This window comes from Acinetobacter sp. LT1, assembly GCF_059800965.1.
The window spans coordinates 57,672-152,720 of the sequence record NZ_JBBAXE010000010.1 but is presented as its reverse complement, the minus strand read 5'-3'; the positions used below and the strand labels follow the sequence as shown (position 1 = coordinate 152,720).

The following is a 95,049-nucleotide window of genomic DNA, read 5'->3' as shown; positions in this document are numbered from 1 at the left end:
TCTTCTTGGTCTACGTGCCATAAAATACTCCATATATTGATGTTTATAACATCATTTGGGGAGCAAAATATCACTTATAAGTGTTGTTCAAATTTCCTGATCCACCTCTGTTATATCGAAATACGTTTATATATAAATTAAATTACAAATAAATATTATATTTATTACCAAAATAAAATATCTATTTTAAATTCTTTTTTTAATAAAAGTGCTACAAATAATAGAGCCAATCCGATTGTAATTAAAAAAACACTTAAACTGATTAATCCATAAACAATTGTTATACCGCCTAATATAGCTAAAATATAAAAAATAATTACACTGATTGTTGGCATTTCAATTTATTCCACTACTTAAAATAAAAGCAATTTATTCTATCGAGTTTATAAACGATTGCTGTTTTCAAATGTTGATTACACTATTAATTTGTATCATCATACATTAATAATGTTATTAAACTTATTTAGTGTTAATTTAGTTTAATAGACAGTGATGAAGTTCACATAAGTTTTATCTAATTTCAAAATAATGTTTTTCAGTCACAAGTTTAATTTTTAAGTTTTTATATAAGCGTTCTTTTGAGTCTTCTAGTGAAGGAACAACTTTTTCTGCAAATTTATCTTCAGTCATCAGTCTTGCATAAGTTTTGTAGCCAATGATTAACTTTTGAGGTTCTTTACCTGTTTGACTAAACTCTTCAATGAGTTTATTGACTTTCTTTGCTGTTAAATCTGCCATCTTTCTTAGCCCCCCTTTAATTTACTATTTTGTTATACGGCTTCTTTGTGACAGAAATATGAACCGTAATTTTTTGTAATTTTCATGTAAATATTAACAATTATTGGTCTACAGCATACTTATCAGTTCAAAACCAGCAAAGCAATCAATTCAACTATTTGATTTATATTTATTTTATTTAATTTCAATTACTTTTAATTGAATAGATGTCTCCATAGAATGAAATATGTTAATCTAATAAAAGCTTCATACATATAACAACTGTAAATAAGAGGAATAACATCATGAATTACCAACATATTATTGTACCAGTAGATGGTTCTGAGATTTCTTTAGCAGCAGCTCGACAAGCAGCTCACATTGCAAAAGCATTTGGTAGTAAATTGACCGCCATTAGTTTGGTTGCGGTAGATCCTTTTAGTGGCGTAGATTTTTATTACATCTCACCTGTTGTAAAAGATTATTTTGTTGAAGCACGTGCCAACGCAGAAAAAACTCTCGCAAAAGTTAAAGCTTTATGTGCTGAAGAAGGTATTGATGCAGAGACTCAAATCATCCAAGGTGAAATTTCTTCAGATGGTATTTTGAAAGCCGTAGAAGACTTAGGTTCTGATTTGATTGTGATTGGTTCGCATGGCCGTAAAGGTTTCCAAAAACTAATTTTGGGAAGTTTTGCTCAAGATGTTTTAAATAGCACCAAGATTCAAGTTTTAGTCGTAAAAGAGTAAAATTCTTGAAAGATAAAAACCCAATCCTATGATTGGGTTTTTTAATAAAATAACTTATAGAAATTTTACACCCACTAAAAAACCCTATAGAATAGTTCACTATTCCATCAATTTCGTGAGTCACGCCAATGAAGTAAGTCTTTTTTCTCATCAATTTTTTCTTTTTTTGATGTGCAAAATAGACTATTTTTGTGATTTACCGTCTCTATTAAAAATTATCATTCTCCTATTTTGTACATCCTGTATTTATGAGGTTTTTTTATGACTCAGCAGGCATGTGTAATATCGCAACTTACCTTAGAGTTCCCTTCAAAGGTAATGTTTAAGCATCTAAATTTTAGTCTTGAATCGAATCAGGTATCTGCCCTAATTGGTCGTAATGGCCAAGGCAAATCTTTGCTTATGCAATTTTTAAATGAGACGCTTGCATTAGATTCAGTTGTTACATCAGGGCAAATATCCTGGCATGTAAAACATGCGTATTTACCTCAATTGCATCGTTTGACAGCACTGACGATTGCTGAAGCCTTAGATATTTTAGATATTTACGATGCTTTTAAAAGAGTTGAACAAGGTAATGCCGACTTCGATGATTATGATTTATTGGAAGGTAAATGGGACCTGCCCACTTTATGGAACAACCTCTTAGAATCTGCTGGTCTACCAACAGATTTAGATTTCCCAGTTAAAAATTTAAGTGAAGGTCAAAAAACCAAATTGGCTCTAAGCTGTTTATTTTTAAAATCAGATCACTATCTATTACTTGATGAGCCTAGTAATCATCTAGATCAGGAATCTAGACAATGGTTAATCGATCATTTAAAAAAACACCCGGCAGGTAGTCTTATCATTAGCCATGATCGGACTTTATTAAATGAAGTCGATCATATTTATCATTTAAATGAACATGGTCTACATCACACCACCGGAAATTATGAAAAATTTTATGGGCAGTATCAAACCAATATTGCAGCTCTAGAGCAATCTATTCAACAGAGCCAACGTGAAGTTAAGCACATGAAGCAAAAGCAACATGATGTATTAATGAAAGCTCAAAAACGAGAGCGTGCTGGCAATAAATTAAGAGAATCAAATTCTCAAGCCAAGATTTTGCTCGACTTTAAAAAGGAACAAGCAGGCCAAAGCATTGCTGTTATACAGTCTCAACACCAACGTCAGATTTCGAACAGTCAAAATGATTTAAAAGATAAGAAATTGTTTCTCGAAACGGTTAAACCTCAACAGTTTTTCTTCCCGTCTTTTCATAAGAAATCTGGTGAAATTCTGCGGATTAAAAAATTGAAACTGAAACATGGTACTCAAAAACCCATCGATCTAGCTGTACAAGCAGCTCAAAAAATTCACATAGCAGGAGAAAATGGTATTGGAAAATCAACTTTACTTAAGGCAATTCATGCAGAGAACAATCAACCCTGTGACAGCATTCACTTATCTGTAGAGTGTTTCTATCTCGACCAGAACTTTAGCTTTTTGTGTGATGAAATGACTGTTATTGAAAATTTATCTCACATGAATAATGAACTTTCAGAACTCGAATGGAGAAATTTGCTAGGTCAACTTCGAATTCGTGGGGATAAAGGTACCCAACTATTGTCTCAGTTAAGTGGTGGTGAAAAATTAAAAGTAGCTTTATTGGCTCTTAGCCAGTTAAATCCTGCACCTGAACTTCTGTTATTAGATGAACCAGAAAATCATTTGGATATTGAATCTAGAGAGCTACTTGCTAATGCTATTCAGAGTTATGAAGGTGCGGTATTGCTCGTTTCACACGATCAACTGTTTGTTGAAAGCTCGGGCATTCATGAGTCATTTTCCTTAACGTAATAGTTAGTAATATACCAATTTTCAAATTTACTAGTTCTCATTTGAGAGCTAGTAAATTTCATCAGTTATTATTTTTTCACTTTATTTAATAACTCGAGGTCTAAAGTATATTTGACAGTTTTATTTTTACGAGCACTATTACGCATTTGATAAACTTGAATAATATAATCACCGTCAACTGGTAAAGTAAACTCTCCTTTAAAACCTATAGTTGAGCCAATCAATAATGCGTTATCTTTACCTGGCTTCTTACCAGGTGCAAAAATATTTATGTAGGCTAAATTCCCCAGACTATTGATATCAAATTTTAATATTTGGCCTTTTTTTGCATAAATTCTATACCTTACATCATCGTAGCCCTGAAATTTTCCAGTTAAAGTGGTATGTGGTGAACTTTGTAAAAAATTAACTTTTTGCTCATTATTTTTGGCATAGATAGTGAACGAAGTAGCTGAAATAAGCGTAGATAGTAATAATGTTTTAATGATTTTCCTCAATTTATTGACCCTCGAAATTATTTTTACAATGATTATATTAAAAATAATTTTTATAAAATTTTACTTTATGTATGAGTTTGATGAGTAGTAGTTGCTTTTTATAACCAGTAACAAATAAAGTATCTTAGAAATCTAAATTATCTTTCTTTTCAATAATTATTTAAAAGTTAAAGTATATGAATAATCTATAAGTCTGGAAGAATTTTTAATGAATATTATTATTCGTGATGAGCAAGCCGAAGATATTGAAGCCATTGAAGAATTGACAAAAGCAGCTTTTCAAAATGCTGAGCACACAAGTCATACCGAGCATTTTATTGTTAATAGTCTAAGAGATCACGGACAACTTACTATTTCTCTAGTTGCAATTGAAGATGAGTCTATTATTGGACATATTGCTATTTCTCCGGTTGAGATTAGCTCAGGCGAAATAGGTTGGTATGGTTTAGGTCCTATCTCAGTTCATCCAAATAAACAAGGATGCGGTGTTGGCTCTCTTCTCATCAATAAATCACTAGAAAAATTAAAACAACTTGCCGCTCAAGGATGTGTTTTATTAGGTGATCCAAATTATTACAGCCGATTTGGTTTTAAAAATTATCCTGAGCTAATTTTTCCTGATGTACCGAGTGAATATTTTCAGGCTCTAACTTTCTCGGGCAATATTCCAAAAGCTAATGTCAAATACCATGAGGCTTTTAATGCAACGCAATAATAAAAAATTACTATCTTCAAAAGAAAACTCCTAAAAATAGGAGTTTTCTTTTTCATTGGTTTTGAACAATATTTACTTAAAACATTAGCTTTTATTTAACACGCTCAATTTGGAAAACTTCAATATCGGTAGGCTTAACTCTATGCTTATCTACCTCACCAACGACACGTACTTTATCCCCTGCTTTTAGTTCAAGAGGTTTCCATAAGTCATCATCGATATCAATTATGATTGAACCCGTAGCATCTTTTAACTCAAAATGATCCCCAGCAATATGCTTTACGATCGTACCAGTTAAAGTTACTCCAGATTCATCAGCCAAAGTTTTTACTTTAGCCACCGTGACTACATTTTTTGTTGCTTCTTTTAATAAAGCAGCATCTGGTTTAGCCATCACAGCACTACTTCCTAATAAAGCAAATCCAGCCAACGCTGTTAAAAGTATTTTTTTCATGACGATTACCTACTTTTTAATATTCTTAGTTATATAAACAAATTCTTTTAAAGTTATAGATTTAGCTTTTGTGGCTTTTTGTATCTTATTAGGATCTTTTTTTAATGAGAATAAATAGTAATATTAAAAAATTTCTTTAAGTTCTCTTTTCCAACAACTATTTTATGGTCTTTATTTTTTCGTGAATTTACTTAAGAAAGCTTTTTCTTAAGTAAATTAAACTCAGCATTTAAATATCACTTCATTGTTAGGCAACAAGTTGTCCTAAACTCAATAAAATATTTATGGCTTCTGTCTCGTCCTCAGTTTGCATAACAATCATTCTGTCATAAGAAATTCCACCAACCTCAATATAAATTTTTGGATGTGGAAGCTGAGGGATATAGACTTTTAGTGGTTGATAAAGAGCAAGAAGATAACCAAATGAATCATAAGGATAATGATCATCTTTTAATGTCTTCTTTATAACAACATAGTTGTTCAATATATTTAAGATAAAACCGTATTCATTTTCAGAATGAAATTTAGCGTCCATACCTACCTCCTTGATTAGTTAATATTTTTATAATCAAATTTAAAGGTTAAATTTCTGATCTGAGGATATTTGAACTAATTTACTTTAAATATAGAGTTCTATTTAAAATAATTAGTGTCGAATTTAAATATATTTAAAACCGAGTGTATTAGTCAACATATTTTGAACAGTGCCATTAAAAATAAATCTTTTGAGTTACAAATCACACTTTAAGACAAAAATAAAAAGATATAAAAAAGCCCATCTTACGATGGGCTTTGGGCATTCAACTAGATTATGAATCTTTATCCATTGAATGAGGAGTTGTGGTTTTATCTTGCTGTTTTGTGTCGTTTTCACCTTGGCAAGCACTCACACTCAAAGAAATAAAGGCGGCTAAACCCAAGGTCGCTATAATTTTTGTCATGTTTCACCTCATGAGTTATTCAGATTGATGAGTTAATAAATACTTTTTATTAGTTTTACGATCAGCATAGGTTTCTAGGCTTTTTTGTAGATTTAGCGCAAAAATGTAAAGCTATTTAGTTTTGACTTTAAGTGCTCATTTAAATTTAACTCAACAATTTCAAAGCCCAGTACCTAAAATAAACTTAAATTAAATATTAACTGAATGCCTGAGCGTTTTGAGGAGTAAGTCATATAAGTGATCCACAGCTTTAGACTCCAAAGATGCCCGACTCCGATAAACAGCGACCTCCATAGGTTCTAAAGGTCCTAAGCCATGATCAGCACTTAAAATAGTTAAATGCTCAGGCGCACTACACTGTGTGAACACAGCAATTGCTAAACCACTTTCCACTGCTGCAATTTGACCAGCTAAACTTGAACTGTTGTATACTACCCGATAACGGCGTCCCTGTAAGGCCAAAGAATTAATAGCACTCTTTTTGGCTTGACTAGTACTTTCATAAACTGCAATTGGGAGTGGATCTTCTCGCCAGAGTTCAAACTGTGGAGAGCCTACCCACACCATTGGTTCATGAAATAGAAGTGTTCCTTGACGAGCGTTATCTCTCGAAATTAATGCTAAATCTATATCCCCAGTTTCTACCCGTGGTATTAACGAAGTAGACTGCTCACAAATTAATTCAATTTCAACACCTCCATAACGTGGAGCAAAACGCTTCAGTACGGGCGTTAAATATTTTGCAGCATAATCATCGGGCACCCCAAGGCGTATACGCCCCTTCAGCTCATCTCCGTGAAATGCCATTTGGGCTTCTGCATGTAAGTCGAGAATACGGCGCGCATAACCTAAAAGCAGCTGTCCTTGAGACGTTAATTCAATTTGTCGGTGCGTTCGTATTAAAAGTTGGCAATGTAGAGCTTCTTCAAGTTTTTTTAGTTGCATGCTAACAGCTGACTGTGACCGATATAACTCAGGTGCTGCGTTTGATAAAGAGCCTGTATCTACTACGGTGACAAAACACTTTAGCCAATCAATCTGTAAATTTTTTAAAGTCATTAGAATTTATCTATTCGATTTTCAAATAGTATATAAAAGAATTATGCGCTTTTCTTTATTTATTGTCTCTTTCATACTGAGCTTATAAGAAGTTAAAACAATTCATTTTTTAACGTCGCTAACAGTAAATTGATTAACAACTGAATAACTCGTTAATCACTGTCCTTACTAACAATTTTATCACTTCGTATTTCTTAGGTATTACGCACTAGGAGGAGGTTTATGCGCCTAAATAAACAGATGCTTGCGTCACAAAGTGCGACATCCACTTTCGTTTTACTTTGGGGAAGCGCTGCGATTTTTACTCGATGGGGACTCGACAGTGCCTCACCTATAGCATTATTAATTCTGCGTTTTGCCACAGCTTTGTTTGTTCTATTGTTAATTGCTATTTTTAGAAAAAGGCTTTTACCTAAGCATGGAACTCGAAAGCAAGTTTTATTAACTGGACTCCTTATTATTGCAGGTTATTCAATTTGTTATTTTAAAGCCATGGCTCACGGAGTCACCCCTGGTTTAATGGCCACAATCATGGGAATACAGCCAATCTTGACGCTTTGTCTTTTAGAAAAGAATTTACAAAAAGAGAGATTATTAGGTCTATTGATTGCTTTAGCCGGACTCATCCTTTTAGTGTGGAAAAGCTTAACTATGTCTTTTATCGCTCCAATCGGAATATTCTTTGCTTTAGCAGCACTGATCTGTATAACTTTTGGGGCCATCATGCAAAAAAATATTCAACAAGCCCCAACAGATGTCTTACCGCTCCAATATGTAGTTAGCCTTGTAGTTTGTTTATTTATAGTTCCATTTGAACATTTTGAAATAACGTGGAATTCACAACTCATTATTTCGGTATTATTTCTTGGAATTTTAATTTCTGTAGTTGCTCAACTTTTACTTTACCGTCTTCTAAATCAGGGCAATCTTGTAAATGTGACAAGCCTATTCTATTTAGTCCCTGTTGTTACTGCACTTTTAGATTTTTTAATTTTAAAAAATAAGTTGCCGCTTGCAGGCTTAATAGGAATGATTGCAATTTTAATAGGCTTAATGCTTGTATTTAAAAAGAAATAACTCATTTAAGGTAAATTATAAAACCCTCGACTGAGGGCTTTATGCTGAGTTAAAGACTACTCTAAATTTTTCCAATCTTTACCAATTTGAGCTAATGCTGGCAGTTCATCGCTATTAAAAACATTAGAATTACGATCAATAGCAAATCGATAGATGGGCACAGAATCAGCTTGAGTTTTTTTATAGAAGCTGAAATTTTCAGTAATGTGGTAATTGCCAGCTTCTGTAGATTTTATAGCTGCACCTGATGGAATATGGATATAACTTTCACATTCCACTTCAACATTATTTCCAGCAAGATCTTGGTAGGAAAATTTCATGTTTTGATCCTTTCTAAATTTTTATGATTGAGAAAAACTTAACATGCTATCTGGCCAGATTATTGAAACTTTTTTCAACTAATTGTTTAAGTGTGTGTATTTAGTTAAAACTAAAAATATTATTCAAGATAAAAATCTTATCTCTAATATTTCTACTCTATCTCACAATCCCAATGCTTTAAAAGCTCGTTCATCAAGTTCTTTAAGCTCCTCAAGTGTATACAACCGTCCTTCTGGATCAAAAAACTTCTCAAAGTCGAATTGTCCTTCTTTATATAGTTGATATCTTTTAGGCCCTAACCACTCTTTTTGAAAGAAATCATCTGTTAGTTTAAAAAACTCTTTAAATGACATATTTGCATCTAATTGGCCAATTAACTGTTCACGTTCATTTTTAGGAATATCCCTAAATTTTCTTTCATCCATAATAAAGGCTCGGCTACCAACTAGCTGACCATCTTCATGAGTTGGAACTAGAATACTGCGGCAATGAGGATGCAAAGGCGGAACTTTTTTTGTAGGATCATTGATATTCCACACACTACTATCGAGGGCTGCACATACTTTTGAGGTTCTACCATCAAGCACACTTACAAATCTGACATATTCAAACTTTAACTGTTTATAGCTGTGTAAATAGGCCTGATTGGATATATGGCTTCGAATCGTACGCACAGTTCGTTCAATATCAATCTTAGAGCTATTTAGTAGTCCATCTTCATATTTAAGGCGTTTAGTCCCTCGAATCCTTTGAATAATTTGTTGATTCGTTGCTCCAGTATTGAGGCCATCCCGAATTGCATACTCCACTCTTTGACGGGCCACCTCTGCAATTGTAGAAAATAACTCATCTGCCAATGCTCCACCTGCTAAAGGAACACGTTTAGCAGCTTTATAGAGCTGTTCACCTTTTAATTCTTTATGTTTGCCACCAAAAATTTTTGACATATATCTGACTTCATAGACAGCCAATGCCACAGCAGAGACAGTAAACGTATCAATGAGTGCATCATTCGTTACATTAAACCATTGAGAAATTAGTGCACGTATCTCTTTTAATGGAGCTGTTGAGTAAAGTCCGCCTGCTAGCGCTGTTTTTTCCTTTTCATTTAGTCCATCTAACAAATTACTTAACTTGGTAAGCATGTTAACTGTTTCGGAATTAAATAAATTAAGAAGTTCATTGACCGATCTTGAAGATGCTCGATATAGATAAGCTTGATGTTGAGTCAGAACATCAAAAAGTGATTTCTGATGAAGATTAACCATAAAAATTACCTCTACAGAATTGCCCTTTTTGTTATTTTCTATTTGTTTGTCTTACCTTATATAATTTGCTTATTATTAATATCTCTAGAATAAGTTATGACTAACAAGTGTACCTACGTAAAGTTATTTAGCTAACAGCTTATCCTTGTAATTTATATCTTTATAAACTTGTCTCGTGTCTAACTACACAATCTCTTTAATGCTGAGTAAAACAGCATTACTCGGAATATTTTTAAGTATTTTCTTTTGTTGTTTTCGCCATTCTTTATGAAATTTTTTAACAGATTGTTCGGAAAAACTATCTCTATGCTTCTGACAATCAGTATCTTCTAAATTTGGTGATTGTATACATGGCCACTTGTTTAATTGAGGTGTTAAAACCGCATTACTCATCAATGATAATTCTTCTAATCTAATTAAATTCATATTTACTTCCTTGCTTATATCTGGCTCCTGATGTCTTCGTTCAAAACTTTATTGAACCTTTAAAAGATAGCTATTGTTTTATTTCCCAAGCCAATCAGAGCCTACACAAATACCACATCCATAAAAATGCAAAGTGCAATTTTTGTGTATTGATTTACCAATGATGTAACTTGCTATATGCCCAAATAAATTAATTTTAAATAGAATGAAAAGCTATTTATAAGGTTTTCTTCTCAGTTGCTCCAATTTCAGATATACTGACCTTAGTATGAGATGAGCCTTATATAGTTCATTGGTAGATCAATGAATGACTAAGCCCTTCGCTTTCGAGCAAGGGCTTTTTTAATGTGTGTAATTTGGAAAAATTACTTTTATCTGACTCAGCAATTCAAGCCTTGGTTTGCCTTTACTGAACAGGTCTGTTAGATTGGTCTTGTTCATCAACTCCTATTGTCGATGAATACTGAAGCCTGATTCGTAGCATCAGGCTTTTTTCATGCTTAAATTTTATAAAGATCGGAATAGCTTTTCTGATAAAACCCTATAAAAATTAAAAAGACTATGATCCTAAAAACAATTTCTTTTCAATAGCGCGGCGTCTAACCAATCCAGCCAAACGCTTACCACCTGCGTTTACCCATACATCAAATTGGTTTGCGGCCCCTTTGTAATCTCCTGAATTTAATTTTTTTAATAAGGTCGATTTTTTAAAGGCTCCTACGCCGATGTTATAACTCAGAGAGACTAATGCGTCGAATTGATTTTGCGTTAAAGGAACTTTTACAGCGCCATTGACTGCACGCTCAAATATTTTCAAATCATGCTGCATATATACTTTGGCCTGCTCAAGAGTACATGTGTCACCTTTTTGAACGCTCAAACCATTTGGGTATCTGGTTGTGCCATAACCAATGCTCCAGACACCTATGCCATCATCATAAGCACTGAGTCTTAATCCTTCAAAATTACAAATATGGTTTACCCCTACCTGACTCAGAGACATCTCATCTACCGCAAAACCCATTTCCTGATCGCCATTGTCTGTTGCTGTAGCAATCGAGCTATTTGTAGCGGCACGTGACCGAGACTGAGTAGTAAAAAGCTTGCAAAGATAATCCAATATTTTTTGCATCTAATCCTCTGTCATCTTACTTTTTCTCTGTAACCCAAAGTGTAATATACCCTTGAACTACAGGCTGTCCATCTGCTCTATAGGCATTTACTTTTATTTGCATATCGCCAACTTTCCATTCTTCATCAATTGTTGCGACGACTTTAATATCAGAATCGGCTTTGGCGACATAATTTACATTCATGCCTTTAGGTAACCATCTTAAATGTTGAGGAATAGATGCTTCGGTTAGTACACCCATAACAAATTCTAATCCATTACATATGGCAATAACGTGAACTGTTCCTATGTGATTTTCGACTGATTTATTCTTTTTGATGAAAGCTTCACACACGTCAGCATCTAGTTTTTGAATAATTGGATTTACTGTTTGAAAATATGGAGCAACACGGCTAACAACTTTTGACAACAACGTTAATCCACCTGGTATTGCTTTCAATGTTCTAAAAGCGAGTAAAACGTCATTAATTGGTGGTACAGCGTTATGTTTGATTTGGTTGGCAAATTTATAAATATAATTACTCATAGTTTTACTTCTGGCTGAAAATAAGAATTTAATAAATATATAGCCTCATATCTCTAGACTCATTGCTTAACTTTCATGTTTTTTAAGTCATTAATGATAATTTTTGAATAACATTTTGGGTTTGTTTTTGTTCAACCACATACGCTAGAAATTAAAATGCCCAATATAAAATTGGGCTATAGATTATTCTTCGACTTCTATAGGATCGCCATCTTCAGGTCGAATATGTCGTTCACCATCATCTGCTGGATCGACACTAGAGCCATCTTTGGTAATGCTGTTATACAACTCATCCTCTTTTTTATCATCGATGAATTCTTCATCTGCAAAATCAAGAGGCTCTTCATCATCGTCAAAATTTAAGGGTTTTTCTTCATCTATCATGAGATTTATCCTTTACTTCACTTGTGTCATTCCATGCTTAAATAATTAACGGCTACATTCAACATGAAACAATCATCATTTATGTAACAGACACTTTAAGATACATATAACAAAGAAAACCGCCCTCAAAGGCGGCTCTTAAGCTCTAAATTGTTAAAGATAGTTGGCGTATTACTTTTATATATTTTAAGAAGGTAGTTTGTTATTTTTAATATAATCATCTGATTTAAAATAATTAACAATCATTTCTGCATTTTCTTCTTTTACAGGTAAAGTAGTTACTGGAATATTTTCATTTACCATACTAAAGCCTTGAGGGACCAACTGAGAAATAGGAGGAAATTTAGCTTTACCTCCATCAGTGATTCTTTCAATAAAACCTGCAAGCCATAAAATAAACTCACCTTCATTATCAAACTTAGGCATAAGACTAAAATCAATTTTTACCGAGCATTGCTCGATGGGTTTGGTTAAGCAGTCTTCAAAATTAATAAAATTATACTTTAACTTGAATTCAGTACCTTTTATCGCATTACGAATAAGCCCAACCAAACAATTTAAATTTTCTATTACATCATCAGAAAACAAGTTGTCATTTTTAATTTTTTTATAAACCTTATCTGCTATAGCTAGATATTTTGGCATCGTAACCTCCTATCTTCTCATGCGTATATTTATATACTTCTTTAAAGTATTATTTTTTTATGTAAGATAGGGTAAAACTCATAAACTAAATGTAAGAAATACAAGGTTTTCGAAATCCAATCATTAACCAAACATCAAAAATATTTAAAAATGTGAAACATGCAACACAAAATACCAAAATAAAAGAAGATTTTGAAAAATTTTCTTTCAATTTATTTTTATAGATGAGCAATGCTTCCAATACTAACTTACCATCCATTTAAGATGAAATATACTTATACAAGATATTAATTTACTAAGATATTTTTTAATTTTTATTGTTTTCAAGGTGATTCAAAATACTACTAATTTTTAAAAACAAATAACCGAAAAGTAGTCCATTAAATATAATAAAAAGACCTACAGTGACCATTTCTTTAGACCACACTTGGATAATGTCTAAATTATCATTTCGAGTTTCAACTTGCCCGTATGACAAAATAAAAGCCAAGCCTAAGACAATTCCAAACAAAATCACAACCCATGCTACAACTGATGTAGTCTTACTTTCTTTAAAAGATTTCTTCACTTCATGCATAATTTTTCTTGATAAACTTCTAGATTTACATATTCTTTTATATTAATTGGCTATGTAATTAAAGTTTTATTTCTTTAACTTTTTGATAAAAATGTTATTAATTTTTATATTTTGTTTATCAAAAAATATTAATTAGTATATTTAATATTTCTGTAACCTCAAAATTTTAAAGTAAATAGTATTAAAGATATTTACAACAAAGGGGCGAATTTAATATAAATAAATGAAAATCCTTTAAATCCGCTCCTCATGTTTAGTATCTTCTTTTATTTTACATGAAATTTAATATTGAATTTTCTTGCTTGTTTTCTTACTTCCGGATTAGATGGTAAAACAAATGGACTTGAACGCCAGATAGCTTTTTCAATACTTGTTTTAAATTTTTGCTCTTCTTTATCTAAAAAGATAATTTGCTCAATTTCGCCAGTATCCGTTAAAAAGACTTTAACACTTGCACTCATACCTGTAGAAGACTTGGGAATATTCCATGTTTTATAAATTTTCTTTTGATATTGTTTTTTATATTTTTCAGCTTCTGAAATAATTTTATTATCAGCCACTGGCACAGGAGTGACTTGTTTGTGACCTGTGGCACACCCAACTAACAAAAATAAAGAAGCAACAATAGTGAAGTTTTTCATTTAAAATAACTTATTTTCAATAATTAAAATTTAACAGTTTAGAGTTTAAAAAACCACCCAAAAGGTTGTATTAATCATTAATTATTATGAGTTAACAAAGGTGTGAAGCCACCTTTGCTCTTCCCTTTTTTATTTAATATTTTATTTTCATTAAAAAGGAACTTCATAACGAAAATTTAGATTTGAATTTTCTGATATATTTATATTATAGACATCTCGATCAGTAAAAATCCCGTGTTCAGGTGTTTTAAAACTATTAAAAGCTTTATTCTCTGGAACTATTGGAGGTTTATTTAAATAATTTTCTTGAGAATTATATGGAGATGAAGCACAACCAATCAGCCCAAAACCCAATAAAGATATAACTAAAAATGTCTTCATAAATTTTGTCCACTTTGATAAAAGCTACACAATTTAACAAATTGAAATGCTATTGTCACACCAGAATAATTTAGTTTAACTTAACAATAAATATATCGCATATATTTTAAAAACAAATAATTTCAACTTCGATAAAAACAAATAAAGCTGGCCCATATAAGTTTTCAAAACTGGATGTATTAAAGGCCCTATTCTAATTTTAATATTTCCTTGATTTTTAACCAATGATCTACCTATTAATGTTTAGATTTTAAGGATTGTTATGCGGTTACATTTTATTGTTCATGAAGATTTTGAAGCGCCTGGCGCATATGAAATTTGGGGCAAAATGAATAACTTCAAAATTACCTATTCAAGAGTGTATTTAAATGAAGTTTTGCCAACTTCTGTTGAAGATATTGACTTTCTTATTGTAATGGGTGGCCCACAAAGTCCCGATACTACATTAGATATGTGCCCTCACTTTAATTCATTAGCAGAACAAGCAATCATTAAAAAAGCGATTGAAGCAAATAAAGTGGTTATTGGGGTATGCCTAGGATCTCAATTGATCGGTGAAGCTTTAGGTGCCAAGTTTGAACACAGCCCTGAGCGAGAAATTGGTAAGTTTCCAATTATGCTTACAGAGTATGGAATAACGCATTCTAAGTTTTCTCACTTAGGAAAAATGACCGAAGTTGGCCATTGGCATAACGACATGCCAGGCTTAACTCCCAACGCAAAAATTATTGCTTTTAGCGCAGGGTGCCCAAGACAGATTATTGAATATTCCAAATTAGTTTATGGCCTACAATGTCATATGGAATTAACTTCAGAAGTAGTTGAATTGCTGATTCAACATTCAGAAATCGAGTTAAATGATGCTCATAATTATAAATTTGTGAATACTCGTGAAGAATTATGGAAGCATGACTATCAAAAAATGAATCAAAACCTCTTTATTTTTCTGGATAAATTGAAAGAAGAATATTCAAAACGATCTTAAAAAAATGAGTGTAAAGAGCCTTTTTAAATTGGCTTTTACGCTCCGCTACAGATCTTATTATTTACCAGTTGATCAAGCATACTTGAAGTCAAACCTTCAAAAATCAAATTTTAATGTTACAATACAGTGATTTACTCAATTTCAATTGGACTCCCAAAGAAATGAATAGATTTTTATTAACTTTTTTATCTTTAAATATTGGGCTTTTTTCTTCTTCCACTTTTGCTGAAACAAACACATTTCAAACCAAACAAGAATATAACCGCCCTAGATTTAATCAGCATAAAAGTATGCTTGAAGTAAATTCTAACACTCAGAACTATCAGCTGACTGAACAACAAAATTCATTTAATTCTCCTCATTCTCAAAACGTAGATTTTTTTGAAATTGCAAAACAATATCAAGAAAATGAAGCAAAGCCTTCTTCGTTTACTGATGAAACAGTGAATATGAGCGATCATGAGCGTAGTCTTTACTACATTAGACATCATGATAATGTGGGTATTCAAAGAGAAATTCGTGGCCAACAGTTTAAATCGCTAAAACAACAGCGAGATAAAGGTGTTATTTCTAATCATGTATATAAAGAAAAGGTCTACAAAATCTTAAAACAACCTAACTTTAAATAAATTTGAAGCCCTCTTCGGAGGGCTTTTTAAATGTTACTTTTAGGAATGCCACTTCCTTCATCTTTACAACTCTCAATTCATAGGTATTGCAGCCTCACCTATAACAAAAGTAAATCAATCATGTGAAAAGCTAACAGAGATCATTGAGCAAAATAGAACTCAGGTCATGAGAGTCTAAAAATTTAATGGTATGGTAAATATGAGCTTCTAAAAAAGAATCGACTGCTAACTTTTGTTATTTCTATTAGTATTTTTACTTTTTATCATAATACTTTTTATACCAAATGGTTTACAATTAAGACTAATATCATTCGTTTTCAAATAGATTTTTTTACCTGCTACTAAAAAGCCTTAGTAATCAATTTAAATGTAAAGAAGCCATTAGCAGAGGAACTAAATGGATTATCATCAAGCGTTAATGGAAATGGGTTTATCAGCTACACCTTCGCGAGTTGCTATTTTTCGTTTTCTACATGAGAACGATAAGGGAATAACTGCAGAAGAAATATATCTACTATCTCAAAAGAAAAATTTAAAAATTAGTCTAGCCACGACATATCGTACTTTAGCGGAACTCGAACATAGAAAATTAATTAAAAGAGTTGTTTTAGGTAAAAGTAATAGAGGGATTTATAGACCAGCCTCTAATAAAATTAGTTTAAATCTTATTAATACCAAAACTGGAAAATCTCATCCTTTTGAATATGATGAAAAAGTAGAAGAACTACTAGAATGCTTGTTGAAAAAAATTGATGAAAAAGCGTTAAATATTGAAGTAAATATTTATAAGTAGTCTATAAATAATCTACGCTACTTAATTACTCGCCTTGTTATTTAAACCTCAGCCCACTTACGAATTAAGTTGTGATAAGTATTGGTTAAGTTCAAAACTTCTTTATGATCATCACCTAGTTGCATACGTAAATTTTGAATAGTTTGGTCTAGATTAAATAACATATGTCGCTCTGCATCATCACGAATCATGCTCTGAACCCAGAAAAAAGACGCTATACGACAGCCTGAAGTAATAGCGGTGACTTCGTGTAGACTGGTAGATGGATACAAAATCATATCACCAGCAGGTAATTTAATCTCATGATATCCATACGTATCTTCAATTACGAGTTCCCCACCTTCATACTCTTCTGGCTCACTTAAAAAAACCGTACACGATAAATCTGTTCTTAAACGCTGATTACTACCACGTATGAGCCGTATTGAATTATCTACATGAAAACCAAAAGACTCATGATTTTCATAGCGATTAAATAATGGTGGGATTATATCTAGGGGAATTGCGGCAGATAGAAATAATGGATGTTTTCCTAAAGCATCAAGAATGATATTGCTCAGTTGATGAGTTAGAGGATCTTCTTCAGGCAATTGCTGATTATGTTTTACTGTAGCTGAAAGTGTACCAGCAGTGACTTTTCCATTAACCCATTCTGCTTTGTCCATTTCTTGACGGAAAAACTGGACTTGGTCTTTATTAAGTACATTTGGAATATGGTGAATCACGGCGATACCTTTAAAAATAGCTTTAATTAATAAAATAGCCTCATATTGAGGCTATTTTAGATTACTTATTCAAACTAATAAATTTTTAAACTTATTAGTATTTAAAGTTAACTGATAATACTGCGCTACGGCCTTCTGCTTCAGTTGCATAGTGTGAAGCATATGCTTTAGTAAAGTAACGCTTATCAGAAAGATTATTTAAGTTAAGTTGCAAGTTAACATTCTTGTTAACGTTATAACGAGCCATTGCATCATATCGAACATATGAAGGAACCCATTTTGTATTAGCTGCATCACCATATACTTTGTCAGCATAGAAAGCGCCAGCACCCACAGTAACTTGAGGCAATACTTTATATGTAGTCCATAAAGTTGCAGAGTTTTTAGGTACGTTTGGAAGTTGCTTACCCTTAGCTGCATTTTCTGGATTACATACACCAGCACGACTACAACTTGGCCCTGGATCAGTATTTTCACTATCTAAGTAGGTGTAACCTGCACTCACAGCCCATTTATCAGTGATATTTCCGTTTGCTGAAAGTTCAATACCGTCAACTTTACTATCGCCGCCATTCGTATAAGTGCTTGAGTCAACTTGAATACGTGTATTTTGTTTCTCTGTACGGAAAATGGCAGCAGTTAAATTAAGTTTTTCGTTTAGAACGTTCCACTTTGTACCCAATTCAATGGTTTGGCTTTCTTCTGGTTTAAGGTCCATATAAGCTTGACCGATTGACTCAGAACCATCACCGCCATCAACACCTACAGGGTTAGCAGAAGTTGCATAACTTGCATAAATACTACCATTTTCAGTAGGTTTGAAAGTTACGCCTGCATTGTAAGTAACAAAATCTTTATTACTCTCGATTTTAGCGCCAGTGGCATTTGTCACCTGTTCGGTATCAAACTTATCCCAACGAACACCTAAATCAAGTAACCATTGAGGATTAAACTCAATATTATCTAATAAATAGACAGAAGTATTTTTTGTAGTCGTTGTCGTAGTTGCTTTATTGGCGATACGACCACCTAACCACGCATCTTTAGAATTAGGATTAGTTAATGAAGTACACCATGCATCATTAATAGCACAATCACTATTAAAACCGCCCGTTGTAGAACCTGCATACCCCGGATATGTTGTCGTGTAGCTACCTTTATCTGACTCTTGATCACTGTATTCTGCACCGACATTAAAGCTATGCTTGATAGCTCCAGTATTAAACTTACCTCTTAAAGATAATTGATCGGTGAAAATATCAGTGTCAGTAATTCGAGAATTAATACGACGCCAAACTTTACCGTTTGCTACATTACCTTTTGAATCATCTGGCTGAGTCCAAAGGTAATCATTTTTTGATTTGCTGTAGAGTACGGTGTTAGCAAGAGTAAGATTTTCATTTAAATCATGCTCTACTTTAAAAGTACCAATATGATTTTCTTGTTTTTGGAAATCACGACCTTTTAAACCATAGTAAATACCTTGTTTAACATCAACAGGCTTACCAACAGTTGCCTTTTTAGCCGTATCGTAATTATATGGAACACCTGAATCTGGAGTGTCATCAGATCTTAAGTAGTAATAACTTAAAGTTGCACGTGTTGGTGTATCCAATCCAAATGTAATACTAGGTGCGATACCTACACGCTTGTATTCAGCGCCATCGCTTTGACCCGCTTTTTCATTTTTATGCCCCATAAGAACAACGCGACCAGCAGTACCATTACCGAAGTCTTTATTACCATCTAATGTGATACGTTGATAATTATCGGTACCTGCTTGTACAGAGCCTTCTAAAAAGTCACCTTTTTTAGCAACTTTAGAAATCATATTGATGCTACCGCCAACAGAACCTGCACCACCCATAGAAGAAGCAGACCCCTTAGTCACTTCAACTTGCTCGATAGCAAACATTTCACGGTTTTGTGATGATGAGTTACGAATACCATCAACGTACATCGAACTTTCTGAATTGTAACCACGAATAAATGGTCGATCCCCATTCGGGTTACCGCCTTCTCCAGCACCTAAGGTAATGCCTGGTACAGTACGAAGTGCGTCACTTAATGTATTTACTTTGATATCTTCAATAAGTTGTTTTGAAATTACTGAAACTGATTTTGGTGTATTTAATAGAGGTGCGACAAATTTAGAGTTAGCCGATTTATCAACTTTAAGGCTCTGTGCAACCTCTGCATCTGCTTGAACATGAATTAATGGAAGCGCTACAGAATTTTCCTGAGCAGCCATTGCAGTTGTAGCTACAATTGATAATGAAGAAGCTATTGCTGATTTAGCAATCTTCTTGCGAGACTTAATAAATTCCATATATATTTTGTGTGTTCATGTAAATATTAGCGCAAATAATAATGATTATTGATTATTAAAACAATAATTTAATATAAAAATCCTATAACAAATGTTCAATAAAAATTAATAATTATTTGATTTTAATTAAAAATATTTATGAAATTATTTTCAATTTCACACAAATAGCCTTTAAAGTCAACTTATTACCTGATTATCTACACTAAGTTTGTAATAGTGTACTTTTGATCTCACCACTACTTTTATACTTACTGTGTCTTTAAATAGAAATTATATGTGGCTGTACATAAGAGGGCTTCGATCTTTTAACAGCCAATGTCTAGCTAGAATCTTATTATCTATATCTAAATCATAGTCAGCTCTTTGAAATTATTATCAAAAGTAACCTTTTAGAAAAAGTTTAAAATTCTTAGAAAAAAACTAAACCGTTTTATAAAATTTTGTTACTTTTTCGCTATAATGATTATAATTATCGTTTAGGATTTCGATACATCAACATGGACCGCTCAACCCCTCTTTCACTACCAAATTTTAGGTTCAAAGTTTCTACACTTAGCTATGCAATCGGAATTGCTTGTACTTATCTCGCACTTCCTGTACATGCTGAAGATACAACTGCTAGTGCTTTACCGACTATTACCATTAAGGCACAAGGTAACTGGTTAGAAGAAGCAAATGCAGAAACTGTTCACAAGCATGCTGGCGCTCGAACTATTATTGACCGTAAGCGTTTAGATGAAACAGCTGCAACTTCAATCCGAGAAGCATTAAAACAAATTCCCGGGGTTCAAGCTCAAGATAGCAGCGGAACAGGTGGTAGTGATGTTTCACTCAATATTGGGGTTCGTGGTCTAGCATCTCGCCTATCACCTCGCTCAACAGTTCTAGTAGACGGCGTTCCACTTTCATTTGCACCTTATGGTCAGCCACAGTTATCTTTAGCTCCTGTTTCAATTGGTAATATTGAGTCAGTTGACGTTGTGCGCGGTGCAGGTTCGGTACGTTTTGGGCCTCAAAACGTAGGCGGAATTATTAACTTTGCGACTCGCTCAATTCCTCAAGATTTTAGCGGAACTGTTAGCCTGACTTCAGAATATGCTTCTGGTACTGACCACGTAAAACTGAGCCCTAATCTATTTGTGGGAGGAACTTTAGATAATGGTTTAGGCCTTGCCCTTCTATATTCAGGGACTAAAGGAAATGGTTATCGAGAAGCTAACAATAAGATTGATATCGATGATGTAATGCTAAAGTCTGCGTATCAATTTAATGATAAAGACTCGGTTGCTTTAAATCTGCATCATTATGAAGGTCGTGGTGAAATGCCAGAGGGTTTAACTCAGGCGCAATATGCTGAAAACCCTTATCAATCTTCTGGTGAAAAGAACTATTTTGCAGGTCGACGTACAGATGTCTCTTTACGTTATAACCATAAAGATGAAAAAAATAACTTCGAGGTTTTGAGTTACTACATCGACTCTTTCCGTACTAGTAATCTTGAGACTACACTAGCGAATGGGCAAAAACGCCTCGATTCTGCTCCACGCGATTATAAAGTCTATGCAATTGAACCGCGTTACTCTCGCATTTATGAACTTGGTAATACTCAAAATGAAGTAACGGTTGGCTATCGCTATTTAAAAGAAGAAAGTTCTGAATTTGCAGGACGTACTGCATCTTATGCAGCAGGTTCATCAGTGCCAGATTTTGCTCCGCGTAGTAGTAGTGAAGGCGGTACTAAAGCACATGCTGTATATATCGACAACCGTATGGAACTCGGCCGTTGGACGATTACACCGGGTGTTCGTTTCGAATCAATTGAAACCCATAATAACTTCACAGGTTATAACAAAGGACAACCTAATACTGTTTATCCAAAAATTGATTCAGACGAATTTTTACCAAGTTTATCCGTGATGTACTCAGCAAATGAAAACTGGAATATATTTGCAAACGCAGGCGTATCGTTCGGTCCACAGCAATACAGTCAATTAGCTCGTCTTGAAGGAACAACCGCAACGGCTACAACCGAAGGCTTACATCCTGAAAAGTCGAACAACTATGAAATTGGCACCAAATATTTGGGCAATGGTTTAAATGCCGAATTTACCGTGTTCTATTTAGACTTTGATAAAGAGCTTTCATTGGTTCGTGATGCTGCTAATAACGGAATCTGGACAGATTTAGGGGCAACCAGCCATAAAGGTGTCGAAACAGGTATTAGCTATGATTTCGGACAATTGTCTGATGCACTGGAAGGCTTAAAAGTATATGGAAACTATACTTTTACCAAAGCAGTGGCTGAAGCTGGTCAATTTAAAGATAAAGACCTACCGTTTTACTCGCGGCATGTCGGTAATGTTGGGTTAGGTTACACAGTAGATAAATGGTCTTTAAATGCCGATATGTTTGCTCAATCTAAGCAGCATTCACCAGATCTTCCAGATAGTAATGTCTATCAAACAGAAGAAACTGCTGATGGTAAATATGGAGATATTCCGGGTTACACCACTTTTGCGCTACGTACCTCTTATGACTTAAGTTCACAAGTTAAAGGTTTAAAAATCGCTGGTGGAATCAAAAACGTCTTTGATAAGCAATATTTTACTCGCTCAACAGACTCTACTGGCGGTAAGTATGTAGGACTGCCACGTACGTTCTATCTACAAACATCTTTTGATTTTTAAAGCTAAACCAAATTGAATAAAAAGCCCTCTTCGGAGGGCTTTTCTTTAAGTATTAAAGTCTTCGCCAATTTAAGTAAGTATCGACATAAAATATTCTAATAACTTATCTCTTTCATCGATCTTATTTGCATTTAAAAGCTGGACCATTGCCCCATCAATCACAAACAAAAACATGTAGGCATCTTCAACTGTAGCGGTAACTTTTACGGTTAAAAGCAACTTATAAATTTCATTTATGAACCATTTTCGATAGTCGCTGACGACCGTATAAGCTGCTGGATAAAGCTTTTCAATTTCAAAAATGGCTTTAAATGGCAAACGATAAAAACCTTCTAAGTTTGCATGTAAAAAGTAAATTTTCTTGAGCTTATCAAACATCATAAGTTCACGGTACGAATAAATAATTGAAAACACCTCATGTTTTAATACATCTATTTGAAAAGTTAAGCTCATCTGAATGAGCCTTTCTTTGGAGTGAAAGTAGTTATAAAAAGTGGCTTTGGGAATTTTGGCTTCCTCAATAATTCGGTCAATCCCAATGTAAAACCCATATTGATTAAACAAATCTCTTGCCGCATGTAGCACGCAAAGTGCTCTAAATGATGCTTCTAAATTTGGCATTTTTATACCGTTTAAAATAATTTTTTGTTGTAAGTAAATGAGATAGAAATGCTGTCACTCTTAAATTGAGCGCTAAAAACAGGCATACAAAAGCGGCACAAAAAGGTGTGCTCGCCTATCTCAGGTTTATTGTTGCTATGATTTTTTAGTCGTAACGATTCTTAAGGTGCAAAAAACCTAGAGCCGATTAAACCGTTTGAAAGACTTTTTAAATGGAATGTATAAAGAGATTTTGGCAGAGATCAATAAAGAAGAAATAGTACGCATAACGGCGGACTCCTTTTGATTTAGAAGAGTCTTACCAATTACTGTCAAATAATGGTGGCAAGACTAGAAGGGTTGACAGACTGGTACAAAAGGAAACCAGCGCACGCAAGCGTGCCCCTCCTAGCCTCACCATAAAGGCGTGACTTAGGAGAACGCACAAAACGAAATAATACGTTGTTGTGCGCCTTTTGTACCAGCTCTGTCAAAAGCTGACTGGCAATGTGGCCAGCAGGCAAAGGATAATCGGAGAGATTTTGGGTGTCAATGTTCTAAACTGAAGAAGTAAGAGTATTGAATATAAAAAAAGCTCTTTAAATAACAAGAGCTTTAAATATTGAAACTTACTTAGTCTCTTTTACATGAAATGACTGTATAAGCCGAGTTAAATTATTTTCTATATTCTGCCAATCAGCTAAATGTATATCACTGTAATGTGCGGTAATACTCATCGGCAGTCCCTTCACATTAAAAGTATGTCTACAATAGTATTGCTGATTTGGTCTAGCATAGTCTTCTAGAATAGCCTGTTCAGGATCTGGTTTACTTAATAAATAAGTACGAGCAAAAGTACTACAACTAATATAAGAAACTATATTTCCACCAGCGTCTTTTTTAAAATAAATCTTATAATGATTATAATCCTCTGTTACATCCTCAGGATATTTCTTTTGCCAATCCTTATAAACAAGAACTTTATAGAACCCGCCTGGTAAATTAGGATCTAGTGATACCACTTCTGTTAAGCCTAATTCTGGAGCTGGTTTAGTTTGTATATATTTAATTAATTTTGGCGTTTCAAAATACTCTTTCGGATGAAACACTGAACTTAAATTTATACCCATCGTAATTTCTGCATCACTGGCATTCACTTTATGATTCTTAGGTATCCAGCTATTTAAGGAAAACCAAATTACATACTTATGAAACTCTTGCCAGTCTTTAGGTATTTCATAATCAGCTCTTACTGATTCAGGATTAAAAATATGTAAATTTTCTAATGTTTTTCCTTTGTACTCAGGTAAAAGAACTTGAAAAAGTTCAGTACATTGAAATCTATCACATAAGGCTTTGCCGCTCTCATACCTTTGCTTTTCTCTGAATTCTAGATCTTTCTTTCGTGAAGATTCAGAAATAGCAGTTGCATCCATAAGATAATTTGCTGGAATATCTAATGTGACTCCATTAGGGTCAAATTCAGATGGCCAAATCTCTCTATACAATGGTGGATGTAAATAATATTCTCTAAATAAAATCTTTTCTTTGTAATTGTGGTATTTGCCATAACCAAAGACTGCAACTAACAAAAGTATCAGTAAATATCTCTTCTTAAGAAGAAAAGATATTGAGGAAGCTTTTTTCATAAAACCTCTCCTGATAACAAATTTAGTGCTTTAATTATCTTAAATAGATTCAGTCTTTTAACTTAATTTTATTTAATGTCATACATAAAGCTTTTTTGTCGGCTTCTTTAAGTTGTGGATGCTGAACAGGCCACATATAACTACAGCCATGAGGCGCTTTGTTATGATTTCTCTTAAGTTCATCGGCGATATTTTTTAAAAGTTCAGTGTTTAAAGAACTAATTTTTAAACGTACTTCTGCTAAATCTTGAGGTTTCCAATTGCTTTCTGGAATCGACAACCAATCAGCCCGATAACGGTATTGAATGGCCTTGGCAACATTCATTTGCGTCACAATAAATGGCTTTACCGTTTCGCTATTTAAGCCAAAAGATTCGGCTTCAGAAAGTGATTGATCCAGAACTTTCTTTTCTTGAGTTAAATCTTCAATAGGTAAATGCTGCTCTGCTTTATAACCTGCGACATCCTTCATATAAGATAAGCGTTCGTTAACTAAACGAGCAGTTTGAGTGTATTGTGAAGCTTGCGCGAGTGGAGGAAAACACATAAAAGCTGCCAAGGTCGACACTACTTGAACCGTTCGCTGAAAACTCTTTATATTCACCATTTAAAACCTACCGAAGTTATTGTTCTGTCGTCATTTCAGATCAGTAATGTATTTTAACAACATGTAAAAGTAAAATTTTAAGATAGGCTGAGTTCTTGGCTCCATGCCGAATCAGGTTGCTGATAGATGTGTTGGCATACTTGTTTGAGAGATGAGGTAAAGTGCTGATTTTGCCCCTCCCATTTTTCAATCATGCAATAACTAACATGAATACCTTTAGGCTGAAACTCTCTGGCTAATGACTGCGATAAAGCTCGAATGCTAGCAAACATGCTTTGGCTTAACACATCGTAATGGGTCGAGTGATTAGAGGGTGCGCCAAGAAAAATAAGGGTGCCCCGCTGTTGTTTAAGCATAGGCTTAATGACAGCTTGAGCGATACTTACTGCACTTAAACCTGCGGTCTGCCAACTGTGTTCAATCTCTTCTAAAGACAAAGCTTCGATATTGGGCGAAGATGAAAAACTCGGCTGAAATACACAGAGTTCAATGGTATGCCCGTGTTTTGAAATATAACGCAATAAGCATTTTAAGTGATCTGCATTCACTAAATTTAAATGTACTGCTGTCACGCCATCATTTATAGAATGAATTTTCATCTTTTGCGTAGTTGAATCATGTATAACCTGATAAAGATGTAATGGAAAATGTGCATTTTTATCTAGAATTACAAAATCACGCTCAATCAGTTGTAGGTCATGACCAGCCACTACAACACAGCCCTGCTTTTTTTGAAATTTTTGGAATATTTTTTTTAGCATTTTAATCTCTCAAAATTTTTCTTGATAAGGGCGTAAATCCAACTCATGTGTCCAGAGCTTCGGTGTTTGTTGGTAAAGCATCCAATAATTTTCTGCAATTGCATCAATATTAAGTCCGCCAGTGCCACGCGTAAGACGAGCTAACCGCCCCAGACCAAATAATGCTTTATTCACTCTATCGCCATCGACCATGCCATCAATAATCACATGAGCAATATGGATGCCTTGTGATTTATAGATTTGGGCTAGATTTAAGGCATAAGCTCTTAAGGCAGATTTTCCCATCGTAAAAGCTGCGAAAAAAGGTTTGCCGCGTAGAGATGCACTCGCTCCAGTAAAAATAAGCGTACCGTGATTTTGATCTTTAAAAATTTTTAGACAGCTTTGAGAAACTAAATAAGCCGATAAAAAAGTGGATTGCCACATTTGAGTAAAAAACGACAATGGACTGCGTAAAAAGATGGAAGGAATATTCCCCCCCACATTATGAATGACAGCAGTAATACGCTCATTTTGACTTGTAATGGTGTCAAACAGGGCTTGTACTTGGTGTATATCTTCTGCATCTAAACGAAACGCTACAGCTTCCCCTGCATTTGCATGGATTTGGGCAGCCACTGCTTCAATTTTCTGGAAAGTACGTCCAGCAACATAGACTTTTAAGCCTTCTTTGGCGAAAAGACGACACACCGCTGCACCAATACCTTGTGATGCCCCGACGCCAATAACAACCGCACAATCTTGTTTTTTATCTAATGTTGCTGATGTCATAGACATTTCACCCTGTTTGTTTTTTATACCATAATGCAATAAACGGACGATTCAAAATTTCTTTACTAAATTTTTTACTGGTGCGGATCACTTCACCGAGTTGAGCAACTACCGCAATGTCTGCAATGGTTTGGCTGTTTCCAACTAACCATTCACTTTGTGACAAAACCTGCTCAATACGGTCGAGATGTCGTATAAATTCTTCTTCAACATTTTCAGCTTTCATACGTCCTAAGCCTTGAAAGAATAGCTGCGTTTTCAACTCGGCTAAAATAAAACCTTTTACCATGGGCTTTTCATAGGCCGGACGACCAATGCTACTAATGCGAATCGCTTCTTCTAAAGCTTCTGAGTCATTTACGCGTAAATAGACTTCATAAAAATAAAGAGATTCATCTGCCCAATCTTCCCAAAGTTCAGCAAGCGCTTTTTGATTTGGATCTTCAGGGTAAAGCCGAGGTGTGTCTGGAAAGGCTTCATCTAGATAGCGCGCGATTCGAGTGCTGTCTTGAATCCTCTGACCGTTATGGTCAATGACAGGTACTTTGCCCACCTTACTTAGTAGAGGAACTTTCGCTCCAAGAATGCCGTTATAGTTAACTGTGTCAAATGGAATTCCTTTAAATTTCAAAACTCTTGAAATTTTTTGACAGAATGGGGAAATTTCCCATTGATGCAAAATAATATTCGACATTTATTCACCTTTATTTTTAATTGCCTTTTATCTAGTTCTTTTTTAGAACTAATCAATAAATATACAGAATGCTTTTTTAAGTCAAACTGTTTTTGATGACGAACAAGTTCCGAAAGCTAAGAATTATTTGATTTTTACTACTTATTTCAGAACCTTTTTCAAGCGATATAATTTGAATTATAGGAAGCTCTGCCTTAAAAAGAACTTCCTATATAATAGATGAGAAAATTAATAAGTCACCGTAACGACAACACTATCAGAATAGACACCAGGTCTACTTGCGATGGCAGCGCCTTGCGGAATCTTTCCATACACAGTAGTCGTTTGAGCACTTCCTGTACCTGTTTTTGAGACTCCCCCTGTTCCCCCAACATTGGTTACGCCTCCCGTGGCATCCCATACCGTACTATAGTTAGAATCTTTATATAGCTGATAGGGAATAAATTCATTATTACTATTGATCATACGCCTAAAGCCTCCAGCAATACGGTTGTTTCCATCCCCTAAATAAATACTATATGGCGTTCCAAAATTACAGGTTGTATTCACTGCCCCTTGCGCTGTGTAATCACGCTTAGTCGTGCCAATATCATTAATATTGCCGAAATCTACAGTTGAGGTTGAGTTTAATTGGCACAGGCTTGGGACCACAAAGTTTGCTGTTAGCAATGTATCGCCTGAATCCCAGCCACCAAGTAAATCACCACATGACAAACCCAAAAGATCCATATCCCAATACAACCGAACCGAAGCCGTATATGTTCCTTGAGGGTATGCAATGAGAGACCCTGTTCGAGCTGGTACTTTTATATTTACCGAGTAGCTCACAATATTATTTGATGCGACTGTTGGTACTGGGCCATACCACACATTGGAGGTTTGGTTGGTGGTAGAGGAACCTGCCCCGCCTACAGTTGCAGTAACCGTATACGGTAATGAAACACTGTTAATTGCATTTGTTGTTCCCGTAAATACGGTTTTCATACACATGAAATTAGAAATCTGGGGAAGTCCTAAATTCGTACAAGTAATTGTTCCTGAAAGATTTACGGTTGCATCACTATTAATATTTGCTGCTGTGTAGGTAAACGTATTATTCGTGGTCCCACTTACCGTACAAGCCGCATGTGCAGGACTAAAAAATGCATAAACGAGATAAAATAAGCAAATGCCTACAAAATATTTTAAAGACAATGGAAAAAACTTATAGCTCTCTATTTGAGCCTTATTCATAATATTTAATGACATATATAAGGTCCCAATTTTTTAGTTGAGTACTGATTACTGTTATAAGTGAAGCCAACTTGGCATGAACCATGATCTAGAAGATCGACTTCAAGTTTGTTTTGCTTCAATAGGTTTGGAATAAATACTTCACCGTCATACCCAACCATCCCATTTTGCTGACCATTAATTCGAACGGTATAACCCGGCTTTAACGGTGAATTTTTTTGATCAACAAGTTTCACTAATCCTGAAATAACCTGATGAGCACCAAAGTCAACCAAAGTTCCTTGACGATAACCCACGACTGTTTTTTGATCTGTAGATTTAACATTCCAATTCAGAGGAAGATACGATGGATCTAAATAAATATGGTTCACTTGATATGGCATGAGACTAGGAATCAGAAATCTTCCAGACTTGTCAGTTTCTCCCAAATTGACCCCACCATTTATAATTTGACTTTGTGGTCCGGCATTCGTGACAACCGCATAGCCGTCTCCAATTTCATTAGCCGCAAAGATACGTCCCGCCGCAGCAACCAATGAACCTGTTGCTGAAAGTGCAACCTGATCGTTGTCGCCAAATCGGTTATAACGTCCCGTCAGGTAAGCTGCTCGTGCTCGGTAAGATGCATAGACCGATGCATTGTTTTCTTTTGCATCCTGATCTCGCTCAACATAGCCACCCCAGCCAAATGAACCAATTTGGGGTTCTGACAAACCGAATATTTCTTGGCGATACCGTAGGCTACCGCTGTCACTAGATACACTCGTGATCGCATTCACTTTACTGGACGGTGTATATCGCAGCGCAAAGTAAATACCATAGTCCTTGTGGTTTTCATAATCTTTATACGCTGATGCATAAAAACCCCAGTTCTTGTCCAGACTTCCACTTAAATTGGTAGACAGTAACTTGTAAGAGTTGTCGCTATATTTGATCTGGTTATAGCCCAGATAAACCCCATAGCCTGCATAAAAGTTATAGTTAATCCCTGCCCTAAAAATCTCATCTGCCAGTGCGCTGTAGTTCAGGTAGTTCTGTGACTCAGGATTAATTTGATTCTCTTTTAAATATCTCACTTGAGACACACGAGCTAGGTCAAAGTAGTTATCAAATACTTTGCGGTAACTGGTGTTAAATGAAATGTTCTTACTGATGCGGCCTTCTAAACCCAGCAAGGCAGAATAACCGTTTTCATCTTTATACTGGCTTGCTGCAATGTCGGCATTGATCACGCCAATACCCAAAACATTCTTGGCAAATCCTGTGCCTAGGTTCGATAACCCATCTGTTGAAGCTTCTGCTCCACCGCTTAAGGTCAGTGAGTTACTGTAGCCGTATCGAATCGCACCTGAGGCAAAGGTGACATCATCATAATCGTTTGAATAGAGTCCATAGTTGTAGCGTGGAACCCCCACATCTACTGAAAACTCATTAATACCTTTTGCCAGAATCTTGGATGAAAAATAGTACGGCTTTTTGGTAATGCTCTGCTGACCCGTTGCATCTGTGGTCACCAGTGTGACTTCATTTCCTGAAATAAACGGAAGCTGTTTAATATCAAAGGGACCTGATGGCACTAGACCTGAATAAATCTTTTGCTGGTTGACGTATAAATCTAGGGTTGAAGGCAATGCTGCCGAGCCAGAGAATTGAGGGAGTGCCGAAGTGACAATATCCCCGCGTTGGCTATAAGCACTCGACCACTGAAAACCGGCCAGACGGACACTGCTTCCCCAATCCGGGCTATTAGAAATAAAGTCCCCTAGGGTATATATCCTGATCTTTTCAGGGTCAACATATTGCCACTTACTTTCTAGGCGCACCCACTTTTCATGGCTATAACTATTTTCATTACTACCGTTATATAAAACGCCTGAAGAAAAGTTACCGATTGCGCTATTAAAGATCCCTTCTGCCGTACCTGAGAAAACATTCTCATCATTGGTTATGGTGTTATACAGACTGTAGTTCAAAATAGCCGCGTTTAAGGGCTTCATCTTTAGCAAATGCGGGCTAGTGACCTGCTGACTACTTAAGTCAACTGAATAACCCGTTAACATGTTCGACGGAACTTTTAAGTTTAAAGACTGCTCATTCTCTAGATATTTAAACTGGATTCCATTTAAATCATTAATACATACCCACTGATTATCTGGGATATGTTCATCCATTTTTAGTCTTAAAGTTTTTAAAGTGCTAGATCGAATATATAGTTTTCCATCCTTAGATTGCTTTACTGCAACCAAATCTTCATTAGCATTTGAGTTAATCGAAACATTTAAAAATAGATGAATGAAATTAAGATCTTGCTCCTGCTCATTCGCTCCTATTTGTGTATATTCACCATTGCTACCTACAGATTTAGGAACACTGGGAACTGCAGTATTCGTATGATCTAGTAACTGTTCGGCAAAAGAATATGCAGGAAAATACGCAACACATAAGACACCTATAATGTATTTCATATAAGCCTCTTAAAGTGTGGTTTTCTTACCATTAACTGTTAGAGATACGCTGTATTTATGATTTGGTTGGTAGGTAAAGTTACTAATCGAGTAACTTTTCGACTTCTCCGCAAGAATATAACCATTCACAGTATTTACTTTAATGGGATAACTTTTATTTGCTGTTGTATCAATAAGCATTAGACTATTTAACAGCGCATGTCGGTTACCTATATTGCTAATATTTAAAGAAGGTGTGTTCTGGTTAACATCAATTTTCCAACTCAGTTTGGTAATCGCATCTTTATTTACTACAAATACAGGTAATGATGAGCGAAGTAATACATTTACTCCCTGAGCTGCTTTACGGCTATCAATTGGTTTGGGTAACTCATCAATAATAATACGATAGGTTTTTTCACCAGAAATAGGTTCTGGGTTAATTCTAACTACACGTAAGTTATAAGAGTCACTAGGTTGTAGTTTTAAAAATGGTGGACTAACTACAATATCATCCGTAGGGATTAGTTGATCTTGCCCAGCATTTTGTCTCCACTCAAATACACGCACCTGCAAATCAGCACTTTCATTTGACTGGTTATATAAACTAATTGAAGCAGCATTTTGATTACTTAATATTTCTACATTTACAGGTGAAAGACGGATTGTTGCGGCGTTAATAGAGCTAGATAAAGATAAGAATAATCCCATAATAATAAAAATATTTTTTTTCATGATTTGCTCAAATATAACTTTTTAATGTATTAGCCCTTTCAAAAGGGCTAACGTAATTCTAATTTATGCAAATTAATAAGTTACCGTGACAGTCACACTGTCAACATAGTTACCTGCACTTGGTAAAGTTGTTCCTGCAGGAATACGACCATATACATTTATAGTTTGAACATTACCCGTTCCGGTTCCACTGTAGGCAGTCGTTGCAATACCAATTGCTGTGGCACGTCCTGTGTCAGAGAAAAGGTTGTAAGGAATATATTCATTGCTAGTCGCCCCACCGATCATGCGACGTTGTGTTGATAAAACATTCTGACCACCATCAAATGACAAAGTCCATGGCACAGTATTATTACAAAGGACTTTAATTGAGGTACCACCAGTCGTTGTGGTATCTGCATCAACATTGCCAGCAAGTGAACTTAAAGTACCAAAGTCTAAAACGGCATTTGTTGTCGTGCCAGTTGCAGAGGTATTCAATACACAACTATTCGTTACTGTTGCTCTAACAGTTAATGTACCTGTTGCTGTAGCTGCATTTGCCGCATTGAGAGAAAATACTCCTGCAACAACTGCTGATAAATAAATAAAAGTCTTTTTCATGGCCAAAACCTTTTAAACTAAATTGTCGAATTAATAGATATAAAAAATTTAACCCTTATTCTTACAATCATTTTTATTTGACTGCTCTTTTAAAGCTTATTTTTTTATCCTACTTTCCAACATAATACATAAAAATAAATAAAATGCATGTTCACGTTATTATTTTAATTTCTAATCAATAAAACAAATTTACCTAAACCTATCTTACGGATACAAAAAAACAATATTTACAAAATATAAATATTTGATTTAAATAATTTTAATAAAAACACTAGAAAAAATATTAAGATAAATTTAAATAAATATTTCAAAATTTAGCTAACTTTAAAAAATTAAATAATTTTTACGAGCCAATTTATTTTTTATATTATTTATCTCTTTAATTTTCATTTTATATTATTTCTTAAAAGTGCACCTTCAGAAAACTATTAAAGATTATAATTTATATAAAAATAAAATGATAAAAAATGATCTACAGATGAACTATAACAAGGATAGTTTTATTTATTTTAAATATTGAAGAGCTATGAGATATAAAAAAATAAAGGCCTCTTTAGAGACCTTTATTTAGTAAATTTAAATAATTAAACGCTCAGCATGCTATTTAAAGTTTCAGAAACATTTTTCGATTTCACTTTAGGCTGCAATGCTTGTAAAGCTTGTTGTACTTGAGAGCGCTGAGGCTCTGCAAGCGTATACCAACGAGATAACACCTGTAACAGACGTGAACCTAAAATCGGGTTTTTCTCGTCAAGATATTCTGCAAGGTTAATAAAGTGAGCGACACCAAAGCCCCAAGTATTTTCTGGATTATTTGACAAGCCACCACTTACCGCACGAATACGGTTTGGAGTTGTTAAATCATAGTCTGGATGTTGAGTAAGGTACTCAATTGTTTCTGTTGTCGCATTTGGGTTTGCAGCTTGAATCATAAACCACTGATCTAAAGACAAGGCTTCATCTTTAAAGCGATCATAGAAATCAGCAAGTGCCTCTTGAGCTTGAGGTGCATTTTGCCAAACCAATACACGTAAGGCACCTAAACGTTCAGACATATTGCCTGTGTTTTGGTATTGAACATGTGCTAATTCAAATGCAGTTTGGTCGCCCTGACGAGCCATCATCATCAACATGATATTTTTTAATGCACGAACACCCATGGCTAACGAGAATTCTTTTTGCAAGTCTGGGTCAAGGGTAAGATAAGTATCTTTCCAGAATGAACCCAACTCTTGTGCTAAACGATTAAGCAAGGCTTCACGCTTTACATGAATATCGGCTGGTGCATAGTTCTGATCAATACGACTACCCAAATAACCTTCACTTGGTACATCAAACAAACGTGATGCTAAAAGCGGGTCACGACCAACCAACTCCGGCAAAGTGCTCTGAATAGCTTGAATGTATGCATCTGCAGAATGGTCTTCTAGCAAAATACGCTCAAGCAAGGTTTGCGTTGCTTGCCATTGGTTAAAGCCGTTTGTTTCATGTTGAATTAAGAATGCTAATTCTTCATCACTATAATCAAATACCAGATTTACCGGAGCTGAGAAATTACGCAGCAATGACACAACTGGTTGCTCAGTCACACCTGTGAATTCAATTGTTGCTTCGTCTTGATCAAACAAGTACACACCATCTTTAACATCATTTACGAATAAGCTGTCACTGTGTAATGTATATTGCTCGCCTGTTTTAGCATTAAATAGCGCTAAAGCCACAGGAATTGGAACAGCTTTTAAGTTTGGATATTTAGGATGTGCTTTTAGGCTTTGTTTAAAACTTAAACGGTATGTTTGTGCCGCTGCATCATATTCACCTTTTGCTTCAAGCTTTGGTGTACCTGGTTGGTTATACCAAGTTAAGAATGCAGACAAATCGACACCTGAACCTGCAGATAATGCAGCAACCCAGTCTTCTACAGTTACGGCTTGTCCATCATGACGGCGGAAGTATTCGTCTGTTCCCTTACGGTATTTTTCTTTGCCTAACAAAGTAGACATCATGCGGTTAATTTCCGCACCTTTTTCATAAACAGTCGCTGTATAGAAGTTATTAATTTCTACAAAGTGATCTGGACGTGGTGGATGCGACAATGGTCCAGCATCTTCAGGGAATTGATGCGATTTAAGTACTGCGACATCGTCAATACGTTGAACCGCAGCAGATTGTAAATCTTCAGAGAAAGATTGGTCACGGAAAACCGTTAAGCCTTCTTTTAAGCATAGCTGGAACCAGTCACGGCAAGTAATACGGTTCCCTGTCCAGTTATGGAAATATTCATGGGCAATCACAGACTGCACACGCATAATTGCTGCGTCAGTTGTGTATTCTTCATCGGCAAGTACGCATGAAGTATTAAAGATGTTTAAACCTTTATTTTCCATTGCACCCATGTTGAACTGACTCACCGCAACAATCATATAGTTGTCGAGGTCATAAGCACGACCGTAGTGTTCTTCATCCCAACGCATTGAATGCTTTAAGGCTTCCATCGCGATATGGCATTTTGGAATGTCTTTCTCGATTGCATAGATTTCTAGAGCAACATCACGCCCTTCCGAAGTCGTATAGTGATCTTTAAGAACAGCTAAATCACCAATGACACAAGCAAACAAATAGCTTGGTTTTTTAGTCGGGTCTTGCCAGATCGCAAAGTGGCGGTTTTCACCTACCTCACCTGTTTCAAGCAAATTACCATTGGCAAGTAACACTGGATATTTTTTGTCTGCTTCTACACGTGTCGTAAAGACTGAAAGTACATCTGGACGGTCTGGATAGAACGTGATTTTACGGAAGCCTTCAGGCTCATTCTGGGTTACAAACAACTCATCTGCTTTATATAAACCTTCAAGCTGAGTGTTGGTTTCAGGATGAATAATCACTTGAGTCTGTAAAATGACTTCATCTGGTGCATCAGTGATCACCAGTTGTTCACTATCGAGTGAATATTGTGCAGGAGTAAGATCTTGACCATTGAGCTGAATAGATTGCAACTCAAGATCACGGCCCAATAACACCAAATCTCCAGCAGTTTGACGCTTCATGACTAATGTTGAATCAACAATTGTTTTGTCATCATATACTTGAATATCAAGATTAATGGATTCAACCAAGAACGAAGGTTTTTGATAATCTTTTAAATAAACTGTTTGATCTGCCTGAACTGGAGGCTGCGCCGCAATATTCATCTTTATTCCTTATATACTTTTCGGAAACCGTTGTACGAATTTTATGAACTTGATCATACACATTCATACATACCGTGTTTGTTTACCTTTATAAAATTAATGGGACTTCATTTATACATTTCAAATTAGAATCGTCTTTTATTAGCACAGATTAGACCAAATTTACGATAATCGTTGCTTATATAATCAATCTATACAATAAAAATAAAACAACTTCAGCTTTTAACATTTTTTAGAGTCAGCTTACATTTTGGGCATGGTTCTTGCCTTCACTAATACACCAATATAATTATTTCAATCAGAACAAGAGGTGTCAGTATGGAATTAAAAGCACATTTTCATCGTTTAGAAAATATTAAAGCGATTCATGATCTAAACGCAGCAGGTCTCGATCACCATGTGATTGCGGTGTTTTTATCTGCAGAAGGTATTTCAATGACTGCTCAGGAGGTAACTTCTATCGTCAATACTTACGACGCTTTAGGTAAAGTAAAATTACCAAGTAAAAAAGTGCAGGCCCTTATTAATGCCAAAAAGCTTGGACAGAATGATGAGAGCTTGCCGTGCCCTGTTTAATTTTAAATTTTAATCCCTTATGAAAACCTAAAATCATAATAAAGATTTTAGGTTTTCTATTTTTGCATCAAACAAAAAGACAATCTCAGCTATCGGCAATGCGGCTGTGTATAATAAGTCAATCATGATAGTTTTAAACGTTCGGAGCAAAATGGTCTTACAAATTCTACAGAAACAGCTAGATGAAAGTAGCCATTGTCCTCTCTGCCAAGCTTCAATGTACTGGGTAGATGCCGAGCAATTTGAACAAGACATTCAGTTTCATGAATGCAGTCATTGTCAGCACCGTGTATTTAAAGATACGAAAATGACTTGTCATTGTGAAACATGCACAAAACAACGAAAAAAGCTTTTACAGCAAACACGCCTACAAGAACAACGCCAGTTTAAGTCAAAAGAGCAACCTCAACGTAGTCTGGAACAGCTCAGTTTTTTACATAAACTTTTTTTACTTAGCCTGCTCGACGACTATGCACGAGACGATGTTGCTCATGACGAATATATTCACTGGGACAAAATTAAATATCAGTCCATTACACCAAATTGGATTTTTCAAAACTATCTGATTAAACAACTCCATAAAGATGGAATTTTAAACGCCCAAGATCAAGCGGATGAACCTCAGTGCTTTTATTTAAACATTCGCTTAGATGGTTATAGTGACCCAAGTTTATTTAGTGTAGCCCAGCAATTACGCTACTGGTTTTATGAAAATTTAAGTCTTGGTATTCCGTTTCGTAGTGCTGATGAAGTAAAAGACGTACTTTTTCAGGTGCTCTATCAAGAGATTATTCAGTTTATGCAGTTCTATTGCCGAACTTGGGGCATTCAAATTGCAGGAAGCTCAAATTTCCAAACTTTTTGCTATCGTTTAATGGATTCATTGGCAATTGGTCAGATTTATTATTTAATTCAAACCGCACTTGAGTATCTTTATAAACAGAAAGCCCTACAGCCGCGTAATGAAAAATTTATTAATACCAATTTGTTAAAGAAAACCTTAGAGCAATATCGCGAGAGAGCCTTAGCTGAAAAGTGGGAAACCTCAATGTTGCCTCGCCCTCACAATATTCCCTACAGTAAAATGAGTTATATTTTACTTAACCGCTTCTTAGGCTACGACGAACAAATCTTTGTCCAACCTGTCTGGAAAGCATGGCGAAAAATTGAACCTCGATTAAACTTTTATTCAGTTAAACGCTGTATGCATTGTGGTTCAAATGATTTAAGTGTTGATTATGATGCGGCAGATTATGTTTCTTTAATTTGCCAAAGATGTAAGCATCAAGATCATTATTTTACTCACTAAATCTACAATCACTTTGGCTTAATAAGGATAATAACATGACATCAGCATCGACTTTGATTGAGCAGGTAATTGACGCTTGGCAAAACATGCAGGCAAAGACGCCTCTTGTGCAATGCATTACCAATAGCGTTGCAGCCAACTATACAGCCAATGTCTTACTTGCTTCTGGTGCTTCACCTGCCATGATTGATAATCCTTATGAAGGGGAAAGTTTTACCAAAATTTCATCGGCTTTGACTATTAATCTGGGTACGCCAACCTCAGAGCAAATGCAAGCTATGCAAATCTCTGCCAAGACTGCACAGCTCAATGGCATTCCATGGGTGCTTGATCCAGTCGGCTATGGACCAATTTTAGCTTGGCGTAGTCAAATGACAGACGAGCTTTTACAGTTCAAGCCAAGCGTTATTCGTGGTAATGCCTCAGAAATTAGTACGCTTGCTGGCAACCAAGTTCAATCTAAAGGTGTCGATAGTACTTTAAGCAGTGATCAAGCCTATCAACAGGCTTATGCACTATTAGCACATACGGACTGTATCGCTATTTCAGGTGAGTCAGATTATATTTTATCTAAAGAATTAGACATCGTTATTCAAGTAAACGGTGGAAGTCCATTACAGCCCAAAATTACAGCAACGGGCTGCGCTTTAGGTGCCTTAATCGCAGCATATAGCGCTGTGACGACGCCAACAATTGCTGCTCTTTCAGCTCATGTTCATTTTGCGATTGCGGGTAAACTTGCTGCAAATCAAGCGCAAACTATGGGAAGTTTTAGCACCATCTTCATGGATTACATCCACATGCTAGATGACAACTTGATTGAGCAATATGCAGATATTAAGCTTTTAGAGATACAGGCATAATCTAGGTTATACCTGTATCATACTAGACTCACTTTAAAGTAAGTAGATGTCTGTTCATTCGAAAGCACTACTTTTACATAGTGCTGATCGCTATTCTTGATCGAAATTACGCTTTTTAGTGTTATACAACTTGCTTGAAATAATCTTCTCTTGGCATATCGACAAGCTCAACGCACAATTGAATTTCTTTATGAAACTCTGGTTGTAGATATTTTTTATTACTAAGCGCCGCTAATAACTGCTCACCCAGAAGCTGTTTTTGTTCAGCCGTTCTTCCCGACAAAATATAGACCTTTGCATGAATATAAGCCTGTTCCGCTCCCAAACCTATGAGGAAAACATCATCTTTACGCGCACGGCTTTTAATGTCTTCTGGACTAAATAGCTCTGTATCAATCAATGTGGTATTAATTTCTTCAAGTAATTGTTTTGCGTTTAATCCAGTTAAATTTTCTGAATAATCAACTATAACGTGCGGCATAGCCACCTCAATTTATATAACAAGTCATTAAGCTAATTAAACTTTACTCAATAAATAATAAAGCTAATCTGACCTGATCATATCCCATTCGAGGGCTGGTTGCTTCAACAATTGGTCTTAGTTTGATCGAACCATCATCAGAAAAATGATCTGGATTTTGGCGCTTTTTCAGCTTCTTATAAATTTTACGAATTTCTTCGACCACCTCTTCACCCGGATGGGCAACCGAAATATCTAACTTTTGCTCTTTATGCAGTCGAGCCAAGTGATTAATAATTGTCGCTGGGGTTAAACCACGTTCATGCGCGATGTCTTCAATCTCATAGCCTTCTTCAAACAAAACACGTGTCTCATCTAAAGTTGCCGTAGCATAATTTTGCTTGCCACCTTTTGCGAGTTTCTTCTCATTACGAGAGATCTCGGTTTCATTCAAGGTACCGCCACAATGACGAATAAATGCTTTATGCTGAGCCGTTAAATCTACATCTGCAAAGTTGTCTTCGGCTTCTTTTGAAAGCTCTTGGAAACGGCGATCGGCTTTGACAGCTAAACTGTCTAACTCTAAAGCTTGCTCGTTAATACCTAATAATTTTAGACCAGTTAAAGATTTTAAGCGCGACAATGCAACATAACCCTGACCTTTCTCGAAGGTATTCATCAGGTTAATTTCAGCCGCTTCTAAAGTCATACCTTGGCTTTTATGAATAGTAATCGCCCACGCTAAACGAAGTGGGATTTGCTGAAAACTTGCAATCACTTTGCCTGCTTCATTTTCAACGGACCACGTTTCAGGAGCAACCAGCAAAGTCGTGCCATCAGTCAGTTTTACTTTCGGCAGTAAGCCATTTTCATCATCTTCTTCAAAGCCGATGACTTCACCCAAGCTTCCATTGATATAACCCATATCAAAGTTATTTTTTACAAACATGACTTTTGCATGCTTTTTAAGGGTGAGTTCTTCTGGCGCACGAACTGAAGATTTTAAAGTTTCTAATAACTTTTCATTACCATCTAAAACAGCATTGAATTGATGCCCTTCATTATCAATTTCATTTAAGTGCTGATAGTTGATGTTATCGACATCCATATTGTGTGTATAAAGACGAGTAAAGGTCTCACCAATATCATGTGCTCGTGATTGACGCAGTGCTTGCAAATGATCGGGTTGAATATTTTGCGCGCGAATAGCGTTTAAAATCTGGTTCAGAATTTCATCATCTTGGCGGTGTTGTTCCGTTAAATAACATACACGGAATTTGGCTTCGACCCATGCATCTGACATAAAGCAGAACTTGTCACGATTGGCTTCACCATTACGTCCTACAGGCGGCAACTGGAAGAAATCTCCAGCCACAATGACTTGAATACCACCGAATGCTTCGTCGCTTTCTTTAAAATATTTTAGGACTTGATTGACCAGATTGAGCTGCTTCGCATGTAGCATTGAGATTTCATCAATCACAAGAACTTGCGCATTTTCAAGGTGTTCCTTGAGATATTTACGCTCTTTCATGCGTTTTAGATCGTCGTCAGTTAACAGATCTTTAATGCCAATGCCAGCCCATGTATGAATGGTCATACCGTTCATATGTGTTGCTGCAATACCTGTAGACGCCGTAATTGCCACAGGCACTTTACGTGCTTTTAAGTATTGGATGTACTGATTAAGTGTATAGGTTTTCCCTGCACCAGCCGAACCGGTTAAAAAGACATTTTCACCTGCTTTAAGCAGTTTAAGCGCAGTTTCCTGTTTCATAATCTCATATGTACATCTTCAACAGCCCATAGCTTAACGATTTTCCCGAAAAAATTAAATGAATGTGCCAAACTTTCTAAAAAGCAAATATAAATCAATAATTAAAAACAAAATAATATTTGGTAGGTTTTTGGTAGGTAGGAAAATAAACTTCACATCACAATACTAAGCCCATGGTGAGGCTCACCTGTAATAACAAACAATGGATTTATGGAAGAAGGAATCACTCCATGGCTTTTAAAAATATTGCAGATCAAACAAACGGTTTTTACATTCCTTGCGTATCACTCTTTGGACCAGGATGTGCCAAAGAAATTGGTACGAAGGCGCAAAACCTCGGTGCAAAAAAAGCATTAATTGTGACCGATGAAGGCTTATTTAAATTTGGCGTTGCAGACCTTATCGCAAACTATTTAACTGAAGCAGGTGTTGCGAGCCATATTTTCCCGGGTGCAGAACCGAACCCGACCGATATTAATGTTCATAATGGCGTAAATGCCTATAAAGATAATGGCTGTGACTTTATTGTCTCTCTAGGTGGTGGATCATCTCACGACTGTGCAAAAGGGATTGGCTTAGTCACTGCTGGCGGTGGTCATATTCGTGACTATGAAGGTATTGATAAAAGCAAAGTACCTATGACGCCGTTGATTGCAGTAAATACAACGGCTGGTACGGCCTCTGAAATGACTCGTTTCTGTATTATTACTAATACAGACACTCACGTAAAAATGGCAATTGTCGACTGGCGTTGTACCCCACTCATTGCCATTGATGACCCTAAACTCATGATCGCAAAACCGGCTGGTTTAACAGCGGCAACAGGTATGGACGCGTTAACTCATGCAGTTGAAGCATATGTTTCTACGGCGGCAAACCCGATTACTGATGCGTGTGCAGAAAAAGCGATTACGATGATTAGCCAGTGGCTCCAACCTGCTGTCGCAAATGGTGAAAACATCGAAGCGCGTGATGCAATGAGCTACGCACAATACTTGGCTGGTATGGCATTTAACAACGCGTCATTAGGCTATGTTCATGCAATGGCGCACCAGTTAGGCGGTTTCTACAACCTACCTCACGGCGTATGTAATGCCATCTTGTTACCACACGTTTGTGAATTTAACTTAATTGCTTGCCCAGATCGTTACGCAAAAATCGCAGAGTTAATGGGTGTAAGAACTCATGGATTAACAGTGATGGAAGCTGCGTATGCTGCTATTGATGCCATTCGTAAACTGTCTTCATCAATTGGTATTCCATCTGGTTTAACCGAGCTTGGTGTAAAAACTGAAGACCTTGCGGTGATGGCAGATAATGCTCAAAAAGATGCATGTATGCTCACCAACCCTCGTAAAGCAAATCATGCACAAGTTGTGGAGATTTTCAAAGCAGCACTTTAATACTGATGTAATGGCATATCCCTCTAGTAAGTCAAATCCCTCCGACCGTTGACTTACTTTTTTCGGGAATACTTAGCTCCAGCGGTATTCCCTTTTTTTAGAACCTATACTCCAACCTTTTCCAAACCTGATTGACAATTCACCCATTTCATTGAAGGATACTCTGCATGTCTTAATTACAATAGCTCGATAAAAATGAATACATCTTTAGCTAATCAAACTTATGTTCCAGATATTTTAGGCACAGGTTACGAACAGCTCACACTTAGTTTTCCTGATGATTATGAAGGGAAAGTTGTAGCTACCTTAGTACGTAAAAAGGCCGCTCAATCGACTCAAAAAGCCGTGCTGTATATTCATGGTTTTTTAGATTATTTCTTTCAAACCGAAATGGCTGAGCAATTCAATGCTCATGGTTATGACTTCTATGCACTTGATTTAAGAAAATATGGCCGCTCAAAGCTACCTCATCAAATTTTCTATAATGTGCTTGATTTAAAAGAATATGATGCCGAAATTACTCAAGCATTAGAGATTATTGGCGAAGAGCAACACACTCAGGTTTTACTCGCAGGGCATTCAACTGGTGGTTTGACAGCAACACTTTATGCTGCCCATCATCCAGATCATCCTCTTATTAAAGCGCTATGGGCAAATAGTCCATTTTACGATTTTAATTTAAGCTTAGTCGAAAAGAAGTTTGGTATTCCAATGCTCAGTCGAGTAGGAAAATATCTACCAAAAGTTAAATTTCCAAGCCAATTAAACAAATGGTACACCACTAGCCTTCATAAGCAGCTGAAAGGTGAATGGGAGTTCAATCTTGACTGGAAACCGACCTCTGCCCCTACAGTTCAACTCAGCTTTGTACATGCAATTCATACAGCACAAAAAGAGATTCACCGTGGGGTTAAACTGAACGTTCCCGCCCTGATTATGCATTCGCACCAAACTAAAAATCCAAAAAAATGGGGAATAGATGCGACTCAAAGTGACGTAATTTTAGATGTTAAAGATATTGAGAAACATGGTAAAAAAATTAAAGGCGATGTCTCGGTTGTCTCTATTCACAATGGATTGCATGACTTAGTCCTTTCGGCCCAGCCAGTACGAGAACAAGTCTATCAACAATTGTTCCAGTGGCTGGATCAAAAAATTACTTAACTAAGCTTAGGTGAGTCAAGGTATTTCACCAGCAGTTGATGCGCAGGATGTTCACTTGGTAAGAGCTCCATAAGGCGTTCTACCGCGTCAATTGCTTCAGGGAAATGAGCTAGATGCTTTAACAGTAAATCTGTTTCTTGGGTTTTAAAAATTGCATCGCTCAAGCGTGACTCAAGGCAATCGCGCCATGCGCATAAAAATGGACTTTCAGTTTTTGCCAGAAATACACCTGTGTAAAGCTGCAAAGCCGAGGCTGCATATCCCGCATCGAGCGCTTGTTCAGCTTGTAAAAAATCGGCTTCAACATGCACCAGCAAACGATATGGACGTGAACCAAGTAAACCACCCAAAATATCTCGTAGTTGAGACATTTCAGCTTTAAGCGTACCCATACTGACTTTACGTTCGCCATAGAGCGCCTGATAAAGATGCTCTAAAGTTAAACCATGCGGACATAGTGCCAATATGGTTAAAATTTCAATTTGACGCGGCGTTAATAATAAACTTTTGCCGTTAAATTTAACTTGCGGCGTCGAAAATGCACGGATATGTAATTGCTGGCGCTGCTGCTCTAGCAAAGCAGATTGAATAATGGATGCACAACGTTCAGCAGCCAGAATTCCTAAACTATTATGGTTCTTCCATGTGGTTGATAAATCAACAACACCAAGGGTTTGTTTTGAATATGGATCGATAATCGGCGCGGCATAACACACCCAATCATGAATCGACTCCATGTAATGTTCGTTTGAAAAAACACAGCTTGATTGTTGAGTTTTTAAAGATAAAGCCAAGGCATTGGTGCCCACAAATTCTTCACGCCACTGACCACCTTGTACGAAATGTACACGCTCAGCAGCACTTTGCATTTGAGCACTTGGTGCCGTCCAGATAATCGTACTGCCAATATCACCGACAGCAATTACCATTGAAGATTGCTCTGCAATATGACGTAAGTCATCGGCACATTGGCTTAAAGCCATATCTAAAGCATTTTGTGAAGCAGTTTTTTTCTCGACTAATGGAGCAGCAAAACGCTCTTTAGGAATCGCGGCAGAAGCCGATCGTTCCCACGAGCTTGCAATACTTTGGCCGAGTTTGGCAGCGTTCTGAGGAGAGAGACTATTTTGCGTGCGCAGTTGATCAATCAACGTCCGTTGCTGCAATAAATCCTTTTTTGTGAACATTTGTAAATTCCTTATATATCCACATTTCTATTCCAACCTTTCTCCAACCTTCTTCTTTATATCCTAATTATACAAAGTACGAAAGTACCTACTGACAGGGTTCTTGTTAGTCTTTAGTCCTAAAAAGCAAAGGAATATTTATATGCGCTATATCGATCCAAATCAACCAGGCTCAAAAGTTCAATTTAAATCACAATACGAAAATTTTATTGGCGGTGAATGGGTGGCACCTTTAAAGGGTGCATATTTTGACAATGTATCTCCTGTTGATGGAAAAGCTTTCACACGTATTCCACGCTCTAGTGCCGAAGATATTGAACTCGCTCTAGATGCAGCACATAAAGCGAAAGCAACATGGAATAAAGCATCACCGACGGTACGCTCAAATATACTTTTAAAAATTGCTGATCGTTTAGAAGCAAATCTTGAAATGCTTGCTGTTGCTGAAACTTGGGATAATGGTAAAGCAGTACGTGAAACTTTAGCAGCTGATCTTCCGCTCGCGATCGACCATTTCCGTTATTTCGCTGGATGTATACGTGCTCAAGAAGGCGGAATCTCTGAAATTGACGAAGATACCATTGCTTATCATTTCCATGAACCACTCGGTGTAGTTGGTCAAATTATTCCATGGAACTTCCCAATTTTGATGGCAGCATGGAAACTTGCACCTGCTTTAGCAGCAGGTAACTGTGTTGTGATTAAGCCAGCTGAACAAACTCCAGTGGGTATTTTGTTGGTGGCTGAACTCATCCAAGATATTTTACCGCCGGGTGTACTTAATATTGTCAATGGTTTCGGTTCAGAAGTCGGCCGCCCGTTAGCTACCAACCCACGTATTGCAAAAATCGCATTCACAGGTTCAACTCAAACTGGACAAATGGTGATGCAATATGCGACCGAAAATATTATTCCAGTGACATTAGAACTTGGCGGTAAGTCACCAAACCTTTTCTTTGAAGATATCATGGATAAAGAAGATGACTTCTTAGAAAAAACGCTTGAAGGTTTTGCTATGTTTGCCTTAAACCAAGGTGAAGTATGTACTTGCCCTTCTCGTGCTTTAGTACAAGAAAGCATTGCTGATCAGTTCTTAGAGATGGCTGTCGAACGTGTAAAACGTATTAAAACTGGTCATCCACTTGATACTGAAACGATGATTGGTGCTCAAGCATCTCTACAACAGCAAGAGAAAATCTTACGTTGTATTAACACTGGTCGTGAAGAAGGTGCAGAACTCTTACTTGGCGGTAGCGGCCGTAAAGAAGTAGGCGATGGTTACTATGTCGATCCGACTATTTTTAAAGGTCACAATGGCATGCAAGTTTTCCAAGAGGAAATTTTTGGACCTGTACTTGCTGTGACAACATTCAAAGACTTTGACGATGCAATTAAAATTGCCAATGACACCATGTATGGTTTAGGTGCAGGTGTATGGTCACGTTCAGCTCACATTTCTTATCGTGCGGGTCGTGCTATTGAAGCTGGCCGTGTCTGGACAAACTGCTATAACATCTACCCTGCACATGCTGCATTTGGTGGCTACAAGAAGTCTGGTATTGGCCGTGAAAACCATAAGATGATGCTAGATCACTATCAACAAACTAAAAACTTGTTGGTAAGTTACTCAACTAAACCAATGGGCTTCTTCTAAGTTTCGCACCAAGTTGATACCAAACTATCAACACTAGAAAGAAGTAAGATGACTAATTATATAAGAAGCCAGTAATTTAGATTGCTGGCTTCTTTATTCCCGATTGTTAAGATTGAATTTTTATCATTTAGAATAAAAAAGCTCCATCTACTCTCTAAAGTGCTTCATTTAGGCATTGCTTTTGCATTGATTCATACAAACTAACTCGCAGGAGTATTGTATGAATCAACCAGAAACAGCTTCCGTTATTTCCTCAAAGACAGAAGTCTCGTCAGCAGAATATTTTGCTCAGCGTCAACTTAAACAAGGTACCGTTGGTTGGTTACTCCTGATTGGTTTAGGCGTAGCGTATGTGATATCAGGTGATTTTGCCGGTTGGAACTTCGGCATAGCCCAAGGTGGCTGGGGCGGGATGTTTATTGCCACTGCCCTTGCTGCAATCATGTATCTGTGCCTGTGTCTTTCTATGTCAGAAATGTCCACCATGATGCCGACAGCAGGTGGCGGTTATAGTTTTGCACGTGCTGCTTTTGGTCCTTTTGGCGGCTATTTAACAGGAACAGCTATTTTAATTGAATACGCAATTGCTCCTGCGGCTATTGCCGTATTTATTGGTGGTTATTGCGAATCTCTATTTGGTATTAATGGCTGGATGATTTACCTCGCTTGTTACGCCATTTTTATGGGTATACACCTCAAAGGTGCTGGCGAAGCCTTAAAAATCATGTTCGCAATTACGCTTGTCGCTGCTGTTGCCCTTGTCGTGTTTATTGGGGCAATGATTCCACACTTTAAAGCGCAAAATTTATTTGATATTCCAGTTGGTACAGGTGTTGGTGCAAGTCTTTTTTTACCTCATGGCTATTTGGGCATCTGGGCTGCAGTTCCTTTTGCTATCTGGTTTTTTCTTGCAGTTGAAGGTGTACCATTAGCAGCCGAAGAAGCGAAAGATCCAGCCAAATCTCTTCCACGCGGTTTAATCGGAGCAATGCTCATCTTAACAGCCTTTGCCATACTCATTTTATTCTTAGGTGCAGGTGCAGCGGGTGCAAGTACTTTACAAAACTCTGGCGCTCCCCTCGTCGATGCTCTGGTTAAAGTGTATGGCACCAATACTTGGCTTGCGACTTTTGTTAACTTTGTTGGTTTAGCAGGTTTAATCGCGAGTTTCTTTTCAATTATCTATGCCTATTCGCGTCAAACTTTTGCACTCTCTCGTGCTGGTTACTTACCTACTTCACTCTCTTTAACCAATAAAAATAAAGCCCCTTATCTCGCAATTATTATTCCGGGCATTATTGGGTTCTTGCTTTCACTCACCAAAGAAGGTGATTCACTCATTTTAATCGCTGTTTTTGGTGCCACCATTTCTTATGTGTTGATTCTTTTATCCCACATCAAACTACGCCTATCTAAACCCGACATGCCTCGTCCTTATAAAACTCCTGGAGGAATCGTTACTTCAAGTATTGCCTTAGTTCTAGCAGTCGCTGCTGTAGTTGCGGGCTTTGTTGTTAACCCAAAAGTTTGGTTTATTGCTGCCGCTATTTATGTCGTATTTATTGCTTACTTTTTATTCTATAGCCGTTATCATTTAGTGAAAGGCACACCAGAAGAAGAGTTTGCAAATATTAAAGCCGCAGAACAAGAACTATAAAAAAGGATTCAACTATGAGTTATCGCAATATTGTCGCCAATCAACAGTATCACTTTGCTGACTTGAAGACCTTGATGGCAAAAGCAACGCCGTTACGTTCAGGTGATGAATTAGCAGGTGTAGCGGCCAGAGATGCAACCGAACATGTTGCGGCACAAATGACTTTAGCCGATGTACCACTTAAAACTTTTTTGAATGAGGTTGTGGTCGATTACGAAACTGATGAAATTACACGACTAATTATTGATGAACATGATCTAGCAGCCTTTGCCCCTATTTCACACTTTACAGTAGGCGATTTTCGAAATTGGTTACTTGGTGAAGAAGCGACTGCACAAAGCTTAAAAGCTTTAGCATCAGGTTTAACTCCAGAAATGGTGGCTGCAGTCAGCAAAATTATGCACAATCAAGATTTGATTTATGTCGCCAGCAAATGCGAAGTGGTCACCCAATTTCGCAACACAATCGGTTTAAAAGGTCATCTTTCTACCCGTTTACAACCGAACCACCCTACCGATGATGTGCTTGGTATTTCTGCCAGTATTTTAGATGGTTTGATGTATGGCAATGGTGATGCCGTAATTGGGATTAATCCAGCGACAGATAACTTACATAATTTATCAGAGCTACTGAAGTTACTTGATCATGTCATTCAGGAATATCAAATTCCGACGCAATCTTGTGTACTTACCCATATCAGCTCAGGTATTCAACTGGCTGAAAAAAATGTGCCAATTGATTTAATGTTCCAATCAATTGCCGGCACCCAACTAGCTAATGAAGGTTTTGGAATTTCACTCGATTTACTACAAGAAGGATATGAAGCCACACTTGCACTCAAGCGCGGAACGATTGGACAAAACGTCATGTACTTTGAAACGGGCCAAGGCAGTGCGTTATCCAGCAATGCACATCACGGCGTTGATCAGCAAACATTAGAAACGCGTGCTTATGCAGTCGCCCGTAAATACAATCCGCTTTTAGTAAATACAGTCGTCGGCTTTATTGGCCCCGAGTACCTATTTAACGGTAAACAAATTATACGTGCGGGACTAGAAGATCACTTCTGCGGTAAGTTACTTGGAGTACCGATGGGCTGCGACATTTGTTATACCAACCATGCCGATGCCGACCAAAATGATATGGATGTTCTCCTTACTCTGTTTGGTGCTGCGGGCATTAACTTTATTATGGGAATTCCGGGTTCAGACGATGTCATGCTCAACTATCAAACGACCTCATTCCATGATGCTCTCTATTTAAGACAACTCCTAGGTTTAAAACCTGCTCCTGAGTTTTCAGCTTGGCTTGAACAGCAAGGTATTTTTAAACAACAAAACTCTCAAATCTGTTGGGCAGACCACATGCCTGACCAATTCTCTCGTCTGCTCATGAACTAGGGAGAACCCCATGAAACTGAACCGTGATATTCAATATCCATCTTCTACCCATCAAGATCAGTGGGAAAAACTTAAACAGTTTACTGATGCCCGTATTGCTCTGGGCCGTGCGGGTTGTAGCATTCCAACACGTGCCTTACTTGAGTTCCAGTTGTCGCATGCGCAAGCAAAAGATGCGGTTTATCAAGAGATGGATGTTTCCTACCTCTCGGAGCAATTAACACAACGGCAGCTGCAAAGTCTTCATGTACAAAGTAATGCACCTAATAAAGAAATTTATCTTAAACGTCCTGATTTAGGACGTCAGCTTTCAAACCCCTCAAAAGAAGCCTTAATTAAGAAGTATGCAGAAAACACGCAACAATACGATGTTTGTATTGTGGTCGGTGATGGTCTCTCCGCAAGAGCGATTGAAGCGAATGCTATCTCATTCATTACAATGCTGAATGAACAAATTCAGCAAGAAAACTGGAGCCTTGCACCCATTGCACTGGCAACAGGCAGTCGGGTTGCATTAGGTGATGAGGTTGCTGAAATCTTTAAGGCACCGATGCTTGTGATGCTGATCGGTGAGCGTCCTGGTTTAAGCTCTCCTGATAGTATGGGAATTTACTATACATGGAATGCATATTCAGGCTGCCTCGATGCCAAACGTAATTGTGTTTCTAATATTCGCTCAGCAGGTTTAAGTATTCCAGTTGCAGTACAACGTTTAATCGCTTTAATAAAAAAATCCAAACAACTTGGTTTCTCAGGAGTTAATCTAAAAGATGAGCATCAACTTTCAAATATAGATTTTGAAGAAACTCAAAAGCTATTATTTTAAGCAATGGAATATGCAAAGAGATTTATTGGAAAATAGATAATCCTTTGCATAACAATATTATCTTAACGAAAAATATCAATTTTCAGGTATTGACGATTTATACAGATATTTTCTTCTTTATATTTATCGCTATACTCCACCTATTGATCTTCTATGAATCATTTGTATGAACACAACAAACGCCTTCCCTAAAACTATTTATGCCATTCAGCATCTTGCTTTCGAAGACTTAGGTTCATTAGAAGATGTCTTTTATCAACTCGGATTTCGCGTCCGTTATTTTGAAGCAGGTGTAGATGATCTAACTGCTGCTTTTGCACACGATGGATTAACTATTATTTTAGGTGGCCCAATCGGGGTTTATGAAACTGAAGATTATCCGTTTTTAAAAGATGAAATCGCTTTACTTAAACAACGTTTAGCAGCAGATAAACCTACACTAGGTATTTGTTTGGGGGCACAGCTTATTGCTCATGCACTTGGTGCAAAAGTATATGCAGGACATCAAAAAGAAATTGGCTGGGGTCCACTGAGCTTAAGTTTACGTCCTAATCAGGTATTATCTGCTTTGCTTAATAATATCCATGTTCTACATTGGCATGGTGACACTTTCGATCTCCCTGAAAACGCGGTGTTATTAGCTAGTTCAGAGATTTATACCAATCAGGCATTTGAAATTGGAAATAATATTCTCGCGTTGCAGTTTCATATTGAAACAACAGAAGAAAATTTTGAGAAATGGTTAATTGGCCACACATGTGAACTTCGTAATGCCAAGATTTCGATTCAGAAACTTCGCGAAGAAAACTTACAATATGCTCAAGCACTTGAACATGCTGCATTTGAGGTTATTCAAAAATTCTTAAAAAGAATTGGTTATAGTGGATAAACTATAAAGACTCGAATGTGCGCGAATATTAAATTTTACCATTTGGTATTATTGTTTGCTTATTTTTCAAACAAAGAGAGTGCTATATTCGCCTTTAACAAACATTTAATAAAATTTTCAGTGTATTATTAATTTGTAACACAAAATATACGTTGATTTACTATGGATATCTGGAAATTTCTTAAAAGCTTTAATACGGTCAATACTTATTTATTGCTTTCATGTATTCTCCTTATAATCTTGGTTCTTTATTTTTATGTGATTAATCCAACCTAAGCTAATTTGCCAAGGATATTAATCATAAAGAAAAAGAAAAAGAAAAAGAAAATATGAGAAGACATCTAAATAAAAAGCCCAACTGAGTTGGGCTTTTTTATATTTGTTGTTTACTCACAACATGTTGTTCGTCTTGCGAAAAAGTAAGAGATAATCGATCTCTACTATCTACTCACAACATATTGTTCATCTTGCGAAAAAGTAAGAGATAATCAATCTCTTACTTTTTCTCAGGCTTGAAGCTATCTTTCAAATCAAGAATACGGTTGAAAACCGGTTTCTCTGGTGAATGATCATATTGATCAGCAACGAAATAGCCTTCACGCTCAAATTGGAAACGATCTTCAGGATTCGCTTGTGCCAAAGCTGGTTCAATGACAGCTTGTACCACTTTTAATGATTCAGGATTAAGATTTGCCAAGAAGTCATCATCTGCATCAGGTGCGGCTTCAGTAAACAAACGATCGTAAATACGCACTTCAGCAGGAATCCCTTTAGTTGCAGATACCCAGTGAATCACGCCTTTAACTTTACGGCCTTCCGGATTCTTTCCTAGAGTTTCAGGGTCAATTGAACATTTCAGTTCAATCACTTCACCATTTGCATCTTTAATGACTTCATCACATTTAATCACGTAAGCATGGCGTAAACGCACTTCACCGTCAGGAATTAAACGTTTAAAGCCTTTTGGCGGTACTTCTTCAAAATCTTTACGATCAATATAGATTTCCTTAGTTAAAGGAATCACACGATCACCCATATCAACATTAGGATGGCGAGCATGCGTAAGATCCATATCTTCAGGTAAATTAGTTAAAGTCACTTTAAGTGGACTTAAAACAGCCATACCACGCGCAGCAGTATTTTCTAAAGATTGACGAATACAGAACTCAAGCATTGCAACATCAACAATACCGTCAGTTTTTGACACGCCTACACGCTTACAAAAATCACGTAAACCTTCAGGAGTAAAACCACGACGGCGCATACCGACTACGGTTGGCATACGTGGATCATCCCAACCATTTACATACGCACCTTCCACCAATTTACGTAATTTACGTTTTGACGTGATGGTGTAATCCACGTTTAAACGTGAAGATTCATACTGATGCGGAACAGCTTTAGATTTTACTTTTTCAACAATCCAGTCATAAAACGGACGGTGATCTTGGAATTCTAATGTACAAAGCGAATGGGTAATTCCTTCAATGGCATCAGACAATGGATGAGCATAGTCATACATTGGGTAGATTTTCCATTTATCGCCAGTTTGGTGATGCTCTGAATGTAATACGCGATATAAAATCGGATCACGCATATGTACATTTGTACTTGCCATATCAATCTTGGCACGTAAAACCGCTTCACCCTCTTTAAACTCACCGCTACGCATTTTTTCAAAGCGAGCAAGATTCTCTTCAATAGAAGCATCACGGTATGGAGAGTTTTTACCTGGCTCAACAAAGCTACCACGGTTTAACTTAATTTCTTCTGGAGATTGTAAATCTACATATGCATCGCCTTGTTCAATAAGTTGAACTGCCCATGCATATAATTGATCAAAATAACCTGATGCATAGCGTGGTTCACCATTCCAGTTAAAACCAAGCCATTTCACATCGTTAGCAATACCGTCAACATACTCTTGTTCTTCAGCATCAGGGTTTGTATCGTCAAAACGCAAATTACATAAACCATCAAACTCTTCAGCCACACCAAAGTTCAAGCAAATCGCTTTTACATGGCCAATATGTAAATAACCATTTGGTTCTGGTGGAAAACGCGTTACGATCTGCTTTGCACGTCCCGTAGCCAAATCATCAGTAATGACTTGGCGAACAAAATCTAAGCCAGCCTGTTGTTCTTGCTGCGCAGAATCGACAGAGGCATGAGTATTCGGTGTCGGGTTATTAGGCAGGCTCGAGACAACATCATTAGGCTTCATAGTGTATCAATCACTTCTTTGTAGATAAATTTCGAAAAATTTAAACGCTATCTTCATTTTTCACAAAGATTTTAACGTTTTTTACTTGCCTTGTAGTTTACAGTTTGCTTATGCTTCTCTCAACCAAAAACCCATGGTCATAAGCCCATGTTTAGGAGATTAATGTAATGAGTTTTCCTCAAGTCGAATTAAACACCAATAAAGGTCGTATTGTTCTTGAACTAAATACTGAAAAAGCACCAAAAACAGTAGCAAACTTTTTAGAATATGTACGTGACGGTTTTTATGACGGCGTTATTTTCCACCGTGTCATTGATGGTTTCATGATCCAAGGTGGCGGGATGGATGAAAACTTCAAAGAAAAAGCAACTCGTGATTCTATCGAAAACGAAGCTGACAATGGTTTAAGCAATGATGTTGGTACGATTGCTATGGCACGTACTCAAGCACCTCACTCTGCTTCTGCACAGTTCTTCATTAACGTAAAAAACAACTCTTTCTTAAACCATACCTCTAAAACTGCTCAAGGTTGGGGTTATGCTGTATTTGGTAAAGTTGTTGAAGGTATGGATGTTGTTGAAGCGATCAAAGGCGTTCGCACTGGCAACCGTGGTTACCACGCTGACGTTCCTTTAGAAAACGTTGTAATCGAATCTGCTAAAATTATTTCTGAATAATTTTAGGAATAAGCTGTGACTTATCTGTTTATCTCTGATTTACACTTGTCACCTGAACACCCTCGACTTGTTCGAGGGTTTTTAGATTTATTGGTGCATTATCAAAATAAACAAACACAGCTTTATATTTTAGGTGACTGGTTTAACGCTTGGATTGGCGATGATTACTCAGCACCATGGCTCGATGAAATTGTTGAGGCATTAAAAGACTTTAACAAAAAAGGAAATCGGATTTACTTCCAAGTAGGCAACCGTGATTTTGCTTTAAATCAGATTTTCCTCAATAAATTTAACGGTGTATTACTACCTGACATTTATTATCTTAATATTGCTGGACATCAGTACCGCTTAGAACACGGTGATGCACTATGTACAGATGACGTTTCCTACCAGAGATTTAGAAAAATTATTCGAAATCCACTTTTAGTGGCTTTTTTACGTCGTACACCCCTGAGTTTTCGCACCAAACTGGTTAATGGCTTTCGAAAAAGAAGCTCCGCAGATAAACAGCAAAAAAGCTATGAAATTATGGATGTGAATGAACAAGCTGTTATTTCTGCTTTAGAAGATGCAGATATACTGATTCATGGGCATACCCATCGCCCTGCAATTCACCAAGTACAAGCTAAACAACGAATTGTTCTTGGCGATTGGCGTGAAGATCAAGCTTATATTTTAGAAATTGATCCCTCTTCAAATATGCAACAGCTTGAATTGGTTACCTGGAATTATTAACTAAAAATTAGTTACTTTTTATTTCAACTTTCAAGTCTTTAATTTTGTTATTTAAATCAAAATCGTAAATCGCACATAGACTGGCAATAAATACAAATTTCCAGCTTATATGTGCATGATTGTGATACTCAATGTATAAAATCAAAAGACTCAAAACAAATGCAAAAATGATAAAAGCTTTCACAATTCTAATTTCCCGCAACTTCCTCTTCGCATCTGTTGGCATTAAATCAATCATTTTCAATAGATTACTAAAACTTTATATAAACATTATATTTCTTTATCAAACTACATACGAAATGTTTTTGAATAAAATAGCGTATGATGGCAAAGATTAAATTCTCTTAATTGCTATAAAACTGATATGGAGTAAAGTATGGATTTATTAAATACGGTTAAAAGTCGCTATACAACAAAAGCGTATGATTCTGAAAAATAAAATCCCTCAAGAAAAAATTAAGAAATTATTAGAAATTTTACGTTTTACCCCATCTTCAGTAAATATTCAGCCTTGGCATTTTGTAGTTGCAGATAATCTTGCAGCGAAAGAACGAATCGCAAAAGCATTAACAGGAAAGTATGCTTACAATGCTCCTAAAGTGCTTGAGTCATCGCATACACTTGTATTCTGTACAAAAACGGATATTACATCTGAGTACTTAAATCAACTACTTGAGCAAGATGATTTAAATGGCCGTTTTAAAGATGAAAAAGCAAAATTAGGTCAAAAAGATACTCGCCATGGCTACGTCGAGTTCTACCGAAATGAACAGAAAAATTTATTTGGGTGGATGGAAAATCAAACATTCATTGCTTTAGGACAGCTACTCTTTGCTGCTGGCTTAGAAGGCATTGATGCAACTCCAATGGGTGGCTTTGATGAAGAAATTTTAAATACTGAGCTAGGTTTAACTGAAAAAGGCTTACGAAGCTCTGTGATTGTTTCTCTAGGCTACCGCAGTGAAAATGACTTTAATGCTAAGCTTCCTAAATCACGTCTGCCAGATGAAGTGATTTTCACATATTTATAAAAATCTCTATAGTTCAAGAGATTCTATTCTCTTGAACTATCAAGCCATTGCGCTAGCTAAACAAACTACCCCACTTATTCCTAAAAGGATCCCCAAAATAGTAGGCCATTTTAATTTTTCTTTATATAAAATCACTCCGCTTAAAATTCCAAATAACACAACAAGAATATTCATGCTCGCAAAAACAATAGCAGGAGAATCTTTTAAAAGAATATGAGCTTTTACATATAAAGCAATATTTGAAAAATTAAGTATTCCTAATATTAACCCAGCTATCGTACTTTTAAACTGCCACTTTTGAGTCTTCTGTAGCAATAAATATGAAATCGACAATATAAAAGCAGTAATAAAAATAAGATTTAAAGTGAGTGTAAACTGCAGACCTAAACTACTTGTATATTTCAAGAGAATATCTACTGCTGCATAACCACACCATACACTTAAAAGAGCAAAGATCGCTTTTCGAGATTGGTGATTTGCTGAAGAACTTATTTGCCCAAATAATACGAGTAAGACCGCACAAATCCCTAGGCCTACACCCCACAGTTTTAAGGTATTAAATTGTTCATGAAAAAAGAAATATGCCGCAAGTAAGGAAAGAACAACTGAAAGACGCTGTGCAAGTTCGCTTCTCACAATTCCTGCATACTCTAATGATTTAGCAAGACATAAAAAAATACTAGGTAAAATTATTCCTAAAGCAAAGATTAACCACCAAGGAGTATGTTGTATTGAAACATGTTGAATATCAGGCTGAAACCACCAAAAACAAAGAAGACTTGCGCTTGCATAGTTCCATGCAATCATTTGTAGTGGTTGATAACCTTTTCTCTTTAAATTTTTTAATAGGATAGATACCAAGACGCTGCTAAAAGCAGCAGCTAATATTAATAGCATTCATTAAAGCCCTATTTATTTAAATAAAATTAGTCATCATAGCAAATCATTCTCCATGACCAGTTAAATATTCTGAATCAACTTTTAAATACACATAAAAAAACCAGTCATTGTCTGACTGGTTTCTTTTAAGATTTCAATTAACGATTATTTTCGTCATCTTGACCATCTTCAAATTTAGAATCGTTGTCAAAACCACCTTGATGACCACCGAAACCACCTTGACCACCGAAGCCGCCTTGACCACCAAAGCCACCTTGACCACCGAAGCCACCTTGACCACCGAAGCCGCCTTGACCACCGAAGCCACCTTGAGCGCCACCGAAGCCACCGCCTTGACCGCCGCCGAAGCCACCGCCTTGACCGCCGCCAAAGCCGCTACCTTGACCACCAAAACCGCCTTGAGTGCCGCCTTGTGCTGGGAAGCCTGTACCTTGTGCGCCTGCTGGACGAGGGTTACGTGCTGGAACAACAGTTGAAATCGCGTGTTTGTAAACCATTTGACTTACAGTATTTTTTAATAAAACAACATATTGGTCAAAAGATTCAATATGACCCTGTAATTTAATACCGTTCACAAGGAAAATAGAAACAGGGATACGTTCTTTACGGAGAGAATTTAAGAACGGATCTTGTAAAGTTTGACCTTTAGACATTTTTAACTCCAAAAAAAATTTTTAAATCAGCGCAAAAAAACTATCTTTATTTTTCAACTAAAAATTATAAAAAGACAGTGTGCAAATTTTGCTTTATCCATAAGAGTTTCGCAAGTCTTCTTTCGCCTGCTTTATCGTCAAGTAAGTTTTAAAATCGTGTATTTCTTGCAAAGAACGTAACCACGTATATTGACGTTTGGCAAGTTGTCGTGTTGCAAATAAAGCTTTATCCTCCATTTCACGTTTACTTTTGAGACTTAGATCACTTTTTAATAGAAATTCTAGTGCTTGTCGATAGCCCACCGAACGCATTGAGGGTAAATTTTCATCTAAATCGTATTTTTCAATTAGAGCTTCAACTTCACTCAAAAAACCGATATCCCACATTTTGCTCAATCTTTGCTCAATGCGTTGATGTAATTCTACCCGATCCGGAAGTAAAGCGTAGTTATGAAATATGTATCGATATGGTACGTTTTTTGGTTGTTCTGCCTGCAATTTAGTAATTGGTTCACCGGTAATTTTATAAACTTCAAGAGCCCGAATAATTCTTTGCTTATCAGTTACATTAAACTTTATAGCAGCAGCAGGATCTACAGAAACCAGCTCATCATAAACTGCCTGCCATCCTTCGTTTAGAGCTTTTTCTTCAATTGCTGCCCGAACTTGAGCATCAGCACTTGGTAAATTACCAGATAATCCTTCTAACAATGCCTTGAAATATAACATTGTCCCTCCTACTAAAATAGGAGTTTTGCCACGTGAATGCATTTCATCAATCAATTTACATGCATCTTCAACAAACTGAGCAGCTGAATAGACTTCCAGAGGAGTAATAATATCAATAAGATGATGAGGATAGAGTTCTTGCTCTTCACGAGTTGGTTTAGCCGTGCCAATATCCATATCTTTATAGACAAGAGCGGAATCAACAGAAATTAGCTCAAAATTTCCACGCTCGTATAATTCACATGCCAAAGCGGTTTTTCCGCTCGCAGTTGGTCCCATTAAATTGATGACGGGCAATTGATTTGACATGTAAAACTACTCTCCTCGAGCAAATAATTTATCTAATTGAGATAATGGGAATGCACGCCAAGTTGGCCGCCCATGGTTACATTGGCTCGCAAATTCGGTTTGTTCCATTTGACGAAGTAAAGCATTCATTTCTGAAAGACTGAGTTGTCGATGCGCACGTACGGCTCCATGACATGCCATTCCAGCTAACAACTCATCTCTTTTTTGAAGTAATCCTTGTGCTTCATCATTTGGATCTAAATCATTTAAAAGCTCTGGAATAAGATTTTCAAAATCAGCTTTTTGTAATATGGCAGGCACACCGCGAACAATAATTTGCTCATCACCATATAAATCAATTTCCAGACCTAAGCGCTCAAGCTGAGGTTTTAACTCTTCAACTCTAACGGCTTGCATACGGCTAATGGAAATCACCTTAGGTATAAGCAATTGCTGAGATGTCCAAAATTCAGGTTTATCCCAAGCATTTTTCATTTGCTGTAATAAAATACGTTCATGTGCCGCATGCATATCAACAATAATAAGCCCTTCGGTATTCTGCGCTAAAATATAAATTCCATGCAGTTGAGCAATTGCGATACCTAATGGAAATTCATCTACTTTAGCAACTGGCTCAACATCCTCATTTACCGAAAAACTAGTAGGTTGGTCGCGAAGTGGGGCTAAATAAGTTTTTAAAGCATTATTTAGTAGAGCAGAACCATTATATTTTGGTGTTTGATCTGCATAGTGAACAGCTTGCGGACGACTAGCGTTAAAATCAGTTAATAATTCTGTCGGTGCAGGCTGAGTTCGTGCTTCACTGTCTGAATTTAAAGTTTCATTTGCACGGTGCAATGAAAATTGTTCTTGATATTTGGGCTGAGGTTGTACTGAATAATCTGAGCTTTCATCCGCTTTCATCGCTTGAGCTAGATCAGCACTCGCTGTCTGAAATTGTGCGAGAGTTTCTTTTGCATAATGTCTTACAAACTCATGCACTTCTCTTTGATTTAAAAATCGAATCTCATGTTTAGTAGGATGGACATTGACATCAATATTTTCAGGGTCAACTTCTAAAAAAAGTAAATAAGATGAATGTTGATGACCATGTAAAATACCGTCATAGGCCATGCGTAGCGCATGCGAAATCGTTTTATCCTTGACAATACGACCATTTACATAGACATATTGCATATCAGCCTGTGCACGTGCATCTGAAGGATGACCAAGCCAACCTGATAAACGCATACTAATACTTTCAGCATCCATCCAATATGCATTTTGAACAAATTGTGAGCCTAATAATTGCTGAACTCGCTGAAAACGTAGCTCTCCACTATCCGCTATAGGTAAATTAATTCTTATATTATCATTATGCTCAAGCACAAAACGTATATCGAAATGCGTTAGAGCCAGACGGCGAACAATCTCTTCGATATGCCCAAATTCAGTGGTTGGTTTTTTTAAGAATTTACGGCGTGCAGGAACATTAAAAAATAAGTCCTGAACACGTATATGGGTTCCCTTTTGAGCAGCAACTGCTTGTACTTCTTGATGATCAAATGCTGTACCGTTTACTTCAACTTGATGACCAATACCACTTTCATCTTGGCTACTGGTCAAAGTCAATCTTGAAACCGCAGCAATCGAAGCTAAGGCTTCCCCACGGAACCCCAAACTCACAATCGCATGTAAATCTTCAGCGGTTTTAATCTTACTTGTGGCATGACGCATGACAGCAAGTGCTAAATCATCTGGATGAATACCATGCCCATTATCAATGATTTCGATTAAAGTCGAACCACCTTGAGCAATCCGTACAATCAGCTCAGTTGCACCTGCATCAATTGAGTTTTCTAATAATTCTTTGACCACAGAAGAAGGACGCTCAATCACCTCACCTGCTGCAATCTGGTTCGCTAACGCTGCGTCTAATGTATGAATACGACGTTGTGTTAGCTTTTCATCAGTCATGAAGCTGTTCCTGCAAAGTATGGTACAAATTTTCTGTTGGTAAAGTTAACGTTACTAAACGAGTCAACTCATCATCTGACTTTTGAATGTCAATGATGATATCCGCTTGTGGAATTTCATCTCCACCTTTAGAAGGCCATTCAAATAGAAATAACGCATCTGTGATATCTAAATAATCACGGATTCCCATTAATTCAAGTTCGTAGGGGTCATTCAAGCGATATAAGTCAAAATGAAAAATTTCTTTGTCATTAATTTTATATGGTTCAACGAGGGTATAAGTTGGGCTTTTAACAGAACCTTTATGACCCAAAGCTTGCAAAAAATAACGAGTAAGTGTGGTTTTACCCGCACCTAGGTCCCCAATTAAATAAATTACACCCGACTGAACATGCTGCGCCAAAGCTCGAGCTAGACGCTCAGTATCTTCTTCATGATTTAAGAGCAATTTCAATGAATACGACATAGCACACATAACATGATTCAAAATAATCGATATGATAACATTGCCCTGCCTTAAAAGCCTACTTAAGCCCTAGAAGTTGGCTTTTTTATATCAATTTTCTTACATATTTACACTTTTTTATGTCTAGTCCGAACGATTTTTTGCCACCTATGATTGATGGTGTAAGCGCAAGCCAAGTTTATCTTCCTCAACAAAAAGACACTCAAACAATTTATGAGTATCTCTGTGGTCACTTTGCACATATTAGAACAGATGAGTGGAAACAAAGATTTCAAGACGGGCTTATTTATGGGGCAAATGGACAAAAACTAACATTAGATAGTCCATACCAAAGTAATAGTCATATTTTTTATTATCGATTTCTTGCTTATGAAGTCCACGTTCCATTTGAACATCGGATTTTATTTGAGAATGATGATTTATTAGTGGTCGATAAACCACATTTTTTAACAATTAGCCCGACAGGACAATATGTTCAAGAAACGCTTTTAGTACGGCTAAAAAAACAAACAGGCAATGAATTTTTAACCCCTATTCATCGCTTAGACCGCGAAACCGCGGGTGTTGTTCTATTTTGCAAACGTGTTGAATCGCGTGGTATTTATCACCAATTATTTGCAGAGCGCCGAGTCAATAAAATTTATCACGCTATTGCACCTTATAAAAAAGATTTAAATTTTCCTCAAACATTATATTTGCATTTAGATAAAGGCCATCCTTTTTATACGATGCAGGTTATAGAAAATGTGAAAGCCAATACCCAGACTGATATTGAGCTTATCGAGCACAACGAGATTTGGGCAAAATATCGCTTAACTCCTACAACGGGCAAACAGCATCAACTTCGAGTGCATCTTAATTACTTAGAAATTCCTATTAAAAATGATCCATTTTATCCAGTAGTTCAGCACAAAGCTGAGGATGACTTCTCGGAACCATTACAGCTTCTGGCTAAGCATATTTCATTTACAGACCCCCTCACAAAAGAGGGAATGTCTTTTAATTCCAAGTTTGAATTGACATTGTAATGTAACCGTAATGACAAAAAGATTATTTTTTATGCCAAAAAGCATTGAAATTACATTGCGATGGTTTAAAATAAATTCCTAAAAATTAAAATCATTTGGTTTTGTTATTCATGCGAAAAACAGAAGTTTATCAGGTTCGACTTGACTCCCAAGAAAAAAAGCAGGCTTTTGCTGTTTTTAAACAACTGGGAATTACCCCTGCCCAAGCAGTACGACTTTTTTTTAAACAGGTCGTATTAACTAAATCTATTCCTTTTGCAATCGAAAATCAGAATATTAATATGGAACAATTATTAAAACTGAGAAAAGCAAAAGCATCTTCATTAAACCAAAACTCATCAACTATAGCTGAAGATGATGACCATGAAGATTTATTTGAAGAGTTGAATGCACTTCTTGGTGAAAGCGACAAAACTTAACACTGTTGCATTTATAAACAAGTTTTAACGTCAAAAAGCTCTTTTTTTCGTTATGCTCTCTTTGTAAAAACATAATGATAAGTTACAAGGAGTGCCAAATGATCGTTAGACGAGCGACTTTTGAAGATTTAGAGCAACTCGCCGTTTTATTTGATGAATATCGCCAATTTTATGGGGCCTCTTCTAATTTTAATGAATCACTTCACTTCCTAAAACAACGTTTTGAGAATAGAGAAAGTGTGTTCTTCATTCATATTAAAGACGATAAAATTACGGGTTTTATTTTACTCTATTTAGGTTTTTCTTCAGTTGCTTGTTCAACTTACTATATTTTAGATGATGTATATGTTACGCCTGTTTTCCGACGTCAAGGTTCTGCTAAACAGCTAATCGATACAGCAATCTTATTTGCAAAGCAAGAGAATGCTTTGCGGATTAGTTTGGAAACTCAAAGCAACAATCATGAATCTCATCGTTTATATGAACAAATGGGATTTATTCGAGATAGTGAGTTCCAAACCTTCCATTGTTTTCTCAAATGATATTTTGAGCGAGCTGTTTTTGTTGTTCAGATAAATAAACCCATTCTCCATCTTCAAGTTCAGGTAAAACCAATTGCCCGACTTGATGGCGATGTAATGCTTCTACCTTATTTCCCACAGCTGCAATCATTCTTTTTACTTGATGATAAACACCTTGATGAATCGTCATGGTTAATTGATGCGTTTCTAATATCGCTATATCCGTTGCAGCGAAAACACCTTTTTCCTGATGTAGGCTTACACCTTGGCTCAGCATTTCAATTTGCTCTGGTGTAACCGGATCTATAGTCGTAACATGATAAACCTTTGGAACATGCTTACGGGGATGAGTTAAAGCTTGAAGATATTTACCGTCATCAGTAAGTAAAAGTAAGCCTGTTGTATCTTGATCTAGACGGCCAATGGCTTGCACACCACGTTGAATCATAATTTCGGGTAAAAGGCTAAATACGCTTTGATGATGGTGAGGTTGGTGTGAACATTCAAAACCTTTCGGTTTCTTTAACGCAAGGTAAACTTTTTCTCGATATTGATAAGTTTCCCCAAAAAGAGAAAATTCTAAATTTTCTGGAGAGAATTGCTTTTTAAGGTCACTTACAACCTCTCCATCAATACTTACAGATCCGTTTTTTATTAACTGCTGACAATATTTACGAGAACCAAACCCTTGTGATTGTAAAATTTTTTCCAGCAGCATGAAGTTTTCTCATTAGAACTAAGCTGTTATTTTAACGTAGTTTCCATTTTTTACTAAATACTACTCGCTACTGTTTTCATCTACTTAAACTAGTTCGCACCCTTACTCTTCAACGACTCGATAAATATTTTCATTCTGTTCGCTTTCAAATAATAATTCTGTAGTAGGCAAAATAATTTCATTATCAACAATAATATGCTCAATACGTTGGCTTAGTTTTAAAGATTCATTTTCATGTTCCACTAAATTTTTCTTTAGTTGTGCTTTTGCATCATGAATCTTATCAAACTGATCTTTGATCTTGATATCTATAATGTCCATAAAAATATCCCGTACTCATGAGTAATGACTATTTTTATATCATAATTTTTAAACGCTATAATTTTTAACTTGTTAATTTATATAACATTGTTTCCAAGCGTAACCAAAAATTAAAACTCCTTATCATTGAGAGATATACACTCAATTTTTAATTAAGAAGAGCTGAAATCAGCTGTATCTTTTAAAGCTTTCACATTCCAAGTCTTAAATATTATACAATTCCATTTATTTATAATGCCCTCCGCTCGCCATGCTTGCCCAATTTGATGTTAATTTAGTTGTTCTACTCGTTCTGCTTGTCTGCGGCTTATTAAGTCAAAATGCAGCTGTAACTATTGCAGCAGGTGTGTTGATTGTCGTTAAAATCACACCATTAAATGAGTTTTTCCCTTATATTCAAGCTCATGGTCTTAATTTAGGAATTCTTATTTTAACCATTGGCGTACTCACTCCAATTGCCAGTGGGAAACTCAGTGGAGAGAGTATTTTAAAATCCTTTATTAGTGTTAAGTCTATTATGGCTATCGCAATTGGCCTGTTAGTCGCCTGGCTAGGTGGTCGCGGAGTAAAACTAATGTCGAGCCAACCTGACGTAGTTGCAGGTTTACTCATTGGTACAGTTGCTGGTGTCGCTTTACTCCGTGGTGTACCAGTCGGTCCTCTAATTGCGGCAGGCCTACTCTCTTTATTCATTGGCAAATAAGAAATTGACATAAAAAAGGTGCAATAAAGCACCTTTTTAACACTTAGGCTAAATTATTTTTTAGCCAGAATAATAAGCGTTTCGCTTTAGAGAGAACTTTTCTAACTGCTTTAAAAAGCCTTCAAAATAACTTTTCTCTTTTTCTTCAGTTCGGTAGCCCGCATATAAAGTTCGTCTTAAACCTGTAGGAGAAACACAATCTAAACGACGACTAGTAACCCATCCCTTTTGTTCATACTCATTCACCACCCAATCAGGTAAAGCAGCAATACCTCGTCCACTTGCAACAAGTTGAATAAGCATTTGAGTTAAATCTGTTGTCCGTATTTGTTTAGGCTGAATATTCGCGGGGATGAAAAGTTTAGACATAATATCTAAACGGTGCTTATCTACTGGATAAGTAATTAAAACTTCTTCGGCCAACTCTTGAACTGTAATATTTTCAGCCCGCACCAAAGGGTGAGTATTTGATAAGACTAACCGTGACTCATATTCAAAAATCGGAAAATACTCAATTCCTTTTAACGCGATTGGGTCAGCTGTAATCAATAAATCAAATTCTGCATTTTGTAAGAGTTCATGTGGATTAGCTTCAAACCCCGAAGCAAAGTCTAAATCGACGTCAGGATATTGCTGGCGATACTGATTTAATAAAGGCATTAACCAGTCAAAACAACTATGGCATTCCGATGAAAAAATAATTCTACCTGTCTGTCCATGCACAATACGTGTGATATCACTATGTGTAATCTGGATTTGTGGTAAAACATCATCTGCTAACTTTAATAAGCGCTGTCCAACATTAGAAAAACTAACAGGTCTACTTCGACGATTAACTACTTCTACTCCATACCAATGGTCTAATTCTTTTAATTGATGGGAAATAGCAGATGGCGTCAAACAAAGGTCATTTGCTGCCGAAACTAATGAACCATGCTCACGTAAAGCAACTAAAGTTTTAAGGTGGCGTATTTCTAACATGGGCCCAAGCCTAAAAAACAGATTTATCTATAAATGGATAAAGCTCATCTTTGCTTTTCCATAAAACTTTCGACAAATCTTTATTGATGAATTTTATTCACTTTAACATAAAATTAGTTAGTTTGTCTCAACATGAATTTTATTTCACTATTTTTACATGGTATGAATTTAGGTATCATTCAAAAATGAAGGAAAATTAAAACGATTTTATAAAAATTTTTTAAAGTAGTTAAAAACTATAAGACAAAAATAGGCCTAATAAAGGCCTATTTTTTTAAAACACTAAAAACTATTGTGCTAAAACATTTAAGCTAATAATCGTATAGCTCTGATCTTTAGGTTTTAATTTCAAATTTAGAGGAGCTGTTACTTCTACTAAATACTCTCCAGCTTTTGGAAACGTAAGCTCAACTTGACCGTTGCTTCCTGCCTTAAACTGCTGCGCTTGCTTCTCAGTTGCACCCTTTTCTCTTAAATTCACTTCAGCATAAGCTAAAGGTTGCCCTTTTTCAGTTATGGTTAATTTAACAGGTTGAACAGCTTTAATCTGGTTAGGATGTACAGAGAAACTAACTTTAATCGGTGTATTCGGAAGTTGAATATCTGAAACTTTTCCTTTAGAAAGATAACTCTGCAATATCCACTCACGTGTTACTTGTTCTGTTTTAATTGTTTTTGTTTTAAGGTCAGTCGGAATCAAATATTCACGCTCTGCTTTCGGTGGAGCTTTATCAGCTGGCATATCAAAAAATAAATGCCATGCTTTTTGGTCGTATACATATTTCAAAGGATAATTTGCCTGAGTTTGAACAATGTATGTGCCTTCTTCAGGTAGATCTACATCAAAAACAGTAGCAGACTTATTCAGGGCTTCTGAATTGACGGTTTTAAGCTCATTTTTAGGTGTAATTACAGTAAGCTTAGCATCCTTTAAAGCATATTCACTATTTAATGCTTCTTCCGCATAACCAGCAATTACGGGTACTTGAGTTTGTTCAGTTTTATAAGCTACAGGAGCTACATAAGGTTCATGAGCAAAGCCTGTTGTAGATATCAATGCAAGTGACATCATTAGAAATCTATTCATTATTACAAAATCCTGTTATACGCAAAGTTAAAATTTCAGACAAAATATAAGCGGATACAGTATACACAAATAAAAATAATTCTTATTATCATTAATAAATTTAATTTTACTAAAAAAGAAATACGCAAACTTTCCCCTCAATATTTTAGTTTTTTATTATTCTGTTCTCTTTTCCCTTATACTTCTCTTTTTGAGTCTTGCTTCAACTTATTATGGCGTCCCCGCAATCTCCTCTTTCCACACCTCAACATTACTCTCTCTTTTTAGCAATTTTCTCACTCGCTGTAGGTGGTTTTTGTATTGGAACCACTGAATTCGTCGCAATGGGACTGATTCAGGAAATTGCAAATAATTTAAATATTACAGTACCTGAAGCTGGTCACTTTATTAGTGCCTATGCATTGGGTGTAGTTATTGGTGCTCCTATCATCGCAATTCTTGGAGCTAAAGTACCTAGGAAAACTTTATTGCTCGGCTTAATGCTTTTTTATGGTGTTGCGAATGCCTTTACTGCTTTAGCTCATACACCTGAAACTGTTTTAATCTCACGTTTCATTGCAGGTTTACCACACGGAGCATATTTTGGAGTCGGTGCATTAGTTGCAGCTGAACTAGCGGGTCCATCAAGAAGAGCTTCTGCGGTTGCCCAAATGATGATGGGGCTTACAGTCGCAACTGTAATTGGAGTTCCTTTAGCAACTTTGTTAGGCCAAAACTTTGGTTGGAGAGCTGGTTTTGAGTTTTCAGCAACTATTGCTTTCGTCACTTTAATTGCTGTAGGTTTCTTTGTACCCAATATCCCAGTTCAAGCTACTGCCAGTATAAAAACTGAATTAGCTGGCCTTAAAAATATCAACATGTGGTTAACACTAGCAGTGGGTGCAATCGGTTTTGGAGGCATGTTTTCAGTTTATAGCTATGTCTCACCAATTTTGACTGAATATACAAAAGTTAATATCCAAATCGTTCCTATCGCTTTAGCTATCTGGGGTATAGGTATGGTTATTGGTGGTTTAGCGGCAGGATGGCTTGCAGATAAGAACCTCAACAAAACTATAGTGGGTGTATTAATTAGCTCAGCTATCGCTTTTGTTGTCGCTAGTTTTTTAATGAGTAATATCTATACTGCCATCGCATCTTTATTTTTAATTGGTCTCACGGTAATGGGATTAGGCGGAGCATTACAAACTCGTCTAATGGATGTTGCAGGTGATGCCCAAACTTTAGCTGCCTCACTCAACCACTCTGCATTTAATATGGCCAATGCATTAGGGGCATTTTTAGGGGGCTGGGTACTCAGTCACCAAATGGGTTGGATCGCTCCAATCTGGGTAGGTTTTGTTTTAAGCCTTGGCGGTCTGATTATTTTACTTATCGCATTTGCAGTAGAAAAAGCTAACAAAAAAGCTTAATTAAAGAAAAGGCTAACTTATTACTTCTAATCAGTTAGCTTTCCACCACAGTGCGGGCAATAACATTTTTTCTCTCGAACAGACTCTTCTTCCTCTAATACTTTTTCACGCATAATTTGAATAATCAGGTTATGCGCTTGCTCTTTTGGCAATCCTACTTTTTGACGGATCCGCTCTATTTCAATTTCATTATGTAAAATATCAATACCTCGTGCTTGAAGTAGCTCACGAAACTCTTGCTCTAGTCTCTGATTCCGTTGATTAAGCTCATTTGCAAGTCCAGACGCCAAAATACCAGCAGGCAATGCTGCAATACCCACACCTAAAATAGTAATAAGCGCCCCTAATAACTTTCCTAGGCTAGTTACAGGAGTGACATCGCCATACCCCACTGTAGTTAAGGTAACCACTGCCCACCACATAGATTTAGGTATTGAACTAAAAGCTTCTGGCTGAGCTTTGTTTTCAACCACATAAATTCCAGAAGCAGTCATAATAATCATGATAATTAAAATAAAGATAACTGCTTGAAAAGATCCCTTCTCGCGTTTAATCACACATAACAATATCTGTAGTGAGATGAAATAGCGTGTTAATTTTAATAAACGAAGTAGACGTAAAATCCGAAGCATACGAAGATCGATTCGTACAAAGAAATTCAGGTAAGCTGGCAAAATTGCCATCAAATCAATAATTGCTTCCCCACTTTTCATCCAATTCAAGCGAGTTTTCCATGCGGATTGTGTCGTATCTCGATCTGCAACACTCCACAACCTTAATAAATACTCAATACTAAAAATTGCGATTGAAATATTCTCAAAGTAGTCAAACCAAATACGATAATTTGAGTACAAATCATTTACTGTTTCTAATAAAACAGCAGCGACGTTACCAATAATTAAAATAACTAAAAAATAGTTAATGCATTTACTTACCGTCGTTTCATAGTCATGGTTGTGAAGATTATTATAAAAAAACTTACGTAATCCCTTCCAAGCTGAATTATGCATATTGATCTGACCACTTAATATTGTAGATATAGTAAGCTCATCGCCTCTATTCACCAATATAGTCTTTAACAATTTTTGTTTTACTTACCCCAATATTTGAGCCTTAATTTTTTTTCATCAATTCGTGGCTACACATCGAAATTCATTCTCTTCCCACCACATCACATCATAGATGCCTGGATGCGATTTTAAGATAATATTTATATAATTTTGCAACACCATAATATGATGAGTAATATCAATTTTTCTAAATAGAAATTTTCTTAAAATCGGAGTATTTGGAGAAATAAAAATTGCGAATCCATTACTATATTCTTCATAAACACTAATTCCGAGATACATCGTTATTTCAGCTAAGGGAATCTCAATTTCCCACCCCCAGCTTTCACTATATAACTCTACATTTAAATGATATCTATTCTTTAATATACTAAAAATATATTGTGCAATATCTTCAGTTTTTTGAACTAAAATACTACCTTCATCAGCATAAGTTTTTTGGTCATATAATTGATAATCATCAAATTTAAATTCAACAATTGTCTTTAGCATTCTTAAGTTCCCTATATAAAATACTCATATTTTTTTTAATTATTTTCAAGTTCGTTCAAATATTTTAAAACAAAAATCAATTTAATATCTAGAGTAATATTTATTTTTACATTTTCATTAAATAAAATTTGATCTATTTATTATTTTCTAAGTCTAATAATGTACAAAGTCTCATTTAAAATAAAAAGGAGCTGAATAATCAGCTCCTTTTTTGTACTAAATCGACGTATTAAGTCAATTGAGCAGCTTGGATTTTCTTAGTATCAACTTGATCAGCTTCTTTAGTATATTCGCTCATCTTGTCGAAGTTTAAGTATTTGTAGATGTCAGCAGAAGCGCTGTCGATTTGCGACGCGTACTGTTGATATTCTTCTGGGCTTGGTAATTTACCAAGAACCGCAGCTACAGATGCAAGCTCAGCAGACGCTAAGTAAACGTTTGCGCCTTGACCTAAACGGTTCGGGAAGTTACGAGTAGAAGTCGATACACAAGTTGTGTTCGGCGCTACACGTGCTTGGTTACCCATACATAATGAACAGCCCGGCATCTCTGTACGTGCACCAGCACGGCCATAAATGTTATACAAGCCTTCTTCCATTAATTGGTGCTCGTCCATACGAGTTGGTGGAGCCAACCATAAACGAGTAGACAATGAACCACCAGGTACTTTGTCAAGTAACTGACCAGCTGCACGGAAGTGACCGATGTTAGTCATACAAGAACCGATGAATACTTCATCAATCTTATCGCCTTGAACGTCAGAAAGAAGTTTCGCGTCATCTGGATCGTTCGGGCAGCAAAGAATTGGTTCTTTGATGTCAGCTAGATCGATTTCGTAAACTTTTAAGTATTCAGCATCAGCATCAGCTTTTAACAAGCTTGGGTTATCTAACCACTTCTGCATGTTTTCAGCACGACGCGCAAGTGTACGTGCATCGCCATAACCTTCTGCGATCATCCACTTCAACATCGTGATGTTAGAACGTAGGTATTCAGCAACTTTCTCTTCAGAAAGTGTGATTGAACAGCCAGCAGCAGAACGTTCAGCTGACGCATCAGAAAGTTCGAATGCTTGCTCAACAGTCAAGTCATTTTCCATTTCTGATAAATCGATCTCAAGGATACGACCAGAGAAGATATTTTTCTTACCTTTCTTCTCTACAGTTAAATCACCCGCTTGAATTGCGTAGTAAGGAATTGCATGTACAAGGTCACGTAAAGTGATACCAGGTTGCATTTTACCTTTAAACTTAACAAGTACAGATTCAGGCATATCAAGTGGCATAACACCAGTTGCTGCTGCGAACGCAACAAGACCAGAACCCGCTGGGAATGAAATACCGATTGGGAAACGAGTATGTGAGTCACCACCAGTACCTACTGTATCTGGAAGTAACATACGGTTTAACCAAGAGTGGATAATACCGTCACCTGGACGTAAAGATACACCACCACGGTTCATGATGAAGTCAGGTAATGTATGGTGAGTTGTTACGTCAACTGGTTTTGGATACGCAGCAGTGTGACAGAAAGACTGCATCACTAAGTCAGATGAGAAGCCCAAGCATGCTAAGTCTTTTAACTCGTCACGAGTCATTGGACCTGTTGTATCTTGAGAACCAACTGTAGTCATTTTAGGTTCACAGTAAGTTCCTGGACGGATACCTTGACCTTCTGGTAAACCACATGCGCGGCCAACCATTTTTTGAGCTTGTGTGAAGCCTTTGCCAGTGTCAGCAGGTTGTACTGGAGTACGGAATAATGTAGAAGGTGCAAGACCTAATTCTTCACGTGCTTTAGCAGTTAAACCACGACCAATGATCAAGTTAATACGACCACCAGCACGTACTTCGTCTAAAAGTACTGGAGTTTTAAGATCTGCTTCAGAGATTTGCACGCCATCTTTAAAAGCAGTTACTTTTGCAGCAGCATGGTCAATTTTCAATACTACTTCGTCGCCCATGTTCATATTAGCAACGTCGATTTCTACAGGTAATGCACCTGCATCTTCCATAGTATTGAAGAAAATTGGAGCGATCTTAGAACCTAAGCACACACCACCGTCTTTTTTGTTTGGAATGTGTGGAAGTTCATCACCAAAGAACCAAAGAACAGAGTTAGTTGCAGACTTACGGCTTGAACCTGTACCAACAACGTCACCAACGTAAGCAACTTGATTGCCTTTAGCGATAAGTTCTTTAATTTGGCTTAATGGACCAACTTCACCTGGTTTTTCAGGGTTGATACCATCACGCTCGTTTTTCAACATTGCATTTGCGTGTAATGGAATGTCTGGACGGCTCCAAGCATCTTGAGCTGGAGACAAGTCATCAGTATTTGTTTCACCAGTTACTTTGAACACAGTGATTTTGATTTCTTCTGGAACGTCAGGACGGCTAGTGAACCATTCTGCTTCAGCCCAAGATTGTAAAACAGCTTTAGCAGCTGCATTACCAGCTTTTGCTTTATCTGCTACATCATGGAATGCATCAAATACAAGAAGAGTTTTCTTTAATGCTTCAGCAGCTAAGCCTGCAAGTTCGGCATTGTCAAGAAGTTCAACAAGTGGTGCTACGTTATAACCACCTAGCATAGTGCCAAGTAAGTAAACTGCACGTTCTTTAGAAACGAGTGGTGAAGTTGCTTCGCCTTTTGCAATCGCTGCCAAGAATGCTGCCTTTACGTAAGCTGCTTGGTCAACACCTGCAGGAACACGGTTTTCAAGCAAATCTACCAAGAACGCTTCTTCGCCTGCTGGTGGATTTTTTAATAGTTCAACAAGCTGAGCTGTTTGAGCGTCATCAAGTGGCTTCGGTGGGACTCCGAGTGCGGCACGTTCTTCAACGTGTTGGCGGTAAGCTTCTAGCACGGTGTTCATTCCTCTTTTTTTTGAAAAATTACTTGCAAATTCCAGCTTTCTTAAAAGCTTCACAAGTAATATGGACTACAAAAGTTTACTAGAGTTCAAGGTAAAAGTTAATGAGCGCGGGGTGTTTCTCCGTGATGCCCATTATTTTGTATCTAAATACCTGTGTCTAAATAATGAGCATATTAGGCGGATTTGAGCTATTTTTAAGCAAAAAGAGCTTTAGCCGGATGAAAATTCAATAACCTCATCCACAATTAGAATGATTTATATTTTGGCATTTTGTCATGAGGTGTTGCCAAACATTCATCCATCATTTGCTTTCTAACTTTTTCTTGGATTGCTTGAGGATCTTTTGTCAGTTCTTCTTTTGGAATTGCATAAACTTTTTCAATAATATTAAGAATGAATTTTTTAGTTATCTCATCTTCAATCTTATTTGCATGCTCAACTGCCTGAGTTTTTTCAATTGCTTGCTGACGATCAAAAACAATACTTCTTGCAGCATTTCCTACGCTAGTACAAAAGCCATGCCACTGCTCTTCTGGTGTTAATGGTTTCTTTTCCGAACAACCAACAAAGAGCAAACTCATTGCAATCAATAAAATCTTTTTCATCATTTCACTACACTAATTATTGCTGCCCATATCATACGGAAAATCATCGTTTTTGCCAAAACTGCTATAAAAAACCGAGATAACAAAATCTCGGTCTTTTGTATTAAGTACTAGAAAGGTCAGTTTCATGTTTTGGATTAATTAAAGAATTTAATATCCGTAGGTGTTGATATTTTTGCTGCATCGCCAGCTGGTTTTAAGGTGCCATTTTTTGCATCAAAACGGAATAAACTAATATTGTTACTATAAACATTGGTTACATATAGATACTTACCAGATGCATCAAATGAGAATGCACGAGGTTCAATACCATTCGCTTTATAAACAACTGGCTTAGCTAGCAATCCATTCTGTTGGATTTTAAATACTAAAAGTTTGTTGTCTGCACCTCGATTGGCAGCAATCACATATTTACCATTTGGGCTAAGGATAATTCCACTCGCACTCTTAAATTCAGGTGTTTTGTCCTCGTGGATTAGTTTTAGCTCGGCCACTTTTTTCAAATGACCATCTTGCACGTTAAATGTCACAATTTCACTTCGCATTTCTGCGGTAACATATGCATGTTTGCCATTGGGTGAAAAGACCATATGACGCGGGCCAGAACCATGTGTAAAAGTTACATCGCGGTTGGTATCCGCTTCAAGTGGCTGAGCCTTGTTCGGGTTATAACGAAATGCATAGACTTTGTCATTTCCAAGATCACTAGCATATAAATACTTACCATCCGGACTAAAAGTTGTGGAATGAGCATGTCCACTTTCTTGGCGGCCTTTGACGTGGCCAGAACCTTCCTCAAAAACAATATTTTGTACTTTTTCACCCAAATGGCCATTTGGTAAAATTGGCAAAACAGCCACACCACCACGGCCTTTATCGAACGCTGAATAGTTCGACACAAACAGGAACTTACCATCTAAACTAATTGTTGCATGTGTTGGATGTCCACCATGACTATCCACTGTGTTCAACACTTCCACCTTTCCATTTTGAATAGATAATGCGGTCACCGCACCTTCGTTTTCTTCATTAGTGGTATATGCAAAACGGCCATCTTTCGATTTCACAATCCAAGAAGGACTTTTCATTTTCAACACTTTAACGGGAGTTAAAGTTCCATCCTTATTCACGTGAAGCTGGTATAAGCCTTCACTGGCTTGTTTTGGTTTTTGCGCAAGCGGTGCATTAGGAATTGATGTCCATGTACCTACTAAAGCAATTTGTTGTTGTGCAGCATTTACGGTGGAGCACCATCCAAATGACAAAAGCGTCAATGACAATGTTGCTGTTAATTTTTGAATTAGGCCACGATATTTAACGTTGATATCGTTTTCCTTGCCATTTTTAATTTCAACATAAGTATCTATATTCACTACTATATCCTTGAAAAAACCCACCTTATTTGCATTTATCAACAAGGTATATCAATCTAATTTCATTTAATGTTTCTGAAAACTAATTTATAAAACAGCAATTTTCAAGTGAATTTTCTTTAATCAATACCTATCCAAGGCTTCTTTACTCTTAAGAGAAGCGATACTTTAAATCATAAATACTAAACTTTTTTAAATGTTATTAAATTAAAAGCCCACAATAGTGAGCTTTTAATTCATTCATTATTGGTTTCAATCAACTAAAAGCGCCAATTGTAGAATAAGTCGATCGCTCTTTCTAAAGACTGACTTGCTTCTAAGTATAAACGTCGATTCATTTGATAACGTAAAGTAAGTTTATTTACAGGAGTAAACACCCCAACACCATAGCGAATAAACAGATCTGGTGTGATATAACCCGTTAAACTCACTTGCGTATCATCACCTGTACCTTGTGCATCTAAAGCTAGGCCGCTCAAACCAAACGTACGTCCAATCTGGTTAGTTAAAGCACGTGTACCACCCAAGCCCATACTAATACCTGCAGCTGCAATGGTGTTGTTTACATCAGATTTAAAACCTTCTGCATTACTCAAGCCACTCGAACCTTCATTAATACGACCAGTCACAAGCGCATTCAATGCTTCTTGCTCAGATAAGCCTGCATCGTTATAGACCTGAATGTTTGGTGATGTCGCAGTACCTGTAACACGTACGCCAACCATGCTTCCCTGAACATTTTTGTTCGCATCGATATCTAAAGTCGGGTTAGCCAATGGTCCATTAAAACGGGCAATTGCTCGGTTCAAGTCTAGACTTTGTCCATAAGCTTCAATTTTCACTTTTTGGCTGACACCAATCGCCCCATTAGCTCTCATTGCAGTTTCATAACCACGTTGGCTTAAGTTTAGACGACCAACTAATGGAATATTACTGTTAAAGCCTTGGAAGATAACTTGTTTTCCAATATTAACAGAAATATCAGCTCGAATATCCCAAGGTTTAGCGGCCCGTAAAATTGCAAGTGGGTCTTGACCTTGGCGCACGATGCGAACATCTGATGAAGTATTAATAATTGGAGCAGTCGTTTCTGGCATTGAAATACGTGCACGAGGAACATCTACAGATCCTTTTAAACTTAACCGCTTATCAAAAGGATACATATCAAGTGTCAGATTCGGGTTGGCAATTGCGGTAATTAATGGCGCTTGACGTACCAGTAAATTATCACCTTTCAGATTTAATTGAAGACGTGGCGCATCTTTCCACTCAAAACTACCTTTAAGCAAGCCTACACCTTGCCCACTATTAAATGCTCCATCAATTGTTGCCATATCCTGACGAATTGATGAATATACCTGCACATTGGTTAGATTTACTGGCAAAGAAATCATGCTAATCGCACCATTTTTCAGACGCATTTCACCAGTAAACTGAGGTTGAGTTAATGTACCGTTGACTTTACCAGCCAAGGCTAACGTTCCACTCATTGAGCGAACATCTTGAATAAATGGTTTCAAGACTTTTAATTGAACATCATTAAAGGCCACTTCACCATGCATTGGCATTGAAGACTGGAATGGGTTGATAATAACGTTCGCGTAACCCGTACCAATATCTGGTGTTTTCACATCAACTCGGAATAACAGTCCCTCTGATACACTTTTTGCAATCACGCCTAACTCATCATAAGCCAGAGTAGTCGCAGGGTCTTGCGGATCTTCAGCAGCTAAACCGATTTCACCTTTACGCGTAATTAAACGTGCATCAAGTTTTGGATTACCACCATTTACCCACGATGCCTTGGCGTAACCATTTAATTGTCCGGTCATCGCTAAGCCTTCTGGCATAAATGCTGCGAAGTCACTTAAATCCATGTTCTGAGTTACAAAAGAAACATTACCTCGTGCTTTACTCACTCGTACCGGCTGATCAAAACATAGTTGACTATTGGTACTTTGCCAGCAATGTTGACCCACATATAGCTCAGATTTCGCTGAAGAAAAAATTACTGGAGCATTTTGATTTTGTGCCAGACGAATTCGTCGTGAATCAAAACTTCCTTTTTGGATTTGACCTAACCAATCATTCTTTTGATTAAATCCACCTGCCAACTGAACATAGAACTTGGAAACACTATTATTGCCAAGTACTTTCAATAAATGTGCTTTTCTTGTTCCTGTCAAATTCACTTCAGCAGACTGGATTTCTCTATTTCCGCTACGCAGATTATTTAATTTTGCGGTTAATTGAGTCGGTGTTGTTTCCGATGTTGGAAGCTCACCCTGAATACTCAATCTCTTCACACTTACAAGTGTATTAAAAGCAAAATTATCTACGGCAATATTGGCTGTTGCTTTTAAACGTGGTTGTGATTGAACATTCAAATCACCATAAGCTCGTCCGCGCAGTCCTGGATATAACTCGTAGAGTGCTGGCGCATTCAGCTTAATTTTTAGATTTTGTGCATTGCCAGTAGCTTGTAACTGGTTCTGTCCATACACTAAAAATAAGTTATTCGCTTCAAATTGCTGAGGTAAAAAGCCATTTTGATTGGAATCCATCAATAGAGATAGATTACCCTTACCCCGAACAGGTTTATTATTTAAAAAGCCTGCAAGATTCAATTGCTGAATATTAATTCGCTTCAAGTGATCAGACCAAACCCCTTGAGTTTTCAGGTTTCCTGAAATTTCACCTTTAACAGTTGAGGCAAAATATTGAGGCTTAAAGCGTACTAATGAACTATTAATATCCCATGCAATGCGGTCTTTTAAATTGACAGAACCAGTAGCATAGATTTTTCCAGCCACCCCATCATGTTGTAACTGGCTAATTCGAATAAAATCTGGCGTGCCCGCTATAGAAAACTTCAACAAACCATTTGCCTGTTTTAAGGCTTTTAAAGACCCGTCATAATTAACCGCAAAGCCTTTAAAGCCGCCACCAGCTTTAACATCATGAAATAATAATGCTGCTGTACTTTTTCCACCTAAACTTACAGTTTCTTGACCTGCTTGAGCTAATCGACCAGTTAAATCAATTTTCTCAAACTGAATAATTTGCTGGTTTGGTTTAGCGAAACCATTTGCCTTAATCGAACCGTTTAATAAATTGACCGGCGCTGCTGCATGAATACTTTGCGGATTAAAATCTTTTGCATTTAATAAAGCATTCCAAGCCAGCTGACGTTTTTCAGTAGGTAATAAAACTTTAGCCTGACCTGTTAAGCTACCTTTTTCAGCAGCAAAACTAAAATTAGGCACATTTAAGATATTATCTTTAACATTCAGGTTGGCTAGATATTGTCCTGCTGGCAATAAAGTTTTTTCATGCTGATATACTTTTGTAGCAACCTTAATATCTTGTTGACCGTCACGTAATGTTAAATCGACTTGACCATTATCACTACTTAACCATCCAATATAAGGCATTGCACGGTCTATATTCGCCCACGCCACATTCATGAGCATTGGTTGAGGTTTATTATTTTTTTCAGGCGCCTGATTAAGCTTGAGTTTCCAAGACTCATAACGGTCAAAATCAACGTTAGCAAATACTTCTGTGCCTTTTTCCAAAGAACCAGTTGAAGCAATAGCAGCATCTAAACTTGGCGGTAAGAAGTCTTGAACCACCTGAGGAATCGCTTTGTCTTTAGGATTAATGCGATCTAAACGACCTTTGATGTCCCAAGTCACATGATCTTTCCAATTCACCAGACCTTTCAGATTAACGGCACCTTTCATAACTTGGCCATTAAAATCGGTAATATTAAGCTGATGAACTAAATCAGTATTCATTAAAGCGTTGTACTGACCTTCAGGTAAATTCTCACCCTTTAAATCTGTATCAAGTGCCAAATTAAGCTGTTTAATATCACCTTGAAACTTAATCACACCATTTTTTGCAAATAGTTTTTGTTCTTGTAGCAAAGGTAAATGATAGTTTTTTAATAATAGTTCACCTTGCATTGGAACTTCATCGCGAACCGGATGCAATATTACCCAACCTGTTAATAGATCGGGAGTGGTTGTTGCAACCCCAGCTTTTATAGTATCTAAACTTCCCCGAGCAGCCACTTTAATATTTTGAATATTTAGACTTTTTAAAGATGGGATTCTTAAATCTGCTGTGGCATCTAATGGATATTTACCACTGAAATCCATTTTACCTGTTGCGTTATGGACTGAAAGATAGCCCATATCCATACTAGATTTTTCAAATTCCAGTTTGGTCTCTGACCAAAGTGCATCCTGCAAATGAACGTCATGAAAACTTACATCTGAGGTTGCCAACTTAATTTCTAAATGATCAACATCACCTTCATCTACGCGTAAAACAAAGGGTAACTTGATTGGTTTAAATTCAAACGGTTTACCAGAAGGCGGAGTTTTATTAATAATACGTAAGTTGCGTACATCTGCATGGCTTAAATGCACTTCTTTTTCTAATAATAAAGAACGCCATCCTAAGCCTACATCAGCTCGATCTAATGAAACATCAACGTCTTTTAATTGCACCAACACATTTTTGAGAATAATGCCTCGCAATAAGTTGCCGCCTTCGTATTCATATTTAATTATTTTCTGAGCTTCTAAAACCCGATCTAATAAAAAACGGCTTCCGCGATCCGTTGACATCATGATGACTAACGAAGAAGCCAATAATAACAATATGATCAATATCGTCAGCAAGAAGCTACGCAAAATGCGACGCTTCTTCTTAGGAGAGCTTGGTGCCGAAGTGGGCTGCTGTTCTACTTCCGCCATAAAATAAACCTAATAAAATTTTATTTTTAAAGTTGTGGGCCTATAAAGAAATGTAAACGAATCGGATGGTTCTCATCTGAAATACCCGAAGCGACATCTAAACGGATTGGCCCAATTGGAGACTTCCAGCGAATTCCGACCCCAACACTATAAGCTGCTGGATTACTGAAATCTTTATCGTAAGCATTACCAAAGTCAGAGAAAACAGCTGCTCGCCATCCATCTTTGAACTGATAGTTATATTCTAAAGAACCTACAGCTAAAGCTTGGCCCCCAATTTTATATCCATCTACTTCTGGAGAAAGACTTTTATAGTCAAATCCACGAATCGTTTGGTCACCACCCGTAAAGAATCTAAGATTGTATGGAACTTTGTCAAAATCATCTGTAAAGATATAGCTGAGGTCAGATCTTCCAACAAATTGGTGATCATCATTTTTACCTAGAGAATAAATAAATCTCCAGCCTGCACTCGCAATTGCCATATTGGCATCAGACAGTAAACTCTCGCTGCCTAATTCTAATTTATAAGTTTGTTTAAAAGCTTTTGTTGGGTTTAAACGTGTATTACTTGAAGTTTTAGATGTTTCATAACTAAACAATAATGCTTCTTGCTCAGATGCAGCTGTTTTAAAAGCATCTGGTAATTCAGAAATATCAACATTACCTTTTTGGGTCAAACGGTCTAAACGATAACGAACACCAATAGTATGCTGCCAATTTCCTAATGGACGTTTGATTACGCGCTCCCCGCCCACAACAGCAGATTCGGTTAACAGGCTTACATCCGGACCAATATCATCCCGTGTTTCACGCTCATAACCGCCAACGATATTAAAATAGTCATTTAACGGATGTTTATAGGGAATACTATATCGACCATCAATCGATTGACGAATTTCAGAAACTTCTAAGTTGGCATCAAAAGAATGACCATATTTATTTACGATAGAACGGCGATATTGACTACGTAAACGCGCCCCCGTATCGGTTCCATAACCAATACCAGTTTCCAAACTATTTAGCTTGTCAGCATTTAAAGTCACAATAACTGGAATTCTTTTTGTTTCACGTGCTTGAGCTTGTAAACGATCCTGTTCAGTTTTTTGTTCATCATGCTGAGCTGCGGCGCTTTGCAACATCGCAGTTTGAGGCTCTGCCTGTTTCGCATTTTGTGTTCCGGCAAACTGTTTTTCATCGACTACGTTTTGCGTAACTTCTTTATTGGATGTCGCTAATTGACGAGCTTTTGCAAGTTGTCTTTGTTCTGGTGAAAGTAAATTAGACTCATCAACATCAATATTTTGCTCATCCACCAAAGCTTGTAAATCTGGTGGTAGCTCAAGTGGCTTTTCAATTGGATCTGGTTTAATGCTATCAACCAATGTGTAATTAAAATAACGCGAGTTGGTTAGGTTATTCGCAAGCACATTTACACGCCAGAAAGCATAGTCATCACCTTCTTTCCAAGGCGCCATACTTTCTAAGATATTTTGATTTAATGGCAAAGGTTTCGAAGGATCGCTCATACGAAACTCGACCTTATCTAATTTATAACGCTCACCTGTCTCGTAGCGTAAATTAATATCGGCCTTATTTTCTGGCTGACTTACTTTTACATCATGCAATCGCCAATAAGCATCAAAATAACCGTTATCAGATGCTGCATCGACAATACGGGTTTTAGTGGTTTCATATAAACCGTGATTAAAGATATCACCAACATCTTGATCAGGAACTAAGCGAATAACCTGAAATTGCGGCTGCTTTTCGCCTGGACCTGTAAACTCAATATTTTGCTCATTAATTCGTACTGGTTCATTTGGTGTCACTCTGACACGAACACGACTCGGACTTAATTTTTCAAATCGGAACTCAGCATTATAGTAACCAACAGCTTGAGCAGCCTGATTACTTAATGTTCTAAGCTGAGGTAAAGCAGCATTAAAGTCTTCAAAAGATTCTTGAGTAAATGTTGAAAGCTTACCTTTAATATTTTTAGCTAACACATCTGAAGCGCCTTCTACCTCTGCGCTAATACGCGGTACTTGTTCCATCGGAATTGCACGCGGCGGACGTACTTTATTTAAAATACGTTTAAAGAAACCAGCTTGCTCAGGTGGTTCTTCGGCCTCTGGTGTCAATTCAGGTAGTGTTTTTCCAGTCTCATTGGCTTCCACTACAATCTTACTATCAGACTTAATCTCTTGCATAAGCTGATCGATATTTACTGGCGCCTGATTAATTTGATTTAATTCAGATTGAGTTGCATCGCTTACAGTAACTTCAGGGAGTTTCTGAGTCCCATTTTGAAAGTTCTGTGCTTCATTCTTCGCTTCTTCCGCTACCCTATAAATTTCATTTGCCATGTTTTGATCAACAGGCATATCGGGTAAATCTTCAAGATTATCAAGAGTAATTGGCTTAAATTCATCAATTTGATTTGGAAATTGTTCTTGTTGTTGCAATATAGCCAAGCTATCTTGTTGCTGCTGAGCTTGGGTTACAAGTGTAGCGATATCTGTAACTGGAGCAGTATATTGCTCGTTAACCTGAGCTGATTGTTCAGTTGACTCATCAGATACTGTCTGGTTTAAAGTTGTTGATGAACTATTCTCAACAGAAGTTTGAGCAAAACTTGGCGTTACGCAAACGCTTAACAACAAGCTGCTACAAATAAGTTTAGGAATGCCCTGCATTTTTAAAATTAAATGCATAGAATGTGAGAGAGTTGACTGTTTAAACTTAATTTTAGAAGGCATAGAAAACTCTAGACTTATTTTTTAATAAAACGCACCAATGTGAGTGTAAAACTCACTCAAAACCATTGATTTTTCATTTAATCAAGCGTTAAAAATATCATACATGGTTTTCGATGCAAATTAACACTCGGTCACATTTTTTTATAAAACACAATGAAGTTTGCACATGATGAAACAAGATGAGCACCTGATGACCTCACGTCGGTTTGTACCGATGTTTTTTACCCAGTTTTTTGGCGCATTAAATGATAACGTTTTTAAGCAAGCTTTATTATTGGTGATTACTTATGGATGGATTCAGCAACAATCTGCTCCCGTAAGTACTCTTAATAATTTGGCAGCCCTCTTGTTTATTCTGCCATATTTCTTTTTTTCAGCCACAGCTGGACAAATCGCCGACAAATACGAACGATCTCAACTCGTCCGTGGTATTAAAATTTTAGAAATCATCATTATGCTCATCGGTACTGCAGGTTTCCTGTTAGGAAACTTATGGCTACTTCTTTTTGCTTTATTTTTGATGGGTACACATTCGACGTTCTTCGGCCCGATTAAATACGCAATTTTGCCTGAAATTTTAAAACCGAACGAGTTAATGTCTGGTAATGCGCTGTTTCAATCCGGCACATCCATGGCGATCTTGTTCGGAATGATCTTAGGTGGTGCCGTAATTGCCTCATCAGATGGTAATTTATTGTGGATTAGTATCACCGTAGTGGCTATTGCTTGCATAGGCTATTTATTTAGTCGCTTCATTTTGCCGCAAAAAGTTGCTGCACCTGACTTAAAGATTGACTGGAATTTTATCCGTACAAGCTTTCAAACCATTAAATATGCTAAAAGCTTACCGTTAGTATTCACAATTTTGCTAGGCAACTCATGGTACTGGTTTTATGGCGCGACTTATTTAACGCAAATTCCGCAGCTTACCCAGCAAAACCTTCATGCATCAGAAAATGTCGTTAGCCTGTTACTGACTTTCTTTTCAGTCGGTATTGGTGTGGGTTCTCTTCTTTGTCGTAAAATTGGTGGTTCAGAAATTAATATTAAAATGGTGCCGATTGGTGCAATTGGCCTTACTGTTTTTGCGCTCTACCTTGCTGCCAGTTTAGCTTTTGTACCAGAAAGAACTGGGGCATTACTTACCTTAAAAGATGTTTTTACCCAAGGCTGGGTTTACTATCATGTCATGATTGCTGTGACTTTATTGGGGATTAGTGGCGGTTTTTATATTGTTCCCCTATATGCCATGATGCAGGCTTATTCACCACGTTCACATCGTGCACGTGTTGTTGCAGCGAATAACATCCTAAATGCCGTTTTTATGGTTTCTTCTGCAATTTTTTCAATCTTAATCTTAAGTGTTTTAAAAATTGATATTAAAATACTATTTATTATTACAGCTGTACTTAGTGCAATCTTTAGTATCTGGCTTCTTGCTAGACTAAAACCAATGCTTGCCACAGCCCACCTTTCTTTAGAGGACTAATTTATGCGCCACTATACTGGAATTGATCAACTTATTAACTCATTTGATCAGGCATTGCGTAGTCTTGTTCCGGGTGCAACAGCAGCACAGCGTCAAAATCCAGCTGAAACAGTAGAAACAAAACTTGGTGTAGAAGATGCTCGCCATGTCGCAGGTTTAATGCGTGTTAACCACAGTGGTGAAGTATGTGCTCAAGCACTTTACCATGGGCAAGCATTAACGGCGAAATTGCCAAATGTACGCCAAGAAATGCAACAAGCAGCGATTGAAGAACAAGATCATTTAGCTTGGTGTGAAGATCGTTTAAAAGAATTAAACAGTCATACAAGTTTGTTAAATCCAATCTGGTACGGATTGTCATATGGCATGGGTGCCCTTGCCGGTATTGCTGGTGACAAATATAGCTTAGGTTTTGTTGCTGAAACTGAGCGTCAGGTTAGTCTGCATTTACAAGATCACTTAAACCAGTTACCTGCTCAAGATGAACGCTCTCGTAAAATTTTAGAGCAAATGAATGAAGATGAATTGCATCACCGTCATACTGCACTTGAAGCAGGCGGTGTTGAATTACCATATGCAGTAAAAATCACAATGACTGCTATTTCAAAGTTAATGACAAAAACCAGTTATTATCTTTAAAAACCAAAGGATTGATCTCATTCAGATCAATCCTTTTTTAAAATATTTATTTTAAGCCGTGATCATATTTGAAACGTTCGATATCTCGAATTGAGTTCCAATAGTTTCTGTTAATACGGTCACGATCAATTTGTAATTCTCTTAAAAGCTTACGATAACGTTCACGCTCTTCTGGCTTTAATTTTTCGTTGTAAGCATTATCAGAATATTGCTTAAACTTTTCGTCATAACGCTCATATTCATTTTTTGCGTTGTAGTAATCGGAAGCTGCTCGATAATAAGGTATTAAACGATTACGCTGCTCGATTGGGCATACATTAATATTGCCGTTACCCTCTAAAGCGTTATAAAAAATATTTGATGGCTGGCAATAATACCCTAAGCCCTCTTTATATCCACGTTCATATGACTTTTGATCTGGAACAATATTGGCTTTTCCACACGCTTTATAATATTGATCTAAACGTGGCGAAGATCCCTTTGAACCATCTTTCTCACCCACTAATGACCAATTCGCAGTCTTACATTCTTCTACGCTCATTGCAGCACAACCTGAAAGGCTGATTGCTAAAATGGCTAACCCGATATTTTTCATATTAAGAAAACTCAAAAATAAAATTAAAAAACGCAAAAAATAAAATTCCAGTACATGTGCTATATAAGCCTTGCTCAATTCAAGATTTATAAATAAATGTTTAACTGGATAAGCATTTAAGTTTAAAGCAGTTTGACCATCTCACCAAATGAGAAGCTTAAATTTTAGCTTTGTTTAACTTAAAAAAGAGAAATCCGTAGAATTTTATAATACGCCAACTGATCTTATACGCTAATTTTACTTTAAAAATTGATTGCAAAAATTAGATTCAAAACATTGATTATTAATAAATAAAAGCAACAAACCCCATAGAAAAACCTTTCATTATTTTACTCTTTTTTTACGAGATTAACTTCAAAGGCTAAGTTAGGATTTTAGCTAAATAACCACCAAGGTTTTTTATAATGAGTACGCTTATTTATCCAAACTTAAACTTACAAAATCCTCTTTTTAAGGCATTTAAAATATCAGATGATTTTATTCCTCCAACACAAACCGACATTTTCAACTCAGAGCTTTTTTTGAAAGAAGTTGATGAATATTTAAGTTTATATCCCCACACTCAGCACATTGATATTTGTCTGCATGACTTAAACGGGCATATTCGTGGCAAACGAATTGAAGTTAAGAGTCTGAAAAATCTATCTAATGGCTGTTATTTTCCTCTTTCTGTTTATGCCATGAGCCTTGATGGAAAAGTGATTGAAGAAACAGGCTTGGGAAAATATATTGGTGAACCAGATAGACTTTGCCTACCCATTTTAGGCAGCTTGCAACCAAGTGCCTTATCCCCAGAATTAAATGCTCAGCTTTACCTATCAATGCAAGAAGAAGATGGTTCAGACTGTCGCTATGAACCACGTAATATATTAAAAAAATTATTAAATCAGTTACATGCTAATAATTATTTTCCTGTCATGGCTGCCGAGCTAGAGTTTTACCTTTTCTCACCTCAGCATCAATTCGAGACATGTTCAGAAAACCAATGTTTTGATATAGATGCGCCAAATAACTATCAACAAGTCCTACATGAAGTTGAAAAAGCAGCCTTACTACAATCAATTGAAATTACCGCAATTGTTGCGGAATCATCCCCTGGACAATACGAATTAAATCTTCAACACAGCCATGACATTTTAAAACTCTGCGATCAAATTAATGCTTTAAAAAGAATTGTAAAGCAAGTCGCAAGAAAACATGACTTAACTGCTTGTTTCATGGCGAAACCAAACTTAGCAAAGGCTGGTAGTGGCATGCATTTTCATATGAGCATACTTAATCAATACCATGAAAATATATTTAGCTCAGAAGTAGAAAAAAATGAGCTTTCAGCCAAATTATTGAGCGCGATTAGTGGCCTAATTGAGTTAATGCCTGCATCTATGGCGATTTTAGCGCCTAATATTAATTCTTATAGACGTTTTAAAATTGGTCATCATGTGCCATTAGAAGCCAATTGGGATACCAATAACCGAAATGTCGCAATACGAATTCCATGCTCAGATTTACAAAATCAACGCTTAGAATATCGTGTTGCTGGAGCTGACTGTAACCCTTATCTTGTTACAGCGACTATTTTAGCTGGTGTGTCTTATGGCTTATCTCATAAATTGCCGCTCCCAAAACCAGCACATCTTTTAAAATTTCCAGACGAACACATTTTACTAGCAAATAACCAACCGGAAGCCTTAAAAATATTTAAAGGAAGTCTTATTTTAAAAGGATATTTAGGAGCAGACTTTGTAGAGCATTGGTTCACAGTTAAACATGCTGAATATCAAAATATTTATAGTCAAATAACCGAAGCAGAACAACATTGGGATATATAAATAAAAAAAGCAAAAAAACTATAAACCACTTTGCAAACCCTTAGGGAGAAATACCCTAAGGTTTTTTTATATCTAATTAATGATTTTTCTGTTTAGCTAAAAAACGTAACCCAACACCTGGTTCAGTAGCAATATAACGTGGCTGAATCGCGTTATCCCCCAGTTTACTGCGTAACTTACCCACTAAAATACGTAAATAGTGCGTATCTTCCTGATGGGTGGGTCCCCATAGCTCTTTTAAGAGCTGAGGCTGTGTTAAAAGCTGCCCTTGATAGCGCATTAATAGTGTCAAAAGTTGAAACTCTTTTCGAGTTAAAGTAATTGGTTGTTGCTCGATCCAAACTAAACGTTGCATGACATCAACCTTGAGATAGCCATCGTCATACACATGAGCTTCTTGTTGAATCGGTTGATTTCTTAAAATGACACGTATGCGCGCCAAAAGCTCTTGCACACTAAAAGGCTTGGTCATGTAGTCATTTGCCCCTGCGTCTAGCAAGGCAACTTTTTCATATTCATCAGCGCGTACAGATAACACAATAACGGGAACATTCGACCAGCTACGTAATTCTTGGAGGACTTCTTTCCCATCTAAATCAGGTAAGCCTAAGTCTAAAATAACCAAATCAGCCCCTTGGGTTGCCAATGCCTCTAGGCCTTTGTAACCCGTTTCACAGAGCGTGGTTTTGTATTTTTGAGTTCTTAAAGCAATGTCTAAAAATTTACGGATTTGAGGCTCATCATCAATAATCACAATACGTGTTTCTACAGGTGAGGTTTCGGAACTTATCATGAATTTACAACTTATTCTTTTACTGGGTGAATGGGTAATCTGATTTGAATTAAAGTACCTTTATTTTGGCGCCCTGAAAATGCTTCTATTGTACCCATATGAGCACCAATAATCGCTTTTACGATTGTAAGCCCTAAACCAGTACCAAACTTTCCACGGTCTCCTCGTTCCATCGTGTAAAACATATCGAAAATACGATGTCTTTCGTCTTCAGGAATTCCCGTTCCTCTATCTTCAATTTCAATTTTTACTTCATCTTCTGACACAAGATGAGCACGAATCATGACTGGTTCATCTGGAGGTGAAAAGTTTGCGGCATTTTCTAAAACATTAAAAATAGCTTGTTCTACCAGTGCTGGGTGAACATATAAACTAATTTGTTGCTCAGATAACTGAACGACCACTTGTGTATCTGGTTTATAACGCTTTAAACGGCGGGTTGCCGAACCAATTAATTCATCTACCCCAATCCAGTCTCTTTTTAAAGTTAGACCTTCGTGACCTAAGCGTGTCATATCAAGTAAGTTTTGAATGTAACGGTCTAAACGCTCACCTTCTAAATGAATTGTTTCAAGCAGATCTTGTTGGTCTTGTTCTGACATATCAGCTTTAAAATTAGCAAGCGTGTCTGCTGCGCCAATGATAGAAGCAAGTGGCGAACGTAAATCATGCGATACCGAAGATAATAAAGCAGAACGTAAGCGCTCTGTTTCACTGGTGACTTTTGCTTGTTCAAGCTCATTGACCAATTGGGTTCGAAGTACTGCCTGTGCAATGTACTCAATTACACTTTCAGTCAATTTTTTTTGCTCAAAATTTAAGGAAACCACTTCATCCTTAAAGTAAATTCCCACAATACCTAGGCTATTTTTTTGTTCTAAAAGAGGTAAAAACCACCAGTTTGACTGACTCAGAGTATCGGTAAAACGCCCACACGGCTGCTTGTGTTTCAAACACCATTCTGCGGCTACTTTTTCTTTATCATTTAGCTCAATATCAGATGAAATTACCTTATCTCGAATAGAAATCCACACTTTAGTTTGAAGTTGTGTTTCTAAAGTCATACGTCCTGTTTGCATGACTTCTTCAAGGTTTACTGCACTAGAAAGCTTACGCGCCAAGTCTTGCATTACCGTAGTGTAAGCATTCGCAGCTTTTAAAGACAAAACTTGCTGGCGTAACTGAGAAGCTAAACGGCCAGCAATTAAAGCTGCTGCAAAAAAAGCAACAACGGTGACTACCCCTTGGTGTGCTGAAATCTGAAAGGTATAACGCGGGGCAATAAAGAAAAAATTATAGGCTAAGAAACAAATAAGAGCAGCCACTACTGCAGCTAACATTCGGGTTTTCGTTGCAACAATTAAAACAGAAATAATAAAAATGACAGAGAAGTCTTCAATACCAAATAGAACTTCGGCGAAGTGAGCTAGAAAAATGCTACCGCACGTCACAGCTAAAACAAAAACACTTTCTTTTAATGATAAAAATGAAGGCTTTTTGAGCTGATTAATCTTTTTAGTACCCTGTTCTGGGTGCAAAATGGTTAAAGCAATTGAGTTTTCTTGATTTAATAATTGCTGAGCTAAATTTTTCTTAAATAACTTTAACCACCACGGTGAAATACTTTTACCAATGACAAGATTGGAAATACCTCGATCAACGGCGGCATCCATTAACACTGATGCAACTCGCGGCCCATATAAAACTTCAGTTCGACCACCTAGTTGTCGAGCCAACTCAAACGCACGGTCAATCTCGATGTATTCTTTTTTATAAGAACTCACTGAACTCTGCCCAAAGTCCAAACTTCTAGCAACATTTACTACAGTCCATGTAGCCCCATTACGTTCTGCTAAGCGGCAGCCTGCTCGCACTAAATATTCAGAAGAGCCTTGCCCATCTATCGCAATCATCAATTCATTTTGTAACGATATAGATTTCAAACCCTTTGAGGCATAACTCTCTTTTAAGTCTGAATCGACATGCTCAGCAACGCATTGCATTGCCAGTTCACGTAATGCCGTTAAATTTGAAATGCTAAAAAAGCCTTGTAATGCCAGATTTGCTTGCTCTGGCACATAGACTTTTCCTTGATGGAGCCTTTCAATAAGCTCACTGACGGGTAAATCTATTAAGCGAATGTCTCGAATACGATCAAATACCCGATCTGGTACTGTTTCATTTACTCGAATGCCTGTAATTTGATAGACCACATCATTTAGGCTTTCTAAATGTTGAATATTTATAGTGGTGAATACATCAATACCTGCGTCTAGCAACTCATTAACATCTTGCCACCGCCGTTCATGACGACTATTTGGGACGTTGCGATGAGCCAATTCATCAACCAAAACGATTTGCGGATGCCTAAGTAAAATAGCATCCAAGTCCATTTCTTCTAAAATATGCCCCTGATATTGCACTTCTTTTCTAGAAATTTGAGGCAAGCCTTCCAAAATTTTTAGAGTTTCGATTCTTCCATGAGTTTCAACAATACCAACAACAACATCTGTGCCCTGTTGAAATAATTCTTTGGCGCGGGCGAGCATGGCATAGGTTTTTCCTACACCTGGTGCCGCACCAAGAAAAACCGTTAGTCGACCGGCTTGATATCTGTTGACATGATTTAATAAGGCCTCAGCCTGATTTTCGCGATTGCTTTGCACTTGATATCATCCGGTAAACTAACAACTTTATTTTTAAGTTAATGTGTAGATTGTAATTGATCTAAAGCAATATTGAGCTGTAATACATTAACACGAGCTTGCCCCAATACACCAAACTGCTTCGGTTCAACATACTTTTGCAAAAGCTCTTCCACAACCTTAGGGTCTAAATGACGAGCTTGAGCCACTCGAGAAACCTGTAACTGAGCAGATTCAGGACTAATATGCGGATCAATACCACTACCAGATTTAGTCACCAAATCACTTGGAATCGGTGTATTGCCCGTGTGATCTTGTTTTTTCACAGCAAGAATCTGAGCATCAATTTGTTGCTGTAGTTCAGGATTAGTACGCGCTAAGTTTGTACCTGCCATAGCCATCGGGTCATAAGCAATTGCTGAAGGACGCGGATGAAAATAAGCCTCTCCAACAAATGGCTGAGCAACTAATTTTGACCCTAAAACTTTATGATCTATTTCAATCAAACTACCATTCGCTTGATTGTTAAATAACACCTGTCCTGCACCTGTAGCAATAGCACTATAAGCAGCGCCACAGCCAACTAAGGTAAAAATTAATAATCCCAAAGATGCTCTTAAGGTCTGACCCAAATTTGCTTCTGAATTTTGTACATAAGTTTTCATTTCAAACTCCAGATTACAAACCAAATAATTGAACAATCACTACATCAATAGCTTTAATGGCAATGAATGGCAGAACCACACCGCCTACTCCATAAATCAACATATTTCGACGTAATAACTGAGTTGCCGTTGAAGGTTTAAATTTCACGCCACGTAGTGCGATTGGAATTAATAGCGGGATAATAATCGCGTTAAAAATTAATGCAGATAAAATCGCGCTGTTTGGACTTGCTAAATGCATTACATTCAATACTTGCATTTGTGGAATCGCAGCAGCGAACAATGCAGGCAAAATGGCAAAGTATTTAGAGACGTCGTTTGCCAACGAAAATGTTGTTAAAGCGCCACGGGTAATCAGCTGCTGTTTCCCAATCTCGACCACAGCAAGTAGTTTGGTTGGGTCTGAGTCTAAATCGACCATATTGCCAGCTTCTTTTGCAGCTTGTGTACCTGAATTCATGGCTAAGCCAATATCGGCTTGAGCTAATGCTGGTGCATCGTTGGTTCCGTCACCGACCATTGCAACTAAACGACCTTGTTGTTGTTCGGTGCGAATACAAGCTAATTTGTCTTCTGGTTTTGCTTCGGCAATATAATCATCTACACCAGCTTCAGCAGCAATCGCGGCCGCAGTTAATGGGTTATCACCTGTAACCATGACAGTTTTAATACCCATTTCTCTTAAACGAGCAAAACGTTCTTTAATACCGTGTTTAATCACATCTGAGAGTTCAATCACACCCAACACATGATGTTGATTAGCGACCACTAAAGGTGTTGCTCCTTTTTTGGCAACTTGTTCAACACGCGCTTTTAATTCTAAATCTTGAGAATAATCCTCATCTACAAATTTCAAGATTGCATCTAATGCACCTTTACGAATTTGGTCACCATTCGGTAAATTCACACCAGAAATTCGGGTAGAAGCACTAAAAGAGATAAATTCGGCTTGCTCAGGTTCTTGCTGTTTTAGCCCTTGCTCTTTTGCTAACTTAACAATCGATTTCCCTTCTGGTGTTGGGTCGGCAAGTGAACTTACCCAAGCAGCAGCTCTCAACTCAGACTCGGTTACCGAAGTTAAAGGATAAAAAGAGGTCGCTTGACGGTCACCATAAGTAATGGTTCCTGTTTTATCGAGTAAAAGCACATCAATGTCACCCGCAACTTCGACAGCTTTCCCCGATTTCGCCAAAACATTGGCCTTGAGTGCACGGTTCATCCCCGCAATACCAATCGCAGGTAACAAGCCACCAATGGTTGTAGGAATCAAGCAGACCAATAACGCCACGAGCACGACTGGATCAAGTTCAATATGCAAATACTTGGCAATAAATGGCAAGCTAATCACGACAATTAAAAACGTGATTGTCATTACCATTAACAAAAAGCCAAGTACGATCTCATTCGGAGTTTTCTGGCGATTTGAACCTTCAACCAAAGCAATCATACGGTCTAAGAAACTTTGACCAGATTCAGCAGTCACTTGCACAACAATACGATCTGTAAGAACTTTGGTTCCGCCAATAACACCTGAACGGTCTGTTCCGGCTTCACGTAACACAGGTGCTGACTCACCTGTAACAGCCGATTCATTAATAGTGGCAAAGCCTTCTACAATCTCACCGTCGGCTGGAACAAGCTCACCTGCATGTACTTCAATAAAATCATTTAAATGAAGTTCAGTCGCTGCAACTTGAGTCGCTTGACGGTCTGTCAAAGAGTTGAGTCTTCGAGCCGTTAAATTTTCTCTTGCTGCACGTAATGAAGATGCCTGTCCACGACCTCTGGCCTCTGCAACCGCTTCAGCATAATTAGCAAATAAAATGGTAATAAACAGAATTGCTGTAACCGTGAAACCAAATAACAGCGTGGTGTAACCTAAGATTGTACTAATGCCTGTAACCACTGTTCCAAGCCAGACAATTGCCATGACAGGATTTTTAATTGCATGCTGCGGTAGCAGTTTCACAAATGCATTTTTCCAAACTTCAAAATTTGGCACTGCCATGGTTTGTTTATGGCTATTTACATGAGTTTGTGTATTCATTTTCACTCGCCTCCTTAGCCTTTAACCAACAAAAGTTGATCGGCAATAGGCCCAAGGACAAGAACTGGCATAAATTGTAATAAGGTAAGCAACACAACAATCGTAATCAGCGTTAAAGCAAAGGTTGGAGTTTCAACCTGAAGACTACCTGCTGTTTCGGGTGCTTTTCTTTTTGCTGCTAAACGTGTCGCAATCATTAATGGCAAAATTAAGGTCGGAAAACGTCCTAACAGTAGAGCGATACTACAAGTGACATTCCACCATACAGTGTTGTCTCCAAGACCTTCAAAACCTGAACCATTGTTGGCAAATGCAGAAACATATTCGTAGAACACTTGGCTAATACCATGTGGTCCTGGATTACTAATTCCAGATATGCCTGGAACGCTGAGGCTTAATGCGGTAAATGCAAGAATGACTAAAGGTTGAATCAAAATAATAATCGCGAGCAACTTAATTTCTGCGGCTTCAATCTTGCGCCCAAACAATTCAGGGGTACGACCTGTCATTAAACCTGCAATAAATACTGCGAGTAACAGATAAATCATAAACTGTTGAAGACCACAGCCCACACCACCCCAAATGGCATTAATCAGCATGTTAATGAGTTCGACTAAACCGGTAAGCGGTGCAGAAGAATCATGCATCATATTGACCGAGCCGTTATTTACCTGTGTAGTAAGCGCTGCCCAAACTGCTGATGCTGCTGGTCCAAATCGTTGTTCTTTACCTTCCATTACGGCAAATTGAGATGCTGTCGATGACATACTCTCAGACCAGACAGCCGCTGCACCTGAAATAATTGACATGAAAAGCATGCTGCCAAAGACAAAGTAAGCAAACTTTTTACGCTGAGTAAAATGCCCAACCATAAAAATGACTGTGATTGGAATAAGTAAGATCGCAATCATTTCTAGTAAATTAGAAAATGGTGTTGGATTTTCTAAAGGCACAGAACTATTTGGACCGTACCAACCACCACCGTTACTACCTAATTGCTTAATCGCCACCATTGGCGCAACTGGTCCTAAAGGAATTTTTTGAGTTTCAACGCTATTGGCTTTATCAATAAGTTGTACTTCTGGCCCACCTTGGAAAGTTGCTGGCACGCCTTGGCTGTTAAGCAACAATGACCAGACAAAACAGAGTGGAAGCAAAAAGCGAACTGTAGGACGAATTACATCTGCCCAATAGTTACCAATTAAAATTTGATCTGGCTGCTCGGCAACATCGGCCGCAATATGGCTTGGACGCTGATAAAAGAAAGCTCTTAATGTTGCAACCACCAAAGCCAGCCCCATCATTGGAGTAATGACTTGCAAGCCCACAATACCTGTCATTTGCGACAAATAAGATAATTGAGCCTGACCAGAATAATGCTGTTGGTTGGTGTTTGTTAAAAATGAAATAACAGTGTGTAGCGCTAAATCCCAACTCATATTTGGTGCATGGTTCGGGTTTAATGGTAACCATGCTTGCGTCATAAAAATAGCAAGAATAGCCACTGCAAGAAAAATACAGCTCACAACAAATGCTAGAGAATATTGTTTCCAATTCATTTGTTGTTGTGGAGATACACCTAATAAGCGGTATACAGGATTTTCAATCCAGCGAAATAATCCATCACCCCACATCGGCTGATTTGCCATCACTTTGGATAAATATTTACTGAGGCACCATGCTAGAAAAATAGCAATAAATAAAACAAGTATAAGTTCTAACATGGCTATTCTCCTCTATACCCCTTGGCTTGATTTGCCAGACTGGAAATAAGGAGAGATGAAGAAATATCATTTGTTTTAAGTCCGCATAAGACAATGCCAGACTGATGCAAGATGCGCATTTGAGAATTTATAAGCATCTTTATTGTCCTGAAATAACACTAATTTAGTGAATTTCAGTATCGATAAAATACCCGTAAATTCTCTATTGAGGAAGTCAAAGCCCGCGTAAAGTTTGCGTAAAATTTAGTTTGAAGGGTATTAAACTTTAAAATTAACGACTGGATAAATCATGCTATCAGCCTTTAAGGCTTCACAATGCCAAAGTTCATATAAAGGAATTTTTACATCGAGTGCCAAAGGTAGCTTTTTAGAATTAAATTGCATATGGTCCAGATCACTTCCCCATGCAATCAAATCTACATCTAAAGAAATATGATGCGACGGACGAACACGCCCCGAATCTGACTCAAGTTTCTTTAGAAAAGATTCAATTTGTTCACACGATAAAGTGCTTTTTAATAGACATGCCGAATTCCAATAATCATCTCCAATACCATCTCGGCATGGAATTTGATAAACAGATGAAAACTGCACTTTCCCCAATGTTGCCAATTGCGTATAAGCAAAAGTAAAGTGCTGATCTGCGTCTAAATTACTCGCTAGGGCGAGCGCAAAAATTGTTTCTGGTGCGTTCAAGACGAATTCCTACAGCATTTGCTTCTGCAATGATGGCTGGCTTACGGATGGTTATGGTAATTTTTTCAATTGATGGAAAGGTTTCAAACAAACATTGTAAAACCAGATGTGCTGCATGCTCGATTAATTCAGGTTTGGCTTGTTGAATGGTT

87 protein-coding genes and 2 pseudogenes (1 of these 89 cut by a window edge) are annotated in these 95,049 nt (G+C 37.0%); 29 read left to right on the top strand and 60 right to left on the bottom strand.

Translation table 11 applies throughout. The features are described 5' to 3' along the window. Positions 1 to 164: 164 nt before the first annotated feature. On the bottom strand, positions 165 to 335 hold the full coding sequence (locus WBW42_RS11965; protein WP_032055777.1) for a hypothetical protein: 171 nt from the start codon (positions 333 to 335) through the stop codon (positions 165 to 167). A gap of 175 nt (positions 336 to 510) precedes the next feature. After that, a complete protein-coding gene (locus WBW42_RS11960) occupies positions 511 to 738 on the bottom strand; it encodes a hypothetical protein (protein WP_032055776.1) in 228 nt (75 codons plus the stop codon). Positions 739 to 1,022: 284 nt separating this feature from the next. Between WBW42_RS11960 and WBW42_RS11955 the strand changes: the two genes are divergently transcribed. Both WBW42_RS11955 and WBW42_RS11950 read left to right on the top strand, forming a co-directional pair. Continuing rightward, on the top strand, positions 1,023 to 1,466 hold the full coding sequence (locus WBW42_RS11955) for a universal stress protein (protein WP_002115225.1): 444 nt from the start codon (positions 1,023 to 1,025) through the stop codon (positions 1,464 to 1,466). Between the two features lie 261 nt (positions 1,467 to 1,727). Beyond that, a complete protein-coding gene (locus WBW42_RS11950; protein ID WP_032055775.1) occupies positions 1,728 to 3,311 on the top strand; it encodes an ATP-binding cassette domain-containing protein in 1,584 nt (527 codons plus the stop codon). A 68-nt stretch (positions 3,312 to 3,379) separates the two neighbouring features. Here WBW42_RS11950 and WBW42_RS11945 read toward each other — a convergent pair whose 3' ends face one another. Then, positions 3,380 to 3,808, bottom strand: a complete 429-nt coding sequence (locus WBW42_RS11945) for a PPC domain-containing protein (protein ID WP_032055773.1) — start codon at positions 3,806 to 3,808, stop codon at positions 3,380 to 3,382. Between the two features lie 37 nt (positions 3,809 to 3,845). After that, positions 3,846 to 3,962, bottom strand: a pseudogene (locus WBW42_RS11940) (hypothetical protein). A gap of 54 nt (positions 3,963 to 4,016) precedes the next feature. On the opposite strand from WBW42_RS11940, the gene WBW42_RS11935 reads away from it, so the two are divergent. Next, complete coding sequence (locus WBW42_RS11935; RefSeq protein ID WP_032055771.1) at positions 4,017 to 4,523, top strand: GNAT family N-acetyltransferase; 507 nt, start codon at positions 4,017 to 4,019, stop codon at positions 4,521 to 4,523. Positions 4,524 to 4,614: 91 nt separating this feature from the next. Here WBW42_RS11935 and WBW42_RS11930 read toward each other — a convergent pair whose 3' ends face one another. From WBW42_RS11930 to WBW42_RS11915, 4 genes are all read right to left on the bottom strand, one after another. Next, positions 4,615 to 4,977 (bottom strand): NirD/YgiW/YdeI family stress tolerance protein, encoded by a 363-nt coding sequence (locus WBW42_RS11930; protein WP_032055769.1) that lies wholly within the window; start codon positions 4,975 to 4,977, stop codon positions 4,615 to 4,617. A gap of 247 nt (positions 4,978 to 5,224) precedes the next feature. Further along, positions 5,225 to 5,512: a hypothetical protein gene (locus tag WBW42_RS11925; RefSeq protein ID WP_002114606.1), complete on the bottom strand. Its 288-nt coding sequence runs from the start codon at positions 5,510 to 5,512 to the stop codon at positions 5,225 to 5,227. Between the two features lie 274 nt (positions 5,513 to 5,786). Then, positions 5,787 to 5,918: a hypothetical protein gene (locus WBW42_RS11920; RefSeq protein WP_002114618.1), complete on the bottom strand. Its 132-nt coding sequence runs from the start codon at positions 5,916 to 5,918 to the stop codon at positions 5,787 to 5,789. Between the two features lie 189 nt (positions 5,919 to 6,107). Next, the gene (locus WBW42_RS11915) at positions 6,108 to 6,977 is read right to left on the bottom strand and encodes a LysR family transcriptional regulator (protein WP_005073761.1); all 870 of its coding nucleotides are present in this window, start codon (positions 6,975 to 6,977) and stop codon (positions 6,108 to 6,110) included. A gap of 222 nt (positions 6,978 to 7,199) precedes the next feature. Between WBW42_RS11915 and WBW42_RS11910 the strand changes: the two genes are divergently transcribed. Then, positions 7,200 to 8,054 carry a DMT family transporter gene (locus tag WBW42_RS11910; RefSeq protein ID WP_032055767.1) on the top strand — a complete coding sequence of 285 codons (855 nt, stop codon included), beginning with the start codon at positions 7,200 to 7,202 and terminating at the stop codon, positions 8,052 to 8,054. Between the two features lie 56 nt (positions 8,055 to 8,110). Here WBW42_RS11910 and WBW42_RS11905 read toward each other — a convergent pair whose 3' ends face one another. The 10 genes from WBW42_RS11905 to WBW42_RS11860 form a co-directional block, all read right to left on the bottom strand. Beyond that, positions 8,111 to 8,374 carry a hypothetical protein gene (locus tag WBW42_RS11905; RefSeq protein ID WP_032055765.1) on the bottom strand — a complete coding sequence of 88 codons (264 nt, stop codon included), beginning with the start codon at positions 8,372 to 8,374 and terminating at the stop codon, positions 8,111 to 8,113. 162 nt (positions 8,375 to 8,536) lie between these two features. Next, positions 8,537 to 9,643 carry a minor capsid protein gene (locus tag WBW42_RS11900; protein ID WP_032055763.1) on the bottom strand — a complete coding sequence of 369 codons (1,107 nt, stop codon included), beginning with the start codon at positions 9,641 to 9,643 and terminating at the stop codon, positions 8,537 to 8,539. A 183-nt stretch (positions 9,644 to 9,826) separates the two neighbouring features. Next, positions 9,827 to 10,069, bottom strand: coding sequence for a hypothetical protein (locus WBW42_RS11895; RefSeq protein ID WP_017398401.1), 243 nt, complete (start codon positions 10,067 to 10,069; stop codon positions 9,827 to 9,829). A gap of 559 nt (positions 10,070 to 10,628) precedes the next feature. Continuing rightward, on the bottom strand, positions 10,629 to 11,201 hold the full coding sequence (locus tag WBW42_RS11890) for a lysozyme (RefSeq protein ID WP_017398402.1): 573 nt from the start codon (positions 11,199 to 11,201) through the stop codon (positions 10,629 to 10,631). A 16-nt stretch (positions 11,202 to 11,217) separates the two neighbouring features. Next, positions 11,218 to 11,727 (bottom strand): hotdog fold domain-containing protein, encoded by a 510-nt coding sequence (locus WBW42_RS11885; protein ID WP_017398403.1) that lies wholly within the window; start codon positions 11,725 to 11,727, stop codon positions 11,218 to 11,220. Between the two features lie 183 nt (positions 11,728 to 11,910). Continuing rightward, positions 11,911 to 12,111, bottom strand: a complete 201-nt coding sequence (locus WBW42_RS11880) for a hypothetical protein (RefSeq protein ID WP_002114613.1) — start codon at positions 12,109 to 12,111, stop codon at positions 11,911 to 11,913. A 186-nt stretch (positions 12,112 to 12,297) separates the two neighbouring features. Then, positions 12,298 to 12,756: a hypothetical protein gene (locus WBW42_RS11875; RefSeq protein ID WP_032055760.1), complete on the bottom strand. Its 459-nt coding sequence runs from the start codon at positions 12,754 to 12,756 to the stop codon at positions 12,298 to 12,300. A 307-nt stretch (positions 12,757 to 13,063) separates the two neighbouring features. After that, positions 13,064 to 13,333: a hypothetical protein gene (locus WBW42_RS11870; protein ID WP_017398406.1), complete on the bottom strand. Its 270-nt coding sequence runs from the start codon at positions 13,331 to 13,333 to the stop codon at positions 13,064 to 13,066. 266 nt (positions 13,334 to 13,599) lie between these two features. Beyond that, positions 13,600 to 13,974, bottom strand: coding sequence for a TonB C-terminal domain-containing protein (locus WBW42_RS11865; protein ID WP_019767639.1), 375 nt, complete (start codon positions 13,972 to 13,974; stop codon positions 13,600 to 13,602). A 150-nt stretch (positions 13,975 to 14,124) separates the two neighbouring features. Then, positions 14,125 to 14,355: a hypothetical protein gene (locus tag WBW42_RS11860; protein ID WP_005068685.1), complete on the bottom strand. Its 231-nt coding sequence runs from the start codon at positions 14,353 to 14,355 to the stop codon at positions 14,125 to 14,127. A 262-nt stretch (positions 14,356 to 14,617) separates the two neighbouring features. Between WBW42_RS11860 and WBW42_RS11855 the strand changes: the two genes are divergently transcribed. From WBW42_RS11855 to WBW42_RS11845, 3 genes are all read left to right on the top strand, one after another. Then, positions 14,618 to 15,340 (top strand): type 1 glutamine amidotransferase, encoded by a 723-nt coding sequence (locus WBW42_RS11855; protein ID WP_032055758.1) that lies wholly within the window; start codon positions 14,618 to 14,620, stop codon positions 15,338 to 15,340. A 113-nt stretch (positions 15,341 to 15,453) separates the two neighbouring features. Then, positions 15,454 to 15,969 (top strand): hypothetical protein, encoded by a 516-nt coding sequence (locus WBW42_RS11850; RefSeq protein WP_023187825.1) that lies wholly within the window; start codon positions 15,454 to 15,456, stop codon positions 15,967 to 15,969. Positions 15,970 to 16,366: 397 nt separating this feature from the next. Beyond that, on the top strand, positions 16,367 to 16,762 hold the full coding sequence (locus WBW42_RS11845) for a Fur family transcriptional regulator (protein WP_019767636.1): 396 nt from the start codon (positions 16,367 to 16,369) through the stop codon (positions 16,760 to 16,762). A gap of 41 nt (positions 16,763 to 16,803) precedes the next feature. Here the strand turns inward: WBW42_RS11845 and WBW42_RS11840 are convergent, their stop codons facing one another. Together WBW42_RS11840 and WBW42_RS11835 are read right to left on the bottom strand one after the other, a co-directional pair. Next, a complete protein-coding gene (locus tag WBW42_RS11840; RefSeq protein WP_002163149.1) occupies positions 16,804 to 17,487 on the bottom strand; it encodes a Fe2+-dependent dioxygenase in 684 nt (227 codons plus the stop codon). 94 nt (positions 17,488 to 17,581) lie between these two features. Then, the gene (locus tag WBW42_RS11835) at positions 17,582 to 19,816 is read right to left on the bottom strand and encodes a TonB-dependent receptor (protein WP_019767634.1); all 2,235 of its coding nucleotides are present in this window, start codon (positions 19,814 to 19,816) and stop codon (positions 17,582 to 17,584) included. A gap of 497 nt (positions 19,817 to 20,313) precedes the next feature. Between WBW42_RS11835 and WBW42_RS11830 the strand changes: the two genes are divergently transcribed. After that, positions 20,314 to 22,503, top strand: coding sequence for a TonB-dependent receptor family protein (locus WBW42_RS11830; RefSeq protein ID WP_032055752.1), 2,190 nt, complete (start codon positions 20,314 to 20,316; stop codon positions 22,501 to 22,503). 69 nt (positions 22,504 to 22,572) lie between these two features. Here the strand turns inward: WBW42_RS11830 and WBW42_RS11825 are convergent, their stop codons facing one another. From WBW42_RS11825 to pepN, 11 genes are all read right to left on the bottom strand, one after another. Beyond that, positions 22,573 to 23,124 (bottom strand): TetR/AcrR family transcriptional regulator, encoded by a 552-nt coding sequence (locus WBW42_RS11825; RefSeq protein ID WP_032055750.1) that lies wholly within the window; start codon positions 23,122 to 23,124, stop codon positions 22,573 to 22,575. A 608-nt stretch (positions 23,125 to 23,732) separates the two neighbouring features. Further along, positions 23,733 to 24,752 carry a hypothetical protein gene (locus tag WBW42_RS11820; RefSeq protein ID WP_032055748.1) on the bottom strand — a complete coding sequence of 340 codons (1,020 nt, stop codon included), beginning with the start codon at positions 24,750 to 24,752 and terminating at the stop codon, positions 23,733 to 23,735. A 49-nt stretch (positions 24,753 to 24,801) separates the two neighbouring features. Next, positions 24,802 to 25,359, bottom strand: a complete 558-nt coding sequence (locus tag WBW42_RS11815; protein WP_032055746.1) for a chorismate mutase — start codon at positions 25,357 to 25,359, stop codon at positions 24,802 to 24,804. 77 nt (positions 25,360 to 25,436) lie between these two features. Beyond that, positions 25,437 to 26,120: an SDR family NAD(P)-dependent oxidoreductase gene (locus WBW42_RS11810; protein ID WP_032055744.1), complete on the bottom strand. Its 684-nt coding sequence runs from the start codon at positions 26,118 to 26,120 to the stop codon at positions 25,437 to 25,439. A gap of 9 nt (positions 26,121 to 26,129) precedes the next feature. Next, positions 26,130 to 26,891 (bottom strand): SDR family NAD(P)-dependent oxidoreductase, encoded by a 762-nt coding sequence (locus tag WBW42_RS11805; RefSeq protein ID WP_032055742.1) that lies wholly within the window; start codon positions 26,889 to 26,891, stop codon positions 26,130 to 26,132. Positions 26,892 to 26,898: 7 nt separating this feature from the next. Beyond that, positions 26,899 to 27,585, bottom strand: coding sequence for a glutathione S-transferase (locus WBW42_RS11800; protein WP_014207075.1), 687 nt, complete (start codon positions 27,583 to 27,585; stop codon positions 26,899 to 26,901). A gap of 228 nt (positions 27,586 to 27,813) precedes the next feature. Next, positions 27,814 to 28,833 carry a Csu type fimbrial protein gene (locus tag WBW42_RS11795; RefSeq protein WP_032055740.1) on the bottom strand — a complete coding sequence of 340 codons (1,020 nt, stop codon included), beginning with the start codon at positions 28,831 to 28,833 and terminating at the stop codon, positions 27,814 to 27,816. Next, positions 28,824 to 31,283 carry a fimbria/pilus outer membrane usher protein gene (locus tag WBW42_RS11790; RefSeq protein WP_284106050.1) on the bottom strand — a complete coding sequence of 820 codons (2,460 nt, stop codon included), beginning with the start codon at positions 31,281 to 31,283 and terminating at the stop codon, positions 28,824 to 28,826. The genes WBW42_RS11795 and WBW42_RS11790 overlap by 10 nt, the downstream gene beginning before the upstream one ends. Before the next feature lie 9 nt (positions 31,284 to 31,292). Beyond that, positions 31,293 to 31,997 carry a fimbrial biogenesis chaperone gene (locus tag WBW42_RS11785; RefSeq protein WP_032055736.1) on the bottom strand — a complete coding sequence of 235 codons (705 nt, stop codon included), beginning with the start codon at positions 31,995 to 31,997 and terminating at the stop codon, positions 31,293 to 31,295. 72 nt (positions 31,998 to 32,069) lie between these two features. Beyond that, the gene (locus WBW42_RS11780; RefSeq protein WP_032055734.1) at positions 32,070 to 32,600 is read right to left on the bottom strand and encodes a Csu type fimbrial protein; all 531 of its coding nucleotides are present in this window, start codon (positions 32,598 to 32,600) and stop codon (positions 32,070 to 32,072) included. Positions 32,601 to 33,184: 584 nt separating this feature from the next. Then, positions 33,185 to 35,791 (bottom strand): aminopeptidase N, encoded by a 2,607-nt coding sequence (pepN, locus tag WBW42_RS11775; RefSeq protein WP_032063227.1) that lies wholly within the window; start codon positions 35,789 to 35,791, stop codon positions 33,185 to 33,187. Positions 35,792 to 36,109: 318 nt separating this feature from the next. On the opposite strand from pepN, the gene WBW42_RS11770 reads away from it, so the two are divergent. The 3 genes from WBW42_RS11770 to thiM all read left to right on the top strand — a co-directional run bounded on the left by WBW42_RS11770 (position 36,110) and on the right by thiM (position 38,539). Further along, complete coding sequence (locus WBW42_RS11770; protein ID WP_002119338.1) at positions 36,110 to 36,367, top strand: hypothetical protein; 258 nt, start codon at positions 36,110 to 36,112, stop codon at positions 36,365 to 36,367. A gap of 151 nt (positions 36,368 to 36,518) precedes the next feature. Continuing rightward, the gene (locus WBW42_RS11765; protein WP_032055730.1) at positions 36,519 to 37,676 is read left to right on the top strand and encodes a hypothetical protein; all 1,158 of its coding nucleotides are present in this window, start codon (positions 36,519 to 36,521) and stop codon (positions 37,674 to 37,676) included. A 35-nt stretch (positions 37,677 to 37,711) separates the two neighbouring features. Continuing rightward, positions 37,712 to 38,539: a hydroxyethylthiazole kinase gene (thiM, locus tag WBW42_RS11760; RefSeq protein WP_284106057.1), complete on the top strand. Its 828-nt coding sequence runs from the start codon at positions 37,712 to 37,714 to the stop codon at positions 38,537 to 38,539. A 121-nt stretch (positions 38,540 to 38,660) separates the two neighbouring features. Here the strand turns inward: thiM and WBW42_RS11755 are convergent, their stop codons facing one another. After that, a complete protein-coding gene (locus WBW42_RS11755; RefSeq protein WP_019767621.1) occupies positions 38,661 to 39,020 on the bottom strand; it encodes a 5-carboxymethyl-2-hydroxymuconate Delta-isomerase in 360 nt (119 codons plus the stop codon). Between the two features lie 43 nt (positions 39,021 to 39,063). Beyond that, complete coding sequence (locus tag WBW42_RS11750; RefSeq protein WP_019767620.1) at positions 39,064 to 40,776, bottom strand: AAA family ATPase; 1,713 nt, start codon at positions 40,774 to 40,776, stop codon at positions 39,064 to 39,066. Positions 40,777 to 41,006: 230 nt separating this feature from the next. Here WBW42_RS11750 and mdh point away from each other — a divergent pair, with 230 nt between their 5' ends. Both mdh and WBW42_RS11740 read left to right on the top strand, forming a co-directional pair. After that, positions 41,007 to 42,179, top strand: a complete 1,173-nt coding sequence (gene mdh, locus WBW42_RS11745; RefSeq protein WP_032055726.1) for an iron-dependent methanol dehydrogenase — start codon at positions 41,007 to 41,009, stop codon at positions 42,177 to 42,179. 195 nt (positions 42,180 to 42,374) lie between these two features. Continuing rightward, a complete protein-coding gene (locus WBW42_RS11740) occupies positions 42,375 to 43,343 on the top strand; it encodes an alpha/beta hydrolase (protein ID WP_032055724.1) in 969 nt (322 codons plus the stop codon). On the opposite strand, the gene WBW42_RS11735 is transcribed toward WBW42_RS11740, so the two are convergent. Continuing rightward, the gene (locus WBW42_RS11735) at positions 43,340 to 44,530 is read right to left on the bottom strand and encodes a helix-turn-helix domain-containing protein (protein ID WP_005068630.1); all 1,191 of its coding nucleotides are present in this window, start codon (positions 44,528 to 44,530) and stop codon (positions 43,340 to 43,342) included. The two genes, WBW42_RS11740 and WBW42_RS11735, sit on opposite strands and share 4 nt — an antisense overlap. Before the next feature lie 142 nt (positions 44,531 to 44,672). On the opposite strand from WBW42_RS11735, the gene exaC reads away from it, so the two are divergent. The 5 genes from exaC to WBW42_RS11710 all read left to right on the top strand — a co-directional run bounded on the left by exaC (position 44,673) and on the right by WBW42_RS11710 (position 50,956). Further along, on the top strand, positions 44,673 to 46,184 hold the full coding sequence (exaC, locus tag WBW42_RS11730) for an acetaldehyde dehydrogenase ExaC (RefSeq protein WP_017385402.1): 1,512 nt from the start codon (positions 44,673 to 44,675) through the stop codon (positions 46,182 to 46,184). Positions 46,185 to 46,404: 220 nt separating this feature from the next. Then, complete coding sequence (gene eat, locus WBW42_RS11725) at positions 46,405 to 47,841, top strand: ethanolamine permease (protein WP_032055722.1); 1,437 nt, start codon at positions 46,405 to 46,407, stop codon at positions 47,839 to 47,841. Positions 47,842 to 47,855: 14 nt separating this feature from the next. After that, positions 47,856 to 49,241: an ethanolamine ammonia-lyase subunit EutB gene (locus WBW42_RS11720; RefSeq protein ID WP_032055720.1), complete on the top strand. Its 1,386-nt coding sequence runs from the start codon at positions 47,856 to 47,858 to the stop codon at positions 49,239 to 49,241. A 10-nt stretch (positions 49,242 to 49,251) separates the two neighbouring features. Next, positions 49,252 to 50,067, top strand: a complete 816-nt coding sequence (eutC, locus tag WBW42_RS11715) for an ethanolamine ammonia-lyase subunit EutC (RefSeq protein WP_032055718.1) — start codon at positions 49,252 to 49,254, stop codon at positions 50,065 to 50,067. Between the two features lie 166 nt (positions 50,068 to 50,233). Beyond that, a complete protein-coding gene (locus WBW42_RS11710) occupies positions 50,234 to 50,956 on the top strand; it encodes a glutamine amidotransferase (protein WP_032055716.1) in 723 nt (240 codons plus the stop codon). Positions 50,957 to 51,452: 496 nt separating this feature from the next. Here WBW42_RS11710 and WBW42_RS11705 read toward each other — a convergent pair whose 3' ends face one another. Beyond that, positions 51,453 to 53,180, bottom strand: coding sequence for a glutamine--tRNA ligase/YqeY domain fusion protein (locus WBW42_RS11705; protein WP_017385407.1), 1,728 nt, complete (start codon positions 53,178 to 53,180; stop codon positions 51,453 to 51,455). Between the two features lie 167 nt (positions 53,181 to 53,347). Here WBW42_RS11705 and WBW42_RS11700 point away from each other — a divergent pair, with 167 nt between their 5' ends. Together WBW42_RS11700 and WBW42_RS11695 are read left to right on the top strand one after the other, a co-directional pair. Continuing rightward, on the top strand, positions 53,348 to 53,857 hold the full coding sequence (locus WBW42_RS11700; protein ID WP_002122280.1) for a peptidylprolyl isomerase: 510 nt from the start codon (positions 53,348 to 53,350) through the stop codon (positions 53,855 to 53,857). A 15-nt stretch (positions 53,858 to 53,872) separates the two neighbouring features. Then, on the top strand, positions 53,873 to 54,592 hold the full coding sequence (locus WBW42_RS11695) for a UDP-2,3-diacylglucosamine diphosphatase (RefSeq protein WP_005068610.1): 720 nt from the start codon (positions 53,873 to 53,875) through the stop codon (positions 54,590 to 54,592). A gap of 7 nt (positions 54,593 to 54,599) precedes the next feature. Here WBW42_RS11695 and WBW42_RS11690 read toward each other — a convergent pair whose 3' ends face one another. Further along, entirely contained in the window at positions 54,600 to 54,830 is a 231-nt protein-coding gene (locus WBW42_RS11690; protein WP_032055714.1) for a hypothetical protein, read from the bottom strand. Between the two features lie 138 nt (positions 54,831 to 54,968). Between WBW42_RS11690 and nfsB the strand changes: the two are divergent. Next, a pseudogene (nfsB, locus tag WBW42_RS11685) lies at positions 54,969 to 55,623 on the top strand (oxygen-insensitive NAD(P)H nitroreductase). Between the two features lie 39 nt (positions 55,624 to 55,662). Here nfsB and WBW42_RS11680 read toward each other — a convergent pair. From WBW42_RS11680 to tsaE, 5 genes are all read right to left on the bottom strand, one after another. After that, entirely contained in the window at positions 55,663 to 56,520 is an 858-nt protein-coding gene (locus WBW42_RS11680; RefSeq protein ID WP_284106078.1) for an EamA family transporter, read from the bottom strand. Between the two features lie 140 nt (positions 56,521 to 56,660). Then, entirely contained in the window at positions 56,661 to 57,176 is a 516-nt protein-coding gene (hfq, locus tag WBW42_RS11675; protein ID WP_032055709.1) for an RNA chaperone Hfq, read from the bottom strand. Positions 57,177 to 57,269: 93 nt separating this feature from the next. Further along, entirely contained in the window at positions 57,270 to 58,214 is a 945-nt protein-coding gene (gene miaA / locus WBW42_RS11670) for a tRNA (adenosine(37)-N6)-dimethylallyltransferase MiaA (protein ID WP_019767611.1), read from the bottom strand. A 6-nt stretch (positions 58,215 to 58,220) separates the two neighbouring features. Continuing rightward, a complete protein-coding gene (mutL, locus tag WBW42_RS11665; protein WP_032055706.1) occupies positions 58,221 to 60,170 on the bottom strand; it encodes a DNA mismatch repair endonuclease MutL in 1,950 nt (649 codons plus the stop codon). Further along, the gene (gene tsaE / locus WBW42_RS11660) at positions 60,163 to 60,636 is read right to left on the bottom strand and encodes a tRNA (adenosine(37)-N6)-threonylcarbamoyltransferase complex ATPase subunit type 1 TsaE (protein WP_032055705.1); all 474 of its coding nucleotides are present in this window, start codon (positions 60,634 to 60,636) and stop codon (positions 60,163 to 60,165) included. The genes mutL and tsaE overlap by 8 nt, the downstream gene beginning before the upstream one ends. Positions 60,637 to 60,755: 119 nt before the next feature. Between tsaE and WBW42_RS11655 the strand changes: the two genes are divergently transcribed. From WBW42_RS11655 to WBW42_RS11645, 3 genes are all read left to right on the top strand, one after another. Continuing rightward, entirely contained in the window at positions 60,756 to 61,664 is a 909-nt protein-coding gene (locus WBW42_RS11655; protein WP_032055703.1) for a pseudouridine synthase, read from the top strand. A 110-nt stretch (positions 61,665 to 61,774) separates the two neighbouring features. Further along, positions 61,775 to 62,083 carry a type II toxin-antitoxin system RelB/DinJ family antitoxin gene (locus WBW42_RS11650; protein WP_005068595.1) on the top strand — a complete coding sequence of 103 codons (309 nt, stop codon included), beginning with the start codon at positions 61,775 to 61,777 and terminating at the stop codon, positions 62,081 to 62,083. A 98-nt stretch (positions 62,084 to 62,181) separates the two neighbouring features. After that, complete coding sequence (locus WBW42_RS11645; protein WP_002122286.1) at positions 62,182 to 62,625, top strand: GNAT family N-acetyltransferase; 444 nt, start codon at positions 62,182 to 62,184, stop codon at positions 62,623 to 62,625. Here the strand turns inward: WBW42_RS11645 and WBW42_RS11640 are convergent. Together WBW42_RS11640 and WBW42_RS11635 are read right to left on the bottom strand one after the other, a co-directional pair. Next, positions 62,618 to 63,322 carry a pseudouridine synthase gene (locus WBW42_RS11640; protein ID WP_032055701.1) on the bottom strand — a complete coding sequence of 235 codons (705 nt, stop codon included), beginning with the start codon at positions 63,320 to 63,322 and terminating at the stop codon, positions 62,618 to 62,620. The genes WBW42_RS11645 and WBW42_RS11640 overlap by 8 nt on opposite strands. A gap of 102 nt (positions 63,323 to 63,424) precedes the next feature. Next, on the bottom strand, positions 63,425 to 63,643 hold the full coding sequence (locus WBW42_RS11635) for a hypothetical protein (protein ID WP_002122273.1): 219 nt from the start codon (positions 63,641 to 63,643) through the stop codon (positions 63,425 to 63,427). Between the two features lie 250 nt (positions 63,644 to 63,893). Between WBW42_RS11635 and WBW42_RS11630 the strand changes: the two genes are divergently transcribed. Next, positions 63,894 to 64,346 carry a DUF441 domain-containing protein gene (locus WBW42_RS11630; protein ID WP_017480868.1) on the top strand — a complete coding sequence of 151 codons (453 nt, stop codon included), beginning with the start codon at positions 63,894 to 63,896 and terminating at the stop codon, positions 64,344 to 64,346. Between the two features lie 60 nt (positions 64,347 to 64,406). Here WBW42_RS11630 and WBW42_RS11625 read toward each other — a convergent pair whose 3' ends face one another. Continuing rightward, on the bottom strand, positions 64,407 to 65,327 hold the full coding sequence (locus WBW42_RS11625) for a LysR family transcriptional regulator (RefSeq protein ID WP_002122195.1): 921 nt from the start codon (positions 65,325 to 65,327) through the stop codon (positions 64,407 to 64,409). 289 nt (positions 65,328 to 65,616) lie between these two features. After that, complete coding sequence (locus WBW42_RS11620) at positions 65,617 to 66,414, bottom strand: DUF4198 domain-containing protein (RefSeq protein WP_032063242.1); 798 nt, start codon at positions 66,412 to 66,414, stop codon at positions 65,617 to 65,619. 212 nt (positions 66,415 to 66,626) lie between these two features. Here WBW42_RS11620 and WBW42_RS11615 point away from each other — a divergent pair, with 212 nt between their 5' ends. Continuing rightward, positions 66,627 to 67,826 (top strand): MFS transporter, encoded by a 1,200-nt coding sequence (locus WBW42_RS11615; RefSeq protein ID WP_032055696.1) that lies wholly within the window; start codon positions 66,627 to 66,629, stop codon positions 67,824 to 67,826. A 26-nt stretch (positions 67,827 to 67,852) separates the two neighbouring features. Here WBW42_RS11615 and WBW42_RS11610 read toward each other — a convergent pair whose 3' ends face one another. From WBW42_RS11610 to WBW42_RS11580, 7 genes are all read right to left on the bottom strand, one after another. Beyond that, positions 67,853 to 68,836 (bottom strand): ion transporter, encoded by a 984-nt coding sequence (locus WBW42_RS11610; protein ID WP_032055694.1) that lies wholly within the window; start codon positions 68,834 to 68,836, stop codon positions 67,853 to 67,855. Positions 68,837 to 68,953: 117 nt separating this feature from the next. Beyond that, positions 68,954 to 69,388 carry a hypothetical protein gene (locus WBW42_RS11605; protein ID WP_017385424.1) on the bottom strand — a complete coding sequence of 145 codons (435 nt, stop codon included), beginning with the start codon at positions 69,386 to 69,388 and terminating at the stop codon, positions 68,954 to 68,956. Positions 69,389 to 69,617: 229 nt separating this feature from the next. Beyond that, complete coding sequence (locus WBW42_RS11600) at positions 69,618 to 72,257, bottom strand: bifunctional aconitate hydratase 2/2-methylisocitrate dehydratase (RefSeq protein WP_002119674.1); 2,640 nt, start codon at positions 72,255 to 72,257, stop codon at positions 69,618 to 69,620. 254 nt (positions 72,258 to 72,511) lie between these two features. Beyond that, complete coding sequence (locus tag WBW42_RS11595; protein ID WP_005068569.1) at positions 72,512 to 72,874, bottom strand: hypothetical protein; 363 nt, start codon at positions 72,872 to 72,874, stop codon at positions 72,512 to 72,514. 134 nt (positions 72,875 to 73,008) lie between these two features. Then, a complete protein-coding gene (locus tag WBW42_RS11590) occupies positions 73,009 to 74,244 on the bottom strand; it encodes a lactonase family protein (RefSeq protein ID WP_032055688.1) in 1,236 nt (411 codons plus the stop codon). A gap of 260 nt (positions 74,245 to 74,504) precedes the next feature. Next, on the bottom strand, positions 74,505 to 79,013 hold the full coding sequence (locus WBW42_RS11585) for a translocation/assembly module TamB domain-containing protein (protein WP_032055686.1): 4,509 nt from the start codon (positions 79,011 to 79,013) through the stop codon (positions 74,505 to 74,507). A 26-nt stretch (positions 79,014 to 79,039) separates the two neighbouring features. Beyond that, positions 79,040 to 81,775 carry an autotransporter assembly complex protein TamA gene (locus WBW42_RS11580; protein WP_032055684.1) on the bottom strand — a complete coding sequence of 912 codons (2,736 nt, stop codon included), beginning with the start codon at positions 81,773 to 81,775 and terminating at the stop codon, positions 79,040 to 79,042. Between the two features lie 166 nt (positions 81,776 to 81,941). Here WBW42_RS11580 and WBW42_RS11575 point away from each other — a divergent pair, with 166 nt between their 5' ends. Beyond that, positions 81,942 to 83,264 carry an MFS transporter gene (locus WBW42_RS11575; RefSeq protein WP_014207111.1) on the top strand — a complete coding sequence of 441 codons (1,323 nt, stop codon included), beginning with the start codon at positions 81,942 to 81,944 and terminating at the stop codon, positions 83,262 to 83,264. 3 nt (positions 83,265 to 83,267) lie between these two features. Beyond that, positions 83,268 to 83,903 (top strand): 2-polyprenyl-3-methyl-6-methoxy-1,4-benzoquinone monooxygenase, encoded by a 636-nt coding sequence (gene coq7 / locus WBW42_RS11570; RefSeq protein WP_002119684.1) that lies wholly within the window; start codon positions 83,268 to 83,270, stop codon positions 83,901 to 83,903. 46 nt (positions 83,904 to 83,949) lie between these two features. Here the strand turns inward: coq7 and WBW42_RS11565 are convergent, their stop codons facing one another. Further along, positions 83,950 to 84,498: a DUF2799 domain-containing protein gene (locus WBW42_RS11565; protein WP_032055682.1), complete on the bottom strand. Its 549-nt coding sequence runs from the start codon at positions 84,496 to 84,498 to the stop codon at positions 83,950 to 83,952. 404 nt (positions 84,499 to 84,902) lie between these two features. On the opposite strand from WBW42_RS11565, the gene WBW42_RS11560 reads away from it, so the two are divergent. Further along, entirely contained in the window at positions 84,903 to 86,327 is a 1,425-nt protein-coding gene (locus tag WBW42_RS11560; RefSeq protein ID WP_032055680.1) for a glutamine synthetase family protein, read from the top strand. Positions 86,328 to 86,403: 76 nt separating this feature from the next. Here WBW42_RS11560 and WBW42_RS11555 read toward each other — a convergent pair whose 3' ends face one another. From WBW42_RS11555 to folB, 7 genes are all read right to left on the bottom strand, one after another. Then, entirely contained in the window at positions 86,404 to 87,120 is a 717-nt protein-coding gene (locus WBW42_RS11555; RefSeq protein ID WP_000625746.1) for a response regulator, read from the bottom strand. 11 nt (positions 87,121 to 87,131) lie between these two features. Further along, complete coding sequence (locus tag WBW42_RS11550; protein WP_032055679.1) at positions 87,132 to 89,786, bottom strand: ATP-binding protein; 2,655 nt, start codon at positions 89,784 to 89,786, stop codon at positions 87,132 to 87,134. A 38-nt stretch (positions 89,787 to 89,824) separates the two neighbouring features. Further along, positions 89,825 to 90,430, bottom strand: a complete 606-nt coding sequence (gene kdpC / locus WBW42_RS11545) for a potassium-transporting ATPase subunit KdpC (protein ID WP_032055678.1) — start codon at positions 90,428 to 90,430, stop codon at positions 89,825 to 89,827. A gap of 13 nt (positions 90,431 to 90,443) precedes the next feature. After that, positions 90,444 to 92,483, bottom strand: a complete 2,040-nt coding sequence (gene kdpB, locus WBW42_RS11540) for a potassium-transporting ATPase subunit KdpB (RefSeq protein WP_081404019.1) — start codon at positions 92,481 to 92,483, stop codon at positions 90,444 to 90,446. An 8-nt stretch (positions 92,484 to 92,491) separates the two neighbouring features. Next, a complete protein-coding gene (gene kdpA, locus WBW42_RS11535; RefSeq protein WP_032055676.1) occupies positions 92,492 to 94,201 on the bottom strand; it encodes a potassium-transporting ATPase subunit KdpA in 1,710 nt (569 codons plus the stop codon). Positions 94,202 to 94,459: 258 nt separating this feature from the next. Further along, positions 94,460 to 94,897: a 2-amino-4-hydroxy-6-hydroxymethyldihydropteridine diphosphokinase gene (locus tag WBW42_RS11530; protein WP_032055675.1), complete on the bottom strand. Its 438-nt coding sequence runs from the start codon at positions 94,895 to 94,897 to the stop codon at positions 94,460 to 94,462. Then, positions 94,854 to 95,049 carry the 3' portion of a dihydroneopterin aldolase gene (gene folB, locus WBW42_RS11525; protein ID WP_000338783.1) on the bottom strand. The gene runs 185 nt beyond the window's last position, so only the last 196 of its 381 coding nucleotides appear in the window; its start codon lies off the right edge, out of view — the gene reads right to left on this strand; it ends in the stop codon at positions 94,854 to 94,856. Before folB ends, WBW42_RS11530 begins: the two co-directional genes overlap by 44 nt.

Excerpts from the sequence above, each read along its gene's own strand:
- WBW42_RS11820 (WP_032055748.1), bottom strand. The coding sequence starts at position 24,752 with ATGAAAAAAGCTTCCTCAATATCTTTTCTTCTTAAGAAGAGATATTTA.
- coq7 (WP_002119684.1), top strand. The coding sequence starts at position 83,268 with ATGCGCCACTATACTGGAATTGATCAACTTATTAACTCATTTGATCAG.
- WBW42_RS11955 (WP_002115225.1), top strand. The coding sequence starts at position 1,023 with ATGAATTACCAACATATTATTGTACCAGTAGATGGTTCTGAGATTTCT.
- WBW42_RS11825 (WP_032055750.1), bottom strand. The coding sequence starts at position 23,124 with ATGCCAAATTTAGAAGCATCATTTAGAGCACTTTGCGTGCTACATGCG.
- WBW42_RS11655 (WP_032055703.1), top strand. The coding sequence starts at position 60,756 with ATGTCTAGTCCGAACGATTTTTTGCCACCTATGATTGATGGTGTAAGC.
- WBW42_RS11680 (WP_284106078.1), bottom strand. The coding sequence starts at position 56,520 with ATGCTATTAATATTAGCTGCTGCTTTTAGCAGCGTCTTGGTATCTATC.
- WBW42_RS11895 (WP_017398401.1), bottom strand. The coding sequence starts at position 10,069 with ATGAATTTAATTAGATTAGAAGAATTATCATTGATGAGTAATGCGGTT.
- WBW42_RS11910 (WP_032055767.1), top strand. The coding sequence starts at position 7,200 with ATGCGCCTAAATAAACAGATGCTTGCGTCACAAAGTGCGACATCCACT.
- WBW42_RS11920 (WP_002114618.1), bottom strand. The coding sequence starts at position 5,918 with ATGACAAAAATTATAGCGACCTTGGGTTTAGCCGCCTTTATTTCTTTG.
- WBW42_RS11880 (WP_002114613.1), bottom strand. The coding sequence starts at position 12,111 with ATGATAGATGAAGAAAAACCCTTAAATTTTGACGATGATGAAGAGCCT.
- WBW42_RS11595 (WP_005068569.1), bottom strand. The coding sequence starts at position 72,874 with ATGATGAAAAAGATTTTATTGATTGCAATGAGTTTGCTCTTTGTTGGT.
- WBW42_RS11750 (WP_019767620.1), bottom strand. The coding sequence starts at position 40,776 with ATGAAACAGGAAACTGCGCTTAAACTGCTTAAAGCAGGTGAAAATGTC.
- WBW42_RS11935 (WP_032055771.1), top strand. The coding sequence starts at position 4,017 with ATGAATATTATTATTCGTGATGAGCAAGCCGAAGATATTGAAGCCATT.
- WBW42_RS11805 (WP_032055742.1), bottom strand. The coding sequence starts at position 26,891 with ATGACATCAGCAACATTAGATAAAAAACAAGATTGTGCGGTTGTTATT.
- WBW42_RS11850 (WP_023187825.1), top strand. The coding sequence starts at position 15,454 with ATGTTACAATACAGTGATTTACTCAATTTCAATTGGACTCCCAAAGAA.
- tsaE (WP_032055705.1), bottom strand. The coding sequence starts at position 60,636 with ATGTCGTATTCATTGAAATTGCTCTTAAATCATGAAGAAGATACTGAG.
- WBW42_RS11875 (WP_032055760.1), bottom strand. The coding sequence starts at position 12,756 with ATGCCAAAATATCTAGCTATAGCAGATAAGGTTTATAAAAAAATTAAA.
- WBW42_RS11565 (WP_032055682.1), bottom strand. The coding sequence starts at position 84,498 with ATGAAAAATATCGGGTTAGCCATTTTAGCAATCAGCCTTTCAGGTTGT.
- WBW42_RS11965 (WP_032055777.1), bottom strand. The coding sequence starts at position 335 with ATGCCAACAATCAGTGTAATTATTTTTTATATTTTAGCTATATTAGGC.
- WBW42_RS11560 (WP_032055680.1), top strand. The coding sequence starts at position 84,903 with ATGAGTACGCTTATTTATCCAAACTTAAACTTACAAAATCCTCTTTTT.
- WBW42_RS11790 (WP_284106050.1), bottom strand. The coding sequence starts at position 31,283 with ATGAAATACATTATAGGTGTCTTATGTGTTGCGTATTTTCCTGCATAT.
- pepN (WP_032063227.1), bottom strand. The coding sequence starts at position 35,791 with ATGAATATTGCGGCGCAGCCTCCAGTTCAGGCAGATCAAACAGTTTAT.
- WBW42_RS11620 (WP_032063242.1), bottom strand. The coding sequence starts at position 66,414 with ATGAATAGATTTCTAATGATGTCACTTGCATTGATATCTACAACAGGC.
- WBW42_RS11710 (WP_032055716.1), top strand. The coding sequence starts at position 50,234 with ATGAACACAACAAACGCCTTCCCTAAAACTATTTATGCCATTCAGCAT.
- WBW42_RS11555 (WP_000625746.1), bottom strand. The coding sequence starts at position 87,120 with ATGATAAGTTCCGAAACCTCACCTGTAGAAACACGTATTGTGATTATT.
- WBW42_RS11645 (WP_002122286.1), top strand. The coding sequence starts at position 62,182 with ATGATCGTTAGACGAGCGACTTTTGAAGATTTAGAGCAACTCGCCGTT.
- WBW42_RS11690 (WP_032055714.1), bottom strand. The coding sequence starts at position 54,830 with ATGATTGATTTAATGCCAACAGATGCGAAGAGGAAGTTGCGGGAAATT.
- thiM (WP_284106057.1), top strand. The coding sequence starts at position 37,712 with ATGACATCAGCATCGACTTTGATTGAGCAGGTAATTGACGCTTGGCAA.
- WBW42_RS11865 (WP_019767639.1), bottom strand. The coding sequence starts at position 13,974 with ATGAAAAACTTCACTATTGTTGCTTCTTTATTTTTGTTAGTTGGGTGT.
- WBW42_RS11705 (WP_017385407.1), bottom strand. The coding sequence starts at position 53,180 with ATGAAGCCTAATGATGTTGTCTCGAGCCTGCCTAATAACCCGACACCG.
- exaC (WP_017385402.1), top strand. The coding sequence starts at position 44,673 with ATGCGCTATATCGATCCAAATCAACCAGGCTCAAAAGTTCAATTTAAA.
- kdpC (WP_032055678.1), bottom strand. The coding sequence starts at position 90,430 with ATGAAAACTTATGTACAAAATTCAGAAGCAAATTTGGGTCAGACCTTA.
- WBW42_RS11720 (WP_032055720.1), top strand. The coding sequence starts at position 47,856 with ATGAGTTATCGCAATATTGTCGCCAATCAACAGTATCACTTTGCTGAC.
- WBW42_RS11800 (WP_014207075.1), bottom strand. The coding sequence starts at position 27,585 with ATGTCGAATATTATTTTGCATCAATGGGAAATTTCCCCATTCTGTCAA.
- WBW42_RS11640 (WP_032055701.1), bottom strand. The coding sequence starts at position 63,322 with ATGCTGCTGGAAAAAATTTTACAATCACAAGGGTTTGGTTCTCGTAAA.
- WBW42_RS11635 (WP_002122273.1), bottom strand. The coding sequence starts at position 63,643 with ATGGACATTATAGATATCAAGATCAAAGATCAGTTTGATAAGATTCAT.
- WBW42_RS11950 (WP_032055775.1), top strand. The coding sequence starts at position 1,728 with ATGACTCAGCAGGCATGTGTAATATCGCAACTTACCTTAGAGTTCCCT.
- WBW42_RS11835 (WP_019767634.1), bottom strand. The coding sequence starts at position 19,816 with ATGGAATTTATTAAGTCTCGCAAGAAGATTGCTAAATCAGCAATAGCT.
- miaA (WP_019767611.1), bottom strand. The coding sequence starts at position 58,214 with ATGTCAAATCAATTGCCCGTCATCAATTTAATGGGACCAACTGCGAGC.
- mutL (WP_032055706.1), bottom strand. The coding sequence starts at position 60,170 with ATGACTGATGAAAAGCTAACACAACGTCGTATTCATACATTAGACGCA.
- WBW42_RS11925 (WP_002114606.1), bottom strand. The coding sequence starts at position 5,512 with ATGGACGCTAAATTTCATTCTGAAAATGAATACGGTTTTATCTTAAAT.
- WBW42_RS11830 (WP_032055752.1), top strand. The coding sequence starts at position 20,314 with ATGGACCGCTCAACCCCTCTTTCACTACCAAATTTTAGGTTCAAAGTT.
- WBW42_RS11960 (WP_032055776.1), bottom strand. The coding sequence starts at position 738 with ATGGCAGATTTAACAGCAAAGAAAGTCAATAAACTCATTGAAGAGTTT.
- WBW42_RS11890 (WP_017398402.1), bottom strand. The coding sequence starts at position 11,201 with ATGCAAAAAATATTGGATTATCTTTGCAAGCTTTTTACTACTCAGTCT.
- kdpA (WP_032055676.1), bottom strand. The coding sequence starts at position 94,201 with ATGTTAGAACTTATACTTGTTTTATTTATTGCTATTTTTCTAGCATGG.
- WBW42_RS11580 (WP_032055684.1), bottom strand. The coding sequence starts at position 81,775 with ATGCCTTCTAAAATTAAGTTTAAACAGTCAACTCTCTCACATTCTATG.
- WBW42_RS11870 (WP_017398406.1), bottom strand. The coding sequence starts at position 13,333 with ATGCATGAAGTGAAGAAATCTTTTAAAGAAAGTAAGACTACATCAGTT.
- WBW42_RS11735 (WP_005068630.1), bottom strand. The coding sequence starts at position 44,530 with ATGTTCACAAAAAAGGATTTATTGCAGCAACGGACGTTGATTGATCAA.
- WBW42_RS11930 (WP_032055769.1), bottom strand. The coding sequence starts at position 4,977 with ATGAAAAAAATACTTTTAACAGCGTTGGCTGGATTTGCTTTATTAGGA.
- WBW42_RS11810 (WP_032055744.1), bottom strand. The coding sequence starts at position 26,120 with ATGCTAAAAAAAATATTCCAAAAATTTCAAAAAAAGCAGGGCTGTGTT.
- WBW42_RS11700 (WP_002122280.1), top strand. The coding sequence starts at position 53,348 with ATGAGTTTTCCTCAAGTCGAATTAAACACCAATAAAGGTCGTATTGTT.
- WBW42_RS11785 (WP_032055736.1), bottom strand. The coding sequence starts at position 31,997 with ATGAAAAAAAATATTTTTATTATTATGGGATTATTCTTATCTTTATCT.
- WBW42_RS11630 (WP_017480868.1), top strand. The coding sequence starts at position 63,894 with ATGCTTGCCCAATTTGATGTTAATTTAGTTGTTCTACTCGTTCTGCTT.
- WBW42_RS11915 (WP_005073761.1), bottom strand. The coding sequence starts at position 6,977 with ATGACTTTAAAAAATTTACAGATTGATTGGCTAAAGTGTTTTGTCACC.
- WBW42_RS11770 (WP_002119338.1), top strand. The coding sequence starts at position 36,110 with ATGGAATTAAAAGCACATTTTCATCGTTTAGAAAATATTAAAGCGATT.
- eutC (WP_032055718.1), top strand. The coding sequence starts at position 49,252 with ATGAAACTGAACCGTGATATTCAATATCCATCTTCTACCCATCAAGAT.
- WBW42_RS11885 (WP_017398403.1), bottom strand. The coding sequence starts at position 11,727 with ATGAGTAATTATATTTATAAATTTGCCAACCAAATCAAACATAACGCT.
- WBW42_RS11900 (WP_032055763.1), bottom strand. The coding sequence starts at position 9,643 with ATGGTTAATCTTCATCAGAAATCACTTTTTGATGTTCTGACTCAACAT.
- WBW42_RS11610 (WP_032055694.1), bottom strand. The coding sequence starts at position 68,836 with ATGCATAATTCAGCTTGGAAGGGATTACGTAAGTTTTTTTATAATAAT.
- mdh (WP_032055726.1), top strand. The coding sequence starts at position 41,007 with ATGGCTTTTAAAAATATTGCAGATCAAACAAACGGTTTTTACATTCCT.
- hfq (WP_032055709.1), bottom strand. The coding sequence starts at position 57,176 with ATGTCTAAAGGTCAAACTTTACAAGATCCGTTCTTAAATTCTCTCCGT.
- WBW42_RS11585 (WP_032055686.1), bottom strand. The coding sequence starts at position 79,013 with ATGGCGGAAGTAGAACAGCAGCCCACTTCGGCACCAAGCTCTCCTAAG.
- WBW42_RS11650 (WP_005068595.1), top strand. The coding sequence starts at position 61,775 with ATGCGAAAAACAGAAGTTTATCAGGTTCGACTTGACTCCCAAGAAAAA.
- WBW42_RS11845 (WP_019767636.1), top strand. The coding sequence starts at position 16,367 with ATGGATTATCATCAAGCGTTAATGGAAATGGGTTTATCAGCTACACCT.
- WBW42_RS11815 (WP_032055746.1), bottom strand. The coding sequence starts at position 25,359 with ATGGTGAATATAAAGAGTTTTCAGCGAACGGTTCAAGTAGTGTCGACC.
- WBW42_RS11755 (WP_019767621.1), bottom strand. The coding sequence starts at position 39,020 with ATGCCGCACGTTATAGTTGATTATTCAGAAAATTTAACTGGATTAAAC.
- eat (WP_032055722.1), top strand. The coding sequence starts at position 46,405 with ATGAATCAACCAGAAACAGCTTCCGTTATTTCCTCAAAGACAGAAGTC.
- WBW42_RS11615 (WP_032055696.1), top strand. The coding sequence starts at position 66,627 with ATGGCGTCCCCGCAATCTCCTCTTTCCACACCTCAACATTACTCTCTC.
- WBW42_RS11740 (WP_032055724.1), top strand. The coding sequence starts at position 42,375 with ATGAATACATCTTTAGCTAATCAAACTTATGTTCCAGATATTTTAGGC.
- WBW42_RS11605 (WP_017385424.1), bottom strand. The coding sequence starts at position 69,388 with ATGCTAAAGACAATTGTTGAATTTAAATTTGATGATTATCAATTATAT.
- WBW42_RS11765 (WP_032055730.1), top strand. The coding sequence starts at position 36,519 with ATGGTCTTACAAATTCTACAGAAACAGCTAGATGAAAGTAGCCATTGT.
- WBW42_RS11860 (WP_005068685.1), bottom strand. The coding sequence starts at position 14,355 with ATGAAGACATTTTTAGTTATATCTTTATTGGGTTTTGGGCTGATTGGT.
- WBW42_RS11575 (WP_014207111.1), top strand. The coding sequence starts at position 81,942 with ATGATGAAACAAGATGAGCACCTGATGACCTCACGTCGGTTTGTACCG.
- WBW42_RS11780 (WP_032055734.1), bottom strand. The coding sequence starts at position 32,600 with ATGAAAAAGACTTTTATTTATTTATCAGCAGTTGTTGCAGGAGTATTT.
- WBW42_RS11625 (WP_002122195.1), bottom strand. The coding sequence starts at position 65,327 with ATGTTAGAAATACGCCACCTTAAAACTTTAGTTGCTTTACGTGAGCAT.
- WBW42_RS11905 (WP_032055765.1), bottom strand. The coding sequence starts at position 8,374 with ATGAAATTTTCCTACCAAGATCTTGCTGGAAATAATGTTGAAGTGGAA.
- WBW42_RS11855 (WP_032055758.1), top strand. The coding sequence starts at position 14,618 with ATGCGGTTACATTTTATTGTTCATGAAGATTTTGAAGCGCCTGGCGCA.
- WBW42_RS11795 (WP_032055740.1), bottom strand. The coding sequence starts at position 28,833 with ATGTCATTAAATATTATGAATAAGGCTCAAATAGAGAGCTATAAGTTT.